The organism is Brevundimonas sp. DS20 (assembly GCF_001310255.1).
GTDB lineage: Bacteria > Pseudomonadota > Alphaproteobacteria > Caulobacterales > Caulobacteraceae > Brevundimonas > Brevundimonas aurantiaca.
Window position 1 is genome coordinate 1,500,842 of sequence record NZ_CP012897.1, and the last position, 111,173, is coordinate 1,612,014.

113 protein-coding genes and 1 tRNA gene (2 of these 114 running past the window's edge) are annotated in these 111,173 nt (G+C 67.5%); 67 read left to right on the forward strand and 47 right to left on the reverse strand.

Translation table 11 applies throughout. From position 1 onward, the window contains the following. Both JL11_RS07135 and JL11_RS07140 read right to left on the reverse strand, forming a co-directional pair. Positions 1-416: the beginning of an oxidoreductase gene (locus JL11_RS07135; protein WP_054766864.1), read on the reverse strand. The gene continues 622 nt to the left of window position 1, outside the view; only the first 416 of its 1,038 coding nucleotides appear in the window; it begins with the start codon at positions 414-416; the stop codon falls past the left edge of the window. A 7-nt stretch (positions 417-423) separates the two neighbouring features. Next, positions 424-1,860, reverse strand: coding sequence for a helix-turn-helix domain-containing protein (locus tag JL11_RS07140; RefSeq protein WP_054765047.1), 1,437 nt, complete (start codon positions 1,858-1,860; stop codon positions 424-426). Between the two features lie 131 nt (positions 1,861-1,991). On the opposite strand from JL11_RS07140, the gene JL11_RS07145 reads away from it, so the two are divergent. Next, entirely contained in the window at positions 1,992-3,527 is a 1,536-nt protein-coding gene (locus tag JL11_RS07145) for an acyl-CoA carboxylase subunit beta (protein WP_054765048.1), read from the forward strand. Here the strand turns inward: JL11_RS07145 and JL11_RS17425 are convergent, their stop codons facing one another. Then, positions 3,528-4,475, reverse strand: a complete 948-nt coding sequence (locus JL11_RS17425; RefSeq protein WP_156314164.1) for a hypothetical protein — start codon at positions 4,473-4,475, stop codon at positions 3,528-3,530. It abuts the gene before it with no gap. A gap of 80 nt (positions 4,476-4,555) precedes the next feature. Here JL11_RS17425 and JL11_RS07150 point away from each other — a divergent pair, with 80 nt between their 5' ends. The 7 genes from JL11_RS07150 to tdh all read left to right on the forward strand — a co-directional run bounded on the left by JL11_RS07150 (position 4,556) and on the right by tdh (position 14,155). After that, the gene (locus JL11_RS07150) at positions 4,556-6,535 is read left to right on the forward strand and encodes an acetyl-CoA carboxylase biotin carboxylase subunit (protein ID WP_054765049.1); all 1,980 of its coding nucleotides are present in this window, start codon (positions 4,556-4,558) and stop codon (positions 6,533-6,535) included. Between the two features lie 232 nt (positions 6,536-6,767). Next, a complete protein-coding gene (locus tag JL11_RS07155; RefSeq protein WP_054765050.1) occupies positions 6,768-8,147 on the forward strand; it encodes a methylmalonyl-CoA mutase family protein in 1,380 nt (459 codons plus the stop codon). Further along, positions 8,144-10,300 carry a methylmalonyl-CoA mutase gene (scpA, locus tag JL11_RS07160; protein WP_054765051.1) on the forward strand — a complete coding sequence of 719 codons (2,157 nt, stop codon included), beginning with the start codon at positions 8,144-8,146 and terminating at the stop codon, positions 10,298-10,300. Before JL11_RS07155 ends, scpA begins: the two co-directional genes overlap by 4 nt. Further along, positions 10,297-10,719, forward strand: a complete 423-nt coding sequence (mce, locus tag JL11_RS07165; RefSeq protein WP_054765052.1) for a methylmalonyl-CoA epimerase — start codon at positions 10,297-10,299, stop codon at positions 10,717-10,719. Before scpA ends, mce begins: the two co-directional genes overlap by 4 nt. A gap of 69 nt (positions 10,720-10,788) precedes the next feature. Continuing rightward, the gene (locus tag JL11_RS07170; protein ID WP_054765053.1) at positions 10,789-11,694 is read left to right on the forward strand and encodes a DUF4232 domain-containing protein; all 906 of its coding nucleotides are present in this window, start codon (positions 10,789-10,791) and stop codon (positions 11,692-11,694) included. 52 nt (positions 11,695-11,746) lie between these two features. After that, a complete protein-coding gene (locus tag JL11_RS07175) occupies positions 11,747-12,937 on the forward strand; it encodes a glycine C-acetyltransferase (RefSeq protein WP_054765054.1) in 1,191 nt (396 codons plus the stop codon). Between the two features lie 165 nt (positions 12,938-13,102). Next, entirely contained in the window at positions 13,103-14,155 is a 1,053-nt protein-coding gene (gene tdh / locus JL11_RS07180) for an L-threonine 3-dehydrogenase (RefSeq protein WP_054765055.1), read from the forward strand. A 230-nt stretch (positions 14,156-14,385) separates the two neighbouring features. On the opposite strand, the gene JL11_RS07185 is transcribed toward tdh, so the two are convergent. Beyond that, positions 14,386-15,663, reverse strand: a complete 1,278-nt coding sequence (locus tag JL11_RS07185; protein WP_054765056.1) for a lytic murein transglycosylase — start codon at positions 15,661-15,663, stop codon at positions 14,386-14,388. A gap of 182 nt (positions 15,664-15,845) precedes the next feature. Between JL11_RS07185 and JL11_RS17430 the strand changes: the two genes are divergently transcribed. The 5 genes from JL11_RS17430 (at position 15,846) to JL11_RS07205 (ending at position 17,558) form a co-directional block, all read left to right on the forward strand. Further along, positions 15,846-15,922 (forward strand) — tRNA-OTHER (locus JL11_RS17430). 203 nt (positions 15,923-16,125) lie between these two features. Beyond that, entirely contained in the window at positions 16,126-16,251 is a 126-nt protein-coding gene (gene ykgO, locus JL11_RS07190) for a type B 50S ribosomal protein L36 (RefSeq protein WP_031448545.1), read from the forward strand. A gap of 192 nt (positions 16,252-16,443) precedes the next feature. Continuing rightward, a complete protein-coding gene (locus JL11_RS07195) occupies positions 16,444-16,719 on the forward strand; it encodes a DUF2312 domain-containing protein (protein WP_054765057.1) in 276 nt (91 codons plus the stop codon). A 96-nt stretch (positions 16,720-16,815) separates the two neighbouring features. Then, positions 16,816-17,118 carry a hypothetical protein gene (locus JL11_RS07200; protein ID WP_156314165.1) on the forward strand — a complete coding sequence of 101 codons (303 nt, stop codon included), beginning with the start codon at positions 16,816-16,818 and terminating at the stop codon, positions 17,116-17,118. A 53-nt stretch (positions 17,119-17,171) separates the two neighbouring features. Then, positions 17,172-17,558: a GIY-YIG nuclease family protein gene (locus JL11_RS07205; protein WP_054765059.1), complete on the forward strand. Its 387-nt coding sequence runs from the start codon at positions 17,172-17,174 to the stop codon at positions 17,556-17,558. A gap of 3 nt (positions 17,559-17,561) precedes the next feature. On the opposite strand, the gene JL11_RS07210 is transcribed toward JL11_RS07205, so the two are convergent. Together JL11_RS07210 and JL11_RS07215 are read right to left on the reverse strand one after the other, a co-directional pair. Continuing rightward, positions 17,562-19,010: a sigma-54-dependent transcriptional regulator gene (locus tag JL11_RS07210; protein ID WP_054765060.1), complete on the reverse strand. Its 1,449-nt coding sequence runs from the start codon at positions 19,008-19,010 to the stop codon at positions 17,562-17,564. A gap of 114 nt (positions 19,011-19,124) precedes the next feature. Then, entirely contained in the window at positions 19,125-20,894 is a 1,770-nt protein-coding gene (locus tag JL11_RS07215) for an FG-GAP repeat domain-containing protein (RefSeq protein WP_054765061.1), read from the reverse strand. A 100-nt stretch (positions 20,895-20,994) separates the two neighbouring features. Between JL11_RS07215 and JL11_RS07220 the strand changes: the two genes are divergently transcribed. The 8 genes from JL11_RS07220 (at position 20,995) to JL11_RS07255 (ending at position 28,038) form a co-directional block, all read left to right on the forward strand. After that, positions 20,995-22,806 carry a M3 family oligoendopeptidase gene (locus JL11_RS07220; RefSeq protein WP_054765062.1) on the forward strand — a complete coding sequence of 604 codons (1,812 nt, stop codon included), beginning with the start codon at positions 20,995-20,997 and terminating at the stop codon, positions 22,804-22,806. Between the two features lie 134 nt (positions 22,807-22,940). Beyond that, positions 22,941-23,213, forward strand: a complete 273-nt coding sequence (locus JL11_RS07225; protein ID WP_054765063.1) for an aa3-type cytochrome c oxidase subunit IV — start codon at positions 22,941-22,943, stop codon at positions 23,211-23,213. 83 nt (positions 23,214-23,296) lie between these two features. Beyond that, positions 23,297-24,430: a Re/Si-specific NAD(P)(+) transhydrogenase subunit alpha gene (locus tag JL11_RS07230; protein ID WP_054765064.1), complete on the forward strand. Its 1,134-nt coding sequence runs from the start codon at positions 23,297-23,299 to the stop codon at positions 24,428-24,430. After that, on the forward strand, positions 24,427-24,660 hold the full coding sequence (locus JL11_RS07235; RefSeq protein ID WP_054765065.1) for a hypothetical protein: 234 nt from the start codon (positions 24,427-24,429) through the stop codon (positions 24,658-24,660). Before JL11_RS07230 ends, JL11_RS07235 begins: the two co-directional genes overlap by 4 nt. Before the next feature lie 2 nt (positions 24,661-24,662). Then, positions 24,663-24,998 (forward strand): NAD(P) transhydrogenase subunit alpha, encoded by a 336-nt coding sequence (locus JL11_RS07240; RefSeq protein WP_035307110.1) that lies wholly within the window; start codon positions 24,663-24,665, stop codon positions 24,996-24,998. Further along, entirely contained in the window at positions 24,995-25,261 is a 267-nt protein-coding gene (locus tag JL11_RS07245; RefSeq protein ID WP_054765066.1) for a hypothetical protein, read from the forward strand. Before JL11_RS07240 ends, JL11_RS07245 begins: the two co-directional genes overlap by 4 nt. Before the next feature lie 13 nt (positions 25,262-25,274). Further along, a complete protein-coding gene (locus JL11_RS07250) occupies positions 25,275-26,696 on the forward strand; it encodes an NAD(P)(+) transhydrogenase (Re/Si-specific) subunit beta (protein ID WP_054765067.1) in 1,422 nt (473 codons plus the stop codon). 232 nt (positions 26,697-26,928) lie between these two features. Further along, positions 26,929-28,038, forward strand: a complete 1,110-nt coding sequence (locus tag JL11_RS07255) for an acyltransferase family protein (protein WP_054765068.1) — start codon at positions 26,929-26,931, stop codon at positions 28,036-28,038. A gap of 16 nt (positions 28,039-28,054) precedes the next feature. Here the strand turns inward: JL11_RS07255 and JL11_RS07260 are convergent, their stop codons facing one another. Beyond that, positions 28,055-28,294, reverse strand: a complete 240-nt coding sequence (locus tag JL11_RS07260) for a hypothetical protein (protein ID WP_054765069.1) — start codon at positions 28,292-28,294, stop codon at positions 28,055-28,057. Positions 28,295-28,386: 92 nt separating this feature from the next. Here JL11_RS07260 and JL11_RS07265 point away from each other — a divergent pair, with 92 nt between their 5' ends. The 3 genes from JL11_RS07265 (at position 28,387) to JL11_RS07275 (ending at position 31,792) form a co-directional block, all read left to right on the forward strand. After that, the gene (locus tag JL11_RS07265; RefSeq protein ID WP_054765070.1) at positions 28,387-29,376 is read left to right on the forward strand and encodes a helix-turn-helix transcriptional regulator; all 990 of its coding nucleotides are present in this window, start codon (positions 28,387-28,389) and stop codon (positions 29,374-29,376) included. Between the two features lie 65 nt (positions 29,377-29,441). Further along, positions 29,442-30,890 (forward strand): hypothetical protein, encoded by a 1,449-nt coding sequence (locus tag JL11_RS07270; RefSeq protein WP_054765071.1) that lies wholly within the window; start codon positions 29,442-29,444, stop codon positions 30,888-30,890. Positions 30,891-30,961: 71 nt separating this feature from the next. Then, positions 30,962-31,792 carry a universal stress protein gene (locus tag JL11_RS07275; RefSeq protein WP_054765072.1) on the forward strand — a complete coding sequence of 277 codons (831 nt, stop codon included), beginning with the start codon at positions 30,962-30,964 and terminating at the stop codon, positions 31,790-31,792. Positions 31,793-31,796: 4 nt separating this feature from the next. Here JL11_RS07275 and JL11_RS07280 read toward each other — a convergent pair whose 3' ends face one another. Genes JL11_RS07280 through JL11_RS07290 form a run of 3 tightly spaced genes read right to left on the reverse strand, consistent with a single transcriptional unit; the run spans position 31,797 to position 33,856 of the window. Continuing rightward, positions 31,797-32,069: a type II toxin-antitoxin system RelE/ParE family toxin gene (locus JL11_RS07280; RefSeq protein ID WP_054765073.1), complete on the reverse strand. Its 273-nt coding sequence runs from the start codon at positions 32,067-32,069 to the stop codon at positions 31,797-31,799. Continuing rightward, complete coding sequence (locus JL11_RS07285) at positions 32,066-32,389, reverse strand: hypothetical protein (protein WP_054765074.1); 324 nt, start codon at positions 32,387-32,389, stop codon at positions 32,066-32,068. Before JL11_RS07285 ends, JL11_RS07280 begins: the two co-directional genes overlap by 4 nt. Before the next feature lie 36 nt (positions 32,390-32,425). Next, positions 32,426-33,856: a helix-turn-helix domain-containing protein gene (locus tag JL11_RS07290; RefSeq protein WP_054765075.1), complete on the reverse strand. Its 1,431-nt coding sequence runs from the start codon at positions 33,854-33,856 to the stop codon at positions 32,426-32,428. 157 nt (positions 33,857-34,013) lie between these two features. Here JL11_RS07290 and aceA point away from each other — a divergent pair, with 157 nt between their 5' ends. Both aceA and JL11_RS07300 read left to right on the forward strand, forming a co-directional pair. Continuing rightward, positions 34,014-35,294, forward strand: coding sequence for an isocitrate lyase (gene aceA / locus JL11_RS07295; protein ID WP_054765076.1), 1,281 nt, complete (start codon positions 34,014-34,016; stop codon positions 35,292-35,294). A 14-nt stretch (positions 35,295-35,308) separates the two neighbouring features. After that, positions 35,309-35,518 carry a hypothetical protein gene (locus tag JL11_RS07300; RefSeq protein ID WP_054765077.1) on the forward strand — a complete coding sequence of 70 codons (210 nt, stop codon included), beginning with the start codon at positions 35,309-35,311 and terminating at the stop codon, positions 35,516-35,518. 92 nt (positions 35,519-35,610) lie between these two features. Here the strand turns inward: JL11_RS07300 and JL11_RS07305 are convergent, their stop codons facing one another. Beyond that, entirely contained in the window at positions 35,611-36,720 is a 1,110-nt protein-coding gene (locus JL11_RS07305) for a hypothetical protein (RefSeq protein WP_054765078.1), read from the reverse strand. A gap of 88 nt (positions 36,721-36,808) precedes the next feature. Next, the gene (locus JL11_RS07310; protein WP_054765079.1) at positions 36,809-37,744 is read right to left on the reverse strand and encodes a ribose-phosphate pyrophosphokinase; all 936 of its coding nucleotides are present in this window, start codon (positions 37,742-37,744) and stop codon (positions 36,809-36,811) included. 191 nt (positions 37,745-37,935) lie between these two features. Here JL11_RS07310 and JL11_RS07315 point away from each other — a divergent pair, with 191 nt between their 5' ends. Then, positions 37,936-38,790, forward strand: coding sequence for an outer membrane protein assembly factor BamD (locus JL11_RS07315; protein WP_054765080.1), 855 nt, complete (start codon positions 37,936-37,938; stop codon positions 38,788-38,790). A gap of 95 nt (positions 38,791-38,885) precedes the next feature. Next, positions 38,886-40,583 (forward strand): DNA repair protein RecN, encoded by a 1,698-nt coding sequence (gene recN / locus JL11_RS07320; protein WP_054765081.1) that lies wholly within the window; start codon positions 38,886-38,888, stop codon positions 40,581-40,583. A gap of 47 nt (positions 40,584-40,630) precedes the next feature. Here recN and JL11_RS17435 read toward each other — a convergent pair whose 3' ends face one another. Further along, positions 40,631-40,954 (reverse strand): hypothetical protein, encoded by a 324-nt coding sequence (locus JL11_RS17435; RefSeq protein ID WP_156314166.1) that lies wholly within the window; start codon positions 40,952-40,954, stop codon positions 40,631-40,633. A 78-nt stretch (positions 40,955-41,032) separates the two neighbouring features. Here JL11_RS17435 and JL11_RS07330 point away from each other — a divergent pair. The 3 genes from JL11_RS07330 to JL11_RS07340 all read left to right on the forward strand — a co-directional run bounded on the left by JL11_RS07330 (position 41,033) and on the right by JL11_RS07340 (position 44,737). Next, positions 41,033-42,222, forward strand: a protein-coding gene (locus JL11_RS07330; RefSeq protein WP_197273355.1) for an IS3 family transposase whose coding sequence is annotated in 2 segments (ribosomal slippage) — positions 41,033-41,285 and positions 41,285-42,222 — 1,191 coding nt in all. Because the reading frame shifts where the segments join, the coding sequence is not laid out codon by codon here. Positions 42,223-42,341: 119 nt separating this feature from the next. Continuing rightward, positions 42,342-43,547: a saccharopine dehydrogenase family protein gene (locus JL11_RS07335; protein WP_054765083.1), complete on the forward strand. Its 1,206-nt coding sequence runs from the start codon at positions 42,342-42,344 to the stop codon at positions 43,545-43,547. 11 nt (positions 43,548-43,558) lie between these two features. Next, positions 43,559-44,737, forward strand: coding sequence for a carboxynorspermidine decarboxylase (locus tag JL11_RS07340; RefSeq protein ID WP_231681428.1), 1,179 nt, complete (start codon positions 43,559-43,561; stop codon positions 44,735-44,737). 14 nt (positions 44,738-44,751) lie between these two features. On the opposite strand, the gene JL11_RS07345 is transcribed toward JL11_RS07340, so the two are convergent. The 4 genes from JL11_RS07345 to JL11_RS07360 form a co-directional block, all read right to left on the reverse strand. Next, positions 44,752-45,657 (reverse strand): hypothetical protein, encoded by a 906-nt coding sequence (locus tag JL11_RS07345; RefSeq protein ID WP_054765084.1) that lies wholly within the window; start codon positions 45,655-45,657, stop codon positions 44,752-44,754. A gap of 80 nt (positions 45,658-45,737) precedes the next feature. Next, entirely contained in the window at positions 45,738-46,253 is a 516-nt protein-coding gene (locus tag JL11_RS07350; protein ID WP_054765085.1) for a hypothetical protein, read from the reverse strand. 3 nt (positions 46,254-46,256) lie between these two features. Beyond that, complete coding sequence (gene xth, locus JL11_RS07355) at positions 46,257-47,054, reverse strand: exodeoxyribonuclease III (RefSeq protein ID WP_054765086.1); 798 nt, start codon at positions 47,052-47,054, stop codon at positions 46,257-46,259. A gap of 101 nt (positions 47,055-47,155) precedes the next feature. After that, on the reverse strand, positions 47,156-48,085 hold the full coding sequence (locus tag JL11_RS07360; RefSeq protein ID WP_054765087.1) for a hypothetical protein: 930 nt from the start codon (positions 48,083-48,085) through the stop codon (positions 47,156-47,158). Positions 48,086-48,210: 125 nt separating this feature from the next. Between JL11_RS07360 and JL11_RS07365 the strand changes: the two genes are divergently transcribed. From JL11_RS07365 to JL11_RS07390, 6 genes are all read left to right on the forward strand, one after another. Continuing rightward, positions 48,211-49,296, forward strand: coding sequence for an MBL fold metallo-hydrolase (locus JL11_RS07365; RefSeq protein ID WP_224761322.1), 1,086 nt, complete (start codon positions 48,211-48,213; stop codon positions 49,294-49,296). Then, on the forward strand, positions 49,293-50,066 hold the full coding sequence (locus JL11_RS07370; protein WP_054765088.1) for an enoyl-CoA hydratase: 774 nt from the start codon (positions 49,293-49,295) through the stop codon (positions 50,064-50,066). Before JL11_RS07365 ends, JL11_RS07370 begins: the two co-directional genes overlap by 4 nt. Before the next feature lie 72 nt (positions 50,067-50,138). Further along, a complete protein-coding gene (locus JL11_RS07375; protein WP_054765089.1) occupies positions 50,139-50,645 on the forward strand; it encodes a GNAT family N-acetyltransferase in 507 nt (168 codons plus the stop codon). Between the two features lie 608 nt (positions 50,646-51,253). After that, positions 51,254-51,808 (forward strand): DUF1285 domain-containing protein, encoded by a 555-nt coding sequence (locus JL11_RS07380; RefSeq protein ID WP_054765090.1) that lies wholly within the window; start codon positions 51,254-51,256, stop codon positions 51,806-51,808. Then, on the forward strand, positions 51,805-52,479 hold the full coding sequence (locus tag JL11_RS07385) for a CoA pyrophosphatase (RefSeq protein ID WP_054765091.1): 675 nt from the start codon (positions 51,805-51,807) through the stop codon (positions 52,477-52,479). Before JL11_RS07380 ends, JL11_RS07385 begins: the two co-directional genes overlap by 4 nt. Further along, positions 52,476-53,678 carry a CCA tRNA nucleotidyltransferase gene (locus JL11_RS07390; protein ID WP_054765092.1) on the forward strand — a complete coding sequence of 401 codons (1,203 nt, stop codon included), beginning with the start codon at positions 52,476-52,478 and terminating at the stop codon, positions 53,676-53,678. Before JL11_RS07385 ends, JL11_RS07390 begins: the two co-directional genes overlap by 4 nt. A 9-nt stretch (positions 53,679-53,687) precedes the next feature. Here JL11_RS07390 and JL11_RS07395 read toward each other — a convergent pair whose 3' ends face one another. Continuing rightward, positions 53,688-54,641, reverse strand: a complete 954-nt coding sequence (locus JL11_RS07395; RefSeq protein WP_054765093.1) for an endonuclease/exonuclease/phosphatase family protein — start codon at positions 54,639-54,641, stop codon at positions 53,688-53,690. 67 nt (positions 54,642-54,708) lie between these two features. Between JL11_RS07395 and JL11_RS07400 the strand changes: the two genes are divergently transcribed. The 20 genes from JL11_RS07400 to JL11_RS07490 all read left to right on the forward strand — a co-directional run bounded on the left by JL11_RS07400 (position 54,709) and on the right by JL11_RS07490 (position 71,332). Beyond that, entirely contained in the window at positions 54,709-55,170 is a 462-nt protein-coding gene (locus JL11_RS07400; protein WP_054765094.1) for a DUF4112 domain-containing protein, read from the forward strand. Between the two features lie 145 nt (positions 55,171-55,315). Continuing rightward, complete coding sequence (locus tag JL11_RS18140) at positions 55,316-56,797, forward strand: DUF2793 domain-containing protein (protein WP_054765095.1); 1,482 nt, start codon at positions 55,316-55,318, stop codon at positions 56,795-56,797. Beyond that, a complete protein-coding gene (locus tag JL11_RS17440) occupies positions 56,794-56,949 on the forward strand; it encodes a hypothetical protein (protein WP_156314167.1) in 156 nt (51 codons plus the stop codon). The genes JL11_RS18140 and JL11_RS17440 overlap by 4 nt, the downstream gene beginning before the upstream one ends. Next, positions 56,946-57,233, forward strand: a complete 288-nt coding sequence (locus JL11_RS07410; RefSeq protein ID WP_054765096.1) for a hypothetical protein — start codon at positions 56,946-56,948, stop codon at positions 57,231-57,233. Before JL11_RS17440 ends, JL11_RS07410 begins: the two co-directional genes overlap by 4 nt. Further along, positions 57,230-57,613, forward strand: a complete 384-nt coding sequence (locus JL11_RS07415; protein WP_054765097.1) for a M15 family metallopeptidase — start codon at positions 57,230-57,232, stop codon at positions 57,611-57,613. The genes JL11_RS07410 and JL11_RS07415 overlap by 4 nt, the downstream gene beginning before the upstream one ends. Continuing rightward, positions 57,610-58,104 carry a hypothetical protein gene (locus JL11_RS17665; RefSeq protein WP_197273405.1) on the forward strand — a complete coding sequence of 165 codons (495 nt, stop codon included), beginning with the start codon at positions 57,610-57,612 and terminating at the stop codon, positions 58,102-58,104. The genes JL11_RS07415 and JL11_RS17665 overlap by 4 nt, the downstream gene beginning before the upstream one ends. Positions 58,105-58,461: 357 nt before the next feature. Then, positions 58,462-59,274: a flagellin gene (locus tag JL11_RS07425; RefSeq protein ID WP_054765098.1), complete on the forward strand. Its 813-nt coding sequence runs from the start codon at positions 58,462-58,464 to the stop codon at positions 59,272-59,274. A 298-nt stretch (positions 59,275-59,572) separates the two neighbouring features. Continuing rightward, positions 59,573-60,316: a flagellin gene (locus JL11_RS07430; RefSeq protein WP_054765099.1), complete on the forward strand. Its 744-nt coding sequence runs from the start codon at positions 59,573-59,575 to the stop codon at positions 60,314-60,316. Positions 60,317-60,426: 110 nt separating this feature from the next. Continuing rightward, positions 60,427-61,224 carry a flagellin gene (locus JL11_RS07435; protein ID WP_054765100.1) on the forward strand — a complete coding sequence of 266 codons (798 nt, stop codon included), beginning with the start codon at positions 60,427-60,429 and terminating at the stop codon, positions 61,222-61,224. A gap of 113 nt (positions 61,225-61,337) precedes the next feature. Continuing rightward, a complete protein-coding gene (locus tag JL11_RS07440) occupies positions 61,338-62,156 on the forward strand; it encodes a flagellin (RefSeq protein WP_054765101.1) in 819 nt (272 codons plus the stop codon). A 112-nt stretch (positions 62,157-62,268) separates the two neighbouring features. Continuing rightward, the gene (locus JL11_RS07445) at positions 62,269-63,006 is read left to right on the forward strand and encodes a flagellin (protein WP_054765102.1); all 738 of its coding nucleotides are present in this window, start codon (positions 62,269-62,271) and stop codon (positions 63,004-63,006) included. 86 nt (positions 63,007-63,092) lie between these two features. Next, positions 63,093-63,416: a flagellar protein FlaG gene (locus tag JL11_RS07450; RefSeq protein ID WP_078581569.1), complete on the forward strand. Its 324-nt coding sequence runs from the start codon at positions 63,093-63,095 to the stop codon at positions 63,414-63,416. A 134-nt stretch (positions 63,417-63,550) separates the two neighbouring features. Continuing rightward, positions 63,551-64,468: a flagellin gene (locus tag JL11_RS07455; RefSeq protein ID WP_054765103.1), complete on the forward strand. Its 918-nt coding sequence runs from the start codon at positions 63,551-63,553 to the stop codon at positions 64,466-64,468. Between the two features lie 62 nt (positions 64,469-64,530). Then, positions 64,531-67,233, forward strand: a complete 2,703-nt coding sequence (locus JL11_RS07460) for a hypothetical protein (RefSeq protein WP_054765104.1) — start codon at positions 64,531-64,533, stop codon at positions 67,231-67,233. 78 nt (positions 67,234-67,311) lie between these two features. Further along, positions 67,312-67,998, forward strand: a complete 687-nt coding sequence (locus tag JL11_RS07465) for a hypothetical protein (protein ID WP_054765105.1) — start codon at positions 67,312-67,314, stop codon at positions 67,996-67,998. Beyond that, positions 67,998-68,420 carry a hypothetical protein gene (locus JL11_RS07470; RefSeq protein ID WP_054765106.1) on the forward strand — a complete coding sequence of 141 codons (423 nt, stop codon included), beginning with the start codon at positions 67,998-68,000 and terminating at the stop codon, positions 68,418-68,420. The genes JL11_RS07465 and JL11_RS07470 overlap by 1 nt, the downstream gene beginning before the upstream one ends. Before the next feature lie 187 nt (positions 68,421-68,607). Beyond that, a complete protein-coding gene (ssb, locus tag JL11_RS07475; RefSeq protein WP_054766868.1) occupies positions 68,608-69,102 on the forward strand; it encodes a single-stranded DNA-binding protein in 495 nt (164 codons plus the stop codon). A gap of 48 nt (positions 69,103-69,150) precedes the next feature. Further along, positions 69,151-69,567: a thiol-disulfide oxidoreductase DCC family protein gene (locus JL11_RS07480; RefSeq protein WP_227976080.1), complete on the forward strand. Its 417-nt coding sequence runs from the start codon at positions 69,151-69,153 to the stop codon at positions 69,565-69,567. Next, positions 69,564-70,865: an SDR family oxidoreductase gene (locus JL11_RS07485; RefSeq protein WP_054765108.1), complete on the forward strand. Its 1,302-nt coding sequence runs from the start codon at positions 69,564-69,566 to the stop codon at positions 70,863-70,865. Before JL11_RS07480 ends, JL11_RS07485 begins: the two co-directional genes overlap by 4 nt. Then, entirely contained in the window at positions 70,862-71,332 is a 471-nt protein-coding gene (locus JL11_RS07490) for a DUF2269 family protein (RefSeq protein ID WP_054765109.1), read from the forward strand. The genes JL11_RS07485 and JL11_RS07490 overlap by 4 nt, the downstream gene beginning before the upstream one ends. A 3-nt stretch (positions 71,333-71,335) precedes the next feature. Here JL11_RS07490 and JL11_RS07495 read toward each other — a convergent pair whose 3' ends face one another. Together JL11_RS07495 and JL11_RS17670 are read right to left on the reverse strand one after the other, a co-directional pair. Next, entirely contained in the window at positions 71,336-71,716 is a 381-nt protein-coding gene (locus tag JL11_RS07495; RefSeq protein WP_054765110.1) for a type II toxin-antitoxin system VapC family toxin, read from the reverse strand. Further along, on the reverse strand, positions 71,713-71,991 hold the full coding sequence (locus JL11_RS17670) for a type II toxin-antitoxin system Phd/YefM family antitoxin (RefSeq protein ID WP_054765111.1): 279 nt from the start codon (positions 71,989-71,991) through the stop codon (positions 71,713-71,715). The genes JL11_RS07495 and JL11_RS17670 overlap by 4 nt, the downstream gene beginning before the upstream one ends. Before the next feature lie 96 nt (positions 71,992-72,087). Between JL11_RS17670 and JL11_RS07505 the strand changes: the two genes are divergently transcribed. Together JL11_RS07505 and JL11_RS07510 are read left to right on the forward strand one after the other, a co-directional pair. Next, complete coding sequence (locus JL11_RS07505) at positions 72,088-73,011, forward strand: DMT family transporter (RefSeq protein WP_054765112.1); 924 nt, start codon at positions 72,088-72,090, stop codon at positions 73,009-73,011. A gap of 29 nt (positions 73,012-73,040) precedes the next feature. Then, positions 73,041-73,571: a DUF1003 domain-containing protein gene (locus tag JL11_RS07510; protein ID WP_054765113.1), complete on the forward strand. Its 531-nt coding sequence runs from the start codon at positions 73,041-73,043 to the stop codon at positions 73,569-73,571. A gap of 60 nt (positions 73,572-73,631) precedes the next feature. Here the strand turns inward: JL11_RS07510 and JL11_RS07515 are convergent, their stop codons facing one another. Continuing rightward, complete coding sequence (locus JL11_RS07515; protein ID WP_054765114.1) at positions 73,632-74,207, reverse strand: superoxide dismutase family protein; 576 nt, start codon at positions 74,205-74,207, stop codon at positions 73,632-73,634. Between the two features lie 122 nt (positions 74,208-74,329). On the opposite strand from JL11_RS07515, the gene gyrA reads away from it, so the two are divergent. Next, the gene (gene gyrA, locus JL11_RS07520) at positions 74,330-77,104 is read left to right on the forward strand and encodes a DNA gyrase subunit A (RefSeq protein ID WP_082382629.1); all 2,775 of its coding nucleotides are present in this window, start codon (positions 74,330-74,332) and stop codon (positions 77,102-77,104) included. On the opposite strand, the gene JL11_RS07525 is transcribed toward gyrA, so the two are convergent. After that, entirely contained in the window at positions 77,105-77,533 is a 429-nt protein-coding gene (locus tag JL11_RS07525) for a type II toxin-antitoxin system VapC family toxin (protein WP_054765115.1), read from the reverse strand. Next, positions 77,523-78,017, reverse strand: a complete 495-nt coding sequence (locus JL11_RS17675; protein ID WP_054765116.1) for a DUF7662 domain-containing protein — start codon at positions 78,015-78,017, stop codon at positions 77,523-77,525. Before JL11_RS17675 ends, JL11_RS07525 begins: the two co-directional genes overlap by 11 nt. Before the next feature lie 49 nt (positions 78,018-78,066). Between JL11_RS17675 and JL11_RS07535 the strand changes: the two genes are divergently transcribed. The 4 genes from JL11_RS07535 (at position 78,067) to JL11_RS07550 (ending at position 81,216) form a co-directional block, all read left to right on the forward strand. Further along, positions 78,067-78,867, forward strand: coding sequence for an aminotransferase class IV (locus tag JL11_RS07535; RefSeq protein ID WP_054765117.1), 801 nt, complete (start codon positions 78,067-78,069; stop codon positions 78,865-78,867). Between the two features lie 83 nt (positions 78,868-78,950). Continuing rightward, the gene (coaD, locus tag JL11_RS07540; RefSeq protein WP_054765118.1) at positions 78,951-79,439 is read left to right on the forward strand and encodes a pantetheine-phosphate adenylyltransferase; all 489 of its coding nucleotides are present in this window, start codon (positions 78,951-78,953) and stop codon (positions 79,437-79,439) included. An 8-nt stretch (positions 79,440-79,447) separates the two neighbouring features. Continuing rightward, positions 79,448-80,323 carry a peptidylprolyl isomerase gene (locus JL11_RS07545; protein WP_054765119.1) on the forward strand — a complete coding sequence of 292 codons (876 nt, stop codon included), beginning with the start codon at positions 79,448-79,450 and terminating at the stop codon, positions 80,321-80,323. Between the two features lie 20 nt (positions 80,324-80,343). Beyond that, entirely contained in the window at positions 80,344-81,216 is an 873-nt protein-coding gene (locus tag JL11_RS07550; RefSeq protein ID WP_054765120.1) for a peptidylprolyl isomerase, read from the forward strand. Between the two features lie 162 nt (positions 81,217-81,378). Here the strand turns inward: JL11_RS07550 and JL11_RS07555 are convergent, their stop codons facing one another. Then, positions 81,379-82,491 carry a Ppx/GppA phosphatase family protein gene (locus JL11_RS07555; RefSeq protein ID WP_054765121.1) on the reverse strand — a complete coding sequence of 371 codons (1,113 nt, stop codon included), beginning with the start codon at positions 82,489-82,491 and terminating at the stop codon, positions 81,379-81,381. A 145-nt stretch (positions 82,492-82,636) separates the two neighbouring features. Here JL11_RS07555 and hspQ point away from each other — a divergent pair, with 145 nt between their 5' ends. Then, positions 82,637-82,945 carry a heat shock protein HspQ gene (gene hspQ, locus JL11_RS07560; protein WP_054765122.1) on the forward strand — a complete coding sequence of 103 codons (309 nt, stop codon included), beginning with the start codon at positions 82,637-82,639 and terminating at the stop codon, positions 82,943-82,945. 57 nt (positions 82,946-83,002) lie between these two features. After that, on the forward strand, positions 83,003-83,878 hold the full coding sequence (gene phhA / locus JL11_RS07565; protein ID WP_054765123.1) for a phenylalanine 4-monooxygenase: 876 nt from the start codon (positions 83,003-83,005) through the stop codon (positions 83,876-83,878). 160 nt (positions 83,879-84,038) lie between these two features. On the opposite strand, the gene astB is transcribed toward phhA, so the two are convergent. The 21 genes from astB to JL11_RS17450 form a co-directional block, all read right to left on the reverse strand. Continuing rightward, positions 84,039-85,376 carry an N-succinylarginine dihydrolase gene (astB, locus tag JL11_RS07570; protein ID WP_054765124.1) on the reverse strand — a complete coding sequence of 446 codons (1,338 nt, stop codon included), beginning with the start codon at positions 85,374-85,376 and terminating at the stop codon, positions 84,039-84,041. A 151-nt stretch (positions 85,377-85,527) separates the two neighbouring features. Beyond that, positions 85,528-86,961: a succinylglutamate-semialdehyde dehydrogenase gene (gene astD, locus JL11_RS07575; protein ID WP_054765125.1), complete on the reverse strand. Its 1,434-nt coding sequence runs from the start codon at positions 86,959-86,961 to the stop codon at positions 85,528-85,530. Positions 86,962-87,112: 151 nt separating this feature from the next. Next, on the reverse strand, positions 87,113-88,120 hold the full coding sequence (locus tag JL11_RS07580; RefSeq protein ID WP_054765126.1) for an arginine N-succinyltransferase: 1,008 nt from the start codon (positions 88,118-88,120) through the stop codon (positions 87,113-87,115). Next, complete coding sequence (locus JL11_RS07585) at positions 88,121-89,371, reverse strand: hydrolase (RefSeq protein WP_054765127.1); 1,251 nt, start codon at positions 89,369-89,371, stop codon at positions 88,121-88,123. A 50-nt stretch (positions 89,372-89,421) separates the two neighbouring features. Continuing rightward, entirely contained in the window at positions 89,422-93,648 is a 4,227-nt protein-coding gene (locus JL11_RS07590; protein ID WP_054765128.1) for a translocation/assembly module TamB domain-containing protein, read from the reverse strand. Next, complete coding sequence (locus tag JL11_RS07595; RefSeq protein WP_054765129.1) at positions 93,645-95,441, reverse strand: autotransporter assembly complex protein TamA; 1,797 nt, start codon at positions 95,439-95,441, stop codon at positions 93,645-93,647. Before JL11_RS07595 ends, JL11_RS07590 begins: the two co-directional genes overlap by 4 nt. Positions 95,442-95,548: 107 nt before the next feature. After that, a complete protein-coding gene (locus JL11_RS07600) occupies positions 95,549-95,815 on the reverse strand; it encodes a hypothetical protein (RefSeq protein WP_054765130.1) in 267 nt (88 codons plus the stop codon). A 76-nt stretch (positions 95,816-95,891) separates the two neighbouring features. After that, entirely contained in the window at positions 95,892-96,983 is a 1,092-nt protein-coding gene (locus JL11_RS07605) for a CaiB/BaiF CoA transferase family protein (RefSeq protein ID WP_054765131.1), read from the reverse strand. 766 nt (positions 96,984-97,749) lie between these two features. After that, positions 97,750-98,127, reverse strand: a complete 378-nt coding sequence (locus JL11_RS17445; RefSeq protein WP_156314168.1) for a hypothetical protein — start codon at positions 98,125-98,127, stop codon at positions 97,750-97,752. After that, a complete protein-coding gene (locus JL11_RS07615) occupies positions 98,124-98,678 on the reverse strand; it encodes a glycoside hydrolase family 108 protein (protein WP_054765133.1) in 555 nt (184 codons plus the stop codon). The genes JL11_RS17445 and JL11_RS07615 overlap by 4 nt, the downstream gene beginning before the upstream one ends. 177 nt (positions 98,679-98,855) lie before the next feature. Further along, positions 98,856-99,233 (reverse strand): hypothetical protein, encoded by a 378-nt coding sequence (locus JL11_RS07620; protein ID WP_054765134.1) that lies wholly within the window; start codon positions 99,231-99,233, stop codon positions 98,856-98,858. Beyond that, a complete protein-coding gene (locus tag JL11_RS07625; protein WP_054765135.1) occupies positions 99,230-99,619 on the reverse strand; it encodes a hypothetical protein in 390 nt (129 codons plus the stop codon). The genes JL11_RS07620 and JL11_RS07625 overlap by 4 nt, the downstream gene beginning before the upstream one ends. A 14-nt stretch (positions 99,620-99,633) precedes the next feature. Next, positions 99,634-100,008 (reverse strand): DUF1353 domain-containing protein, encoded by a 375-nt coding sequence (locus JL11_RS07630; protein WP_197273356.1) that lies wholly within the window; start codon positions 100,006-100,008, stop codon positions 99,634-99,636. Next, positions 100,005-100,664 carry a DUF4376 domain-containing protein gene (locus tag JL11_RS07635; RefSeq protein ID WP_054765137.1) on the reverse strand — a complete coding sequence of 220 codons (660 nt, stop codon included), beginning with the start codon at positions 100,662-100,664 and terminating at the stop codon, positions 100,005-100,007. Before JL11_RS07635 ends, JL11_RS07630 begins: the two co-directional genes overlap by 4 nt. Continuing rightward, the gene (locus tag JL11_RS07640) at positions 100,661-104,461 is read right to left on the reverse strand and encodes a hypothetical protein (RefSeq protein WP_156314169.1); all 3,801 of its coding nucleotides are present in this window, start codon (positions 104,459-104,461) and stop codon (positions 100,661-100,663) included. The genes JL11_RS07635 and JL11_RS07640 overlap by 4 nt, the downstream gene beginning before the upstream one ends. After that, positions 104,461-104,892, reverse strand: coding sequence for a DUF6950 family protein (locus JL11_RS07645; RefSeq protein ID WP_054765139.1), 432 nt, complete (start codon positions 104,890-104,892; stop codon positions 104,461-104,463). Before JL11_RS07645 ends, JL11_RS07640 begins: the two co-directional genes overlap by 1 nt. A 6-nt stretch (positions 104,893-104,898) precedes the next feature. Further along, on the reverse strand, positions 104,899-105,549 hold the full coding sequence (locus JL11_RS07650; RefSeq protein WP_156314170.1) for a hypothetical protein: 651 nt from the start codon (positions 105,547-105,549) through the stop codon (positions 104,899-104,901). Next, a complete protein-coding gene (locus JL11_RS07655; protein ID WP_054765141.1) occupies positions 105,549-106,139 on the reverse strand; it encodes a hypothetical protein in 591 nt (196 codons plus the stop codon). Before JL11_RS07655 ends, JL11_RS07650 begins: the two co-directional genes overlap by 1 nt. After that, positions 106,139-108,820, reverse strand: coding sequence for a tape measure protein (locus JL11_RS07660; RefSeq protein WP_054765142.1), 2,682 nt, complete (start codon positions 108,818-108,820; stop codon positions 106,139-106,141). Before JL11_RS07660 ends, JL11_RS07655 begins: the two co-directional genes overlap by 1 nt. Then, positions 108,777-109,361 carry an endonuclease domain-containing protein gene (locus tag JL11_RS17155; protein WP_082382630.1) on the reverse strand — a complete coding sequence of 195 codons (585 nt, stop codon included), beginning with the start codon at positions 109,359-109,361 and terminating at the stop codon, positions 108,777-108,779. Before JL11_RS17155 ends, JL11_RS07660 begins: the two co-directional genes overlap by 44 nt. Before the next feature lie 292 nt (positions 109,362-109,653). Then, on the reverse strand, positions 109,654-109,977 hold the full coding sequence (locus tag JL11_RS17450) for a hypothetical protein (protein ID WP_156314171.1): 324 nt from the start codon (positions 109,975-109,977) through the stop codon (positions 109,654-109,656). A 74-nt stretch (positions 109,978-110,051) separates the two neighbouring features. Between JL11_RS17450 and JL11_RS17455 the strand changes: the two genes are divergently transcribed. After that, on the forward strand, positions 110,052-110,612 hold the full coding sequence (locus JL11_RS17455) for a hypothetical protein (RefSeq protein WP_156314172.1): 561 nt from the start codon (positions 110,052-110,054) through the stop codon (positions 110,610-110,612). Between the two features lie 93 nt (positions 110,613-110,705). Here the strand turns inward: JL11_RS17455 and JL11_RS07670 are convergent, their stop codons facing one another. Continuing rightward, complete coding sequence (locus JL11_RS07670) at positions 110,706-111,161, reverse strand: gene transfer agent family protein (RefSeq protein WP_054765144.1); 456 nt, start codon at positions 111,159-111,161, stop codon at positions 110,706-110,708. Then, positions 111,161-111,173, reverse strand: the final stretch of a protein-coding gene (locus JL11_RS07675) for a phage tail tube protein (RefSeq protein WP_054765145.1). Its footprint extends 422 nt past the window's final position; 13 of the gene's 435 nt are visible here — the last part of the coding sequence; the start codon falls outside the window, past its right edge — the gene reads right to left on this strand; its stop codon occupies positions 111,161-111,163. Before JL11_RS07675 ends, JL11_RS07670 begins: the two co-directional genes overlap by 1 nt.

Below are 111,173 nucleotides of genomic sequence, written 5' to 3' on the forward strand. Positions count from 1 at the left end.
ATCAGCCGGCGCAGGGTCAGGAAGTCCGCGTCCCAACGGCGGTTCTGGAAGACGCTGAAGACGCCGGGCGACGAAGCCGCGACGGCGGCGACGGCCTCGGCCTGCTCAAGCGTGGCGGCGAAGGGCTTGTCCACCACCACGGACTTTCCGGCCTTCAGCGCCGCGATCGACTGTTCGGCGTGAAGGGCGTCGGGGGTGGCGACGACGATCAGGCCGATGTCGTCGCGGGCCAGGGCGGCGTCCAGGTCTGGCAGGACCGCGACGTCCGGCAGGTCGGCGTGGACCGCATCGGGCCGGGACGAGACGACGGCGGTCAGGTGCAGGCCTGGGGTCGCTTCGATCAGGGGGGCGTGGAAGGTCTGGCCCGCCAGGCCGTAGCCGACGACGGCGACGCCGATGGGTGCGTGTGAGGTCATGCCCCGATCAATAGCGGTCCGGGCGGGGGCCATCCAGCACATAGGGCACCACGCCGCGCTCATTCTCGGGGACGTGAAGGGCGCGGTCCAGGGGCGGGAAGGCGCGCTGGGTGCAGTCGGTGCGCTCGCAGATGCGGCAGCTGACGCCGATCCGGGCGGCGGGGCCGTTCAGGTCCAGACCGGCGGCGTAGACCAGCGACCCGGCGTGCTCAATCTCGCAGCCCAGGGACAGGGCGTAGCGGCGGTCGTTGGCGAGGTATGAGCCGCTGGGCTTGGACACGGAGCGGGCGATGGAGATGTAGCGCGAGCCGTCGGGCATTTCGGCCAGCTGGACCCCGATCCGGTCGGGCGTGGCGAAGGCCTCGTGGACGTTCCACAGGGGGCAGGCGCCGCCGAAGCGGGCGAACTGGAAGCGGGTGGCGCTGTGCCGTTTGGTGATGTTGCCGGCCATGTCGACGCGGGCGAAATAGAAGGGCACGCCGCGCCAGCCGGGCCGTTGCAGGGTCGAGAGCCGGTGGCAGACCTGTTCGAAACTGACCTGGAACCGGGTGCGTAAGCGGTCGATGTCGTGCTTTTCCGCCCGCGCGGCCTCCAGGAAGGCGCGATAGGGCAGCAGCAGCGCCCCGGCCGCGTAGTTGGCCAGGCCGACGCGGGCCACGTCGCGCGCGGCCTGGGTGCGGAAGGCGGCGCGGTCCAGCTCGGTCTCGATCAGGTCGCGGAAGGACAGCAGGGCCAGCTGGTGGGCCAGCTGGAACGACCGGGTGGCGCCGGGCTGCCAGGCGTCCAGGGTGAGGATGCGACTGGCGGGATCATAGCGGCGCAGCGCCTCCTGACCCGCCACATAGACGGTGCGGACCCCGTGCCGGTCGGCCAGCAGGGTCTCCAGCGCCCGTTCGATCGGGCCGTCCTGCGGGATGTCCGCCGCCAGGGCCTCGGCCGCCGTGTCCAGGCTGTCGACGTAGTTGTCGCGGTAGTGGAAGAAGTCGCGGACCTCCTCATAGGGCAGGAGGGCGACGCGGGCGCCCAGTTCGTCGCGGCCCAGGGTGTCGTCCAGGGCCTTCACCCGCTCGTCCAGCTGGCGGAAGGCCTGGTGCAGGGCCAGGAACTGATGGGCCAGGCGCGGGGTGTTGGCGACGGCCTGTTTCAGCTCGGCCGCCGTCGGGGGCTCGGCCCCGCCGCTGACCGGGCCGGCGATGTCGGTGGTGGCCTCGCGCAGGTCGGCAATCAGTCGGGCGTCGCCCTCGAGATCGAACAGGCTGGCGTCGATGTGGAAGGCGCGGGTCAGGGCGATCAGGACGCGGGCGGTGGCCGGGCGCTGATTGGTCTCGATCTGCGACAGATACGACGGCGACAGGCCCAGCCGCTCGGCGCAGGCCTCCAACGTCCAGCCGCGCGCCTCGCGCAGCTTGCGCAATTTGGGACCGAGGAAGAGCTTCTCAGCCATTCGCAAATTTGCAGTTCATAGCCGTCACCTTTGCAAATCCGCACAGTTCCGCACCTTTTGCAAAGTTGCGTTTGCCATTTTGCGATGAAGGCGCCACGCCTTTCGCAGCGAACACGAGGCCTAAACCGATCATGACTCAAGCCATCCTTGAAGAACTGGAGCGTCGTCGCGCCGCCGCGAAACTGGGCGGCGGGGAAAAGCGTATCGCCGCCCAGCACGCCAAGGGCAAGCTGACGGCGCGCGAACGCATCGAGGTTCTGCTGGACGAGGGCTCCTTCGAGGAGACCGACATGTTCGTGGAGCACCGCAGCCACGACTTCGGCATGCAGGACCAGCGCATCCCCGGCGACGGGGTGGTGACGGGGCGCGGGACCATCGGCGGGCGGCTGGTCTATGTCTTCTCCAAGGATTTCACGGTGTTCGGCGGCAGCCTGTCGGGCGCCCATGCGGCCAAGATCGTCAAGCTGCAGAAGATGGCCCTGACCACGGGGGCGCCGATCATCGGCCTGTTCGACGCGGGCGGGGCGCGGATCCAGGAGGGGGTCGAGAGCCTGGCCGGTTACGCCGACATCTTCCTGCAGAACACTTTGGCCAGCGGCGTCATTCCCCAGATCAGCGTGATCATGGGACCGTGCGCGGGCGGCGACGTCTATTCCCCGGCCATCACCGACTTCATCTTCATGGTGAAGGACACCAGCTACATGTACGTGACCGGCCCCGATGTGGTGAAGACGGTCACCAACGAGGTGGTCAGCCACGAGGACCTGGGCGGGGCGCGGGTCCATGCCGGCAAGTCGGGCGTGGCGGACGGGGCGTTCGAGAACGACCTGGAGGCCCTGTCGGAGGTGCGTCGCCTGATCGGCTTTTTGCCCCTGTCGAACCGCGAAAAGCCGCCGGTGCGCGAGAGCTATGACGAGCCCGAGCGGGACGAGCCGAGCCTGGACACCCTGATCCCGGCCAATCCCAACCAGCCCTATGACATGAAGGAGCTGATCCTGAAGGTGGTCGACGAGGCCGACTTCTTCGAGATCGGGGCCGACTTCGCCAAGAACATCATCTGCGGCTTCGGCCGGCTGGACGGCCAGACGGTCGGGATCGTCGCCAACCAGCCCCAGGTGCTGGCGGGGGTGCTGGACATCGATTCAAGCCGCAAGGCCGCGCGGTTCGTGCGTTTCTGCGACGCCTTCGGCATTCCTCTGGTGACGCTGGTGGACGTGCCGGGCTTCATGCCGGGGACCAAGCAGGAGTACGGCGCCCTGATCAAACACGGGGCCAAGCTGCTGTTCGCCTATGCCGAGGCGACCGTGCCGAAACTGACCCTGATCACGCGCAAGGCCTATGGCGGCGCCTATGATGTGATGAGTTCGAAACACCTGCGCGGCGACGTCAACTACGCCTGGCCCACCGCCGAGATCGCGGTCATGGGCGCCAAGGGGGCGGTCGAGATCATCTTCCGCAAGGAGGCCGGCGATCCGGCGGCCCTTGCCGCGCGAGAGGCCGAGTACAAGGACCGGTTCGCCAATCCGTTCGTGGCGGCGGGGCTGGGCTACATCGACGACGTCATCATGCCGCACGGGACGCGGCGGCGGCTGGTGAAGGCGCTGCGGACGCTGAAGAACAAGGTCCAGGAGAACCCCTGGAAGAAGCACGACAATATTCCGCTGTGATCAAAACATGTCGTCTTGAGGCGGTGCCTGATATTCAACTCCATGAACTTTGGTCACCTCGACTTTCTCGCTAACAGGAGTGCCAGAGCGGTCAAAATACCTCGTCAATTCCCCATCGCAGATGAGAGCGTCGCCGGGCCGAAGTGTGATTTCGCGGGACTGAAATCTGCTTAGCCAGCCGCGATCTTCAATGGCTGAAGGGACGGTGCGTTCATGAAACTTAAGCTGCCATTGGCTGTGTCCCAGCATGTCAGGCTTCTTAACTTTCAACGATGCGCGGTGAAGTTTGTGTTTCTCGGTGGATTGAATTTCCACATCTGAGATTTGGCTGAGGTCAAGTCTTTTTGAAGGATTGAGTTCGAGCTTGTCAGGGCCTGCATCGAAAATGATTTTGTCAGCCTCCATGAGGCCGTCTTTGGCTAGCTGTGCTCGTCGAAGCCCTTCGAGCAATAGCGCTCTGCTTGGTTGGTGGTACGCAGGAATAAGAAGTGCATCTGTCTTTTTTGCTTCCTCGACAATAACAGCCTGGAGGTCGATGATGCGTTTGCTGGCGCTGTCATCTTCTAGCCACTCTAGAGTCCTGTATTTCGCTCTGACTAAATATGCACCTATTAGCTTTTTCCAATCGAGGTCCTTCAGTGCCTCATCATCGAAGCTTCTAATTAAAGACGCAAGCCAAGCTCTTATTGAGCCTTGCTCAATGCCTAGGAGAGCTATTGATGTTTCGATATTTGGATCGATAGCCGCTGCAAATGCAGCATCCAAATTCGCAAAAGCATCGATGAAATTAGCTGTCGATCTCAGGAGTCTTCCTGGCGACTCTCGCAAAGGGTCATATTCAATGACCAGCGAGAAAACGCCAGCTTCGGAGCGTTCGGGTGGAACCAGATACTCGATAGTTCTCAAGGCCAACGGCGAATCTCCAACGCCAAAGACGATCGTGAACAATCTTCGCAAATCGTCGATTGGTCAATATCAACTAGGGGTCGTTTCGGCACTACCCACGCCATTCGAGGCTAGGCTTTAAAATGTTCTCCAAAATCCTCATCGCCAACCGGGGCGAGATCGCGGTTCGGATCATCAAGACCTGCCGCCGCATGGGCATCAAAACCGTGCAGGTCTATTCGGAGGCCGACGCCGGGTCGTTGGCGGTCGAGATGGCCGACGAGGCGGTGCTGATCGGGCCGGCGCCGGCGGCGCAGTCCTATCTGCTGGCGGACAAGATCGTCGAGGCGGTGCGCCAGACGGGGGCGCAGGCCGTGCATCCGGGCTTTGGCTTCCTGTCTGAGAACGCCGGGTTCGCGCGGCGGCTGAGGGACGAGGGGATCGCCTTCATCGGCCCGAACCCCGAGGCCATCGAGGCCATGGGCGACAAGATCAGCTCCAAGAAGCTGGCGGCCGAGGCGGGGGTTTCGACCGTGCCGGGGCATATGGGGCTGATCGAGACGCCGGAGGAGGCGGTCAGGATCGCCAACCAGATCGGCTATCCGATCATGATCAAGGCGAGCGCCGGCGGCGGCGGCAAGGGCATCCGCGTGGCCCATTCGGACGCCGACATGGCCGAGGGCTTCGCGGCGGTGAAGGCCGAGGCGCTGAACGCCTTCGGCGACGACCGGGTCTTCCTTGAGAAGTTCATCGTCGATCCGCGCCACATCGAGATCCAGGTGCTGGGCGACAAGCACGGCCATGTGGTCCACCTGTTCGAGCGCGAATGCTCGATCCAGCGCCGCAACCAGAAGGTCATCGAGGAGGCGCCCAGCCCCTTGCTTGACGAGGCCACCCGCGCCGCCATGGGGGCCCAGGCCGTGGCTCTGGCGAAGGCCGTGAACTATGACTCGGCCGGCACGGTCGAGTTCGTCGCGGGGCAGGACAAGTCGTTTTATTTCCTGGAGATGAACACCCGTCTTCAGGTCGAACATCCGGTGACGGAGCTGATCACGGGGGTCGATCTGGTCGAACAGATGATCCGTTCGGCCTGGGGTGAAAAACTGGCCTTCGAACAGAAGGATCTGAAGATCGACGGCTGGGCCATCGAGAGCCGGATCTATGCCGAGGATCCCTATCGCGGCTTCCTGCCCTCCATCGGTCGGCTGGTCCGATACGAGCAGCCGGAGGAGGGCGAGCAGGACGGCTATGTGGTCCGCAACGATTCCGGCGTCCGCGAGGGCGACGAGATCAGCATGTTCTACGACCCGATGATCGCCAAACTGTGCGCCTGGGGCGAGACGCGCGAGGCCGCAGTCGCGGGCATGGCTCGGGCGCTGGAGGACACCCACCTGTCGGGCCTGGGGCATAATGTGCCCTTCCTGGCGGCGGTGATGGACCAGGAGCGGTTCAGGTCGGGCCGGCTGTCGACCAGCTATATCAAGGACGAATTCCCGGACGGCTTCCATGGTCTCAAGCCGACGCAGGACCAGGAACGCATCCTGATCGCCTCCGCCATGGCCATGCACGAAATCATCGCCGAACAGGACGGCGATCCGTCGGACCGCACCGACTGGATCGTGATGATCGACAAGACGCCGCACGGGGTGGCCCTGTCCTATGATGCGGACGAGGCGATGATCCTGACCCTGACGGGCGGGGGCGACATCCGCCTGTCGGAGATCGACTGGCGGCCCGGCCTGGCCCAGTTCAAGGCCGAACTGGACGGCGAGGCCTTCACCGCCGAGGTCAGACGCGCCGCCGACGGCTTCGACATCCGCCATCGCGCGGCCAAGGCGCGGGTGCGGGTGCTGCGGCCCCAGATCGCCGAACTGTATGCGCGCCTGCCGGAGAAGGCGGTCGCGGATACGTCCAAACTGGTGCTGTCGCCGATGCCGGGTCTGGTGGTGTCGATCCCGGTCGTGGTGGGCCAGGAGGTCAAGACCGGCGAGACGGTGGCGATCATCGAGGCGATGAAGATGCAGAACATCCTGAAGGCCGAGCGTGACGGGGTGGTGAAGGCGGTGGGGGCCAGGGACGGGGATCCGGTGGCGGCGGATGATGTGCTGGTGGAGTTCGGGTGATGGTTGCCCTTCTCCTCTTTCGTCATCCTCCGGCGCTCCGCAGGAGCGACCGGGGGACCCAGCGGCGCCGTAGCGAAGCGAAGGCGAAAGCCCGCAGGGCGGCGCGTCAGCGCCTCGACGGGCAGGCCGGCGTGTGCGGCAGGTTCGCGCTCTCGCGCGCCGCTGGCTCCCCCGGTCTGCGCCGCTTCGCGGCTTGCCGGAGGATGACGAAAGTAGAAGGGGGGGCGGGCGCATGAGCTTCCCCATCCCCACGCCCCTCGAATGGCGCGAGGCGGCCCAGAAGGCGTTGAAGGATCGACCGATCGAGTCGCTGATGCACCTCGATGCGGACCAGCTGGCGACGCGGCCCCTCTACGCCGGGGCGACCGGGGTCCAGCCGATCTTCGCCCCGCGTCCGTCCGATTCCGAAGGCCGGGCCTGGGATCTGCGGACCCTGGTCGAGGGGGATGATCCCGAGGCGGTTAATGAAGCGGTGCTGACCGATCTGGAGAACGGCGCGGCGTCGGTGGTGCTGAAGGGCCGCGTGCTGGCGGATTCCGCGCCGCTGGGCCGGGCGCTGGAAGGCGTGGCGCTGGAGCTGGCGCCGGTGGCGCTGGACGCCGGGATCGACGGGCCGGATGCGGCCAACGCCCTGGCGGTCGTCGCCAAGGGGTCGCCGCGCGCCAAGTTGAGGTTCCACATGGATCCGGTCTCGGCCTTCGCCGAGGCGGGCGGGGCGCCGCGTTCGGTCGAAGAGCATCTGAGCCTGGCGGCCAATACGGCGGCCCGGCATGCGGGGGCCTATCCCGAGGCGAGCTTCTTCATGGCCGGCGGGCGCGTGGCGCACGAGGCGGGCGGATCGGCGGCGCAGGAGCTGGCCTTTGCGGCCTCAAGCGTCGTGGCCCATGCGAAGGCGGCGGTGGATGCGGGGATGTCGGTCGAGGCGGCCTTGCGGGGAACGGTGGTCGGCCTGTCGGTCGATGCGGAATATTTCGACAGCCTGGCCAAGGTCCGGGCCATGCGGCTGATCTGGGCCGGCCTGACGCGAGCCTTCGGGGTTGAGGCGCCGGCGGTGATCGAGGCGCGGTCGTCGCGGCGGATGCTGTCGGCGCGCGATCCCTGGCCCAATCTGCTGCGGCTGACGGCGGCGGGGTTTGCGGGCGCCGTGGGGGGCGCGGACGTGGTGGTGCTGGACGGCTTCACCCGCGCGACCGGGCGGTCCGACGCCTTCGCCCGGCGGCAGGCGAGGAACACCCAGCTGGTGCTGATGGAGGAGGCGCATCTGGGCCGGGTCGATGATCCGGCGGCGGGGAGCTGGTATCTGGACGCCCGGACGCGGGATCTGGCCGAGGCCGGCTGGGCCGAGTTCCAGATGATCGAGGCCGAGGGCGGCCTGGTCGAGGCCCTGAAGGGCTCGGTGATCCAGCCGCGCATCGCCCGCGCCCGCGCCCAGCGTGAGGCGGCGCTGAAGAACGGCGCGGCCCAGATCATCGGCGTGACGAAATATGTGGACCCCGAGGTGCGGCCGGCGCCGGTCGAGGCGGTCGATGAGGCGGCGGTTGCGGGGGTGCGGGTGTGCGAACCCCTGAGCCCGATCCGCTTCGCGGCGGCCTTCGAGGAGGTCATCGGATGAGCTTCCCCGATTTCAGCAAGATCAGCCTGGACCTGGCGCCGACCGGGCAGGGGCCGGCGCGCGAGCCGTGGGCGACGCCCGAGGGGCTGACGGTCGAGACCGCCTACGGCCCTGAGGCCCTGGAGGGGCTGGATCACCAGGACGGTCTGCCGGGCTTCGCCCCCTTTGTGCGTGGGCCCTATCCGACCATGTATGCGGGCAATCCCTGGACCATCCGCCAGTACGCCGGCTTCTCGACCGCGGAGGAGTCCAACGCCTTCTATCGCCGCAATCTGGCGGCGGGGCAGAAGGGTCTGAGCATCGCCTTCGATCTGGCGACGCACCGGGGCTATGACAGCGACCATCCCAGGGTGAAGGGCGACGTCGGCATGGCCGGCGTGGCCATCGACAGCATCTATGACATGCGGACCCTGTTCGACGGGATCCCGCTGGACCAGATGTCGGTGTCGATGACGATGAACGGGGCGGTGCTGCCGATCCTGGCCCTCTATGTCGTCGCGGCGGAAGAACAGGGCGTGCCGCACGCGGCCCTGACCGGGACCATTCAGAACGATATTCTGAAGGAGTTCATGGTCAGGAACACCTACATCTATCCGCCCGAACCCTCGATGCGGATCATCGCCGACATCTTCGCCTGGACGGCGCAGGAGACGCCGAAGTTCAACAGCATCTCCATCTCCGGCTATCACATGCAGGAGGCGGGCGCCTCGGCCGACATCGAGCTGGCCTACACCCTGGCGGACGGGATCGAATATCTGCGGGCGGGCGTCGCGGCGGGCATGCCGATCGACCGCTTCGCGCCGCGGCTGAGCTTCTTCTGGGCCATCGGCATGAACTACTTCATGGAGGTGGCCAAGATGCGAGCGGGCCGCCTGCTGTGGGCCGAGGCGGTGCGGAAAGAGGGCGGGGTCGATCCGAAGTCCCTGTCCCTGCGCGCCCACTGCCAGACCTCGGGCTGGTCGCTGGCGGCCCAGGACGTCTTCAACAATGTGCCCCGCACCATGGTCGAGGCCATGGCGGCGGCGGGCGGTCAGACCCAGAGCCTGCACACCAACGCCCTGGACGAGGCCCTGGCGCTTCCGACCGACTTCTCGGCCCGGATCGCGCGCAATACCCAGATCCTGCTGCAGCAGGAGACCGGCCTGACCCGCGTCATCGACCCCTGGGGCGGCAGCTTCTATGTCGAGCGGCTGACCCACGAACTGGCGATGCGCGCCCGCGCCCACATGGCCGAGGTCGAGGCCCTGGGCGGCATGGCCAAGGCCATCGAGGCCGGCATCCCCAAGCTGAGGATCGAGGAATCCGCCGCCAAGACCCAGGCCCGGATCGACACCGGCCAGCAGACGGTGGTCGGGGTGAACAAATATCTGAACCCCGTCGTCGACGATATTCCGATGCTGAAGGTCGACAACGCGGCAGTGCTGGCCGCCCAGATCGACAAGCTGAAACGGCTGCGGGCCGAGCGGGACCAGGCGGCGACCGATGCGGCGCTGGAGGCTCTGACCAACGGCGCGCGGGGGACCGCCAATCTGCTGGAGCTGGCGGTCCAGGCCGCGCGGGCCAAGGCGACGGTGGGTGAAATTTCCGACGCGCTGGAGGCCGCCTTCGGCCGCCATGTGGCGACGGTGCAGACCGTGTCGGGCGTCTATGCCAAGGAGGCGGGGACGGACGCCCGCTTCGCCCGCGCCCGCGAGATGGTGGCGACCTTCGTCGAGAACGACGGCGGGCCGCCGCGCATCCTGATCGCCAAGCTTGGTCAGGACGGGCACGATCGGGGCCAGAAAGTGGTCGCCACCGGCTACGGCGACCTGGGCTTCGACGTCACCGCCGGCGCCCTGTTCCAGACCCCGGCCGAGGCGGCGAAGGACGCCGTGGAGAAGGGGGTCCATGCGGTCGGCGCGTCATCGCTGGCCGCGGGCCACCTGACCCTGGTTCCCGAACTGAAGGCCGAGCTGGAGAAGCTGGGGCGGCCCGACATCATGATCGTGGTCGGCGGCGTCATTCCGCCCTCGGACGTGCAGCCCCTGCTCGATATGGGGGCGGCCGCCGTTTATCCGCCCGGTTCGGCCATCGCCGATACGGCGGTTGACCTGATCGAAAAGCTGAACCAGCGCCTGGGTTACGCCCAGCCCGCGCCTAAGGAGACCGCATGATCGGCGCCCTGAACCATGTCGGGGTGGCGACCCCGTCCATCGCGGACTCGATCAAACTGTATCGCGACGTGCTGGGCGCGACGAAGATCGGGGAGCCCTTCGACCTGCCCGCGCAGGGGGTGAAGGTCTGTTTCATCGACACCCCGACGGCCCAGATCGAGCTGATCGAGCCCTATGACGAGACCAGCCCCATCGTCGGCTTCCTGGCCAAGAATCCCAAGGGCGGCCAGCATCACGTCTGTTTCGAGGTCGAGGACATCCACGACGCCGTCGCCGAGATGCGGGCCAAGGGGGTGACCCTCCTGGGCACGGGCGAGCCGCGCATCGGGGCGCACGGAACGCCGGTCGTCTTCCTGCATCCGAAAGAGATGGGCGGGGTGCTGATCGAGCTGATGGAGACGCCGAAAGGCGATCACTGAAGACCGATCACGGGTCGCTGGAGCTTTTCGCCAGCTTGACCGTTAAGGGCGTGAACAGGAGACCTGATCATGACGCGCCGCCTGACCGCCCTGCTCGCCATCGCCGCCCTGACGGGCGTGTCCGCCTGTCAGCAGGCCGAGCCGGAGCAGCCGGTCGCCCCGGTCGAGGCCCAGCCCGTGCCCGCCCCGCCGGTTCCGGGCGTCGGCTACGCCTGCGAAAGCGGCGCGACGGTCGAGGCCCGCTATGCCGACAGCGCCACCGCCCAGCTGGCCTATAAGGGCCGGACCTATGATCTGCGGTCCGCCCAGGCCGCCAGCGGGGCCCGCTATGTCGGCTCCGGCGTCGAATGGTGGACCGCCACCCGTGACGGCCAGGAGACGGCCACCCTCAGCCGGCTCAGCCCGAACGACCAGGTCGGCGTGGCCGTCCTGGAACGCTGCGCCCGACCGGCGGGGACGCCGTCTCCCTTGGCCGAGGCCCAGCCGGATCCGGCGGTCACGCCGGCGCCCGGCGGGGTGCTGCCGGCCTCCACCCCCTGTAAGGGGCCGCAGCTGAAGCTCGCGACCGAGGGCGGCGACGCCGGGGCGGGCAATCGGGTGCGCAACTTCAGCCTCCAGAACATCGGCCGCCAGGCGTGCAGCCTGACCGGCTATCCCGGCGTGACCCTGTTGGACGCGCAGGGGCGGACCCTGACCTCGATCCGCGCCGACCAGAGCCCCGGCAGCTATTTCCGCCAGGGCCAGGCTCCGACGCCGGTCGAACTGGCGCCCCAGGCCAAGGCCTATTTCGAAACCGCCTGGAACGTCATCCCCGACGAGACGATGCAGAAGACCTGTCCCAATGTGGCGAGCCTTCGGGTCACGGCGCCGGGCGACACGGCCGGCGTCAGCCTTCCCTTCGCCTTCCAGCCGTGCGGCGGCAAGATCCGCGTCAGTCCGATCAGGGCCGAGGAAAACCCCCAGGCCGCGACCTGACATCGCGTCGAGACGTCTGGAAACCCGGCCGAAATGGGCGTAGGTCGCGGCCATGACCCAGAGCTTCTACGACCGCATCGTCGGCGAACTGACCGAGATCGACGGCCAGGGCCTGACCAAGCCCGAACGTGTGATCGCCTCTCGCCAGGGGCCTGTGATTCAGGTCGGCGGGCGCGAGGTGCTGAACTTCTGCGCCAACAACTATCTGGGCCTGGCCGGCGACGAGCGTGTCGCCCAGGCCGGGATCGCGGCGCAACAGAAGTGGGGGGCGGGCACGGCCTCGGTCCGCTTCATCTGCGGCACCCTGGAGATCCATAAGGAGCTGGAGGCGGCCATCGCCGGCTATCTCGGCTTTGAGGACGCCATTCTGTTCGCAGCCGCCTTCGACGCCAACGGCGGGATATTCGAGCCCCTGTTCGGCGAAAACGACGCCATCGTCTCCGACAGCCTGAACCACGCCTCGATCATCGACGGGGTGCGGCTGTGCAAGGCCAAGCGCTATCGCTTCGCCAATTCGGACATGGACGAGCTGGAGACCCGGCTGAAGGAGGCGCGCGAGGCCGGCGCCCGCGATGTCATCATCGCCACCGACGGCGCCTTTTCGATGGACGGCTATATCGCCCGTCTGAAGGACATCCGCGCCTTAGCCGACAAATACGACGCCCTGATCATGGTCGACGACTGCCACGCGACGGGTTTCCTGGGGCCGCAGGGGCGGGGCTCCTTCGCCTATCACGGAGTCGAGGTGGACTTCGTCACCGGCACCTTCGGCAAGGCCCTGGGCGGCGCCATGGGCGGCTTCATCTGCGCCAAGAAGGCGGTGGTCGACCTGCTGAAACAGCGGGCGCGGCCCTATCTGTTCTCCAACGCCCTGTCGCCGGCGGTGTGCGGGTCTTCGCTGGAGGCGATCCGCATCGCCCAAGGGGCGGAGGGGGATGCGCTACGCACTCGCCTGTCGGCCAACGCCCATCGCTATCGCAACGCCATGGCCGATGCGGGCTTCACCCTGCTGGACGGCGAACATCCGATCATCCCGGTCATGCTGGGCGACGCCAAACTGGCCCAGGACTTCGCGGCGCGGGCGCTGGAGCTGGGCGTCTATGTGATTGGGTTTTCCTTCCCGGTCGTGCCGCGCGGCCAGGCCCGGATCCGCACCCAGATGTCGGCGGCCCATACGTTCGAACAGATCGACCGGACGGTCGAGGCGTTCACGCAGGCGGGGCGGGAGCTGGGGGTTATCTGACCCCTTTCTCCGTCACGCTCGGCCACATTATTCCCGTCATCCTCGGGCTTGTCCCGAGGATCCATAGACTCCGTTGAGGACGGTGCGCACCGGCTAAAACCGGGAGTATGGATCCTCGGGACAAGCCCGAGGATGACGATCTTAGAGTTTTTAGGAGACGCCGTAATGGCCGAAACGATGAAAGCCCTGGCCAAGACCGGACCGGTCGAGGGCCTGGAACTGATCGACGCCCCGATCCCCGAGGCGGGGCCGGAGGATGTGCTGATCCGGGTCCATCGCACCGCCGTCTGCGGCACCGACATCCATATCTGGAACTGGGACGAGTGGTCCCAGAAGAACGTCCCGACCCCGATGATCACCGGCCATGAGTTCGCCGGCGAAATCGTCGCCATCGGCAAGGAGGTGGATCGTCCGCTGAAGATCGGTCAGCGCGTCTCGGCCGAGGGGCATGTGATCGACCTGAACTCCGAAGCGGCCCGCGCCGGGCACTTCCACCTGGACCCGCATACGCGCGGCATCGGCGTGAACCGCCAGGGCGCCTTTGCCGAGTTCGTGGTGGCGCCGGCCTTCAACGTCATCGAACTGCCCGACGACGTGCCCTATGAGATCGGCTCGATCCTGGATCCGTTCGGCAATGCGGTGCACACGGCCCAGCAGTTCGACCTCCTGGGCGAGGACGTCCTGGTCACCGGCGCCGGCCCCATCGGCATGATGGCCGCCGCCGTGGCCCGCCACGCCGGGGCGCGCACCGTGGTCCTGACCGACATCAACGACTTCCGGCTGGAGCTGGCGCAGAAGGTGGCGCCGGGCGTGCGCACCGTGAACACGACCAAGGAAGACATCCATGACGTCATGAAGGAGCTGGGCCTGAAGGTCGGCTTCGACGTGGCCCTGGAGATGTCGGGCTCGCCCGTCGCCTTCAGACAGTGCGTCGACACCCTGATCATGGGCGGCGGCATGGCCATGCTGGGCATCCCCGGCAAACCCATGGAGACCGACTGGGGCGCGATCATCCTGAAGGCCCTGACGATCAAGGGCGTCTATGGCCGCGAAATGTTCACCACCTGGCGCAAGATGCTGGGCCTGCTGAAGGCCGGCCTGGACCTGAGCCCGTTGATCACCCACCGGCTGGACTACGCCGACTATCGCCAGGGCTTCGAGGCGATGAAGTCGGGCCAGTCGGGCAAGGTGGTGCTGAACTGGGACAAGGCGGCCTAAGGAGGCCGGCCCCCTCCGTCGGCTTCGCCGACACCTCCCCCAAGGGGGGAGGATTTTGGTCTCCGCCATTCGCATTCCTCCCCCTCTGGGGGAGGGGGACCGCGCACAGCGTGGTGGAGGGGGTCTGGACGCCCCATTGACGCCTGGGATGCGGTGAAGAGCCCCTCCGTCTCTCCGCTTCGCTCCGAGCCACCTCCCCGCCAAACGGGGAGGAGACAGGGCGTTACCGCTCAGTTCGCCTTGCGGATCAGCTCATCCGCCAGGGCGGCGGTCAGATAGCCGTCGGCGATGCGGCCGTTGGCCAGCTGCCAGCGGCGCAGGGCCGCGCGGGTGTTGGCGCCGATCACCCCGTCCACGCCGCGGGTGTCGTAGCCCAGCCGCGTCAGAGCCGCCTGGGCGCCGATCCGCTGGTCGCGCGACAGGGAGGCGTCGTTGGGCCAGGGCTTGGTCAGGCCCGGCTTGCCCATGATCCCGTCCGCCGTCAGGCCGATGGCCAGGGCGTAGGAGACCGAGTTGTTGTAGCTGCGGATCACATAGTGGTTCGGCAGGGCCAGGAAGGCCGGGCCGTTGGCCCCCTGGGGCAGGAGGATGGTCGCGTCCTCCACCGCCTCGGCGCCGTTCGGCGTGCCGCCCTGGGCCAGGCGCACGCCCTTGGCCGCCCAATAGGCCCAGTCGTGTTTGGGCCCTTCCGCCAGGGCGTAGTCGAAGCCGGCGGGCAGGACGACCTCATAGCCCCAGGTCTGGCCGCGCTTCCAGCCCGCCTGGGCCAGCAGATTGGCGGCCGAGGCCAGGGCGTCGGCGTCGTCGCCCCAGATGTCCACCTTGCCGTCGCCGTCCTGATCCACGCCCAGGCGCAGATAGTTGTCGGGCATGAATTGTGTTTGGCCCATGGCGCCGGCCCAGCTGCCCTTCAGGCCCGCGCGTTCGCGGCGGCCGTCGACGACGATGTCCAGGGCGTCCTTCAACTGGGATTCGGCCCAGTCGCGGCGGCGCCCGTCATAGGCCAGGGTCGCCAGGGAGCGGATGACGTCATAGTCGCCCTGGACCTGGCCGAAGGCGCTTTCCTGGGCCCAGACGCCGACCAGGATTTCAGAGGGCACGCCGAAACGCTGGACCACCGCCCAGGGCACCCGGTCGATCCGCTGCTTGGCCTGGGCGATCCGCACCGCAGTCACGGCGTTCTGGATATAGGCGCCGGCGGGCTTGGAGAATTCCGGCTGATTCCGGTCCAGCCGCACCACGCTGGAGTCCGGCGTCAGACCGGCCAGTTCCCGCTCATAGTCGGCGCGACGGGCGCCGCCCTTGCGCGCCAGAAAACCCTGTTTCCAGCCCTCGAATCCTTCCTGGTCATAGGCGGCGAGCGGCGGCGCCTGCGGCGTCGGCGGCGGAACCACGGCGGCGGGAACCGGATCGGGCTGCGGCGTCGGCAGGGACACCGGCGGCTCCGGCAACATGGGGGCGCAGGCCGCGACGGAGCCGATGAGGAGAAGACGATAGGAAAAGCGCATGAGATTCAGACTACAGTTCCCGAACGGATAGGGGAAATGACATACGCGCGAAGCGGTTTCTCGCGTTCTCATCCGCCTGTCAGGCGAAAAGTCCGCCTGCGGAATCCCTCATCAGCGTCGTTAACCCTCATTTTCATCGACGAAGACGTCCGCTGCGGCGTAAGGGCGCAGACTTCTCCAACGGCCTGATGGCGGAGTGGCGACGCAACGGGCGTGCAAACCCGAACACCCTCCGTTCGACTCGGAGGTCAGGCCTCCATCTTTCTTTTTTGTGTGCTACCGCCCTTCGGGGTGTTTGAGCACGGGTAGGAAAGTGACCGCCGGGCAGGCGGACATCGGCTTTTGTAGGGTTTTGGGCCGTAGCGGCTTGACCTTCTAAGGGCCGCTCTCTATACGACCGCCTCCGCCGCGATCCGCCCGGGTCAGCGGCTTTTCTATTGGTTTCTCTCAGGACGTCCGACCATGAAGGTCCGTAGCTCGCTCAAGTCCCTGAAGACCCGTCACCGCGACTGCAAGGTCGTGCGTCGCAAGGGCCGGGTCTATGTCATCAACAAGACCGACCCGCGCTTCAAGGCCAAGCAAGGCTAAGCTGCGTTCGAGGCGCACTGCTCGGCGGCGCGCGCACGCAGGTCTGCCCAAGCCGCCCAAGGGGCGGTAGGGCAGGAAAAGCCCTGACGATCCACAGGCTGCGGATTCTGTCCGCGGCCTTTTTCGTGTTCGCGGTTGAGTCGCGCCGGACGGCGTGGTTAGCGTCCGCGCCTGATTTCTGGAGTATTCCCCATGGCCGATGACGCCTCGTTCGACGGCAATCCCGACGTCCTGACCGCAACGGCCCAGGGCCGTCTGCGCACCATCATCGAGCGGCTGGAGCGCCTCGAAGAGGACAAACAGGCCGTCATGACCGACATGAAGGAGGTCTTCGCCGAGGCCAAGGGCGAGGGTTATGACGTCAAGGTCCTGCGCAAGGTCATCCGCATCAGGAAGCAGGACAAGGCCAAGCGCCAGGAGGAGGAGGCCATCCTGGACCTCTATCTGTCGGCCCTCGGCGAGGTCTGAGGAGATTAGGGGCTGAAGCGCACGCCCACCGATTCGTCGAAAGGCCGGCTGTCGCGCTCAAGCAGCCCGAAGGGCGGTAGCGCCTCAAAAAAGGAGCTGCTGAGCCCTTGGGATCAGCAGCGCAAGGCCGCCCAGCGGTCTGCGCTCAATGCTCTCAAACGCGCCCGCCGCTCGGCCGAGAAGGCGGGCGTTTCCTTGTCGGAATGGGAGGGGGAGTTCCTCGATTCGGTCAGCGAGCGGGTCAAAACCCACGGCCGCGCCTTCGCCGATCCCGAGAAGGGCGCGCCCGGTCAGGCCCTGTCGGCCATGCAGGGCCGCAAGCTGAAGGAGATCGCCGCCAAGGCGAAGGGCGAAGAGCCGAAGCGGCGGTGGGGGCGGAAGCCAAAAGATATCGAATAGATCGTCATCCTCGGGCTTGACCCGAGGATCGGGTTGTCCGCAACTCAGAGTTGATGAGTGAGCGTCGACCTTTCATCGCGACCTACATCGAGGCCAGCCGCCCACACGGCGTCCTCTACATCGGCATGACCTCGAACCTGTATGAGCGCGGCCATCAACACAGGAACAGAGCGTTCGAAGGTTTCGCACGTCGCTATGGTTGCGGTCTGCTGGTCTGGTACGAGCAGTTCGAGCTGGTCACCGCCGCCATCCGCAAAGAGAAGGCGCTGAAGCGTTGGAATCGCGTGTGGAAGCTCGAGTTGATCGAGCGGACGAACCCTGAGTGGGTGGACCTTTACCCCAGTCTGTGCGGCTGGGCGCCCGATCCTCGGGTCAAGCCCGAGGATGACGGTGAGGGGGGTGTGAAGGCGTTTCTGAAGCGGCTGGAAACAGGCGAGTGACGTTCACCCCGCCTCTTTCAGCTGCCCCTCCAGCCCCTGTTCGCGGACCTTGCGGTACAGGGTCGAGCGCCCGATGCCGAGGCGGCGGGCGATTTCGCTCATATGGCCGGCGTAGACCTCGATGGCGTGCTGGATCAGGTCGCGCTCAATGTCTTCCAGGGTCCGCAGATGGCCGCGGTCGTCCAGGATGCGGATCGGTTGTTCCGGCAGGGGCGGCAGGTCGGCGTAGGACGGCGCGGCGGCGGGCGGCGTGGGCGTCGCATCGGGCAGGGGCGCGGCCACGCCCGAGATGGACGGGAAGTCATAGGGCTGGAGGAAGGGCGAGTCGGCCAGGACGATGGCGCGGAACACCGCATTCTCCAGCTGGCGCACATTGCCGGGCCAGTCATAGGCCTGGAGCATGGCCAGGGTCTCGGGGGCGCAGCCGGCGATGCGGCGGCCCTCCTCGGCGTTGAAGCGGGCGATGAAATGATCGATCAGGGCGGGGATGTCCTCGCGCCGGTCGCGCAGGGAAGGCGCCTCGATCGGGAAGACGTTCAGCCGATAGAACAGATCCTCGCGGAAGGCGCCGTCCTTAACCTGCTGAGCGGGGTCGCGATTGGTGGCCGAGACGATGCGGACGTCGATCTTGACCGGGCGCTTGCCGCCGACGGGGTCGATCTCGCCTTCCTGCAGGGCGCGCAGCAGCTTGACCTGAAGATCCAGCGGCAGTTCGCCGATTTCGTCCAGAAACAGGGTGCCGCCGTCCGCCTCGCGGAACTTGCCCAGAGTCTTGTCGACGGCGCCGGTGAAGGCGCCCTTCTCGTGGCCGAACAGGATGGATTCCGCCAGATTGGCGGGCAGGGCGCCGCAGTTGACGGCGACGAAGGGCTTGCCGGCCCGGTCGCCAGCGCCGTGCAGGGCGCGGGCGATCACCTCCTTGCCGACGCCGCTCTCGCCGGTGATCAGGACGGGGATGGAGGACTTGGCCGCCCGGGCGCCGAGGGCCTTGACCATCCGCATGGGGGCGCTGTCGCCGATGATGTCGTCGAAGCTGGCGCGGCCCTGGACCCGCTTGGTCAGACGACCGACCTCGGTGGTCAGCTGCTCCAGCTTGAGGGCGTTGCGCACCCCGACCAGCAGGCGTTCGGGCCCGACCGGCTTGACGAAGAAGTCCTGGGCGCCGGCCTGCATGGCCTTGACCACGGTGTCGATGCCGCCGTTGGCCGTGAGCACGATGACCGGCGTGGTCAAGCCCCCGCTGCGCAGCTCGGCCAGACACTCCAGACCCGACATCTCGGGCATGATCATGTCCAGCAGGATGACGTCGGCGCCGCCGCCGCGCGTCATCCGGTCGATGGCCTCGCCGCCGCTTGCGGCATGGACCACGGCGTGACCGTCGCGTTCGAGCACAGCCTGCAACAGGCGGCGCTGGGTCGGATCGTCGTCGACCACCAGAACGGTCTTGGCCATGGGGCGTCCCTTGTCATCACCGAGGGGCCGCCCGTGGATCGGACTGGCCCGTTTCGGGACGATTTCTAGGGGGACGAGGTGAAAATCGGGTGAGGGGGCGTGGTGACCGGGGGGTTAACGGGTGTTTGGCTCTTCGCATCGGATCTGCGGCTGGGCTTTCAGCGTCCGACCGCCCACGACCAGGTTGGGCAGGCTGGCGGGGGCGACCGTCACAGCCTCGGCGAAGGCGTTCAGCAGATCCTTCGGCGCCGCCGTCCCGCATACGGCGCTGTAGGACCCGGTTTGCGACCATTGTCCCCCGGCGTCCTGGGCGAAGGCCATGATGCTCCCCGGCGCCGCCAGCAGAACCTCGACCCGGCCGTCGCCGTCCAGGTCCAGGGTGCGCAGACGGCAGGGAGCCTCATTGTTGCAGGCGTACATGAGACTGTCTTGCCGGCTCAGTTGTGCGGTGAAGCTGGACGGCGTCGTCTGGCCGGCGACAGGTTGGATGCGGACGGCCGCCGCCCGTTCATTCCGGTCCTGGATGGAATAGGCCTCGCGATTTACGCGCACCCTGGCCTCGCGTGCCAATTCGGCGGTCTTCGCATCCGACGACCGCATAAGCCGGTCCAGAGCCGCCAGACCGGCCTTGCCGCTGTCAAAGCGCAGGAAGTCGAAGTCGAAATCCTGAGGTTTCACCGCCCCGCGCTCCAGCCGCGCCACCTGGTCCGCGACCGACAGGCGCGCGGGGTCCAGCAGGGGGCTGAACAGGGCCAGGACGGCGGCGACGGCCAGAACGCCTGCGGCGACATTGGTCGTCTCCAGCGGGCGCATCCAGCCGCCGGGCCGCACGGCCGCGATCAGATAACCGACCGCATAGACGGCGCCGACGACCGCGCAGGCCAGGGCGATGATCCGATCCGGCGTCAGGCCGTGCTGGCCGATCCGCAGCGCCAGACCCCAGAAGGCCAAGCCAATCAGGGGCGCGACCAGAACCCCGGCGATCCGGGTGGCGATCCGCAGGGCCGCCGGCGGCAGATTGTCGGGCCGTCCGTCCTGATAGGCGGTGTTGATCAGGATGATGAGGGCGGCGGCCGCGGCCAGCACCAGGGCCGTGGCGCTGCCCGTGTCCCACAGGCGCTCCAGGCCGGTGAAGGGCAGGGCGGCCAGAAAGCCCGCCGTCAGCAGGGCGATGACGGGCAGCAGCCAGGACAGCAGCATCAGGGCCACGGTCCGCACGCCCCGGATCAGGCCGTCGCGCACATCGGTCAGCTGGACCGCCAGGGCGAAGGCCAGGCAGGTGACGGGTATGGCGAACCAGGCCTCGCCGATCAGGGAGCTGAGGGCCTTGACGCCGATGACGTGGAACAGGGCAGCGCCCAGTTGCAGCAGGAGCCAGAAGGCCAGGGTGAAGCCCAGGGACAGCGCCAGCTGCACGCCCGCTTTCCAGGCCACGTCGAAATAGGCGTGATAATCGGCCCGCCAGCGCCGTTCGCGGATCGCCGGCAGGATCAGGTGGTGGGCCACGAAGAGGGCGGCGGCGCTGAAGGCCAGGACGGGAACCTCAAGATAGGGGGCCTGGTCGTTTTCGGGGATCACCCGCCGCGCCACGTCGTGCCAGCCCATCAGGAACAGGGCCGTCGCCGCTGCGGCCGCCCACAGAGCCAGCGGCAGGGGCTTCAGCCGTCCAACCGCCGCCAGAAGCACGGCGGGCGCATAGCCGAAGGCCAGGGCCAGCCCGCCGAACACCTCGGGCCGGGTGTCGGGCCACATCCCGACCTCGGCCGCCCGGTACAGCAGATACAGGGCGCCGCCCTGGATCAGACCGGTCGCCAGGCGCGCGGCGAACAGCCGACCTTGCCCGTCCAGCCCCTTGCGCCCGCCGTCCTGCATCCACTCGTTCATGACGCTCGCCCCCGTGTTGCGGCCCAGTATGAGGCAGCTGGATACGGCAAGATAGCGGCGCGCGGTTGCGGCACGGCCGAACCTTCCCCAAAACAGGGGTATGAACGCCCCCTTCAAGACCCCCGACATCGACGCCCCCCTGTGGGACCTGTCCGACCTCTACGCCTCGCGGGACGACGCCCGGCTCGCCGACGACCTGACGCGGGCGCGCGCCCTGGTGGACGAGATGAACGGCCTGCGCGGGCGGCTGGCGGGGGCGTCGGGCGATCCGGCCGCCCTGGGGGCGGTGCTGGATCAGGCCATCAGCCTCTATGAGCAGGCCTCCGACATCCTGGGCGCGCTCGGCGCCTACGCCTTCCTGTCGGCCTCGACGGCGCGGGACGACGCGGGGGCGCAGGGGTTCGAGGCGGATGTGCGCGAAAAGATCACCGTCATCGCCACCCCGACCGTCTGGCTGACGCTGGAGATCAACCAGATCGACGACGCCGCCCTGGAGGCCGCGCTTCAGGCCCACGCGGGGGCCGCGCGCTGGCGGCCGTGGCTGCGGCGGGTGCGGGCCATGAAGCCGCATGAACTGTCCAGCGAGCTGGAGACCTTCATCGCCGAGCGCGGCCCGATCACGGCCCAGTGGCCGCGCCTGTTCGACGAACAGCTGGCGGCCTTGCGCGCCCATGTCGGCAAGAAGGGGACCGGCAATGAAAGCCTGACCCTGGCCGAGGCCCTGAACCGCCTGTCCGATCCCAAACCCGCGCGGCGCAAGGCCGCCGCCGAGGGCCTGTCGGAGGCCTTGGCCGCCCGCGCCCCGACCCTGGCCCTGGTGCTGAACACCGTCGCCGCCGACAAGGCGATGGAGGATCGCTGGCGCGGCTTCAAACGCCCCGCCGACAGCCGACACCTGGCCAATGAGGTCGATGGCGAGGCGGTGGACGCCATGGCCGAGGCCGTCGCCGAAGCCTATCCGCGCCTGTCCCACCGCTATTACGCCCTGAAGGCCAAGGCCATGGGCAAGGCGCGGCTGGATCACTGGGACCGCAACGCCCCGATCGAGACCACCGCCCCGCGCGCCTTCACCTGGAGCCAGGGCCGGGAGATCGTTCTGGACAGTTTCTCGGACCTGGGGGCCGAGTTCGCCGAACGCGCCGCCGGCTTCTTCGACCGGCCCTGGATCGACGGCCGCGCCCGGCCGGGCAAACAATCGGGCGCCTATGCCCATCCGGTCACCGCCGACCGCCATCCCTATGTCTTCCTGAACTGGATGGGCGAGCGGCGCGACGTCCTGACCCTGGCCCACGAACTGGGCCACGGGGTGCACCAGACCCTGGCGGCGGACCAGGGCACGCTTCTGGCCGACACCCCTCTGACCCTGGCCGAGACCGCCTCCATCTTCGCCGAGGGTCTGACCTTCGACCGTCTGCTGGCCACGGCGCCCAAGCGCGAGCAGCGTGGTCTGCTGGCCGGGAGGATCGAGGACGGGCTGAACACCGTGGTGCGACAGATCGCCTTCCACCGGTTCGAGACCCGTTTCCACGACGAGCGGCAGAAGGGCGAGGTCTCGCAGCAGCGGATCAATGAACTGTGGCTGACCGAGATGGGCGCGTCCCTGGGGCCGGCCGTCACCTTGAATCCCGGCTATGAGCACTGGTGGGCCTACGTCAGCCACTTCGTCCACTCGCCCTTCTACGTCTACGCCTACGCCTTCGGCGACCTGCTGGTGGCGGCCCTGATGGAGGCGCGACGGGCCGATCCCAAGGGCTTCACGCCCCTTTACCGCGACCTGCTGGCCGGGGGCGGGGCCAAGACCTATGTCGAGGCCCTGAAGCCCTTCGGCCTCAATCCGCGCGACCCGGCCTTCTGGAGCGTGGGCTGCAAGCGTCTGGAGCGGCTGGTGGATCAGTTCGAGGCGCTGGGGTGAGGATGTGGGGTGCGGGGTGTGGGCCGCTGCCGCCACACCCCACACCCCGCACCCCTCGCCATTCCTCGGTGTGTGCTTGAGCGGCGTCGAACCCACGCTATAGTCGCGCCAACGACAAGACCGAGGGAGCTCTCATGGCCAAGGCCAAAAACCCCGCCACCGCCCAGGCCGACGCCGATGCGAGCGCCTATGTCCGGGGGGATATGCAGATCAATGAACAGGTCTCGACCTTCCACCTGTTCATGGGCCTGACCAAATGGGGCGCCCTGGCTGTGGCCTGCGTGCTCGTGTTCCTGACCCTGTGGTTCCATCCGGGCGGAACCTTCGTCGCCGGCTTCATAGGGGCGGCGGTCCTGGCCGCCGTCGGCTTTTGGGCTCTCAAGCCCAAGGGCGGCGCAGGCCACTGATCCGCTCGCCCGACACGGGTCTTTGACGGCGTCGGTGGAACCGGCCTAGGCTCGTCTCCCAGCTTCAATGAGAGGGGATTCGCTTGGCCGTCGCTATCGCCGCCACCCGTGAACGTCGCGAAGGCGAGACGCGCTGCGCCGTCACGCCTGAAACGGTCAAGAAGCTGATCGCCCTGGGCGCGACCGTCACGGTCGAGGCCGGGACCGGCCTGGGCTCCTCCATTCCCGACGCCGACTACGCCGCCGCCGGCGCGACGGTGAAGCCTGACACCCGCGCCGTGCTGGACGGCGCCGACGTCGTGCTGAAGGTGCGCGGCCCCACGGCCCAGGAAATCAGCGCCCTGAAGCCCGGCGCGATCGTGATCGCCATGCTGGACGCCTGGCGCGACAAGGCCACGGTCGAGGCCCTGAAGGGGGCGAACGCCACCGCCTTCGCCATGGAGTTCGTGCCCCGCATCACCCGCGCCCAGGTGATGGACGTCCTGTCGTCCCAGGCCAATCTGGCCGGGTATCGCGCGGTGATCGAGGCGGCCTACGCCTATGGTAAAGGGTTCCCGATGATGATGACGGCGGCCGGCACGGTCGCCGCCGCCAAATGTTTCGTCATGGGGGTGGGCGTGGCGGGTCTCCAGGCCATCGCCACGGCGCGGCGTCTCGGCGCCGTCGTCACCGCCACCGACGTCCGCCCCGCCACCAAGGAACAGGTCGAGAGCCTGGGCGCCAAATTCTTGGCCGTCGAGGACGAGGAGTTCAGGAACGCCCAGACCGCCGGGGGCTACGCCAAGGAGATGTCGGCGGAATATCAGGCCAAACAGGCCGAACTGACCGCATCTCACATCGTCAAACAGGATGTGGTGATCACCACCGCCCTGATCCCCGGCCGTCCGGCGCCGCGCCTGCTGACGGCGGCCCACGTCGCCTCGATGAAGCCAGGCTCGGTCATCGTCGATCTGGCGGTCGAGGCGGGCGGCAACGTCGAGGGCTCGAAGCTGAACGAGGTCGTGACCACCGCGAACGGCGTGACCATCGTCGGCTGGTCCAACCTGCCCGGCCGCATCGCCGCCGACGCCAGCGCCCTGTACGCCCGCAATCTGACGGCCTTTGTGGGGCTGATGATCAAGGACGGGGCTCTGGCCGTGGATCTGGAGGACGAGATCCTGAAGGCGGCCGTTGTGACGCACGGCGAGGCCGTGGTGCACGAAGGAGTGCGGGGATGATTACAGGCCGTTTGCGCAATGCTCTTTCGATCTTCTCATTGATCGTGATCTTCGGTGGAGCCTTGTTCTGGCTTATCCTGCTGATCTTCGGCTTCATTCAGGACACCTCGGGTCCCGCGTTCGGCAGGGCGCTTACCAATGTCGGTCCGATCTTTTTCGGTAGCGTCATTAATGGCGGAGTCCTGCGACTTCTCATCAGCATTGATGCTCGGTTGGAGCAGAAAGCCTGACCATGGAACACGTCGATCCCACCGTCTTCCGCCTGGCCATCTTCGTCCTGGCCATCTTCGTCGGCTATTACGTGGTCTGGAGCGTCACCCCGGCCCTGCACACGCCTCTGATGGCCGTGACCAATGCGGTGTCCAGCGTCATCATCGTCGGCGGCCTGATCGCGGCGGCGGCCGTGTCGGGCGATGCGACCGGCCCCAGCGCCTGGATCGCCAAGGGCGCGGGCGTGGCGGCCGTGACCCTGGCCAGCGTCAACATCTTCGGCGGCTTTATGGTCACCCGACGGATGCTGGCCATGTACAAGAAGAAGGAGCGGCCGGCTCCCAAGGGCGCGGCATGATCGACCCCGCCCAGATCGCCATAACCGGCTCCTGGATCGCCACCGGCGTCGGTTTCGGCCTGTGGCTGTACGGCTGGTTCGGGACCAAGGTTCCGATCAAGCGCCAGCGGCTGCACGACTGCGGCATCGCCCTGGTGTTCTCGGCCATTCTGGTCCGGGTCGTGACCCAGGACCGGCAGCTGGGCGTTTTCGAATGGGCCCTGTTCTTCATCGGCCCCCTGTTCATCGCCGCCGCCCTGTGGCGGCTGGCGCGCACGTCTTGAGGGGAGGGGCGTGATGAACGCATCCTTGGCCGCGCTGGCCTATCTGGTTTCCGGCGTTCTGTTCATCCTGTCTCTGCGCGGCCTGTCCAGCCCCGAGACCAGCCGCCAGGGCAACACCTTCGGCATGATCGGCATGGCGCTGGCCATCGGCGTGACCCTGCTGACGCTCGGCGCCACGCGGGCCCTGGACCCCCTGACCCTGGGGCTGATCGCGGGCGGGGTCGTGGTCGGCGGCGGGATCGGCGCCCTGATCGCCCGGCGCGTGGCCATGACCGACATGCCCCAGCTGGTCGCGGCCTTCCACAGCCTGGTCGGCATGGCCGCCTGCCTGGTCGCCATCGGCGCCGTCTATGCGCCCGAGGCGTTTGGAATTCTGTCGGAGGACGGGACGGGCATCAAAACCCTGTCGATCGTCGAGCTCAGCCTGGGCGTCGCCATCGGCGCCATCACCTTCACCGGTTCGGTCATCGCCTTCGCCAAGCTGAACGGCAATATGTCGGGCGCGCCGATCCTGCTGCCGGCGCGGCACCTAATCAATGTCGGCCTGGGCCTGGCCCTGGTCTTCCTGATCGGGATTCTGATCGGCACGGGCGGCTCGGCCGTCTGGGCCTTCTGGGGCGTCTTCATCCTCAGCCTGGTGCTGGGCGCGACCCTGATCATCCCCATCGGCGGCGCCGACATGCCGGTGGTGGTGTCGATGCTGAACTCCTACTCCGGCTGGGCGGCGGCGGCCCTGGGCTTCACCCTTGAGAACATCGCCCTGATCATCACCGGCGCCCTGGTCGGGTCGTCGGGCGCCATCCTGAGCTACATCATGTGCAAGGGCATGAACCGCAGCTTCATAAGCGTCATCCTGGGCGGCTTCGGCGGGGATGCGGCGGCGGCCGGCGCGGGCGGCGCCAGGGAGACGCGGCCGGTCAAACAGGGCTCGGCCGAGGACGCCGCCTTCATCATGAAGAATGCGTCCAAGGTCATCATCGTGCCCGGCTACGGCATGGCCGTGGCCCAGGCCCAGCATGCGCTGCGCGAAATGGCCGACAAGCTGAAGGAGGAGGGGGTCGAGGTGAAATACGCCATCCACCCCGTCGCCGGCCGAATGCCGGGCCATATGAACGTCCTGCTGGCCGAGGCCAACGTCCCCTATGACGAGGTGTTCGAGCTGGAGGACATCAACGCCGAGTTCGCCACCGCCGACGTCGCCTTCGTCATCGGCGCCAACGACGTCACCAACCCCGCCGCCAAGACCGACCCCCAGTCGCCCATCTTCGGCATGCCGATCCTGGACGTCGAAAAGGCCGGGACCGTGCTGTTCATCAAGCGCGGCATGGGCTCGGGCTATGCGGGCGTCGAGAACGAGCTCTTCTTCCGCGACAACACCATGATGCTGTTCGCGGATGCGAAGAAGATGGTCGAGGGGATCGTGAAGGGGCTGTGACCTTCCACCGTCGTCATCCTGGGCCTTGTGCCCAGGATCCATACTCCCGGTTTTGACGTCGTGCGTCGATGTTCGACACCGGGCGTATGGATCCCAGGGACGAGCCCTGGGATGACGGGAAATGGGGTGGGATCACAGGCGCAGGGGAGGCCGACATCGCTCGCGGCTCCCATCGTCTCGCCAACCGCTGAAACCCCTATCGTCCGAGCTTGACCGGCGCTATCACGCGACCGTGAACGTCCTGTCCAAACCCGCCCCCGCCGCCCATCGCCGGTTCGAAGCCCTGGACTCCCTGCGCGGGGTGTGCGCCGTTCTGGTCGTCATGTTCCACATGCCGGTGGCCAGCCACTGGCGGACCTGGGATTTCATCCAGCACGCCTATCTGTTCGTCGATTATTTCTTCGTCCTCTCGGGCTTCGTCATCGCCCACGCCTATGCCGAGCGGCTGAAGACGGCGCAGGACGCGGGCCGGTTCATGGTGCGGCGGTTCGGGCGGATCTGGCCGATGCATGTGCTGATGCTGGCCGCCTTCATCGGGCTGGAGGTGGCGCGGCTGGTCTTCCACTTCGATGGGGCCGAGCCCTTCACACGCGATCGGTCGGTGGGGGCGATCTTCACCAATCTGGCCCTGGTTCAGGCCTGGCATGTCCATCCCTATCTGACCTGGAACGGGCCGTCGTGGACGCTCAGCGCCGAATGGGCCTGCTATCTGATCTTCGCCGGCCTGGTGCTGGTCGCGCCCCGGCGGTTCCGCTGGATCGGGCTGGTTCTGGCGATTATCGGCGGGGTTCTGGTGGTCAGCTACGCCCGGCGCTGGATGAACACCACCTATGACTTCGCCGTGCCTCGCGCGGTTTACGGCTTCTTCCTGGGCTGTCTGCTGCAGGGCCTATGGACGAACATCCCCCGCTTGAAGGGGCTGGCCGCCACGGGGCTGGAGATCGCCGCCGTCGCCGTCGTCTGTCTGTTCGTCGCCTGGGCCGAAGGACCGGTGACGGTCGCCGTCACCCTGGTCTTCGTCGTCCTGGTCTGGGTCTTTGCGGGCGAGGAGGGGCGGGTGTCGCGCCTGCTGGATCATCCCGCCCTGGTCACGCTGGGTCGATGGTCCTTCTCCATCTACATGGTCCATATGTTCATCCTGACCGTGATGCTGATCATCGCGCGCAAGCTGGACTGGATGCCCGGCGGGCGGCGTGTCGATTTCGGCTCGGTCTGGCTGAACGACCTGTTCGCGCTCGGCCTGTTCGGCCTCATCGTCGGGGTCGCGGTGGTGGCGCACAATCACGTCGAACGCCCGGCCCAGCGGCTGATTGATCGCTGGACCAAGCCGAAAGCCGCCTGATGAAGCCGGCCTGAGATCAGGCCGCCATCCGCCATTCCGGGGCGTCCCATTCCGACCGGGCCTCGTCCCACAGCATGTCCTCGTCCGAATAGCGGCTGCTGGCGGCGGCGGAGATGACGTCCACCACCTGCTCCTCCAGCCGATCCCAGATGACGGCCAGGTCCGACGATCCGTCGGCCTCGCACGGCACGATGATGTAGCGGTTGGCGTTGACGGCCTTGTGGGCCAGGGGGGCGGTCGGTTGGAACTGAGCCATCTGATGATCTCCTGAAGCGGTCGGCCTCTTGTCGATGATTGTGTTATGGCGCACTGATGCGTCAGAAACGGACGTATCTTTCAGGAGCGACGGTGAGACACGACAAGGCGGCCATGGTGATCGACCTGGCGCGGCGCCTGGCCGCCAGCGCCGAGGGCCTGAGCCTGGACGAGATGGCGCGCGACATGGGCGTCAGCCGCCGCACCGCCGAGCGGATGCGCGACGCCGTCTTCATGCTGTTCCCGACGGTGGAGGAGGTGTCGGACCCGCCGTCGAAACGCTGGCGCATTCGCGGCGGCCTGTCGGCCTTCGAACAGGCGCCGACCGCGACCGAGATGCTGGAGCTGACCAAGGCCGCGGCGGCCCTGCGCGCGGCGGGCGAACCGGCGCGGGCGGCGGCGCTGGAGGCGCTCGAACGGAAACTCAAGGCGGCGATGCGCTCCACCACCCTGAACCGGATGGCGCCGGACCTGGAGGCCCTGGTCCGGGCCGAGACCATCGCCGTCCAGGCCGGGCCGCGCCCCTCGGCTGACGAGGCCATGCTGACCGCCATTCGCGGGGCCATATTGGCGCAACAGCCGCTGGGCTTCACCTATTCCCGGCCGGGCGCCGAGCCGCGCCGCCGCAGCGTCGCCCCTTGCGGGGTCATGTTCGGCCGCGCCAACTATCTGGTCGCCGCCGACCGCGAGACCGGCCGCATCCAGACCTTCCGTCTGGACCGGATGAGCCATGTCGCCGCTCAGGACGGGGTGGCGATCCCGCCGCCCGATTTCGACCTGGGCGTCTTCGCCAGCCAGTCCTTCGGCATCTATCAGGACGAGATCGAGGACGTGGTCCTGCGCATCGCCCCGCAAGGCGCGGCCGAGGCCAAGAGCTGGCGCTGGCACCCGACCCAGACCTTCGAGGACCAGGCGGACGGCGGCGTGATCGTGCGGTTCCGGGCGTCCGGCATGCGCGAACTGGCCTGGCACCTGTTCACCTGGGGCGAACAGGCGGTGATTCTGGCGCCCGAACGGCTGAAGGCGGTCATGGCCGGGGAACTGGCGGCGGCCGGACGCGCTCTGGACGCGGCCCGCGGATGAACAAGGCTTAAGGTGACGCTGTCGCCGGCCGTCGCTATGGCCGCCATGACCTATCGGAGAGCTTCATGCGTCTGAAGACGGCCCTCATCTGTGCAGGCTTGATCGGACTTTCGGCCGTCACAGCCTGCGCCTCGCCCACCGTCGTTGCGGTTCAAGCTCCGGTCACGGCCGAGGACGGCCGCGTGGCCGTCACCGTCCAGCGCGACGGTGACCGGTGGACCGCCGACTATGTGCTGGACCGCGACGCGCCGGTCTGGGCCTTCTTCCGGTCGGCCCTGCTGCGCGAGAGCCGCCGGCCCTGGCGGCCGGACTGGTGGCGGGTGGAGACGCCGGGCGTCGTGCTGGAGCGGGTGGGGGACTATGACGTGCTGCGCTCGACCGACGGCGGTCCTGTGCCGCGCGACGTGCGCATAGTCATGACGCCGCGCCCCGGCGATCTTGAGGCCGAATATGATCCGGCTCTCGTCTTTTCGGACGGCACGGTGGCGCTGTTTTCCGGCCAGTTCGACGTCATTCCGCTGGAGTCCGTCGCCGCCGCCCGCGCCCTGCCGCGCGATCTGAACGGCGTCGAGGTGCCGGGCGGCCCGGCGGCCGTGACCTGGCGCGACCGGTCCGGGCCGATCCTGTTCAAGGGCGAGCGCAAGCCGGAGGCGACCGCCGTGGACGCCCAGACCTATGTCCTGTTCGGCGACGCCACGACGCGCCGGGGCGACGGGATCACCACCGTCATCGACCCTGGTCTGCCGCGCTGGCTGGGCGACCAACTGGCCGGTTTCACGCCCCAGGTCATGGCCTATTACGCCCGCCGTCTGGGCCCGGCCCAGGGCGAGCCCCCGACCCTGATGGTCAGCTGGACCGGCCCGACCAAATCCCTGTCCAGCATGGGCGGCAGCGTTCTGCCGGGTCTGATCTCGATGAATTTTGAAGGCGAGGGGGTGCTGGACCCCGACGCCCAGGCCCTGGCCCGCGCCCGCTGGTTCATCGGCCATGAGGCGGCGCATTTCTGGCTGGGCTCGCAGGGGCTCAGATATCAGTACGCCCGCGAAGCCTGGATCACCGAGGGCGGCGCCGACCTGATGGCCGTGCGCGCCCTGAAGGCCATCGACCCCGTCTATGACGATCGGGCCGAGCTTCAGCGCGAGGTGGACGACTGCGTTCGGCTGGCGGCGGGCAGGCCCCTGGCCTCGGCGGGCGATCGGGGCGACAACCGCGCCTATTACGCCTGCGGCGCAGTGTTCGGCCTGGTCATCGAAGGGGCCGAGCGGCGCGCGGGCGGGGGAGACTTCTTCGACGTGGTGGCGGACTTCCAGCGGCGGGACAATGACGACGGGATCCTCAGCCGCGAGGAATGGCTGGGCGCCCTGACCCGCCTGTCGCGCGACCCGACCCTGGCCAACGACATCTCCACCCTGCTGGACCGGGGCGTGGCCGATCCGTCCGCCGTCATCGCCCGCCTGTTCCAGCGCACCGGCGTCGCCTTCCGCCTGGAGAACGGCCGGGTGGTGCTCAGTTGAAGGTTTGACGCGGATCAAGGCGGGACGGGCCCGGCGGGCGCATCCAGGCTCCGGAAACAAGGAGCATCGCCATGACCTATTCGAGCCTGATGGTCTATGTGGACGACGAGGCCGACAATGTCGCCCGGATTGGTTTTGCGCGCGATCTCGCGGTCGTCTTCGACGCGACCCTAATCGGCATATCCGTCAGCGAGCCGGAGCCGCCCCTGGTGGACGCCTATGTCGCCGGCGGCATGGCGGGCGAGATCCTGACCCTGCGGCGCGATCAGGCGGAAGGGGAGTTGGCTGCCGCCAAGACCCGCTTTCTGGACGCCCTGAAGGACACCGGCATCGCCCACGAATGGCGGGCCGAAACCGGCTATCCCGCCGCCTGCGTCGCGCACCAGGCGCGTGCGGCGGACCTGATCCTGATCGGCCGAGACGCCGGCCGTCTGCCCTATCGGGCGCCGGACGCGGGCGACCTGATCATGAATCTCGGTCGCCCTGTCCTGGTCGCTCCGCCGCGCGCCCAGGCCGCGCCGGTCGACGGCGTCGCCCTGGTGGCCTGGAAGGAGGGGCGCGAGGCCCAGCGCGCCGTCGCCGCCGCCCTGCCGCTGCTGAAACAGGCGCGCGAGGTCCAGGTGGTCGAGATCTGCGCCTCGGCCGACGCCGCGGCTGCGGCCGCCCGCGTCGCCGACGTCGCCGCCTGGCTGCGTCGGCACGGCGTCGTCGCCGAGAGCGAGGCCAAGGTCCGCGACGAACGTCCGGCCGGCGACCGCATCCTGGCCCTGGTCGAACAGACGGGCGCCAATCTGATCGTCGCCGGCGCCTGGGGCCATTCGCGGATGCGCGAGTGGGTCCTGGGCGGCGTCACCCAGGCCCTGTTGAACCGCAGCCAGTCCTGGCTGCTGTTCAGCCACTGAGGCCTCAGCGGTCCTCGCGGGCGTGGAAGATGCGGGCGACGACGACGGCGTCCGCATCGACGCGGTACTGGACCACATAGCCGCTGTCGCCGAAGGGGATGTAGAGCTCGCGGCGATCTCCCCTTTCCCGTCCCATGAACGGCGTGCCGGCCAACAGAGACACGAACCGGGTGATGACCCGCAACGCGCGCAAGGCGGCGCGTGGATTACGCTCGGCCAAAAAGGCGGCGAGCCGTCGCCTGTCGCGAACCGCCTGTTGCGAGAAGCGGAGCTTCACCGCCGGGCGTCGAGGCGTGCTTTCAGGTCCGTCTCGAACGCCGTGGACCATTCCTCGAATGTCTCGTAGACGCCCGTGCGATCATACTCGGCGAGCGCCTCGGCCGCTGTGGGACCGTCTGGAGGCGAGGCGTAAAGTTCGGTCTGCCCTGTTTCGAAAGCCGCCTGGTCTTCTCGGACGCCAAACGACTGTTCAGTGAACGCCCTGTCCAGAACCGCGCCGGCATAGGCTTCCGGCGTCAGGCCCGCTGCGCGCGCAGCGGCCTTGAGCCGCTCAAGCGCCTCTTCGGTCAGGGGAAGGGTCAGGACGTGATCGGCCATAACCGCATCATCTCACAACTATGAGTGGTTGTGAACTCAAATCGCTGCGAACGGATAGGGGCTGACCGACTTGGCCCAGTCGTCCACGGCCAGGGGCCGGTCGATGGGCGCGGCGGCGCGTTCGGCGCAGGGATGGCGGTGGCAAAGGCGGCAGGCGGGGCCGATTGGCGTCACCTCGGGCCGGTCCAGATCCAGGCCGTGGGCATAGGCGAGCCGGTGCGCATGGCGCAGTTCGCAGCCCAGGCCGACGGCCAGGTCGTGGGTCTCGCCGTATCCGTCCTGGCCCTGGCGTTCGACGGTGCGGGCGAAGGTGAACCAGCGACCGCCGTCTGGCGTCTCGATGATCTGGGTGATGATCCGGCCCGGCGTGCGAAAGGCGCTGTGCAGGCGCCAACGCGGACAGGCGCCGCCGAAGCGCGAGAAGGGAAAGGCGCCCGCCGCATAGCGTTTCGAGATATTGCCCGCCTGATCCACCCGCATCAGGAAGAAGGGCACGCCCCGCGCCGTCGGCCGCGACAGGGTCGTCAGCCGGTGCGCCGCCTGTTCATAGCTGACCCCGAACCGCGCCTGAAGCCGCGCCAGGTCATAGCCGGTCTCTTCGGCCGTGCGCTGAAAGGCGGCGTAGGGCATCAGGATCGCGGCGGCCAGGGTGTTGGTCAGGGCCACCTTCAGCAGGGAGCGCGTCGGTCCGTCCGGGGCGTTCGCCGCCTGGACCATGTCGTGGAGCGCCTGTCCGTGCTCGGCCAGGGCCAGCTGATAGGCGATGGCGAAGGCGCGAGACGACGGGCCCAGGGTCTCGGACAGCAGCAGACGGCGGCGGTGCAGATCATAGCGCCTGGTCCATTCCACCATGACCTCGGCCGGCAGGGTGCGGACCCCCAGGTCGTGTTTGGCCGCCAGCCGCTGGCGGGCGGCGGGTTCGAAACCGTCGGCATGGGCCGGCGCCTCGGCCGCCAGGACCTCGGCCAGGGCCTCGCCCATCTGGTCCAGTTCGGGAAAGTGGTTGCCGCGCGACTGGATATATTCGCGCACCCATTCGGCGGGACTGGCCTCGACCAGGCCTTCGCCGGTCTCGGCGGCGGCGCGGGCCTTGGCGCGGCCGTCGTCAAAGGCCCGATACAGGCGCAGCAGGGCGTCGGCCACCCCCGGCGCCTCTTCCAGCACCTGCACCAGTTCGTGACGGGGCAGGGCCAAGCCCTTGAACAGAGGATCGGCCAGAACCTCGCCCAGCCGCGCCTCATCGACGGCCCCGCCCTGGTTCAGGCTGCGCAGATCGACGTCATAGGTTTCGGCCAGACGCAGCAGCAACTGGGCCGACACCGGTCGCTGATTGCGCTCTATGTGGTTGAGATAGCTGGGGGAAACCCCCAGGTCGGCCGCCATGGCCGTCTGGGTCAGGGAAAGGTCGCGCCTCAGCCGCTTCAGCCGGGCCCCCAGAAACAGCTTGCGATCGGCGGCGGTGTCCATGGCTGAAGAATGTCATATTATGACTGCCGATGCAAAGTCATGATGTGACAAACTGACTTCATTGATCGGCGCGATCCTGTGTCATTCGTGACTTCGGCGTGTTCTTGTCCCTGAGACGGCGGCTGCGGCCGCGCCCTTTCAGAAGACGAGTTCGACCATGACCACCTTCGCCGACCTGGTTCCTTCGCCCGCCGGCCGTTTCGACGGCATCGAGCGCCCCTATACGCCCGAAGACGTCCTGCGCCTGCGCGGCTCGGTGCCGATCACCCACACCCTGGCCGAGCGGGGCGCCAATCGCCTGTGGCAGCTGCTGCACGACGAGCCCTTCATCAACGCCCTGGGCGCCGTCACCGGCAACCAGGCCATGCAGATGGTCCGCGCCGGGCTGAAGGCCATCTATCTGTCGGGCTGGCAGGTCGCGGCCGACGCCAATACGGCCGGCGCCATGTATCCCGACCAGTCGCTGTACCCGGCCAACGCCGCGCCGGAACTGTGCCGCCGCATCAACCGCACCCTTCAGCGCGCCGACCAGATCGAGCATGCCGAGGGCGGCGCCAAACGCGACTGGTTCGTCCCCATCGTCGCCGACGCCGAGGCCGGCTTCGGCGGGCCGCTGAACAGCTTCGAGATCATGAAGGCCTTCATCGAGGCGGGCGCCGCCGGCGTCCACTTCGAGGACCAGCTGGCCTCGGAGAAGAAGTGCGGCCACCTGGGCGGCAAGGTGCTGATCCCGACCCAGGCGCATGAGCGCAATCTGGTCGCCGCGCGTCTGGCCGCCGACGTCATGGGTACGCCGACCATCACGGTCGCCCGCACCGACGCCGAAAGCGCCCAGCTGATCACCTCGGACATCGACGAGCGCGACCAGCCCTTCATCGACCGCGACAACCGCACGCCGGAGGGCTTCTTCCGCCTGAAGGAAGGCACGGGTCTGGACCACTGCATCGCGCGCGGCCTGTCCTACGCCAACATCGCCGACCTGCTGTGGTGGGAGACCTCGCATCCGGATCTGGACGACGCCAAGAAGTTCGCGGAAGCCGTCCAGAAGAAATATCCGGGCAAGCTGATGGCCTACAACTGCTCGCCCTCCTTCAACTGGAAGGCCAAGTTGGACGACGCCACCATCGCCAAGTTCCAGCGCGAGCTGGGCGCCATGGGCTACAAGTTCCAGTTCGTGACCCTGGCCGGCTTCCACGCCCTGAACAACTCGATGTTCGAGCTGGCGGACGGCTATCGCGACAACGGCATGGCGGCCTATTCCGAGCTGCAACAGCGCGAGTTCGCCAATGAGGCGCGCGGCTACACCGCCACCCGCCACCAGCGCGAAGTCGGCACCGGCTATTTCGACCAGGTCGCCACGGTCATCTCCAATGGCACGTCCTCGACCACGGCGCTGAAGGACTCGACCGAGACCGCCCAGTTCACCCACGCGGCTTAAGAAAGGGAACCGCCATGGAACCTCTGACCCAAACCGAAGCCATCATCGACTTTTGCCTGGCGCCCCTGGCGCTCGACGCCGGGACCGAGGCCGAACGCGAGGTGCGCCGCCGCCTGACTCACGTCCTGCGGACCTATCAGGCCAAGGTCGCCAGGCCGATCGCCGTGGACTTCTCGTCTATGCCGTCCCAGGTGATCAACGAGGCCGCCCACGGCTACGAATAGGCCGCGCGCTGCCTGCAAAAGAGAAGAGGCCCGCCCCGATCGCTCGGGGCGGGCCTTTTTTATCGCGTCGAACCGGCTGGGGCTGCGGGGGCTCAGCGGGCGCCCGACGGCGGGGGCGCGGACGCCTGGGCCGAGGCGGCGGCCGGCGTCGGGGTCAGGGTGACGGACACCGGCGTCTGGGCCGGGGGCGGGGGCGTGCCGGTCTCTTCCGGGGCGCCGACGGTGATGGTGGTGTTCAGCACCGCCTGGGTGGTGCAGGTGGCCAGGTCGCGGGTGATGTGGCGGCCCAGGCAGAACATGTCCTCATAGCTGGGGCGCGAGGCCGCCAGGCATTGGAACAGCATCAGCTTGGACATGTTCAGGCAGAATTCGTTGTTCGGCTCCACCACCAGGGCGTCGGTGTTGGCCCGCGCCTCTTCGCCGGCGGCGCCCAGGGCGGCCAGGGCGGCGATGGCCAGGGACCGCACGACCGGCGGCGTATAGGGCGGCGCCTTGCGCGACGCCTCGACCGCTTCCAGCCCCGCGCCGGAATTGGCGGCGGCGAACAGTTTGGCCGATTCATCCGCCGAGGGCAGCATGGCCGCCGCCGACAGGGTCTTGGCGGTCTCCAGCCGAACCTCGCGGTTGGGGATATGGGTGACGGCCCAGCGGCGGCGCGGGTCGTTGCGCTCCTGGATCGTATAGGCGTCGGCCTCGACCGCCTCGGCGATGCCGCGAATGACGACCGCGTCCTTGGCGATGGTCGCCGAGATCAGGCCGGCGGCCGCATCGGCGCCGGGCAGGGTTGCGGCATAGGCCGGATCGGCGACGATGCGGGCGACCATCTCCTGGCGCTGGACCGGATCGACGGCGAACTGACGCACCCCGGCGACGAACTCGGGCGACTGAAGCGCGATGATCGAACCATAGGCGATCAGGCCGCGCGACAGCTGGGCGGGCTCAAAGGCGACGCCCTTGCGGATGGCGGCCTGAACCGCCTCGGCGTCGGTGAAGCCGCCCGGCTGGATGGTTTCGGCCTCGCGCAGGAAGGCCACATAGATGGAGGCGGCCTGGGCCACGCCCTCGTTCAGCGAGACGGGCGGGGGCGGCGGGGGCGGAGGCGGCGCGGCCGGTTCGGCCTCTTTCGTCGAACAGCTGGCCAGAAGGGCGGCGGCGGCGATGGCGGCGATCGAAAGGCCGCGGGTCATGAAGGCCTTGGGCATAGGGCGCGTCCACAGAACTGAAAGGAGGCCCCGGCGGGGGCGCGTACTGGAAGGCGCTTATAACGTGTCGAAAGTGGTTTGCCGAAGATTAATCGAACAGCTTCGATACCGATTCCTCGTTGGCGATCCGACGGATAGCTTCACCGATCAGCGGAGCCACGGAAACCCTGCGAATTTTCGCGCAGTTCAAAACTTCGTGGGGTTGTTCGATGGAGTCGGTGATCACCAGCTCCTTCAGCGGCCCGTCGGTGATCCGCTGCACCGCCGGGCCCGACAGCACGCCGTGGCTGATATAGGCCGAGACCTCGGTCGCCCCCTGGTCGATCAAGGCCTTGGCGGCGTTGACCAGGGTGCCGCCCGAATCGACGATGTCGTCGAACAGGATGCAGCGACGGCCTTCGACGTCGCCGATGATGTTCATCACCTCGCTCTCGCCCGCCTTGGGCCGGCGTTTGTCGACGATGGCCAGGTCGGCGTTCAGTCGGCTGGCCAGGGCGCGGGCCCGCACCACCCCGCCCACGTCGGGCGAGACGATCATCAGGTCGTCGCCCCGGGCGTAGTTTTCCTTCACGTCCTGGGCCAGGACCGGAATGGCGACCAGATTGTCGGTCGGAATATCGAAAAAGCCCTGAATCTGGCCGGCGTGCAGATCCATGGTCAGCACCCGGTCGGCGCCGGCGCGGGTGATCAGATTGGCCACCAGCTTGGCCGAGATGGGCGTGCGGCCGCCGGTCTTCCGGTCCTGACGGGCATAGCCGAAATAGGGCATGACGGCCGTGATCCGCTTGGCGGACGCCCGCACCAGGGCGTCCGTGATGATCAGCAGCTCCATCAGATTGTCGTTGGCCGGATAGCTGGTCGACTGAAGGATGAAGACGTCCTCGCCCCGGACGTTCTCCTCGATGACGGCGAAGACCTCATTGTCCGCAAACCGCTTGACCTGGGCCTTCGTCAGGGGCGCGTCCAGATGGTCGGCGATGGCCTGAGACAGGCCTCGGTTGGAGTTGCCTGAGAGCAGCTTCATCGGCTGGTCATCCTTTCGCCGTCATCCGCCCCCCATGAACGGGTGTCGGTTGGCGCGCTCTTTACCAGCGGAGCCGGTCAGGGCAAGTCGTGCACGGAGATTTCCTCGGCATGGCGCGCCCCGGTCGCGGGTGCTAGAGATCGCCGCGTTGGTTTTTGGAAGCTGGGCTTGGGGCCCCGCTTTCGCTCGTCATGGGGTCGTCCTTGTCCGTTTCCAAGTTCCGTTCCGGCCTGGTGCTGATGGCCGCAGCGGCCGCCGCTCTGACGATTTCCGGCTGCGCCGGGAACAAGCGGCCCAGGCTCGCCTATGAAGAACGCCCGGTCGAGGCGCTGTACAACACCGGCTATCAGCGGCTGGAACAGCGCCGTTGGGCCGACGCCGTCGACTATTTCCAGGAGGTGGAACGCCAGCACCCCTATTCGGACTGGGCGCGCCGCTCGATCCTGATGCAGATCTACGCCTATTATCAGAACAACAACTATACGGACGCCATCGCCGCGGCTGACCGCTATATCCAGCTGTTCCCCGGCAATCCGTCGGCAGCCTACGCCTTCTATATGAAGGCCGTCTGCAACTTCGAACAGATCACCGACGTGGGCCGCGACCAGGGCTACGCCACCGCCGCCCTGGCCGGTCTGAAGGACGTGGCCCGCCGCTATCCGGGCACCCCCTACGCCACCGACGCCGCCGTCAAGATCGACATGGTCAACGACCAGCTGGCCGGCAAGGAAATGAACATCGGCCGCTACTATCAGCGCGCCAACCAGCCCCTGGCGGCCCTGAACCGCTACAAGGCCGTCATCGCCAATCCCGAGTTCCAGCGCACCTCCCACACGCCCGAGGCCCTGTACCGCCTGGTCGAGGTCAATCTGCAGCTGGGGCTGAAGGAAGAGGCGACCCGCAACGGCGCCGTCCTGGGCTACAACTTCCCCGGCAGCCCTTGGTACGCCGAGGCCTACGCCCTGCTGACCGAAAACGGCCAGACCCCGGAAAAGGCGCCCGAAGCCAAGCGCGAGAGCTGGCTGCAACGGATCATCCCGGGCTGATCGCCCGGGGGGCGGGGAAATAGCCTTGTGTATCCCTGCACATCTCTCGATTCTGACGGCGTGATCCTGATTCGTTCCACCGGCGACCAACTGTCATGCTGACCGCCCTTTCCATCCGCGACGTCGTTCTGGTCGACGTGCTGGATCTCGACGTCGAGACCGGCCTGACCGTGCTGACCGGCGAGACGGGGGCGGGCAAGTCGATCATTCTGGACGCCCTGGGCCTGGCCCTGGGCGGACGCGGCGACGCCGGCCTGGTGCGCAACGGCGCCAAACAGGCCGTGGCCACCGCCGTCTTCAGCGCCCCCGACGATCCCGACCTGCTGGCCCTGATCGCCGACAAGGGGTTCGAGGTGCAGCCGGGCGAGGAGCTGATCCTGCGCCGGGTCCTGAACGCCGACGGCCGCAGCCGGGCCTATGTTAACGACCAGCCCGCCGGGGTCACGGCGCTTCGCGAGATCGGCGCCGCCCTGGTCGAGGTGCACGGACAGCACGAAACCGTGGGCTTGCTGGACTGGCGCACCCACCGGGGACTGCTGGACGCCTATGGCGGGCTTCAGCCGCAGTTGCAGGCCGTCGCCGCCGCCTCGACAAAGCTGAAGGCCGCCGAGGCCAAACTGGCCGAGCTGAAGGCCCAGGCGGCCGACGCCGCCGCCCGCGCCGAGGAGATCAGCCTGAACCTGGCCGAGCTGGACGCGCTCGACCCCCGCCCCGACGAGGAGACGGAACTGGCCGGCGAACGCGCCCTCTTGGGCGCCGCCGAAAAGGCCATCGCCGATCTGGCCGACGCCCGCACCCAGCTGGGCGGCGACAAGCTGAGCCAGAAGCTGGGCGCCGCCCTGCGCGCCGTCGAACACGCTCGCCAGCGTGCGGGTCAGGCCGGGGCCGAGGGCGACCATCCGGTCATTGTCAAACTGTCGGCCGCCGTCGAGGCCATCGACCGCACCCTGGTCGAGGCGGCCGAGGCCATCGCCGCCGTGGACGCCGCCGCCGACGCCTTCGACTATGAGCCCGGCCGCCTGGACAAGGCCGAGGAACGGCTGTTCGCCCTGCGCGCCGCCGCCCGCAAGCTGCACACCACCGTCGACGCCCTGCCGTCCTTACGCATCCGCCTGCGCGAACAGCTGCGCCTGATCGAGGACGGGGAGGAGGCTTTAGCCGCCGCCGGCCGCGAGGCCGCCCAGGCCGCCGAAGCCTATGATCTGGCCGCCACCTTCCTGACCTCGGCGCGCGAGGCGGCGGCCGACCGCCTGACCGCCGCCGTCATGGGCGAACTGGGCCCGCTGAAGCTGGAGCGGGCGCGGTTCCGCGTGGCGCTGGAGCCGATCGAGGGCCGGCGCGGCCCCGACGGGGTTGAGACCGTCCGCTTCCAGATCGCCACCAACGCCGGAACCGACTTCGGCCCGCTGGACGCCATTGCGTCGGGCGGCGAACTGGCCCGGTTCGCCCTGGCCATGAAGGCGGCGCTCGCCAGCCGCGAGGACATGCGCCAGCCGGTCATGATCTTCGACGAGGTGGACCAGGGCGTCGGCGGCGCCGTGGCCGAGGCCGTCGGCTCGCGCCTGAAACGCCTGTCCACCGGCGCCCAGGTCCTGGTCGTCACCCACAGCCCCCAGGTCGCCGCCCGCGGCCACGCCCACTGGAAGGTGCTGAAAGCCGACCGCGACGGCCTGACCACCACCACCGTCCTCGCCCTGGACGCCGCGAGGCGTCAGGAAGAGATCGCGCGGATGCTGGCGGGGGCGGAGATCACGGATGAGGCGCGGGCGGCGGCAAGGGCGTTGATCGGGTAGGCGGCTTAGAGGGGAGCTTTGCGGAAATGTCTGTTGGCGGCGTCAAGTCAATACGGTGGTTCGGAAGGCTCATTCGCAGCTGTCCAGTTCGCACGCAGGATATTGACCTCCATCGGCGCGCCGACACCGACGGTACGCACCGTGGGCCAACCTGCCGCTTTGAACTCAGCGATGATTGACTGATAGGTCGCTAGATCAACCGCGGCGTGAATTATCGAAAATACTCCTTCGGCTTGGTCCTCGGCCAGTATTTCGCTGAGCGAGATGGAGCTTCGTCCCTCCGATCCATTGGTCGGACTCAGCACCTCCACGAGGAATACGCGGCCTCCACCGATACGGTTCGCGATCTGCTCGAGGTGCCGCGCGGTCACCGGTCCTAAGGTTAATGACGTGACCCCCTGAAACTCCTCCAGGAATAGCTAGAGTCCGCCCAACGAAGGACGGACAGAATGAAGCGATCGAGGTTCACGGAAGAGCAGATCATCGGGATCCTGCGGGAGCAGGAGGCCGGTGTAGCGACGGCGGAGGTGTGCCGACGCCACGGGGTCAGCTCGGCGACCTTTTACAAATGGAAGGCCAAGTTTGGCGGGCTCGACGTGTCGGAGGCTCGGCGGCTCAAGGCGCTCGAGGATGAGAACGCCCGGCTGAAGCGGATGCTGGCGGACGCGATGCTGGACAACGTGGCCCTGAAGGACCTGCTGGGAAAAAAGTGGTGACGCCCGCCGGCTATCGCGAGGCGGCTGGCCATCTGCAGGCCGCCTACGAGATGAGCGAAAGGCGGGCGTGCCGTGTTCTGGGCGTCGATCGGACGAGCGTGCGCTATCAGGCGACGCGCCCGGACGACGGCGCTCTGCGCGACCGGCTGAAGGCCCTGGCCCAGGAGCGTCGGCGGTTCGGCTATCGACGTCTGCACGTGATGCTCCGGCGCGAGGGCCATGCGGTCAACAAGAAGCGGGTCCAGCGGATCTATCGCGACGAGCAACTGACGGTGCGCCGGCGCGGCGGCCGGAAGCGAGCGATGGGCACGCGGCGACCGCTGGACCTGCCGCTGGCGCCCAACCAGCGCTGGTCGCTGGACTTCGTCGCAGACCAGCTGACGGACGGGCGGCGCTTCCGCATCCTGACGGTGATCGATAACTGTACGCGCGAGTGCCTGGCGCTGGTGGCCGACACCTCGCTGTCGGGCGCGCGGGTCGTGCGGGAGTTGGACGCCGTCATCCGGCAGCGAGGGCGGCCCGACACCATCGTCAGCGACAACGGCACGGAGTACACCTCGAACGCGGTCCTGGCCTGGGCCGACGACACCGGCGTCGGCTGGCACTACATCGCGCCGGGCAAGCCCCAGCAGAACGGCTTCAACGAAAGCTTCAACGGGCGGCTGCGTGACGAGCTGCTGAACGAGACGCTGTTCCGCTCGCTGCCGCACGCTCGCGCCGTGCTGGAGGCGTGGCGACGCGATTACAACGAGCAGCGTCCGCACTCGAAGCTCGGGTGGCTGACGCCGCAGGCTTATGCAGAAGCGCTCACCGGACACATCGGCCGGCCTGCTGCGCTGGTTGATGGCTGCGCAGACCGGCCTCTTGCCAACCCAGCCGATCACAGCTCAGATCAACCTAGGACTCTCGTTATGGCTGGATGAGAAACGGGGGTCACGTCACCCCGCCCATTAGCGATCCTGTCATCATCGTGCTATGAGCCCCGCCCTTTATACGGGCGGCGATGTCGCCGAGGCCTTTCAAGACTTCAGGAGAAGCACAGATGAGCAGGGTGCTGGTCATTGGCGCCGGCGGCGTCAGTTCGGTCGCCGTCCATAAGATGGCGATGAATTCGGACATCTTCTCGCACATCACCCTGGCCAGCCGCACCAAGGCCAAGTGCGACGCCATCGCCGAATCGGTGAAGTCGCGCTTCGGCGTGACCATCGACACGGCGGCGATCGACGCCGACGACGTGGCCGCCACCACCGCCCTGATCCAGTCGGTCAAGCCGGCCCTGGTCGTGAACCTGGCCCTGCCGTACCAGGACCTGTCGATCATGGACGCCTGCCTGGCCGCCGGCGTCAACTATCTCGACACCGCCAACTATGAGCCGCGCGACGAGGCCAAGTTCGAATACAAGTGGCAGTGGGCCTATCAGGACCGCTTCAAGGACGCCGGTCTGATGGCCCTCTTGGGGTCGGGCTTCGACCCCGGCGTGACCTCGGTCTTCACCACCTACACCAAGAAGCACCTGCTGGATTCGATCGAGACGCTCGACATCCTGGACTGCAACGGCGGCGACACCGGCCTGCCGTTCGCGACCAACTTCAACCCCGAGATCAATCTGCGCGAAGTGACCGCCAATTCGCGTCACTGGGAGAACGGCCAGTGGGTCGAGGGCCCGGCGCTGAGCCACAAACAGACCTTCGACTTCGAGGGGGTGGGCCCGAAGAACATGTACCTCATGTACCATGAGGAACTGGAGTCGCTGGCCAAATTCTATCCGGAAATCAAGCGCATCCGCTTCTGGATGACCTTCGGCGACTCCTATCTGAAGCACCTGGAGGTGCTGGAGAACGTCGGCATGACCTCGATCGAGCCGATGATGTTCCAGGGCCGCGAGATCATTCCGATCGAGTTCCTGAAGGCCCTGCTGCCCGAGCCCGCGTCGCTCGGCCCGATCACCAAGGGCAAGACCAATATCGGAACTATCGCCACCGGCCTGAAGGACGGGGCGCAGAAGACGGTCTACGTCAAGAACATCTGCGACCACGAAGCCGCCTATGCCGAGACCGGCAACCAGGCCGTCAGCTACACCACCGGCGTCCCCGCCATGATCGGCGCGGCCCTGATGCTGACCGGCCAGTGGAAGGGGGAGGGGGTGTTCAACATGGAGCAGCTGGACCCCGATCCCTTCATGGACATGCTGAACAAGCACGGCCTGCCCTGGACGGTCGAGGAACTGTCCGCTCCGCTGGACTTCTGAGGATAAGCCCCATGGTCATGCAGACCCAGGCCGGCGGACCGGGCGCCTTCGCCCGGTTCGATCTGAACCGCGTCCCGTCGCCCGCCTTCGTGGTCGACGAGGTCGCGGTGCGTCGCAACCTAGCCGTCCTTCAGGACGTCGGGGCGCGGGCGGACGCCCGGGTGCTGCTGGCCCTGAAGGCCTTCTCCATGTGGTCGCTGGCCGATGTCGTCGGGGAATATCTCGACGGCGTCTGCGCCTCGGGCCTGTGGGAGGCGCGGCTGGCGCGGGAGTTCTACAAGGGCCACCTGACCACCTATTCCCCGGCCTACAAGCCCGCCGACCTGCCCGAGATCCTGCGGCTGTCGGACACGGTCATCTTCAACGCCCCCGACCAGATCGCCCGCTTCGCCGAGCTGATCGCCGCCGCGCGGGCGGAGGGCGAGACGTTCGACATCGGCCTGCGGCTGAACCCGGAGCATTCGGAGGGCGAGGTCGCCAAATACGACCCCTGCCAGCTTGGCTCGCGCCTGGGCTTCCCGGTGTCGCAGCTGAAGCCGGAACACTTGAACGGCGTCGACGGCCTTCACATCCACGCCCTGTGCGAGCAGGGGTTCGAGCCGCTGGAGCGGATCTGGCAGGCCGTTGAGCCGAAGCTGGCGCCCCTGCTGCCGGATCTGAAATGGATCAACCTGGGCGGCGGTCATCATGTGACCCGCGCCGACTACCGCATCGACGCCCTGGTCGCCTTCCTGAAGGATCTGGGGCGGCGCTACGGGCTTCAGGTCTATATCGAGCCGGGCGAGGCCATTGCTCTGGACGCCGGCATATTGGTGGGCGAGGTGCTGGACACCTTCCACAACGGCCTGCCCATCGCCATCACCGACATCTCGGCGACCTGCCACATGCCGGACGTGATCGAGGCTCCCTACCGTCCGGCCATGCTGAACGAGGCGGAAGGCGGGGTGACCTATCGCCTGGGCGGGCCCTCCTGCCTGGCCGGCGACATCATCGGCGACTATGGCTTCGCCACGGCGCCGACCGCCGGAACCCGCATCGCCTTTCTGGACCAGGCCCACTATTCGATGGTGAAGACCAACACCTTCAACGGGGTGCCGCTGCCGGCCATCGCCCTGTGGAACAGCGACACCGACACGCTGAAGCTGGTTCGCGAATTCAACTGGTCAGAGTTCCGCGACCGCCTGTCCTGACGGACCTGGGGGTCTTAGACCCCCAGGATCCAGCCTTCTTCCTGCTCCACCTGGGCGATCAGTTCGGGCGTGGCGTCCTTGGGCGGGCCGAAGGCCTTGGCTAGTTCGCCGGCCTCGTCCATATGGGCCAGGGCCTCGGCGGTGCAGCGGACCTGGGCCTGATCCTTGAACTCGCCCTCATGGGGCTTGCCGTCGAACATCGAGGGCCAGACCTCGACCACAAGGGCCGACAGGGGCTCGACATCCTCAGGGCTAAGCGCGCGCCAGCCGGTGCCGAACGGCCAGACGGCGCCCGAAGAGCCTAGGCTTTCCAACAGCCTGCGCACCGCCGGAATGCCCACCAGGGTCTGGCCGCCCACGGCGCCGGCGCCGTGCATCTGCCACACGCTCTTGGGCTGCAGCTTGCCTTTGCGCGCCGCATTTTCGGTCGCCCGGAACTCGGGGATGTCGGCGCCGGCGCCGGCGGGCGGCTTGGTGGTCGTCAGCCAGCGCTGCGCCTGTTTGGCCGGGGCGCCCCACAGGGGCCAGGCCTCGTCCGTCATCAGCCGGTTCATCTTGGCCGCCACCTGATAGCGGTTGTTCGTATTGTCGGCCTTGTCCACGACATTGGCGGCGATGAATTTCCACATGGCCTGCCAGGGGGTTCCCTCCAGCTTCAGCCGCGCGGCCGTGCCGACCGGATAGCCGAAGTTGAAGTCCAGCCCGACCAGAACCCGGTCGCCGCGCTTTCGGTGGTCCGCCAGGATCGAGGCCAGCAGGGCCTCGCCCTCGGCCCGGGTCGCGACATTGTGCGTCTCGGTATAGAGGCGGAAGCGGACGTCGCGCTTGGCCACCCCGATCCACAGCGAGCTGTCGCCCAGCTTCTTGGTCTCGGCGGCGGTCCAGTCGGCGACGACATAGGCGTCGAATAGGCGGGCCAAGGCGGCCTCCCGTAAAAAGGCGTGTCGTTAGGAATGAGCGGGGGTTCTAGACCGCTCGCCGCCCAATCGGAAGGGGGCGATCAGCTCTTCAACAGGGCTTCCAGGTGCGACAGCCACCGCCGACCCAGCCGCAGCGCCTCGCCGGGCGAGCCGGTTCCGCCGGCCAGGGCGGCGTCCCACAGGGCCAGTTCGAACTCGGGATGACGGGCGTCTGCGAACATCAGCCGCAGCACCACCTGTTCGGCGTCCGGCGCCATGACGTCCAGCGACTTGCGTGTCTCGCCGCGCCGGATGCGGGCCACCACATGGCCGTCGACGATGATCTCGCCGCCCTCGACCTCCTCGAAGGCGTAGGCCAGGCCGTGGGCGCCGTTGGCCCACAGGACCACCACCTGTTCGACGTCGAAGTTCAGGGCGCAGGCCCGGCCCTCGCGGGGGGAAACGGCCTCGACCTCAGGCGGGGCGCCGAGGGCCTTCAGAAGGGCCCGGCGTATCCGGCGCGGCGGCTCCATCCACCAGGACAGGGCCAGGGCCAGGGTCGTCAGCAGGGCCGCCGCCAAGGCGATCAGCAGGACCACCCGAACGACCTCGGCCATGGGTCAGCCCTCCGATCCGGCCGAGAGGTCCAGATCGACCACCACCGGCACATGGTCGCTCGGCTTGTCCATCTCGCGCGCGTCGCGGTGGGTCTCGATCCCCTTCAGCCGATCGGCGGCCTGGGGCGACAGCAGGGCGAAGTCGATGCGGATGCCGTGGTTCCTCTGCCAGGCGCCGGCCTGATAGTCCCAGAAGCTGTAGGTCCCGGCGGGTTCGTTGGCGACTTCGTGCGCATCGGCCAGGCCCAGATTCTTCAGGGCGCGAAACGCCCGGCGGCTCTGGGGCTGGAACAGGGCGTCATCGGTCCAGGCGGCGGGGTTCTTGGCGTCTTCCGGCTCGGGAATGACGTTGTAGTCGCCGCACAGGGCCAGCGGCTCCTCGAAGGCCAGCAGGTCGCGGGCGTGGCGGTTCAGCCGATCGAACCAGGCCAGCTTGTAGTCGAACTTCTCGGTGCCGATCGGATTGCCGTTCGGCAGATAGATGGAGGCCACCCGGATCGGCCGGGGCGCCTCGACCACCGCCTCCAGATAGCGGGCCTGTTCGTCGGTCTCGTCGCCCGGCAGGCCGCGCCGGATGTCCGACAGCGGGTGTTTCGACAGCAGGGCCACGCCGTTGTAGCTCTTCTGGCCGTGGGTCTCGACGTTGTAGCCCAGGCTCTCGAATGCCTCGCGCGGAAACTTCTCGTCCACGCATTTGATCTCCTGGAAGCAGGCGACGTCGGGGGCGGCCTGTTCCAGCCAGGCCAGCACGGTGGGCAGGCGAGCGTTGACCGAGTTCACGTTCCAGGTGGCGATGCGCATGACGGGGACGCTAGGCTGCGTCTCGGTTTCGGGAAAGAGGCGCCGCAAACAAAAGGGCCGCCGGATCGCTCCGGCGGCCCCTTGCCGTCAATCGGTCTGTCTTAGGGGCGGCCGCCGGCCGGGGCGGGGGCCGCAGCAGGGGCCGGCGTCAAGGTGCAGCCGCCGCCGATCCGCTGAGCGGTGGCGCAAGGGTAGATCTGCTGCACGACGTTCTCGGCGTTCACGCGGGCGATGACGCCGTCGGCGCCGGCGCATTTGGCTTCATAGAACATGCCGTTGGCGTTCTGGCCCATCAGGCGCGCCTCGGTGACGTCGCAGCCCGCCGCTTCCGATCCCGCCAGCAGTTGCTTCACCTGAGCCGCATTCTCGGCGGCGGTGGTGAAGGCGCAGGCGCCGCCTTCAGCCAGCACCTGGATACAGGGGGTCTTGGTCCAGTTGTCGTTCAACTGCTTGACCCAGAAGCCCGCCGCGTCGGCGCAGCCGACCTCATACATGACGCCTCCGTCGTTGGACTGACCCAGGACCTTGGCCTGGTCCACGGTGCAGGGGACGCCCGCCTTCTGGGCGTATTCGCGCAGAACCTTCTGGGTGTCGGTGTTGGCGGGGATGGTGCATTGCGGGCCGACGTCGGCGGCGGGATCGCGCTCGCGCACCACCGAGGCCGAATGGGCCAGAAGCACACAATCCGTGGCCGACGGCGGGGTCTTGGATTCGATCATGAAGCCCGGGCCAGTGGCGCAGGCGACCTCATAGACCGAGGTCTTGGCGGCGGTTTCGCCCAGCAGCTTGGCTTCGGTGACCTGGCAGTTGGTGTTGGCCAGGGTGGCCTGTTCCTGAGCCGCCGCCATGATCTGCTCAGGCGTCGGCGGCGCAGGGCGGCGTTCGCGCCGTTGGCGCGCTGCGGCGGCTCGTGAAGAGCCTTCTGCAACAGCCTGGCGATCGTCATTGGCGCGGGTCTGGGCCGCGGCGGGAGCGACCGTAACGGCGCTGAACATCAGCGCCGCGAGGACGGCGGCGAAGCGGGCTTTCATGGAACACCTTGGAGATCTGAAAGGACTGAACGCTTCGTGGCCTTCTAATCGGGCAGGGTCAAGGCGGCTGTGGACGATGGAGGGCTGACGGGATTAAGGTCTGCGCGTTTTGATTGGAGACCCACTTGGCGGACGATGCGACGGCGGTGAAGACGGGGATGGACGCAAGAGGGCTGACCTACCCCATGCCCCAGACGCCCGCGGGAGGGGAGGCGATCGAAGTCGCCCCCGGCGTCCTGTGGATGCGGCTGACCCTGCCGTTCCAGCTGAACCACGTGAACGTCTACGCCCTTCAGGACGGCGACGGATGGACGGTGGTCGATACCGGCCTGCGCACGCCTGACAGTATTGCGGCCTGGGAAGCAGCGCTGGCCGGCGCGCTGGAAGGGCGCCCGATCCGCCGCCTGGTCTGCACCCACATGCACCCCGATCACATCGGCCTGGCCGGCTGGCTGTGCGAGCGGAGCGGCGCGCCGCTGCTGATGTCGCGGCTGGAATATGTCACCGCCCGGATGCTGATGGCCGAGGAGGCCGGGGACGCCCCCGAAGACGGCGAACGCTACTATCGGGCCGCCGGATGGAGCGAGGCCCAGATCGACCGCTGGCGCAAGGATTACGGCGGCTTCGCCAAGGGGGTGTCGGCGATGCCGCGCAGCTATCTGCGGCTGTCGGATGAGGATGTGATCCAGATCGACGGCGACGACTGGACCGTGGTGGTCGGGTCAGGACACAGCCCGGAGCACGTTTGCCTGTGGCGTAGGTCTGACGACGTTTTCATCTCCGGCGATCAGATCCTGCCCCGGATTTCGTCGAACGTCTCGGTCTGGCCCACCGAGCCCGAAGCCGATCCGCTGGGCGACTGGATGGATTCGCTGGAGAAGCTGCGGCGCCTGCTGCCGGACGGAGCCTTCATTCTGCCGTCGCACGGGGAGCCCTTCCTGGGCGTTCACGCCCGGCTCGACGCTCTGAAACGCGGTCATGAGACGGCGCTGAAACGGCTTGAACGGACCTTGCGTCAACCGTCTAGGGTGATCGACGGCTTCCCGGCCGTGTTCGGTCGGGCGGTCGGAGACGGGGTGCTGGGCATGGCCACGGGCGAGGCCCAGGCGCACCTGAACTATCTGGAAAAGCGCGGCCGCGCCAAACGGACGCGCGATGAGAACGGCGTCGACTGGTGGACGGCCGTCAAACGGGACGAGGAAACGACGTGAGCGAACATATCCGCACCCAACTGGCCGACGGCGTCCTGACCCTGACGCTCGACCGGGCCGACAAGAAGAACGCCATCACACAGGCCATGTATTCGGCCCTGTCCGAGGCCGTCGAACAGGCGCGCACCGACGATACGGTGCGGGTGCTGCTGCTGCGCGCCGAGGGCGACAGCTTCTCGGCCGGCAACGACATCGGGGACTTCATCGCCATCGGCTCGCAGACGGAAAGGCCGTTCGACATGTCGGTGTTCCGCTTCCTGAAGGCGCTGGCCGATCTCGACAAGCCGCTGGTGGCGGCGGTCAAAGGTCGGGCGGTCGGCATCGGCCTGACCATGCTGTTGCACTGCGACCTGGTGGTGGTGGCCGAGGACGCCCTGCTGTCGGTTCCGTTCGTCAATCTGGCCCTGGCGCCGGAGGCGGCGTCCAGCCTGCTGCTGCCCGCCGCGATCGGCCATCAGCGGGCGTTCGAACTGTTCGCCCTGGGCGAGCCCGTCGACGGACGGACGGCGGCGGCCTGGGGCCTGGCCAATCGCGTCGTTCCGGCGGAGGCGGTCGAGGCGACGGCGGCGGATCTGGCGGCCAAGGTGGCGGCCCGTGCGCCCAATTCGATCCGCAAGACCAAGCGGCTGATGCGCGATGCGGAAGGTCTGTGGGCCCTGATGCAGCGCGAGGGCGAGGCGTTTGGATCCCAGATGCGGAGCCCCGAGGCCATGGAGGCCTTCATGGCCTTCACCCAGAAGCGGGCGCCCGACTTTTCGAAGGCGGGCTGAAGGCGTCGCAAGACCGCGCCTTGATTCAGCGCAGCTTTGGTTCTAGGTGCGCGCGCCCCCGTCGGAGCGCCCATGTCGCACGCCTCTATCCAGATTTCGGCCCCTGACCTGGTCGCCGAGCCCATCGCCCTTGAAACGCCCGCCGACGCGGCGGGCGTGGACGCCCTGGTTCTGGCCGCGTTTGGCCCAGGCCGTTTCGCCAAGACGGCCGAGCGGCTGCGCGAGGGGACGCGTCCCGCCGTGGGCTTCGTCGCCCATCGGCAGGGCCGGATCGTCGGGTCTGTCCGGCTGTGGCCCGTGGTGATCGGCGCGACGCCCGGCCTGTTCTTAGGCCCCATCGCGGTCGAGGCGGCGGTTCGCAGCGAAGGGCTGGGGGCGCGTCTGGTTCAGGCCTGCGTCGATCATGCCCGGATGACGGCGACCGGCGGGGTTCTGCTGGTCGGCGACCGCGCCTATTTCGAGCGGTTCGGCTTCGTCGGGGCGCCCGAGGCCCAGTTGCCGGGGCCGGTCGATCAGCGGCGCGTGCTGTGGCTGGCGGTCGGGAGTGAAACGGCGGCCGGCGGCGTCCGCATCGGCTGACCTTCCCCCGGCGGGCTCATTGAACGCGAAAACAGTGTCCGATGTGTCCGATGTGTCCGACAAAAAAGGTGTCCGATGTGTCCGATCTGTCCGACGCTCCTTGTTTTTCAAGCGGAATCTCACCGGCCCTGATCGGGCTGTCCGATGATGGGGTCCGCGACGGCTGTGGGCTGACCGTCGCGTCGGCGAGGGTCTGACAAGGCCGAGGGATCGGACCAGAAAAAAGGTGTCCGATGTGTCCGATCTGTCCGACGGCCTTTGATCTTATTGCTAAAACAGCTGGACACTGATCGGACTGTCCGGCGGCGGCCCCGCCTTGCTCTCTCTCTCTCTGCGATGTCAAAGACCGGGCGTCATTATAGGGGCGTCGGGCGGGGCGCCGGATCGTTCGGCGGCTGAGGCCGCAAGCCGTTGAAACAGAGGGCGTGTTCTGGCCACATCGCGCGGGCGTTCGAGGTCAGGCCCTGGGACGCCGGGGGAGGGAGAGGGCGGGGGATGAAGGCGGGCGACGCCTCGCCCGGATCGGACGGGAGGGCCAGCCGGATCGGCTGAAGAAGAATCGCTTCGCGGTTCCGTCCAGGACGATCAGCCACTAAGTCAGGGGCGTCATGACAGAACCGGATGAAACGCCCAAAGGTCTGAACGCGGTCGCAGAGGCGGCGAAACAGGCGCCCGGCCGGGGACTGCCCCCGGTTCATCTGTGGAACCCGGCCCATTGCGGCGAGATCGACATCGTGATCCGCCGCGACGGCGTCTGGATGCACGAAGGATCGCCGATCGGGCGCGAGGCCCTGGTGCGGCTGTTCTCCACCGTTCTGCGTCTGGACCCGGACGGCTATCATCTGGTCACGCCGGTCGAGAAGATGAAGATCGAGGTCGAGGACCTGCCGTTTCGCGCCGTGGCGGTGCGGCGCGAGGGGGAGGACCTGATCTTCACCACCGACGTCGGCGACGAGGTGCGGGCCGGGGCTGATGATCCCCTGGTGGTGGACGAAGATCCCGAGACCGGCGAGCCGGCGCCGCGCGTGCATGTGCGCCGTGACCTGTGGGCGCGGATCACGCGGGCGGTCTTCTATGAATTGGTCGAGGCGGCCGAGGAGGCGGACGGGCGGCTGGTGGTCCGGTCCGGCGGGCAGGTGTTTCCTCTGGGAGCCGTGGCGTGAGTCTGGAGACCCTGAGGCGCAGACTTTCGGAGCGGCTTGCGCCGATCGGGGCCTGGCGGGCGGAGGCGGCGCCGGCGCGTTCCGATTTCGATCTCAATCCCCAGGCGGCGCGGCCTGTACGGGAGTTGAGGCCAGCCGCCGTCCTGATCCCGGTCGTGGCGCGACCCGAGGGGGCGACGGTCCTTTTGACCCGTCGGGCCGACACCCTGGCCCGGCACACCGGACAGATCGCCTTTCCGGGCGGTCGGCTGGACCCTGGTGAAACCGCCGTCCAGGCCGCCCTGCGCGAGGCCGACGAAGAGGTGGCGCTGAACCCCGCTGCGGTCGAGGTTCTGGGTTTGTCGGACGCCTATGAGACCGGCACGGGATTTCTGGTGACGCCGGTGATCGGATGGCTGGACCAGCCGCCCCTGACCCGGCCGTCGCCGGACGAGGTGGCGGAGGTGTTCGAGACGCCCTGGGACTTTCTGATGGACGCGGCCAATCACCGGCGGGACTTTTATGATCTGGAAGACGGTCTGCGGCGGTGGTTCTGGGCCATGCCCTGGCAGGAGCGCTACATCTGGGGCGTCACGGCCGGCATTCTGAAGGGACTTCACGCGCGTCTTTACGGCGACGATGTCGACCCGGAACGCGCGGCCGAGCGGGACGCCGCCGAGGTTGAGGCATGACGGCCTCGGTGCAAGGCCAGCCCTGGCTGGAGGCGACGGCCACCCGCGCCGTCATGGCGGCGCTGGAAGCGGCGGGCGGCGCCGACTGCGCCCGCTTCGTCGGGGGCTGCGTCCGCAACAGCCTGATGGGCCGTGCGGTGGACGACATCGACATCGCCACGCGGCTGACGCCCGAACAGACGATGGCGGCGCTGAAGGCGGCAGGGCTGAAGGCTGTGCCGACGGGTGTTGAGCACGGCACGGTCACGGCGGTTTCAGAGCGGGCGCCCTATGAGATCACCACCCTGCGCCGCGACGTGGAGACCGACGGCCGGCGCGCCGTGGTGGCCTTCACCCAGGATTGGGCGGAGGATGCCGCGCGGCGGGACTTCCGCCTCAACGCCCTCTACGCCGATGCGACCGGCGTGGTGTTCGATCCGACGGGCGGGGGGCTGGCGGACGCCGCCGAGGGGCGGATCGTCTTCGTCGGCGAGGCCGAAACGCGCATCCGCGAAGACTATCTGCGCATCCTCCGCTTCTTCCGGTTTCAAGCCTGGTATGGGCGGGGCGCGCCGGACGCGACGGGACTGGCCGCCTGCGCCGCTCTGAAAAGCGGCATGGCGCGGCTCTCGGCCGAGCGGGTGTCCAAGGAGCTGTTGAAACTGCTGGCGGCGCCGGACCCGGTCGCCAGCGTGCGCGCCATGGAGAGGACGGGCGTGCTGAGCCAGGTCTTGCCGGAGGTTCGACCCCTGGCGATGTTCGAGGCCCTGAGCCGACGCAGCGGCGATCCTGTCCTGCGGCTGTCGGCGCTTCTGCCCGTCGATGAGGCGGCGGTGCGGGGGATTGCGGAAGGCTTGCGACTGTCCAACGCCGTGCGCGACCGGCTGGCGGCCGCCGTCGCCGACGGGCCTGTGGTGAGGCCCGGCATGGGCGCGGCCGAGGCGCGGGCCGCCCTCTATCGGCTGGGGCGCCGCGCCTTTGAAGATCGGCTGGCGCGGGCGGAAGCGGCGGAAGGGGGCGACGGCGGTCCGCTGCGGCGGCTGGCCGAGGACTGGACGCCCCCCAGGCTGCCGGTCGGCGGCCGCGACCTGGCGCGGCTGGGGCTTCAGCCGGGACCGGACACGGGACGCATCCTCAAGGCGTTCGAGGACGGCTGGGTCGCCGACGATTTTCCGACGGACGGCCATGAGGCCCGTCTGAAGGCCCTGATCGGCGGCTGAACCCCGAAGTCAGGGCGTGGCGCGGGTGAACTCGGTCACGACCGGATAGTGGTCCGAGCCGGTCGGTTCGCCGATGCGGCGGCTGAGCAGGGCCAGGTCCGGCGAGCGATAGACCTGGTCGATGGCGATGCCCGCAAAGGCGGGCAGGGCGGTGGGCCAGGTGCCGGGAAAGCCGGGGGCGGGCAGGAGACCCATGTCCGTCTTGATCTGGCGGCCGATCCGGGCGCTGGAGACGCTGTTGAAGTCCCCGGCGGCGATGACCGGATGCGGCGGGGCGGCGCGTCTGCGCGCGTCCAGGGCCATGGCCTGGGTGATCTGACCCCACTGATACTGATAAGGCCACGGCCGGGTCAGGTGGACGCCGAAGACGTTGATCGGGCCCAGGGGCGTCTCGACCACGGCGCCCACGGCCGACAGGCCGTCGCGAGAGGCGGGCAGGCGGCGCAGGATCGGATAGCGGGACGCAACGACCGAAAGGGCCCGGCCGCCCGGGGCCTCCGCCGCCCCCATGACCGCGCGGTGCGGATAGCCGGCCAGGAGGTCGTCCAGATGATCCGACGCCGTATCGCCCACCTCGATCAGCACCAGAATGTCGGCGTCCGCCGCTGCGATCGACCGCTTCATGGCGGCGACGTCGGTGTTTTCCACCCAGAGGTTGGCGGAATACAGTCGAACGACGGACTGGCCGGGCGCGGCGCGGCCCTGGGACGGCGCCCACTGGGGCCAGACGGCGATCGCCAGCACCAGGACGGAGGCGAGGCCAAGGCCGGCGGCGGGCCAGAGGCGAAGGACCAGGCAGGCCAGGGTCACGCCGGACGCCGCCAGCAGGGCCGGCGCCGTGAACTGGGCCAGGATGTCCACCCAGCGGTGTCCAACGCCGCTGAGCGCCGCCGCGCCGACGGTCGCCAGGCCGAGCAAGACCAGACCGGCGGCGGCGTTGGCTGCGGTCTTCAGCAACGACATCCCTTATTGCCTTTCTCGATGAACGCTGTTGGCTGTGTCGCGTTGAGGCGCTGCGGTGGGGGGCGACATGGCCAGACGGTCGATCAAGGATATCGAGAAGATCTGGTCCAATGTCGAGGGCGTCAAGAAACTGTCGGACCGGGTCATCGGCATAGGTCCGGTCGGCTTCGGCATGGACGCCCTGCTGACCTGGGCGCCAGTGGTCGGCACGGCCTATACGGCGGGCACGGGCGCCTGGCTGCTGTTGCAGGGGATTCGGGCCAAGGCGGCGCCTGGGACGCTGGCCAGAATGGCGGCCTATATGGCGCTGGATACGGCGACGGGCACGGTCCCCATCGCCGGCGACCTGATCGACACCTTCTTCCCCGGCCAGCTGCTGGCGGCCAAGGCCCTGCAAAAGGACATCGAAACCAGCCACTGGGTCGAGGACTCCGAAGCCAACGCCCGGGCCAGCGGCGAGCATGAACGCCATCTGGAGACGGTCAGAAACCACAAGTCCCTGCGTCGTGTGGTCTATCTGCACGACTGAGCCCTATGGGCATGGGGGCTTGATCCCGCTGGGGGCGGGAAAAATGTTCAAGTGAAAACAATCTCGTAATCCGCACCTTCTCCGTCTGACGCGCCTGGGTTCGCGGCGGCGGCAGATTGGTCTCCGACGACAAACGGAGAGCGCGATGAGCGAAGATTTCACGGCGCGTCTGGGCCTGCCCTATCTGGCGGCGGGGCAGATGCAGAAGCATGTGACCCTGAACGCCGCCCTGAGCCGACTGGACGCTCTGGTGCAGACGGCGGTGATCAGCCGGTCGGTTTCGAACCAACCGGCCACGCCCGCGGACGGCGACCTCTACATCCTGCCGCAGGCGCCGGTCGGCCCGGCCTGGAGCGGGCGTCCGGCCGGCGCCCTGATGCGGTTCGAGGCGGGCGGCTGGGCCGAGGTCGCCGCGCCCGTGGGACTGATCGCCCTGGTTCTGGACGCGGGCGTGATCGTGGTCCGCAGCGCCGCCGGCTGGCGACCGCTGGGCGACTGTCTGGGCGAGGCCCAGGGCCTGTCGCGCCTGGGGGTGGGAACGACGGCGGACGCCGCAAACCCCCTTGCGATCAAGAGCAACGCCGCCCTGTTTACGGCGCGCGGCTCGGGCGAGGGCGGCGACGGCGATCTGCGCCTGACCCTGAACAAGGAGGCGGCGGGCGACGTGCTGTCGCTGCTGTTCCAGAGCGGATACGGCGGCCGGGCGGAACTGGGTCTGGTCGGCGACGAGGATCTGAGCCTGAAGGTCAGCGCCGACGGCGGCGGTTGGCGCCGCGCCTTCGCCGTGGATCGAGCGACGGGCAGGGTCGCCTTCGATCAAGGCGCCACCCGGCGCGAAACCAGCGTCTTCACTGCGGACGGCGTCTATGCCCCGCCGACCTGGGCGCGGTGGATCGAGGTCGTCTGCGTCGGCGGCGGCGGCGGGGGCGGATCGGGCATGGCGGGGCCTTCGGGAACGGCGCGGTTCGGCGGCGGCGGCGGCGGGGCGGGCGGCTTGAGCGAAGGACGCTGGGCGGTCGAGGATCTGGCGGGGACGCTGGTGCTGACGGTCGGGACCGGCGGAGCCGGCGGGGCCGCCGCTTCTGGGGCCGGGGCGGACGGCTCGGCCGGAGAAGGGACCGCCCTGGCGGAGGGTGGAACGATTCTGCTGGGCGCGAACGGCGGCGGCGGCGGCCGGGGCGGCGGTGCGGCCGCGGGCCTTGGCGGGATCGGCGGCCTGGGGCTGAGGAGAGGCGATCCCGGCGGCGACAGTTCGATCACGGCGACCGCCCAAGGCGGGGGCGAAACCCTATGTCCCGACGGCCCCGGCGGCGGCGGCGGCGGCGGGGGCCTGTCGACCGCCGATACGCCCCGCGCGGGGGGTCCGGGCGGGATCGGCGGCTGGACCGGCCGACAAAGTCCCGGCGGAGCGGCGGGCCAACCCGGTCAAACGCCCTCGACGCCCAATCTGGCCTGGGTCGGCGGCGGCGGCGGCGGGGGCGACGCCCAGGCTGGAGGTCCAGGCCGGGCGGGCGGCCCTGGCGGCGGGTTCGGCGGCGGGGGCGGGGGCGGCGGCGCGGGCCTCAGTCAGTCCGGCGCCGGGGGTGCAGGCGCGGGAGGCGTGATCCGCATCACGGCGATCGGATGAGCCGTTCGCCCGCTGCGCCTGAACCGATCGAGGTTTTGGACTCGGAAGCCTGGGATGCGCCGGAGGCGCTGAACGACTGGGACCGCCGCACGCACACCGGCTGGGACGGCCGACACTTCAGCGCGCCTTTTGATGAAGAGGATGACGAATGATCAGATGCAGACGGCCGGTTTCGGACCGGTCTTTCAGTCCGCCCCTGGCGGAGGCGCGCTGGCTGTGGCGCAGGCTCTACGCCTTCATGGTCAGCGCCGGCCTGTGGATCCTCCTGATGCGGACGGTGGGGCGAACGCCTCCCGAAATGCTGCCCAAGATGACGGACGGGCTGATGGGGCTGCTGGCCCTGATCCTGGTGCTCTATCTGGTCGCGCCGACGGCGCAGCAGTTGGCCGCCATGATCGCCACCGCCCGTCCTCGCCTGCCGGGAGGTCGGCCATGAGTTTCGGACTGTCCCAAAGCTCACGCCGACGGCTCTTGGGCGTGCATCCCGCCCTGGTCGCCGTGGTCGAGGCCGCCATCGCGCGGAGCCCGGTCGATTTCCTGGTCACGGAGGGCGTTCGGACGCCCGAAAGACAAGCGGCCCTGGTCGCCGCCGGCGCCAGCCGCACGCGACGCTCGCGCCATCTGACCGGCCACGCGGTCGATGTGGCGGCGCTGGTGGAGGGCCAGATCCGCTGGGACTGGCCGCTCTACGGCCGGATCGCGGCGGCCTTCAAGGCGGCGGCCCAGGAGCTTGAGACCCCGATCATCTGGGGCGGCGACTGGCGGACCCTGCGCGACGGGCCTCATTTCGAACTGGATCGCAGGGTCTTCCCATGACCCCGGACGCTCTGAGGAAGGGTCTGCGGGCCGGGGGCTGGATGGCCGCCGTCGGCGCGGCCCTGGTCTTGACGGCGGTCCTCTTGAACGGACTGGGGTTTCGCTGGGACCCGCTGAACCTCGAGCAGCGCCGGCGGGTTCGGGCCGAAGCCCGGGCGTCCGAGGCCGCAGCCTCGGCGAAGGCGGAGGGCGAGGCGCGCCGCCATGAGCAGGCGGGGACCGTCGAGCAACTCCGTCGATTGGAGCATTTCAAACAGCAGGAGATCGAGGCGGGGCGGGCGACCGCCGCCGCCGTCTCTGAGGCGAAAAGGGCCGATGATGCAAACACTGTTCTGGAAAGCCGCCGCGCCGATCGTCTGCGCGCTCATGACCGCGAGCTGTGCCGGCTCGCTCCGGACCTCGCCGGTTGCGCCCGCGCGTCTGATCCTGCCCGAGACGGCGAGCCGCCCCTGCGCCCTGGCGACCCTGCCGGCGGAGCCGACCCTGGCTGACCTTGAGGCCGCCTATATGTTGCGCGGCGCCCAGGTGGTGGCCTGTGACGGCGCTCGCCGGCTGGCGGTGGAGACGCTTCTGGCCGAGCGGGCGATGCAGGCGGCGGGACGGGCGTCCGTCCCGCCGCCTTAAGAAGGCATGGGGCAAAAACGACTCGGCAACTTCTGCCGCCGCACGACAGAAGTTGCCGAGTTTTCCGCCTTTCCATCAATAACAAGGCAGATAAATCAATGGCTTGATGAAATGGGCTCGGCTCACCGGCTTGGCCCCGCCCTTGCTCTAGGGAGGGCGGAGCAAAATGCTCCCGACGCTAAAACGGCGTCGCACATGCACAGAAGTGAAAGAGGGCAGCCAAAATGGCGAGCATCAACACCAATTACGGCGCGTCCATCGCGCTGCAGAACCTGAACAAGACCAACGCCCAGTTGGAAATGACGCAAAACCGCGTCAACACGGGCATGAAGGTCTCCAGCGCCAAAGACAGCGGCGCCATCTACGCCATCGCCACCGGACAGCGCGCCAACATGGGCGCAATGGAGTCCGTGCGCGCCTCCCTGCAGCGCGGCCAGTCGATCGTCGATGTGGCCCTGGCCGCCGGCGATACGGTGACGGCCGCCCTGGAGGAGATGAAGGGGCTGGCGGTCAGCATCGCCGGTTCCACCGGGGCGACCCAGACCTCCTATCTGACGGACTTCCGCGCCCTGGGCGCCGAAATCACCTCGGCCCTGGCCGGGGCGGGCTTCGACGGGGTCAACCTGTGGACGGGCGCGACGGCGACCAATCTGATCAAGGACGTCAGCGGCGGCACGACGGCGATCGGCTTCACGGTCGCAGGCGGCATGGCCGCCGACACGGCCATCACCACCATCACCAACCAAGCCATCGCCGCCGGCGCCGCGACGACGGGCGCGGTCGACGCCGCCATCGCAAAGGTGACGGAAGCCCTTTCGACCCTGGGCACCCAGTCCAAGTCGGTCGGTCGGCAAGTGACCTTCCTGAACAAGCTGCAGGACGCGACCGAGGCGGGCATCGGCAATCTGGTGGATGCGGATCTGGCCAAGGAAAGCGCGCGCCTGACCGCCCTGCAGACCAAGCAACAGCTGGGCGTGCAGGCGCTGTCGATCGCCAACTCCTCCAGCCAGACCCTGCTGAGCCTCTTCCGCAACTAGGTCGGCCCTGAAGGCTGGCCCTGAAGGCCGCGTCTGAGGGCCGACGCCGCCCCGTTCGAGGGGCGTTCGTCGGGTCCTTTTGGGGCTCGGGTCGGCAAGATGTGCCCAGTGAACGGCGGGGGTCGGCAAGTTCTGCCGGGCAAGAAGGAGGGTGAATCAATAGTAAACTAATGAAAACAGTGGCTTACCGTGACTTCTCGCCGTCGCCTCTGGCCCGGCAATTGCTTCTTACCCACTGAGCAAAAAGCTCCCTTCGCCAAAAGGGCGAAGGAATTCACGAAGTGAAAGGAACGCCAAAATGGCGAGCATCAATACGAACTACGGCGCGTCCATCGCGCTGCAGAACCTGAACAAGACCAACTCGGAGTTGGAGCGGACCCAAAACCGCATCAACACCGGCATGAAGGTCTCTTCGGCCAAGGACAGCGGGGCGATCTTCGCCATCGCCACGTCCCAACGCGCCAATGCGGCTTCGCAGGACGCGGTTCGCGCCGGCCTGCAACGGTCTCAGTCGATCACCGACGTGGCCCTGGCCGCCGGCGACACGATCACGGCCGCTCTGGAAGAAATGAAGAGCCTGGCCGTGTCCATCGCGGGCACGACGGCGGGTTCGGCCGCCGAAACCTCCTACCTGGCGGAATACAACGCCCTGGGTCTCGAAATCACCTCGGCGATTTCCGGCGCCTCGTTCGACGGCGTCAACAGCCTGACCACCCCCTTGGGCGTGGCCGGCGTGACCGACGTCAGCGGCGGCGGCAAGGCGCGCGCCGACGCCACGACCGCCAAGGTCGACACCGCCATCTCGACCGTGACCGCCGCCCTGTCGACCCTGGGCACCCAGTCCAAGTCGCTGGGTCGCCAGATCAGCTTCGTCAACAAGCTTCAGGACGCTCTTGAAGCCGGCGTGGGCAATCTGGTGGACGCCGACCTGGCCAAGGAAAGCGCCAAGCTGACCGCCCTGCAGACCAAGCAACAGCTGGGCGTGCAGGCGCTGTCGATCGCCAACTCCTCCAGCCAGACCCTGCTGAGCCTCTTCCGCTAAGGCCCGGAGGCCCGGTCGCCTCGGCGGCCGGGCCAAGGTCTTGAACCCCGAGCAAAACGCTCCCGTCGCCAAAACGGCGTCGGCCATCACGAAGTGAAAGGAACGCCAAAATGGCGAGTGTGAACACCAACTACGGCGCGTCCATCGCGCTGCAGAACCTGAACAAGACCAACTCAGAGTTGGAGCGGACCCAAAACCGCATCAACACCGGCATGAAGGTCTCTTCGGCCAAGGACAGCGGGGCGATCTTCGCCATCGCCACGTCTCAACGGGCGTCGGCCGCTTCGCAAGACGCGGTGAGGAGCTCGATCCAGCGCGGCCAATCCATCGTCGACGTGGCCCTGGCCGCCGGCGATACGATCACGGCCGCTCTGGAAGAGCAGAAGGCCCTGGCGGTCAGCATCGCCGGATCCACCGGCGCCGCCCAGACCTCCTACCTGGCCGAATACAACGCCCTGGGGACTGAAATCGCCAGCGCCCTGTCCGGGGCGACGTTTGACGGGGTCAATCTGTTCTCCGCCAACGCCGCCGCGATCACGGTGCAGACCGGGCCGTCGACCACCTATACGCTGAAGGCCATCGCCGGCGCCGCCACCTCGGTCGCCACGACGACGACGGCGACGTCTGGCGATGCGGCGACCCTGGGCGCGACGGTGGACGGGGCCATTACGGCCTTCACCGCCATCCTGTCCGACTTCGGCACCAAGTCCAAGTCGCTGGGTCGTCAGATCAGCTTCGTCAACAAGCTTCAGGACGCTCTTGAAGCCGGCGTGGGCAATCTGGTGGACGCCGACCTGGCCAAGGAAAGCGCCAAGCTGACCGCCCTGCAAACCAAGCAACAGCTGGGCGTGCAGGCGCTGTCGATCGCCAACTCCTCCAGCCAGACCCTGCTGAGCCTCTTCCGCTAAGGCCCGGAGGCCCGGTCGCCTCGGCAGCCGGGCCAAGGCTTTGAAACCCCGAGCAAAATGCTCCCGACGCCAAAACGGCGTCGGCCCTCACAAAGTGAAGAAGGAACGCCAAAATGGCGAGTGTGAACACCAACTACGGCGCGTCCATCGCGCTGCAGAACCTGAACAAGACCAACTCGGAGTTGGAGCGGACCCAAAACCGCATCAACACCGGCATGAAGGTCTCTTCGGCCAAGGACAGCGGGGCGATATTCGCCATCGCCACGTCCCAACGCGCCGCCGCCAGCGCTCAGGACTCAGTCCGCAGCTCGATCCAGCGCGGCCAATCCATCGTCGACGTGGCCCTGGCCGCCGGCGATACGATCACGGCCGCTCTGGAAGAGATGAAGGGCCTGGCCGTCAGCATCGCCGGTTCCACCGGCTCGGCCAAGACCTCCTATGAGAACGAGTTCGCGGCCCTGGGTCAGGAAATCAAGAGCGCGCTGGACGGCGCCAGCTTCGACGGGGTCAACCTGTTGAAGACGGCCTCAACCGGCGGCACTGCGGTCAACGTCCGTATCGGCACGGGCGCCACCGACACCAAGACCATCGGCATCACGACCGATCTCAGCGCCAATACGGACCTGGCCAAGTTCACGGCCGCGTCTCCGACGGTGGCTGACTTCACCTCGGCCAACGTCGATCTGGTGATGACGGCCGTGACGACGGCCCTGTCGACCCTGGGCACCCAGTCCAAGTCGCTGGGGCGCACCATCAGCTTCGTCAACAAGCTTCAGGACTCCCTTGAAGCCGGCGTGGGCAATCTGGTGGACGCCGACCTGGCCAAGGAAAGCGCGCGCCTGACCGCCCTGCAGACCAAGCAACAGCTGGGCGTGCAGGCGCTGTCGATCGCCAACTCCTCCAGCCAGACCGTGCTGAGCCTCTTCCGCTAAGACCCGGAGGCCCGGTCGCCTCGGCGGCAGGGCCAAGGTCTTGAACCCCGAGCAAAACGCTCCCGTCGCCAAAACGGCGTCGGCCATCACGAAGTGAAGAAGGAACGCCAAAATGGCGAGCATCAATACGAACTACGGCGCTTCGATCGCGCTGCAAAACCTGAACAAGACCAACTCGGAGCTGGAGCGGACCCAAAACCGCATCAACACCGGCATGAAGGTCTCGTCGGCCAAGGACAGCGGGGCGATCTATTCGATCGCCACGTCGCAACGGGCCGCCGCCGCTTCGCAAGACGCGGTCCGCGCCGGTCTGCAACGCACCCAATCGATCACCGACGTGGCCCTGGCCGCCGGCGATACGATCACGGCCGCTCTGGAAGAAATGAAGGGGCTGGCGGTCAGCATCGCCGGATCCACCGGCGCGGCCCAGACCTCCTACCTGGCCGAATACAACGCCCTGGGTACGGAAATCGCTTCGGCGATCACCGGCGCCTCCTTTGACGGCGTCAACAGCCTGACGGCGCTCGGCTCGAACGCGGCGATCACCGCCGTGAACACCGGCAGCATCACCGCCGCCAACGCCACGACCGCCAACGTCGACGCCGCCATTGCGGCGACGACCTCGACCCTGTCGACCCTGGGCACCCAGTCCAAGTCGCTGGGCCGTCAGATCAGCTTCGTCAACAAGCTTCAGGACGCTCTTGAAGCCGGCGTGGGCAATCTGGTGGACGCCGACCTGGCCAAGGAAAGCGCCAAGTTGACCGCCCTGCAGACCAAGCAACAGCTGGGCGTGCAGGCGCTGTCGATCGCCAACTCGTCGAGCCAGACCCTGCTCGGCCTGTTCCGTTAAGGCGAGCGGCCGGGGCGGTTTCGCGACCGCCCCGGCCATCGTCCTCGTTTCATCAAGGAGACGCGGAGTGATCCGCGCAAGGAGCCATGACGGAGAATGTCGCCAGAATAAGCAGCGCTCTTGCACCCGTCGCACCCGCCAAGGCGGCTGAAGCCCCCTTGGAGGTGAAGCCCGTGAACGCCTCGGCCCCCGCGCCGACCGCGGATGAAGCGCCCCAGACGCCCAACAGTCTTGCAGACGCCGGACGCTATCGTCTGACGATCGAGGCGGTCGGTCGTCACCGCTTTGTCTACAAGGTTCTGGATCGGGTGACGGGGGAGGTGATCCGCCAACTGCCCCGCGAGGAGGTCGAGAAGCTGATCAGCGATCCGACCTATCGCGGAGGCCGGGTGGTCGACACCGCCGTCTGAGCCGGCGGGAGAGCCTGAATTTTTTAACGCCGCCGGCCCGCCGGACGGCGCAATCATGGTTTCCGGGGCGTTAACCATCCGCTCACGACTCATGATTAATACTGGCAGGAACAGAAAGTCCGGGGCTTGAAGCCATGACCAGCAGTATCCACACCAACACCTCGGCGATGATCGCCCTGCAGAACCTGAATCGCACCAGCGAGAACCTGGCGTCGACGCAGAGCCGGGTGAATACGGGACTGAAGGTGCAGGGCGCCAAGGACAATGCTGCGGTGTGGGCTGTGGCCCAGGGCCAGCGGGCGGACCGAGGGTCGCTGGAGGCGGTCACCACCAGCCTGAACCGCGCCACCTCGATCGCCGACGTCTCCCTGGCCGCCGGGGAGCAGATTTCGGACATCCTCCTGGAGCTGAAGCAGAAGGCCACTGCGGCTGCCGACCCCAGCGCCACGGCGGCGACGCGCGCCTCCTACGATCAGGAATTCCAGTCGCTGCTGAAGTCGATCCAGTCGTTCGCCGACAACGCCATCTTCGACGGCGCCAATATTCTGGACGGCTCGGCGACGGCGGATCTGAACTTTCTCGCCAGCGCCGACGGCAATGAGACGATCGCCTTGAAGCGTCAGAACCTCGGCCTGGTGGGCTTGGGTCTGGCGGCCAACTCCTTCGATTCCGATCCCGCCACCGCCGGCGTTCAGGCCTGGACCAACAACGCCGCCACGCCGGAAGACGAAACCCTGCTGAATGCCGCGCCCGACCTGCTGACCCAGGAAAAGGCCAAGTTCGCCCTTCAGCGTATCGATGCGGCCATCACCGTCGCCGGCTCGCGCCTGTCGGAACTGGGCGCCCAGGCCAAACAGATCGAACGCCACACCACCTATGTCGGCAAGCTGTCGGATTCGCTGGAGGCGGGCATCGGCAATCTGGTGGACGCCGACCTGGCCAAGGAAAGCGCGCGGCTTCAAGCCCTGCAGGTCCAGCAGCAGCTGGGGGTTCAGGCCCTGGCGATCGCCAACCAGGCGCCGCAGATGATCCTGTCGCTGTTCAAGGGCTGATAGGGCGACTTAACAGCTCGTTATCGCTTGCGTCGTAGGCTGCCCCTGAGCGGAGCCGCGCTATGATAAGCAACAGCTATTTGCTAGGTCTGTATGGGATTTCGGCGGACTCGTCCTCGCTGATCGGCGCCTCTGCGACTCCGGCCAAGGCCAAGAAGACCCAGCCCACCGCGCCCTGGGCCAATTCCTCTGCTGCGACGGCGCCCAAGGCCAGCGACCTGGTGCGGGCGGCCCTGGCCGGGCGCAAGGTGATCGACGAGAGCGCCGTCGATCTGGATATGGCGGGCGCGTCCCCCGACTATCGCAAGCTTTTCGCCATCTACCAGGGACTGAACACGCTGAGCGCCCTGGCGGATCGCGCCGACGACAAGGGGTTGACCAAGCTCGAGGCGGATCAGCTGAACCGGCGCTTCTCCGCCGGTCTCGAAGAGGTGTCCAAATATCTCCAGACTGCCAAGTTCGAGGATTTGAAGGTCGTTCAGGGCGTCTCTAAAACCAGTGTGAAGACCGGCTACGCCCAGGAAAAGGCGCCCGCCAGCTTCGTCGCCAAGCCGATCCATGAGGGCGCCCTGGATGCGCCGGTCGCCGCCTTCGCCGGCGACGTCAAGTTCGCCATGTCGGTCAAGAGCGCCACGGGAACCGTCTCGGTGTCCATGGACCTGTCGGAGATGGGCGATACGACGCGCACCCTGGACAATGTCGTGGCCTATATGAACGGCAAGCTGGAAGCGGCCGGGGTCGCCAGCCGCATGGGCCGCGAAATGATCAAGGTCGAGCCCAAGACGATCAAGAGCGGCGACAAGACCATCACCCTGCCGGCGGGGCCGGACCAGTGGGCGTTGAAGGTCTGGGGTTCTTCCGGGGAGACCGTCTCCTATCAGGCCGTCGATACGTCCGACGCCGTCTATGTGACGCAGAATGTCGGCGGGACGACGGGTTCGAGCCAGCTTTTGAAGTTTCAGACGGACGGGGGCGCCGCCCCGACGCCGCAGCAGGGCGTGGCTGACCCCTTCTGGGTCGAAGGCCGGGTGGGCCGATCCGAACTTCCGCCGGGCGTCGAATCCGTCCGCGACAGCGTGACGACCGCCGACGGCTCGGTTTGGGTGTTGGCTGACCTGAAGGCGGGGGAGGCCAATCAGCCCATCAAGGGGACGCGCGACGTCGCCCTGATGAAGTACGACAGCGCCGGAAATCTGGTGCAGACCAAGCTCCTGGGCGCCGCCAGCAAGGCCAACGGCTTTTCTCTGGCGGCGGCGGCAGACGGCCGCATCGCTGTCGCGGGCTCTGTCACCGGGGCCCTTGAGCCGGGCAAGAGCGGGGCCGATGCGGCTGTGGCCGACAGTTTCGTCACCGTCTTCGACAGTTCGGGCCAGGAGCTTTGGACCCAACGCCGCGGCGCGAAGGCGGCGGACGAAGCGACCCAGGTGGGCTTCGGCGCCGACGGCCTGGTCTATGTCGCGGGTCGGTCGAAGTCGGCCATGCCGGGCACGATGGCTCTCGGCGGCTGGGACAGCTATGTCCAGACCTTTTCCCAGACCGCGCCGAATCGAAAAGGCGTCGTGACGGCGATCAACATGTCCACCCAGCAGTTCGGTACGGGCGGAGATGACTCGATCCAGGCCATGACCGTGTCCGGCGCGGATCTGTTCACCGCCGGCGTGGAGAACGGCCGCGCGGTGGTTCGCCGGTTCACACTGGACGCCTCGGGCGTTCCCACCCTGGCCGCGACGCGCGACCTGGGATCGGCCAGCGGCAAGATCGCGGGAATCTCCGTCGAAAACGGCAAGGTGGTGCTGACGGGGGAAACCAGCAATCCGGCCCTGGACCTGGGAACCCCGATCCAGGCGCATGCGGGGGGCACGGACGTCTTCGTCGCCGCCTTCTCGACCGATCTTCAGGACACCGGCGCCGATCGCCTGACCTATTTCGGCGGGGCGGGGGACGACACCGCCGCCGATGTCGAGGTGCGCAACGGCAAGGTTTGGATCACCGGCTCCAACCGGGACGAGGGGGCGACAAAGACCGATCCGACGCGCGCCTATCTGGCGCGGCTGGATCTGGCGACGGGCGCGGTGGAGTCCAACCAGACCTGGCGCGCCGACGGCGACCAGGCCAAACCCGCCAGCCTCAGCATCGTCTCCGGCGGCGCCAGCGTTCTGGATCGGCTGGGCTTGCCGCAGGGCGAAGTCATGCAGGCGGACTCCAAACTTCTGACCGTGGCGACCTCCGCCCGTGTCGGGGATCAGTTCTCGATTACCCCGGCCGGCGGGGGGCGAGCCCTGACCGTCACCATCGAAGCCAAGGATACGCTGGACACCCTGGCCAAGAAGATTTCCGTCGCCTCGGGGCGTCAGCTGGAGGCCAAGATCGTCTCCGACCTGAAATCGAATCCGCCGACCCAGAGGCTGCAGATCACCCCCGCGGCCAATCGCGAGGGCGCGGTCATCACGGCCGGACCCGCCGGCAAGGATGCTCTGGGCGCCCTGGGTCTGACGCCCGGCCTCATCAGCAAAACGGCGACGAGCGACAAGAAGACGATCGGGCTGAATCTGCCCAACACTCTGAATCTGAACGACGCCGCCTCGATCAAGGCCGCGAACGACGCCCTGGCCGCCGCCCTGACGGCGGTCCGCTCCGGCTATCGCGCCCTGGCTCCCTCCACTGGGACGATCACCAACACCCAGACGAACAAGGGCTCGTCCACCGTCTATCAGCAGACCCAACTGGCCAACTATCAGGCGGCGCTCAGCCGTCTTGTCGGCTGATTGCGAAGGCGCGTGGTTCCCGGTTGACGGCCGGCGCCGGTTCCGGGTTATTGGACGCCTCAGTCGCGAAAGTTCGCCATGGCCCTTCCTCAAGACAATCGCGTCATCATCGCCGTCGGCGCCGGACTGGTGATCATCGCCGCCGTCGTGCTGGCTCTGATCTTCACCAGCGGCGGCGACAAGACCCCCCAGACGCCGCCTGCGGCCAAGGGCGGTCTGACGGTCGATCTGGCCGACGCGCCCACCCTGGAGCCCACGCGCGAGCTGCGCTGCTTCGTGGACGGCCGGTTCGTGGGCATGGCGACCCTGGCGGACTGCGCCCAGCGCAACGGCCTGGCGACCGACGCCCTGGACGTCGGCATTGACGAAACGGGCGCCCTGGCCGCCGCGCCGACCGCCGCCTTCGCCCCGCCGCCGGAGCTGCCGTCCGTCGAACTGGCCCAGGCGGAACCCGCGCCGCACATGGAACCCAAGCCCACGACGCCCAGCGCGCCTGCGTCTTCAGCGCCGGCGACGGCGGGCGCGCAGTGTCTGCGCCACACCGGCTCAGACTGGCGCGTCCTGTCCAGCGGCATGAGCCTGAACGCCTGCGTCCAGGCCCTTTACGCCGGAACCTGCGTCCGTCCCGGCGACGCCCAGTACGGCCGCTGGGGCGAGACCACCCTGCGTCTGGTGCCGCGTCGCGTGGAACAGTCCAGCGACAACACCCGTTTCCGCACCTTGGCGGAGCAGGACCGCAACTGCCAATTCCCGGGTCTGAACTGATGCGCGTGCTCGCCCTTTCGATGATCGCCGCGGCCGCTCTGGGCGCCTGCTCCAACGCGCCGAAGTTCGAGTTCCAGCCCGGCGTCTGCTATTTCGTCGCCACGCCGGACGGACAGCCGCCGCGGCTTCAGAAGATGAGCGAAAACGTCGCCCAGATCGAACTGTGCGCCGCCCAGCTGGAGGAGATGCGCCTGCGCTTCCTGCGCATGGGCGGATCGAACCAGGAGGTGGCCGGCGCCTATCAGGGCCGCTTCATCTTCATCGACCGGGAAGGGGTGAAGTTCGGCAAGAGCCTGACGGGAAGCCGCTTCTTCGCCATGGCCCGCACCGGCGACGGGCGTTTGGCGATACCGGGTGCGATCCAGCGGGACGAGACGGGCAGGCCCGTCGCCGTCGCCGCCCCGCCGCCTGAGAGGCCCTAACAGCGCCGCAAGTCCCCGCCGAGGGACTTGCGGCGCTCGAACAAAAGTGGAACAAAGCGTTAATCCACCGTTTTGGCGGGTTGGGCGTCGAATGCGGCTGACGGTGATCCGCAGCGGCTTTAAGACATCCGACTGAATTTGAAGGGCGGGCGAGGTGATCGCCGGTCTGGGCGAGAAGGAAGTTTCCATGGCGGGCAGCGTCAACAAGGTCATTCTGGTCGGCAATCTGGGCCGCGATCCTGAAATCCGGTCGATGCCGAACGGCGACCGCATCGCCAACCTGTCCATCGCCACCTCGGAAACCTGGCGCGACAAGTCGACCGGCGAGCGCAAGGAAAAGACCGAGTGGCACCGGGTCGTCATCTTCAACGACAACATCGTCAAGGTGGTCGAGAACTATGTGAAGAAGGGCTCGACCGTCTATGTCGAGGGCGCGCTCCAGACCCGGAAGTGGACCGACCAGCAGGGCGTGGAGAAATATTCGACCGAGATCGTGGTCAGCCGCTTCAAGGGCGAACTGACCATGCTGGGCGGCCGGTCCGAGGGCGGCGCCTCTCAGGGCGGCGGCTACGGCGGCGGTCGCGGCGACGACGACTATTCCTCGGGCTTCTCCACCGGCGGCGCCAACCGCCCCAGCGGCCCCAAGGAAAGCTACGACCTGAACGACGACATTCCGTTCTAAGCGCTCGAGGTGGGGCGGGGGCCTTACAGCTATCGTGAGGATCCCGCCGTGCCGGTGTTCCCGGACGACCGGCCCGTGGTTCTTTTCGATGGGGATTGCGCGCTCTGCTCCAGCTCGGCGCGCAAAATCCTGACGGCCGACCGGGCCGGGCTGTTCCGGTTGGCGCCGACCCAGTCGGCTCTGGGGCAGGCTTTGTTGACGCATTACGGCGTCAGCCCCGACGACCCCGCCACCATGCTGCTGATCCAGGACGGCATGGCGCGCGAACGCTCCGACGCCGTCCTGGCCATCGCCGCCCAGCTGCCTGCACCCTATCGGTGGGCGATCATCGGTCGGATCGCGCCCCGGTTCATTCGCGACCGCCTGTATGATTTCGTGGCGCGTCGCCGTCGCCGGTTTCCGGGTGCGACCTGGTGCGCCCTCCCTCCGGCAAGCGTCGATCTGAAGGACAGAGTGCTGGGATGAGCGGTCGCGTGCTGGTGCTGGGCGCCAACGGCTTCATCGGCTCGCACGTGGCGGCGGCCCTGTCCGCAGAAGGCTGGAGCTTAAGAGCGGGCGCGCGGCGTATCGCCGAACCGTCCCGTCGCGCCCCGAGGTTCGACTGGGTCGCGGCCGACTTTTCGAAACTGACGACGGTCCAGGCCTGGGCGCCGCTTCTGGAGGGGGTGTCGGCCGTGGTGAACTGCGTCGGCGTCCTGCAGGACGGCGGCGGCGACAGCACCCGCGCCGCCCATGTCGACGGCCCGCGCGCCCTGATCACGGCGTGCGAGGCGGCGGGCGTGGCCCGACTGATCCACATCTCCGCCGTCGGCGCCGACGAAGCGGTCGGCACCGACTACGCCCGCACCAAGGCCGAGACCGAACGACGGGTCGCAGACAGCGCGCTGGACTGGCTGATCCTGCGGCCGTCGCTGGTGGTGGACCGGGCGGCCTTCGGCGGCACGGGTCTGATCCGCGCGCTGGCGGCCTTTCCGCTGTTTTCGCCCGTCGTCGGCGGCGACCAGATCTTCCGTCCGATCCCCTTGGGCGATCTCACCGTCGCCGTCGTCGCAGCCCTGCGGCCCGGCGCCCCGTCGCGCCTGATCCTGGACATGCCCGGGCCGGAGGCGGTGACCATGGCCGAGACGGTGCGCCTCTATCGCGGCTGGCTGGGCTTGAAGCCGGCGCCGGTCGTTCGGGTTCCCCGCGCCCTGGCCGCGCCCGCCCTGGCGATCGGCGATCTGCTGGGACGGCTGGGCTGGTCCTCGCCGATCCGCACCACGGCCATGCGCCAGATGGATCACGACGTCGCCGGTCGCGACAGCGGCTGGGCCGAGCGGCTGGGCGTATCGTCGCGCGGCTTTTCCCGCTTCCTGGCCGAGACCCCGGCCTCGGTCCAGGACGTCTGGCACGCCCGCCTGTGGTTCGTCCGCCCGATTTCGATCCTGACCCTGGGCCTGTTCTGGCTGATCACCGGCCTGATCAGTTTCGGCCCCGGCTGGAGCGGCGCCGTCGCCATATTGCACGAAGGCGGCTATGGCCGCTGGGCCGGGCCGGTGGCCGGGTGGGGCGCCCTGCTGGACGTGGTTCTGGGCCTGGCCCTGTTCGTGCGGCCCTGGACGGCGCGGGTGGCGATCCTCATGTGCGTGGCCACCGTGGGCTATCTGATCGCCGGCAGCCTCAGCCTGCCGCACTACTGGATCGACCCCTTGGGGCCGTGGCTGAAAGTCCTGCCGATGATGGCCCTCTGCCTGTTCGTCGCCGCCACGGACTCCCGTCGATGAGCCTCTATTTCGCGCTGAAGATCATCCACATCCTGTCCGGCGCCGTCCTGTTCGGCACAGGCGCAGGCATCGCCTTCTTCATGCTGCGCGCCCACGCCACGCGCGACGCCAGGACGGTGGCCGAGGTCGGCCGTATCGTGGTCCTGGCCGATTTCGTCTTCACCGCCACCGCCGTCGTGGTCCAGCCGATCAGCGGCCTGGGCCTGATCCATCTGCAGGGCTGGTCCCTGACCAGTCCCTGGCTGCTGGCGGCTTACGGGCTCTATGTTTTTGTCGGCCTCTGCTGGCTGCCGGTCGTCTGGATCCAGTACCGGATGATGGAATTGGCCCAGCAGGCGGCGGGGCAGGGGGCGGCCCTGCCGCCGGCCTATCATCGCCTGTTCCGCTGGTGGTTCGCCCTGGGCTGGCCCGCCTTCGCCGGCGTCCTGGCCATCTATTGGCTGATGGTCGCCAAGCCGACGTTCTAAGTTCTACCAGACCGCTTGATCGAAATGGCGCAGGATCACCCGGTCGGCGGTGATCAGCGTCGCCCCGTCGGCCATGGCGTTGGCGACGATCAGCCGGTCGAACGGATCGCGCGTCCAGGCGAAGCGGCAGGCGGCCTCGGCGACGGCGGCGGCCGAGGCGTCCGACAACTCCAAATCCAGACGCTCCTGAAGGTCATGCAGCAGAAGGTCGGCCGTCTTCAGCTTGACCCGACCGATCTCGATCAGGATTTCGATCTCCACCACGACCAAGGGGGACAGACGCAGGTCGCGAGCCCGCGCCAACTGCGCCTTCGCCGCGCGGCTGATCTGCCGATCCAGTCGGTAATAGAGCCAGAGGGCGACCTGGGTGTCGAGGTGGATCACTTGTCCTCGAAGTCGAACTTGGTGTCCGGATCCCAGGTCCAATGGCTCTTGTTGGTGTCGATGTCGTCGGGGCAGTCGTCGGCGCCTTCCCGCACGCCCTGGGCCATATAGGCGTCCCAGCGTTCTTCGGGCGTCATCGGTTTTGCGGGGGTCTCGGCGATCAAGGTCAGCCGCCGCCCGCCGCGCCGGATCACCAGCGGCTCGCCGGTCTCCAGCACGCTGTCGACCAGCCGGAACAGGTCCTTGCGCAAGGCGGTCAGGGTGACTTCGGTCATATGTACATGTTGGGCGTCAGGCCTGTACATGTCAATGCAACGCCCGGACACGGCATGTGAAGGGCGTTCTGGCGCGCACCGTGCCATAGGCGGGGCATGTCCGACGCCGCCGCCGCCGCCCCGCCGCCTGCAAAGCCCAATGCCCTGACCGGGCTGGAGATCGCCGCCATCGTGGCGATCATCATCGTCTGGGGCGTGAACAATGCGGGCGCCAAGCTGGCGACCGAGACCCTGCCGCCGCTTCTGGTCGGGGCGATCCGGTTCGGCATCGCCACCGCCTGCCTGATCGTCTTCGTCCGTCCGCCCTTCCCGGATTGGCGCAGCCTGACCCTGATCGTCCTGTTGGGCGGGCCGATCCAATATGGTCTGGCCTATACCGCCTACTGGTTGGCCACCGACGTCAGTCCAGTCACCGTGGCCAACCAGCTGTGGATTCCCTTTACGGCCCTGTTCGCCTTCCTGATCCTGGGCGAGCGGCTGAACAAGGCGGCCCTGGTCGGCATGGGGGTGGCCTTTGTCGGCGTGGCCTGGATGACCCTGGACGCCCATGCGCTTCAGGACTGGAAGGCCATTCTGGTCGCCATTGCGGCGGGCGCCGCCTGGGGCGTGACGACGGTGGTCGCGCGGCGCACCACCTCGATCCCGCCGCTGAAGATGCAGGGTCTTCTGGCGCTGGGCGCCTTTCCGGTCATGGCCTTCGGCTCGGCGGTGTTCGAACACGGCCAGTGGGAGGCGGTGAAGGCCGCCACCCCCCTGGTCTGGGCCTCGCTGCTGTGGGCCGGGATCACCTCGTCCGTGCTGGCGACCACCCTGCTGTTCTGGCTGGTGCAGAGGCGCGAGGCCGGCCGGGTCACGCCCTATCTGCTGGTGACGCCGGTCGTGTCCATGCTGATCGGCTGGGGCTTCATGGGGGACGTGCTGACGCCCCAGATCCTGACCGGTTCGGCCATCGCCATGGGCGGGGTGGCCCTGGTGGCCCTGGCCGAACGGGGCTTGCGCGCGGGGGCCGCCAAGGCTTGATCTGGGGCGCAAGCCTCAGGAGCCCGCCCTTGTCCCACGCCCCGATTGACGCCGACCATCTGTCCCGCCGCTGGCTGGGCAAGGCCAAACACGATCTGCCCGCAAACGCCGCCAGCGTGATGCAGAGCACCGCCGACCGACGTCCCATTTCCGAGGACGTCAACACCGCCTTTCAGGGGCGTCAGACCTTCGGCGACCGACTGGCGGATCGGGTCGCCGCCTTCGGCGGATCCTGGCCCTTCATCATCGCCTTCGGCGTGTTTCTGGCGGTCTGGACCGCCGGGAACCTGCTGTTGCGCAAGGCCGCCTTTGATCCCTATCCCTTCATCTTCCTGAACCTGGTCCTGTCCATGCTGGCGGCGGTGCAGGCGCCCGTGATCATGATGAGCCAGAACCGCCAGGCGGCGAAGGACCGGCTGGACGCCAGCAACGACTATCAGGTCAATCTGAAGGCCGAGATCGAGATCATGGCCCTGCTGGACAAGGTTGAGCAGCTGGCGACGCGCCAGGAGGAACAGACCCGCATGATCGAGCGGCTGCTGATCCAGAAGGGGCGATGACGCCACACCCCCGTCATCCTCGGGGTCAGGCCCGAGGATGACGCAGGAGGGCGAGAGAACTCAGCTCGCGCTCAGGGCCGCACAGGCCACCCGATCGCCGGCGCCGCCGATCGGCTGGGTCGAATGGTCGTCGGGATTGGCGTGGATGATGATGGCCGAGCCGTCTTCGTCCCACAGCCACTGGCCGGGGCCTTCCGAGGAAATGCGTGCGCGGGTGGTGAACAGTTCGGCGTTCACCTTGCCGTCCGCCCCCGCATAGACGTTCGGCAGATCGCCGTCGTCCGGCCCCTGGGCGTTCAGCAGGCCGTGCGGAGCCTTGGGCTCGCCATGGTTGATATGGCCGCCGGACGAGGTGAAGGGGGCGGCGCAGGCGCCGGTCGCATGGATGTGGATGCCGTGCCAGCCCGGCGTCAGGCCGGAAGCCTCGACCCTGATCACCAGGCCGGTCGGGCCCTGGCGCAGGTCGACCCGGCCGATGGTCTGACCCTGGGCGTTGACCAGCACGGCCTGGCCTGTGGCCCCCACGGGCGCGCGCGGGGCCTCGGACTGGGCCGCGTCGGCGGCCGTCGCGCAGGCGGAAGCCAGGGCCAGGGGGGAGGCGAGAAGCAGGGCGGCGGCGAGGCGATGAAAGCGCATGCGAAAAGTCCTTTCAGAGACGGGCTTTCACGGCGGCGTCGCTTTGCCACCGCGATGCTAGAATGCTAGAAAACGCGACAGCGGATCACGTTCCGATTCCGGCCGCATAAAGCCACGCTTCCTTGACCGACGACAGCTACGAAAACGCCGCAACTCCGATTGTTCCGGGAGGCGGCGGCTCAGACATTTCCACGATCACCATCGAGGACGAACTGAAGCGTTCGTACCTCGACTACGCCATGAGCGTGATCGTCTCGCGCGCGCTTCCAGACGCCCGTGACGGGCTCAAGCCGGTTCACCGTCGCATCCTCTATTCGATGCACGACCTGAACATGACGCCCGAGCGCAGCTATTCGAAATGCGCCCGCGTGGTCGGCGACGTGCTGGGCCGGTTCCACCCCCACGGCGACGCCTCGGTCTATATGGCCCTGGTGCGGATGGCCCAGCCCTTCTCCATGGGGCTGATGCTGGTCGACGGCCAGGGCAATTTCGGCTCGGTCGACGGCGATATGCCCGCCTCGATGCGTTACACCGAGTGCCGGATGGCGCCGGCGGCGACGGCCCTGATGGCCGACATCGACAAGGACACGGTCGATTTCCAGCCGAACTACGACGAGAAGGAGCTGGAGCCGGTCGTCCTGCCCAGCCGAATCCCGAACCTGCTGGTCAACGGCGCGGGCGGCATCGCCGTCGGCATGGCGACCAACATCCCGCCGCATAATCTGGGCGAGGTGGTCGATGCGGCCCTGGCCCTGCTGGACGATCCGAACATTTCGGACGACGCCCTCTTGGACATCGTGCCCGGCCCGGACTTCCCGACCGGCGGCGAGATCATGGGCCGCACCGCGCCGCGCAATGCGCTGCGCGACGGTCGCGGCTCGGTCGTCGTGCGCGGCCGCGCCTCGATCGAGGAGATCCGCAAGGATCGCGAGGCCATCGTCGTCACCGAACTGCCCTACCAGGTCAACAAACAGACGCTGATCGAGCGCATCGCCGAAATGGTTCGCGAGAAGCGTCTGGAGGGCGTCTCCGACGTTCGCGACGAATCCGACCGTCAGGGCATGCGGATCGTCATCGAGCTGAAACGGGACGCCTCGGGCGACGTCATCCTGAACCAGCTGTGGCGCTACACCGCCATGCAGAGCTCGTTCGGCGTCAACATGCTGGCGCTGAACCACGGCCGACCGGAGCAGATGGGCCTGCGCGCTCTTCTGGAAGCCTTCCTCGACTTCCGCGAGGAGGTGGTGGTCCGCCGCGTCAAGTTCGAGCTGAACAAGGCCCGCGACCGCGGCCACGTCCTGGTCGGTCTCGCCGTCGCCGTCGCCAATATCGACGAGGTCATCCACATCATCCGCTCCTCGGCCGATCCGACCGAGGCGCGCGAGCGGCTGCAAGGCAAGGCCTGGCCCGTCGGCGACATGATGGCCCTGGTCGAGCTGATCGCCGACCCGCGCAGCGTGATCGTCGAGGGCGACAAGATCCGCCTGACCGACGAACAGGCTCGCGCCATCCTGGCCCTGACCCTGTCGCGTCTGACCGGCCTGGGCCGCGACGACATCTTCGGCGAGGCGCACGGCCTGGCCGACACCATCCAGGGCCACCTGACCATCCTGTCGGACCGCAAGAACGTCCTTGCCATCATTCGCGACGACCTGATCGACGTGAAGGCCAAGTTCGCCGTGCCGCGTCGCACCCTGATCGGGGAAGGCGACGGCGAGATGGAGGACGAGGACCTGATCCCGCGCGAGGACATGGTCGTCACCGTGACCCACGGCGGCTACGTCAAGCGCGTGGCCCTGAACGCCTATCGGACCCAGCATCGCGGCGGCAAGGGCCGTTCGGGCATGTCGATGAAGGACGAGGACGCCATCACCGGCGTGTTCAGCGCCTCGACCCACACCCCGGTCCTCTTCTTCGCCACCAACGGCAAGGCCTACAAGCTGAAGACCTGGCGCCTGCCGCTGGGCAATCCGCAGTCGCGCGGCAAGGCCTTCGTCAACCTGCTGCCCATCGAGCCGGGCGACAGCATCATGAACGTCCTGCCCCTGCCCGAGGACGAGACGACCTGGGGCGATTACGACATCATGTTCGCCACCCGCTCGGGCGACGTGCGCCGCAACAAGCTGTCGGACTTCGCCACGGTCAACCGCGCCGGCAAGATCGCCATGAAGCTGGAAGGCGACGACCGCATGGTCGGCGTCGGCCTGTGCACGGCGGACGACGACGTGCTGCTGACCACGGCCCTGGGCCGCGCCATCCGCTTCAAGGCCGACGACGTGCGCGTCTTCAAGGGCCGGGACTCGACCGGCGTCCGGGGCGTGCGCCTGCAGGACGGGGACGAGGTCATCTCCATGGCCATCCTGGGCCGGGTCGACGCCACGCCGGAAGAACGCGCCGCCTACGTCAAACACGCCAACGCCATGCGCAAGGCCCTGGCCGGCGCGGACGGCGAGGAGGAGGTCGCTCCGGCCGAGGCTGAAGACGAGGTCGCGGACGCTGCCCTGACGGTCGAGCGCATCGCCGAACTGGGCGCCGCCGAACAGTTCATTTTGACGGTCACCGAAACCGGCTTCGGCAAGCGGTCCTCGGCCTACGAGTATCGCCGCACCGGTCGCGGCGGCCAGGGTCTGACGGCCCACGGCCTGGGCGGTCGCGCGGGCACGCGCCTGGCGGCGGCCTTCCCGGTCGAGGAGTCGGACGATCTGTTGCTGGTCACCTCGGGCGGTCAGATGATCCGCACCCGCGTGGATCAGGTCCGCATCGTCGGCCGCTCCAGCCAGGGCGTCACCATCTTCCGAACCGGCAAGGACGAGAAGGTCGTCTCGGTCGAACGCCTGCCGGAAAGCGGCGGTTCGGATGAGGCGGACGTCGCCGGTGAAGAGGGCGGCGAGGCCTGATCAGGCGACGAGGACGAGGCGGTCGGCGAAGCCTTCCGCCTCGGCGCGTCGAGCCAGTCGGGCGTCCAGCGTCGCGACCTGGCTGTCTCGCACTTCCGCCAAAGCGATATAGGTCGCGTCGTAGACGGAAAACCGGTGATGCGCGGCCAGGTCATAGGCGCGCGCCAACAGCTCCGGCAGTGACACCGGCATGGCCATCATGCCATGCGCCGTATCGACGGCTTCCGCCCCGAGTTGCTCGGAGCATTCGCCTCGCCAGACCTTCTTCGCCGCGATGCTGGCGATTTCGATCGGCATCAGGTCGGACGCGATCATGATCCGCTCCGAGCTTACGCAGTCGCCCAGAAACCGTCTGGCGGCGGCGGAATGTTCCTCGTCGAACAGGGCTGCCGCAAAGACCGACGCGTCGATCACCACCTCATCGGCCATCACGATCTTCCCGGATCAGATCGACGCTGGAAACGCTTGAATAGGTCGAGCGGCTGCGTGAGCGGTCCATCCGGTCCAGAAACGCCTCGTTCCGGCTTCGTGCGGTTTCGTTCAACAGGAGGGCGACGGCCGTTCCAAGATCGACGCCGCGCTCCTGACAGGTGCGCTCCACTAAACTGCGCGCAGCGGGCGTCAGGGCGGCCAAGGATAGAAGGGCGCCCTCTACCCCCGTTTCGGTCTGTTCCTTTACGAAGGTGACCTCGTTCCGAGCGGGATTGAGCTTGGCCTTGCGGCCCGCTTTCAGCCAGGCCTTGGCCTGAACATGGGTGTCGGTATTGGCCCACCATTGACGCCTTATCCGCTCGTCATAGGCGGATTGGGGAAGCTTTCGGCCCAGCAGGGCTTCGATCTCTTCGAACGACAGGGTGAGGGCGTTTTGCTTCGTTTGGGCGAGGCGGTATTCCAGCGGGGCGTAAACCGACATGTCGGCGACTCCAAAGTTATATAACTTTATATATAGGTACATACCGATAATGTCGATCCTGATCGACGGCCTTCCCGCCGCCCCTGACGACCTGGCGCACCAGGCCTTGGTCAACTACGGCGCCTACACCTCCTTCCGCGTCGAGCACGGCGCGGTGCGGGGGCTGGACCTGCATCTCGCCCGCCTAGATCAGGCCGGTGTCGAACTGTTCGGCGAAAGCCCCGGCGAGACCGAGTTCCGGCGTCTGCTGGCCCTCGCCGTCGAGGGGCGCGACGCCTGCTGGATGCGCGTCAGCCTATTCTCGCCCGAGATCGGCCACCGCAATCCGTCCTTCGTCGGACGGCCCAAGGTGATGACGGTCGTCTCGCCGCCGCCGCCGCTGGCGACCTCGATGCGGGTCACCGCCGTCCCCTATGTGCGCGAGACGCCGCATTTGAAGCATGTCGCCACCTTTGGTCAGACGCGCGTGCGCCGGGCCGCCCGGGCGGCGGGCTTTGACGACGCCCTGTTCGTCGATGATCAGGGTCATGTGTCCGAAGGGGTGACCTGGAACATCGGCTTCATTCAGGGGGATCGCATTGTCTGGCCCCAGGCGCCGATGCTGGCGGGCGTGACCCAGGTCCTGATCGACCGGGGGCTGGCTGGGCAGGGGCTGTCGTCTCAGACCCGCCCGGTGCATGTGTCCGAATTCGCGGATTTCGACGGCGCCTTCCTGTGCAACAGCGCCACACCCGTGTGTCCAATCACTCATGTTGACGACGCGACGTTCGGCAATGATCCCGCCGTCCTTGAGCGGCTCAACCGGGCCTGGACCTCGCAGCCGCCTCAATCCGTCGCCGATGACGCATGACGATCGCGTCAGCCGTCTAGGCCGTTGATTTCGCACCTGCTAAGTCACCCCCGACAGCAGGCGACAGGCCGGGGAGAAACGCCATGCGCATCGGACTTTATCCGGGCACCTTCGATCCGGTCACGAACGGCCACACCGACATCATCAAACGGGCCCTGAAGCTGGTCGATCGGGTCGTCATCGGCGTGGCCCAGAATGACGAGAAGGGACCGTTGTTCAGCACGGCCGAGCGGGTCGAGATGCTTCGGGCCGAGGTCGCGAGCCTGGGCGGGGACATCGTGGTCCAGCCCTTTTCGACCTTGCTGATGCATTTTGCGGAAGAGCTGAACGCCAATGTCATCATCCGAGGTTTGCGCGCGGTCGCCGATTTCGAATACGAGTTCCAGATGACGGCCATGAACCAGCGCCTCAATCAGGACATCGAGACGGTCTTTCTGATGGCCGATCCTCGGCATCAGGCCATCGCCTCGCGCCTGGTCAAGGAGATCGCCCGTCTGGACGGCGCGATCGACAGTTTCGTCAGCCCCGCCATCGCCGCGCGCGTGCGGGACAAGGTCAAGAACAAGGGATGAGTTCGGCAATGCGTCTTGGTGCGATCGCGGCGGCGGCCGCCGCTCTTCTGGCGACGGCTTCGGCCCAGGCTCCGGCCTTGGCCCAAGCCCAGGCTCAGGTTCAGGCGCCCGCCTCTGACTGGCGCACCGTCGCGCCCGAGAATCTGCTGGTCATCGACACGTCGAAGGGGCGGATCCTGGTCGAACTGACGCCGGTGGCGGCGCCCAGTCACGCTGAACGCATCCGCACCCTGGCTGACCAGGGCTTCTATGACGGGCTGAAATTCCACCGCGTCATCCCCGACTTCATGGCCCAGACCGGCGACCCCCAGGGCACGGGCGAGGGCGGCAGCGACCTGCCCGATCTGAAGGCCGAGTTCAGCTTCCGACGCGGCCGCGACGCCGGCTTCGTCGCCGTGCCGAACGCCGGTCAGGGCGTGCGCGGCCTGGTCGGCGTCCTGCCGGTCGAGACCCAGCCGGACGCCCAGATGATGGTGACCGCCGACTTCAAGGTCGACGCCCACGGCCTGTTCTGCCCCGGCGTTCTGGGCATGGCGCGGGCGGGTTCGCCCGACAGCGCCAACAGCCAGTTCTTCCTGATGGTGGGCGAAAGGGACCAGCTGAACGGCGCCTACACCGCCTTCGGCCGCGTGGTCTCGGGCCTGGACGTCGTCAACAAGCTGAACAAGGGCTCCGACGCGGAAGACGGCAAGGTGGCCAATCCTGATGTGATGACCAAGGTCCGCATGGCCTCGGCCCTGCCGGAGGGCGAACGCCCGACCGTGCGGGTGCTGAACCCCGCCAGCGCCGCCTTCGCCGAACGGATCGCCGCGGCCCGCACCGCGCGCGGCGGCGGCTTCACCATCTGCGACGTCCAGCCGGTGGCCCAGGTCGTCGGGAGCTGAGACGCGACAGGGGAGGGGTGATGATCTTTCGCAAGACGTTGATCGCCGCGGGGCTGGCCGCCCTGCTGACCGGGGCCGCCCAGGCGCAGGAGGCGGCCGCGCCGCCGCCCCCGCCCGGCCCGACCGAATGGCGCGCCGTCGCCCCCGACAATCTGCTGGTCATCGACACGACCAAGGGGCGGATTCTGGTCGAGCTGGCGCCCGAGATCGCCCCGGCCCATGTCGAGCGGATCAAGCTGCTGGCCTCGCGCGGCTTCTACGACAATCTGGCCTGGCACCGGGTCATCGACTGGTTCATGGCCCAGACCGGCGATCCCCTGGGCACCGGCGACGGCCAGAGCTGGTATCCGGATCTGAAGGCCGAGTTCACCTTCCGGCGTGGGCCGGACATGGCCTTCACCCCCGTGGCGGCGCCGGCCGGGGCCTTGGTCGGCTTCTATCATTCCATTCCGGTCCAGACCCAGCCCGACGCCCTGATGGCCGGCACCTCGGATCGCAAGGTCCACGGCTGGGGCCTCTACTGTCCCGGCGTGGCCGGCATGGCCCGCGACGAGGGCAATGACACCGCCAACAGCCAGTTCTTCCTGATGCGCCAGCCCTATCCCGCGCTGGACAAGCGCTACACCGTCTGGGGGCGGGTGGTCGTGGGGCTTGAGGTGGTCCGCGCCCTGAAGGCCAGTCCTGAGCCGAGCGGCATCGTCACCGATCCCGACCGGATGACCCGCGTCCGCCTGGCCTCCGACCTGCCCGCCGCCGAACGCCCGGCGGTTCAGATGCTGAATCCCGCCTCGCCCGCCTTCCGCGCCCTGCTCGATGAGGCGCGCCAGGCCAAGGGCGCGGACTTCTCGGTCTGCGACATCGACCTGCCGGTGCGGGTGGCCACGCCGGGCTGAGCCCGCACTGTCTCCTCCCCATGCAATGGGGAGGGGGCCGCGCGAAGCGTGGTGGAGGGTTCTGAACGCCGCACAGGCGTCTGCGATGCGGGAAGAACCCCTCCGTCACGACGCGAAGAGGCGTCGCGCCACCTTCCCACGTCGTGGGGAGGAGACGGTGCGTCAGGCGCCGGCAGGTCCTCGCCCCCGGCCCCGGCGCCGCCTGCGGCGTTTGGGCGGGGCCTTGTCCGCCCGCATCTGTTGCAGCAGCAGGCCTTCGCGCAGGCCGCGATCCGCCACCCTGACACGCTCTGACGGCCAGGCGCGCTGGATCGCCTCCAGGATCGCCGCCCCCGCCAGGACGAGATCGGCCCGATCCGGCCCGATACAGGCCTCCTTGGCGCGCCCGTCCGGCCCCAGCCGCTTCAGCCGCTCCGCCGCCGCCTCGCATTCGGCCCGGGTCATCCACAGGCCGTCGACCCGATCGCGGTTGTAGCGGGGCAGCTTCAGATGGATGCCCGCCAGACTGGTGATGGCGCCCGATGTCCCTATCAGATGGGCGCGGTTTCGCCGCAGCAGGTCCAGCATCTCGGGATCCTCGACGCCGCCTCCGGCCAGGGCCGCGCCCATGTCGGCGACCATGGTCTCATACCATTGGGCGTGGTCCGCAGGACTGGCCCCTTCGGGTTCGGGATGCCGCTCCGCCAGGGTGACGACCCCCAGGGCCGCCGACATCCAGTCGGTGGTCTTCCAGTTCGGCCCGTCGCGCCTCAGCCAGGACAGTTCGGTCGACCCCCCGCCCACGTCGATGATCACCACCCCCTCGGCTTTCGGGTCGATCAGGTTCAGACAGCCCTCGACCGCCAGCCGCGCCTCTTCGGCCGGATCGATGATCCGCAGCCGCAGCCCGGTGCCCTTGCGGACCCTGTCGATGAACTCGGCCCCGTTCTCGGCCGCCCGGCAGGCCTGGGTGGCCACCGCGCTCAGCCTGACCGGATCCACGCCCTTCCTGACAATCCGCTCGGCGCAAAGGGCCAAGGCGTCATAGGCGCGGTCCATGGCGCGCGTGTCCAGCCGCCCTGTCCGCGACAGGCCCTCGCCCAGCCGCACGATACGGCTGAAGCTGTCGACCACCCGAAAACCGTCGCGGGACGGTCTGGCGATCAGCAGCCGGCAATTGTTGGTCCCCAGATCGAGCGCGCCATACAGGGGCGCGTCCCGACCCGACGCATCCCGCTCGCGGGAAGGCTGGGACCGCTCGTCGCGCCGTCGGGGCGCGCCGCGGGTCTCCGGCATGGGCCGTCATTCCGATGTGGGCGGTCCGAAGCGGCGCCCGTCCCGATCAACCTAGCCCGGCAAGATCGTCCGCGCCAAGCCATTCTGTCAGGAAGATGAACAGGTCTGTGGCGTCAGGGTCATCCGGCCAAGCGTAACAGGCGGCATGAACCAGATTCACACAGCCCGGTTCGCCATCGGCCATATGGTGCGCCACCGCGACGACGTCTTTCGCGGCGTGGTGATGGATGTCGATCCGGCCTATCAGGGACCGGCCGCCGACACCGGCGCGGTCTCGCCGGATCAACCCTTCTATCGCATCTTCGCCCTGGGCGAGGACGGCGGTTTCGTCGCCTATGCGGCGGAATCCGTTCTGGAAGACGCTCGGTCGGCGCTGCTGACGGACGACGTCCGACGCTGGTTCACCGTCGATGGACAGGGCCATCATGCGCCGCTCCATGCGGGCATCCACTGAGGAAGCGATGGAACGGGCGCGGGCGGAGGGTTAGGATGGGGCAAAGAGGAGCGCTCCATGTCCGACTTCGAACATGTCTTTGAAAAGCCCCCGGAAGGGGCGGCCGCCGACTGGACCATTCCGCAGAACTGGGACGCCTATACCGAGGTCGAACACCGCACCTGGGACACCCTGTACGCTCGTCAGATGAAGATCCTGCCGGGCCGGGCGTGCGACGCCTTCCTGCGCGGCCTGGACGCCCTGGACCTGAACGCCGGCGGCATTCCCGACTTTGAGGTCATCAATCCCAAGCTCCAGGCCCTGACCGGCTGGACCGTGGTCTGTGTGCCCGGTCTGGTGCCGGACGAGGTCTTCTTCGACCACCTGGCCAACCGTCGATTCGTCTCGGGTCAGTTCATCAGGAAGCCGGACCAGCTGGATTACCTGCAGGAGCCCGACATCTTCCACGACGTCTTCGGCCATGTGCCCATGCTGACCGACCCGGACTTCGCCGCCTATATGGAGGCCTATGGCAAGGGCGGACAGAGGGCGGCGGGCCTGGGCATGCTGCCGAACCTGGCGCGGCTGTATTGGTACACGGTCGAGTTCGGCCTGATGAAGGAGGCGGGGGCCTTGCGCATCTACGGCGCCGGCATCGTCTCCTCGGCCACGGAGAGTGTTTTCGCGCTTGAAGATCCGTCGCCGAACCGTCTGGGCTTCGACCTGGAGCGGGTGATGCGGACGCTCTATCGGATCGACGACTTCCAGCAGGTCTATTTCGTCATCGACAGCCTGGAGGCGCTGAAGGACGAGACGCTGAAGGACTTCGGCCCGGTCTATGACGCCTTGAAGGGGCAGGCCGACCTGCCGATCGAAACCGTCCTGCCCAGCGATCAGGTCTTCACGCGCGGCACCCAGGCCTATGCGGCCAAGGGCGGACGGTTCGCGGCCTAGAGTTCTTCCCCCGCCTGCGGGGGAAGTGTCAGGCCGTGGCGCGCAGCGACGCGCCTGACGATGGGGGAAGTCTTCCGTCTGAGTGGACTTCCCTCTCCGACCCTGGTTCGCTGCGCGAACGACGGGCCACCTCTCCCGCAAGCGGGAGAGGGCCTTCATTTCAAACCTGCTGGAACGGATAGAAGTCTCCGCCCAACTGCAAGATCGCCGTCAGTTCATCCAGCGCCCCCCGGCTCTCGTCCAGCAGGGCGGGATCGGCCAGGTCGGCGGGGCGCAGTTCGTCGCGGTACCAGCGGCGCGCCCAGTCTGACAGTCGGGCGTAAAGGGCGTTGGTCAAACGCATGGCCGGGTTGGTCGCGGCCAGTTCCGCCGCGTTCAGGACGACCCGCAGGCGCAGACAGGCGGGGCCGCCGCCGTTGCGCATCGACTGGCGCACGTCGACATAGCGGACCTGCCCGATCGGGCCGTTGGAGGCGGCCAGGGCTTGCGCCACCGCATGGCTGCGCGGATTGTCGCGCGTCTCGGTCGGGCAGATCAGGGTCAGGCGGTCGTCGCCCGGAACCTGGATCAGCATGGAGTTGAACAGATAGGAGCTGATGGCGTCGGCCAGGGGCAGGTCGGCGGACGAGACCTCGAGGAAGATCGGGTCGAACAGGCCGTCGGCGGCGCGGCGGATGGCGTCCTGGGTCGCGGCCGTGTCCTCGAAGGCGAGGTCGTGGAAGAACAGGGTCTCCAGCGCGCCGACGCAGACCACGTCATTGTGGAAGGTGCCGCCGGCGATGGCGGCTTTCGACTGCTGAGCCAGAACCGGGCGCCCGGCCGCATGCCGACGGGCGATGGCCTGTGAGGCTTCGCGCGTCTGGCGGGCGGGGTAGGGGCCGTCCCAGGGCTCGAACGCCTCTCGGCCCCAGACCAGCAGATTGACGCCGGGCGCCCCATGTTCGGCGCACAGGCGCACATGGTTGGCGGCGCCTTCGTCGGCCAGATGGGCGACCGAGGGCAGGGCGTCATGGACGGCGAACCGCTCAGGATCGGGGAAGAGGGCGTCCAGCGCCCGCTTCGTCTGCTGATGTTCCAGCGACCGATGCAGATTGGTGACCAGATTGGCGGGTGTGAAGTGCACCCGCCCGTCGGCGGCGTCGGCGCTGGGCGTCACGGTCGCAGCATTGGCGGCCCACATGGGCGAGGCGGAACAGGCGGCGGCGGCGAACGACGGCGCATCCTTCCAGGCCTGTTCCAGCACCTGGGCGTCCGAGCCGGTGAAGCCCAGGGTGCGCAGGAAGGGGATATTGGGCCGCTCATGCGGCGGCAGGACGAACTGGGGCAGGCCGAGGTCCGCCAGGGTCTTCATCTTGTCCAACCCCTGCAGCACCGCCGCGCGGGGATTTGACGCCTCGCCCTTGTTCAGGCTGGAGGCCAGATTGCCCGGCGACAGACCGGCGTAGGAGTGGGTCGGCCCGATCAGGCCGTCGGCGTTGGCTTCGACGGCGGTGGTCATAAAATCTTCCCTCGCTTGCGGGGGAAGTGTCGCGTCGTCGAGCAAAGCGAGACGCGTGACGATGGGGGAAGTTCTGCTCCAGAAGACTTCCCTCTCCGACCCTGGTTTGCTTCGCGAACGACGGGCCACCTCTCCCGCAGGCGGGAGAGGGTCATTGTTTCAACCCCTTGATCTCGCCTTCGATGTTCGCGACCGCGTCGGCCTCGAAGCTGGCGACCGGATAGGCGCAATAGTCGGCGGCGTAATAGGCGCTGGGGCGGTGGTTGCCGCTGGCGCCCAGGCCGCCGAAGGGCATGTCGCCGGCGGCGCCGGTGGTCGGACGGTTGAAGTTGACCACGCCCGCGCGGATGCGGCGGATGAAATGGTCCCAGTTGGCCGGATCGTCGCTGACCAGACCGGCGGACAGGCCGTAGCGGGTGGCGTTGGCGGCCTGGATCGCAGCGTCGAATGTCGGGACGCGGATCACCGACAGGAAGGGGGCGAACATTTCCTCGTCGGGAACGTCGATCCCGGTCACGTCGATGATGGCCGGCTTGACGAAGGCGCCCCCCTTTACGGAATTGGGCAGGTTGGCGACGGGGCCGGAGGCGCGGATGACCTTGGCCCCGCTGTCGATCCGCTCCTGCAGCGCCTTCAGCGCCGCCTCGGCCGCGCGGGCCGAGATCAGAGGTCCGGCGTAGGGTTCGGGATCGCTGTCCCAGGGGCCGAAGACCAGGCGGTCGGACAGGGCGGCTATGGCTTCGACGATCGCATCGCCTTGAGCCCCTTCCGGCACGATCAGGCGTCGGGCGCAGGAACAGCGCTGGCCGGTGGTGATGAAGGCGGATTGGACTGCGATGCCCGCGACGGCTTCTGCGTCGGCGGCGTCCCAGACGACCAACGGATTGTTGCCGCCCAGCTCCAGCGCCAGGATGACGTGGGGATCGTCGGCGAACTTGCGCCGGAAGTGGGCGCCCGCCGCGCCCGAGCCGGTGAACATCAGGGCGTCGATCCCGGCGTCCAGCAGGGCCGCGCCGGTCTCGCGGCCGCCCTGGACCACATTGACCACGCCGGTCGGCAGGTCGGCGGCGGCGAAGGCTTCGGCCATGACCTGACCGACCAGGGGCGTTTCTTCCGACGGCTTGAAGACGACCGTGTCGCCGGCCAGCAGGGCGGGGACGATATGGCCGTTGGGCAGATGGCCGGGGAAGTTGAACGGGCCCAACACCGCCGCCACGCCGTGCGGACGGTGGCGCAGGGTCGCCCGGCCGAACGCCGTGTCGCTGGTCCGTTCGCCTGTGCGCTCGTCATAGGCGCGGATCGAGATGTCCACCTTGCCGATCATGGCGGCGGCCTCGGTCTTGGTCTCCCACAGGGGCTTGCCGGTTTCGCGGGCGATGGCCTCGGCGATCTGGGGCGCGCGGTCCTTCAGCACGGCCTGATAGCGTTTGACGGCGTCGATCCGCTCCTGGCGCGGGCGGTCGGCCCAGTCAGGGAAGGCGACGCGGGCGGCGTCGACGGCGGTCTGGACCTGGGCGGGAGAGGCGGCCTCGCCCTCCCAGTTGACGGCTTCGGTGGCGGGATCGGTGGATTTGAACACGGTCATGGCACAGAGACTCCGCTCATCCCGGCGAAAGCCGGGACCCAGTTCTTTCGCATCGCCAGTGCATCGGATGACCACCGGCCTCTGATCTCACATATCCTTCGCCCAAAGTACTGGGTCCCGGCTTTCGCCGGGATGAGCGGATGAGAGTGGATCACGATTTTACTCGCACGCTGGCGCCTGCATCCACCTTCAACGCCGCAGCGGTTTCGGCGGTCAGTCTCACGGTTTCGCCCTCGATGTCGGCCTTGGCGCGGACGGCGCGGAAGGCGGCGACGCTGTCGGTCGAGATCAGGGCCGGCAGTTCGGCCTGAACCGTATCGACCAATTCGACCTTCAGTCGGCGGGCGTCGCGCACGGTGCGGATATTGTCGCGGCCGCAGGCGACGGTCGGACCGGCGTCGAAGATATCGACCAGACCGTTGGGCCGGAACCCTTCGCTTTCCAGCAGGGCCATGGCGGGCACGCCCTGCGGATGGACCTTGCCGATGACGGCGCGGGCCGGTTCGGGCAGCAGTTCGACATAGATCGGGTGGCGCGGCGCAAGGTCGAGGATGAACTGCTTGTCGGTGGAGCCGGTCATCCGGTCGGCGTCGTCGAACTCCATCGGGAAGAATTTGTGGGCCACGTGGTCCCAGAAGGGGCAGGCGCCGTCGGGGGTGAAGACGCCGCGCAACTCGGCCAGAACCATGTCGGCGAACAGGTCGGGCTGGGCGCCGATCAGCATGTATCGCGACTGGCTGAGCAGACGGCCGGCGCCGCCCTTTCGCCGATCCGCCTTCAGGAACAGCGACCCGACCTCGGTCCAGCCGGTGCATTCATTGACCAGCACCAGGGTCTGATGGTCCAGCTTCACCCCCAGGGACGGCGACTGGACGGTGTTGTTGACCACGCGGAACGAGAAGAAGGGCCGCTTCAGCCCGACGGTCGCCTTGACCGAGCCGACGCCGTCGATGTCGCCCGTGTCGCCGTCCTCCAGCATCAATGTGTACCAGGCTTCCTGCCAGGGAACCCGACCCTCGAAACTGGCCTGGCTGAGGTCCAGCCGTTCGGCCAGGGCGTCGGGATCCTCGGGCAGGCTGGTGAAGCCGGGGCCGGACAGGATGGCCAGTTCGAGCAGATGGTCGAGATCGGCGGGGCCGGCGGGACGGACGACGAGCATTCAGAGAGTTTCCATCCGAAGGGCTTTGAGTTTGGCTGCGTCGATTTCGCCGGAGGCGATCTTGCACAGGATCAGGGCGCTGAGCTGGGCGCGTTCGACGAAGCTGTCGGGCCAGGCGAACTCCTGGTCCGAATGGATGTCGCCGCCGCGGACGCCCAGGGTGTCGATATTGGGCAGGCCGGCGGCGTGGAGATTGTTGCCCTCGCAGACGCCGCCCGAGGGTTTCCAGGCGATGGACTGGCCCAAGAGGGCGCCGGCTTCCTTCACCGCTTCGAACAGCGCAGTCTGGGCGGCGTCCATCGGCTTGGGGGCGCGGGTGAAGCCGCCGTGCAAATCCAGAGTCAGGCCCTCGAACGGCGGCGCGGAAACGATGGCGCGGACGGAGGCGTCGATCCAGTCGGCGGCGGCCTTGTCCGGCACCCGCACGTTGAAGCGGACCACGGCGTTGTCGGCGACGACGTTCAGGGCGCCGCCGCCGGCGATCTTGGCGACGTTCACGGTGACGCCTTCGTGCCGGCCGTTCAGCCCGTGCAGGGCGGCGGCGATCATGGCCGCGCCCGCCACTGCATTGCGGCCTTCGTCGAAGGCCCGGCCGGCGTGGGCGGCCTTGCCCGTGACGATCAGGTGATAGTTGCCGCTGCCCTTGCGCGCCCCCGCCAGGGTGCCGTCCGCCAGGGCCGGCTCATAGGTCAAGCCGACATGGCCCCGCGCGCCCAGTTCGGCCAGCAGGGGGGCGGAGGCGGGCGAGCCGATCTCTTCGTCCGGGCTCAGCAGAACGGTCCAGCCCACGCCGTGACGGTCGGGGTGGGTCTCGAAGGCTTCGAGCGCGGCCAGAAGCACGCTGACGCCGCCCTTCATGTCGGCGACGCCGGGACCGTTCAGAGCGCCGTCCGGGCGCGTCGTCACGGTCTGGAAGCGGCTGTCGGCGGGGAAGACGGTGTCGTAGTGGCCGGTCAGGACCACCTGGATCGGCGCCTCCGGCCGGGCGGTGATCTTCAGGGCGTCGGCGTGGGCCTCGGTCCGCACCGATCCGTCGTCGGCGACGGTGGTGGAGCCCTGGGTCGGGATGCGTTCGACCGTGGCAGGCAGGAGCCGGGCCTCAGTCTCCAGCGCGTCCAGCACGGCGTTCAACCCGGCGGCGTTGCGGCTGCCGGAGTTGATGTTCGCCCAGTCGATGGTGCGGCCGATGATGGCGTCACGTCGCCCGGCGACATGGTCCAGGACGGCCTGGTCGGCGTTCAGAATCCGCATGGCCGGACCCTAGACGCCGCGCGTCCAAAGGTGAAGGTCGGGCCGACAGATTACCGGTTCGGACGACGGTCGGCGCGCTGGCCGGGGTCGCGGCTTTCCCGACGCCAGCGGATCGACAGGCTGGTTTCGCCCTGGCCGCCGAACTGGGAGCTGATCGCCAGATTCCGGCGCGGTTGCCACTCCACCTTGACCGCCGCCCCGCCCTCACCGCCGCCGATGACCTCCAGATAGACGTCGTCGGTGATGTAGCGGCCGCCCGCCACCGTCAGGGCGCTGGCCTGTCCGCCGAAGGACAGCCGGTCCAGCCCCGCCAGTTCGCGCAGATTGCCGATGACGTCGAAGCCGCCGCCGCCCGCCAGGGCCGCAACCCCCGCCGCCAACTGCGCCGCCTCGAACGGCGACAACTGGGCGGCCGACCGGCCGAACAGCACCTGGGACAGGATTTCGTCCTGGGGCAGGGCGGGGGTGGAGGTCAGGGCGATCTTCGGCTGGGCCGCCGTGCCGGTGACATTGATGGTGGCGGTCAGGGCCGCGTCCTCTCGCGTCGCCGACAGGTTCAGGCGGATGTCCTCCGGATCGGTGGACAGGGTGACGCGGCCGGACTCGTCGAAGACGAAGCGCTTGCCGGCGAACTCATAGTCGCCGCGAACCACATTGGCCGTGCCGGTCAGCTGGGGTTGGGCCACTGTACCGCGCACCCGGGCGTTGACGTCCAGCACCACGTTCAGGCCACGGCCGCTGACCCGCACCTTGCCCCCGCTGGAGCGCAGGGCGATGTCCAGGCCGATCTGAGGGCCGCGCTGGCGCACCTCGGCTTCCTGGTCGTCTCCGCCGGGCCGGTTGATCTCGACCACGTCCATGGAGACGATGCCGGTGGAACCGGGCACCTCCGGCTCGATCCGCGCTTCATCGACATTGATCTGACCCGACAGCTGGATGTTGCCGTCCTGGCCGCGGACGATGGTCACGGGGCCTGTGGCGCGGGCCTCGCCTATGTCGTTGTCGATGACGCGGAAGCGGGTCAGGTTCAGCTGGGCGGTCGAGCCCGAGCCTTCGCGCAGTCCGATCCGACCCTGGCCGTTCACCGTGCCGCCCGCCGTGTCATTGGCGCTGAAGGCTTCGATCAAGGCCGTGGTGTCGTCGAACCGCGTCCTCAGATTGAGGTCGCCCAAAACCAGCCCCACCGACTTCTCGCGATAGGAGCCTTGCGACAGGTCGAACCGGCCGTTCAGACGCGGGGACGCCAGGGTGCCGGCGATCGTCGCCCGGCCGTCCACCTGACCCGCCAAGGTGCGGTCACCGCCCAGGAACAGATCCCAGATCGGCTGAATCTGTCCATTGATCGAGACATTGCCGGACATCGGGCGCTGGCGGGCGATCGCCAGCCGCAGCGGCGCCGCCGAGGCTTCGACCGGCAAGGTGATGTCGGCGGCCGCCTGAACGGCGTCCTCGTCCGAGGCGACGGCCTTCACCGTCAGGCTGTTGTTGATCAGGGTGGCGTCCAGGCGGCCGTCGACCGCCAGGCCGCGCGGGGCGTCGATGCTGCGGACGTCCTGCAAGGTGACGTTGGCCGAACCGGACAGATCGTCCCCGGCGCCGCGCAGAGAGACCCGGCCCGTCGCGCGCCCGCGCAGATCCGGCGAAATGGTCTGGAGGTCGACGCTGGTCAGGTCGGCCTGGATGACGGCGATCCGCGAATCCTGACGCAGGTCCGCCATCAGGACCCCGCCTCCGACGCCGAGGTCGAGGTGGGCGGCCCGTTCCGCGCCGTTCAGAGTCAAGGTGGCGGGGGTTCGGGTGGTGAAGGCCACCTCGCGGACCCGGCCGCCGCCCCGCAAACTCACGGTCTGGGCGTCGCCGCGTCGCGCATAGACGCCGGTGCCATTGAACTGGGCGGGCGTGCCGCCGCCGACGTCCAGGGCCAGGGTGAAGGGCAGATTGTTCAGGGTTCCGCGGCCGTCCAGATCGACGGTGCGAATGACCCAGCTTTGGCCGGACAGCCGGATGTTTCGCCCGCTGACGTCCAGGATGGCGCTGTCGGAGCCGCCGCCCTCGGTCAAACGGACCCGTCCGTTGGCTTCGCCGGAGGTCAGGAAGGCGCCGGTGCGCGCCGTGAAGGTCAGGTCCGCGCTGGAGGGCAGGTTGTCCGACAAGGCCACGGCGCCTTGGGCCGTGACGCCGCCGGCGTTGACGTCCAGATCGCTCAGCCTGATCCGGTCGCCGCCCAGGGCGAAGTTCCCCGACGCGCGGGCCGGGCCGTAGTTGGAGCCGCTGGTGATCGTGATCCGGCCGTCCGAGGCGTCCGCGCCCTTGCGGAAGCTCAGGATCAGGTCGGCGTCGGTCAGGATCAGTCCGCCGGCCGTGACCCGGTCGAACCCTGCGGTCAGATCGACGCGCGGCTGAGACAGGGTTCCGGTCAGGGCGCCTTGCCCGTTCATGTCGCCGGCGATTTCGACCGGACCGGCGGCGAAGGGGCCGCGCGCGTTCCAGTTCAGGGCCAGCCGCAGGCGGCCGTCCGTTTCGATCAGCCCCTTGGCGCCGGCCCGTCCGGCGGCGCCGGTCAGTTCGCCGCGATCCAGTTCGATCCGCCCGCCGTTCAGCTTGCCGTCCAGCTGGAGACGCGGCGTGCGGCCCAGAAGACGGTCCAACTCGTCCATGCCCACGCTCAGCTCGCGGCCCCGGCCGTCGAAACTCAGGGTCCAGGGCGCGCCCGTCTTGGCCGAGGCGGCGCGAATGGAGCCGCCGAAAGACCCCTTGCCGCCGGACTGGATGCGCGAAACGTCGGTCAGCCGCGCATCGCCGCGGAACCCCATGCCGCCCAGAAGATTGCGGGAGCCGGATCCCTCGACCGACAGCCCCTGGCCGTCCAGATCGATCTTCTCCAGCAATAGGGCGCCGTCCTTCATGCGTGCGGCTTCAAGCTGAACGCGCGGGGCTGCGCCCAGCAGACCGCCGATCAGGCCCTGGGTCGAACCGCCGAAGGCCCGAACGTCGCCGTCGAGATCCATCCGTCCGTCGCGGACCTGCACGTTCAGCGGCCCTGCGATGCGGGTCGCCCTGTAGCTGGCCAGGTTGGCGTTCAACAGGGTGGCCTGGCCTTCCAGGCTCCAGGTCTGCGCGTCGCCCTTGAACAGACCGGAATAGGCGGCGGGACCGGCGACGTCCGCACCCGTCAATCGGCTCAGGGACGCGGTCTGAACGTCCAGTCGAATTCCGTCGGGCGAACTGCGGTCGGACATGCGGATGACGCCCCGCGCTTCGGAGGCGACGTTGTCGGAGATCAGTTTCCAACCCACGCCCTGGAAGGCCTTGTCCTTGGCCGGGACCATGGCGAAGCCGAACCGCGCCGTGCGCCCGACCCGCTCGACGAAGGGGGCGAACAGGTCCGAGCCGCTGAAATCGAAATAGCCTGAGACCCGAGACCCGGCCTCGCCGAACCGTCCGTCCACCGTCAGCGGGACGAAGCGGCCGGTCTGAACCTTGGCCCGCACCAGGTCGGCGTTCACGACCGCCACGGCCGAGAAGGGTTCGTCGGGCGAATAGCCCAGGGCGCCGGCCAGGGGGCCGCCCTGGGCCTCCTTGGCGCGCAGATCGACGCGCGTGTCCTCCAGCTTGCCGCCGAAGGTCGCCGCCAGGCGCAAGAGATCGCCGGGGCGGTTCAGACTGTCGGCCTTCAGCTCGGCGTGTTTGGCCCCGCGACGCGGCAGGTCGACCATTCCCGACAGGTCCCAGCGCCCGTATTCCTTGGAAAAGCCTTCCAGCAGCTCGATCCGCGCCGAGAACTTGTCGATATCGACGTCGATCGGTTGAGGGCCGCCGGGTTCGCCGCTCGGCGCGTCCAGAATGGGACGGCGGATCAGTCGGATCACATCGGCGCTGATCTCGGTGGCGTGAAACCGCCGCGTGACCAGGGGCCAGTAGGACCAGTCGACCCTGACGTTTCGGGCGTCCAGCCAGACCCCGTCGCGGTCCGTGACCGTGACCCGCTCCAGGGTGAAGTCGTCGAACAGATCGCCCTTCAGCCCATAGACGTTGATCCGGCCGTAACGGCTGATCTTCTGGCCCTGGACGAAGCCGGACACCAGTTCTCGCCCCGCATCCGAGACGATGTACATCCGGCCGCCGATCAGGGCGATCAGCGCCAGCACCAGTACGCCGCCGACTATTCCACCGGCGATCAGGGCGATCAGCTGCGGCAGGCTGCGCTTGCGGCGCACCTGGGCGGCGGTTTCTTCGGGCGCGGCTTCAGGCGCTTTTTCGGGCGGCTCTTGGGTCAAAACGCCTGCCCGATGCTGATGTAGATCTGGAAGGCCGAGTCGCCTTCGCGCTTGTCCAGGGGGATGGCGACGTCGGCGCGGATGGGGCCGAACGGCAGCTTATAACGAACCCCGACGCCCGCGCCGTAGCGCATGTTGCTGAGGTTCGGCGTCTCTTGAAAACCCACGGCGCCGGCGTCGACGAAGGCCACAGCCTGGAAGCTCTGGCCGATGTCGTGACGAACCTCCAGCGAGGTTTCGAACAGCGACAGACCGCCGCGCGGGGTCTGATCCGGCAGTTGCGGATTGACCCCCTGGTAGGAATAGCCCCGCACCGACCCGCCGCCGCCGGAGTAGAACAGACGGTCCGACGGCACGCTCAGCTCACCCCCGCCGATGATGGCGCCGAGACGAAGGCGCCCGGCCAGAACGGTCCGCGCCTGATCTTGCAGCGGCAGATAGGCGGTCGCCTGGGCCTCATTACGCAGGAAAAGGACCGTGTCCTCCCCGGCCACGGCCGTCGGCTGGACCGAGGCGGTCACGCGCCATCCCCGCGTCGGATTCAAAGGATCGTTGGAGTTGTCTATATAGGCGCTGGTGCGGCCGGTCACGATCGCCAGATCCCGGTCGAAGCTGACCGCCCTAGGGGGGACGGACGCATAGTCGTATCGGTTCTCGCGGTACTGACCCGCGTCCAGGCCGATGCCGTAGTTGAAGTAGGAGGTCCGGCCGATCCGCTGTTGCAACTCGGCCGCCAGCACCAGGGCGGTGCGTTCATAGGCGTCGGTGTCCTCCTTCACCACGCCCCCGCTCAGTTTCAGGGTGCGGCCGGGCTTGCGCCAGTGAGGCAGGGACAGATCGGCGCCGATGCGGCTGTCCAGCCGGGCGAACCGGGTCTCAAGCGCCAGGGTGTCGGCCCGGCCGAACCGATTGTAGCGGGTCCAGATGAAGTCCACCCCGGCGCCTTCCTTGGTGGCCCAGGTGGCGCCGGCCTCCAGCACGCGGCGGGGCCGGTCCTGGAGCGTCACGATCACGGGACGCAGCCCTTCGGCGGTGGTCTGTTCCGGCGGCGCCAGGGCGACGCCGACGCCGTCATAGACGCCGGTGTCCAACAGGCGGCGTTCCAGCTCCCCCACCTTGTCGGGCGCATACCGGTCGCCTTCCCGCCAGGGCGCCAGGGCGGCGACCCAGGCCTGGTTGGTTCGACCGGGTCGCGGCATCAGGACGCCGTCCAACAGGACCGGCCGGCCCGATACGATGCGGTATTCGGGCGCGACGGTGAAGGCGGCGTGATCCACCACGACGCGGCGGGGATCGGCCTTGGCGTCCGCATAGCCGTCCCGCACCAGGCGCGCGACGATCCGCCCTTCCGCCGCGATCACATCGACCGCCCGGCCCGGATCGCCGGCCTTCAACCCGATCGCGGCTCTGGCGTCCTCGGCCGCCTCGGCGTCGGGGGCGGGGTCGATCCAGCTGATGGTCGGCGGGGTCAGCACGAAGCGGCGACCCGGCTCGACCGAAACGATGGCGGTCGGCCGCTCTTCGCCTTCGACGATGTCTTCGAGCACCGGCTGATAATAGGCTTCCGACCGCAGCAGGGCCTCGGCCGCCGACATGGCGCTGCGCGCGCGGCGCCGCGCGTCGAACCGGCTTTCGGGGGGGCCGTCCACCTCGCCGATGGCCCGCTCCAACATGCGGCGCAGCTCGGTGTCGACCTCGCCGCGGATTTGTGCGCGGGGATCTGCGGCGGCGGCCTGGGCGAGAAGGCTGCAGGTCGTCAATGCGGTGAGAAACAGGGCGGGCCGGATCGTCAAACTACAGCTTTCGTCAAGATCACGGCCTCCGGATCGGCGCCTCGGCACGCCCTTTCAAGCACTTAGGTTAGCCCCTATCCGACCGCAGGAGGGAGGGACAAGGCCCGTCAGTAGAACAGGGTTTCGCTTTCGGGCTGAACCGACTGTTCCGAGGTCCGCTCTTGCGGCGGCGGCGGGGTCTCCTCAGGCGGCGTGGGCGCGGGATCGGTCACTTCAGGGGCGACGACTGGCTCGCCGGCGGCCTCGTCGGTCTCGGCGGGTTGTTCAACGGGGGGCTGGTAGCCGTCTTCGGGCCGAGACTGGCGATCCTCACAGCCCGCCAATGCGGACGCGGCCAGCGCTGTCGCGGCCAGAATGAAGATCGAGCGTCTCATGAAAAACGGTTCCCCTGGGTTGGTTCTGCAACGTCTGTCGCGCGGCTCCGTTCCATAGCGCCGAAAACGCCTTCGGTCATCTGGGTTCGCAGCCCCCCCAGCGCAGTATGGCCGCGTCGAGCGGAAGGGGCGGCGGATTTGCGACCGTAGAGGGCTGGTCGTCGAAGCGGGGCGCCGGGGCCGGGGCGCCGTCTTCGAATGTCCCACGGGCTTGATTGTGCGGATGAGCCGGCGCCTCGCCCAGGCTCAGCACGGGGGTGACGCAGGCCTCCGTCCCCGCGAAATGCTCCGCCCAGTCGTCACGGTTCCGGGCGGCGAACAGGGCGGCGAAGCGAAGATGGAGATCCGGCCATGCGAAGGTGTCGTACTGAGGCGCTTCGGCGGGGTCGATCCCCAGACCCGAGAGCAGGGCGAGATAGAAGCGGGGCTCCAGCGCCGCGACCGCCACATAGCCGCCGTCCCGGCAGATGTAACACCGATAGAAGGGCGCGCCGCCGTCCAGAAGGTTGGAGCCGCGGCGGTCGTTCCACAAGCCCTGGGCGCGCAGGGCGTGGAACAGGCCGCCCAGCAGGGCGGTCCCGTCCGTCATGGCGGCGTCCACGACGCGTCCGCGCCCGGTGGTTCGGACCTCCAGCAGGGCCGCCAGAACGCCGACGACCAGCATCATCGCCCCGCCGCCGTAGTCGCCGACCAGATTCAAGGGCGGCGTCGGCGGTCGGTCCGGCGACCCCATGGCGTGAAGCAGACCGGTCAGTCCGATGTAGTTCAGATCGTGTCCGACGGCCTGGGCCAAGGGGCCGCTCTGTCCCCAACCCGTGATCCGCCCGAACACAAGGGCGGGGTTTCGGCCCAGCAGATCGGCCGGACCATAGCCCAGACGTTCCATGACGCCGGGACGAAAACCCTCGATCACGGCGTCGGCGGACTCGACCAGGCTCAGAACCCCGCGCCGGTCCGACGCAGACTTCAGATCGACCGGCACGGCGGCGCGATTGCGATGAAGGACGGCGCCGCCCACCTCGGAAAAGACGGCCGAAGCCGCCGCTTCCGAGCGGGTGAGGCGCAGCACCTCGGCCCCCATGTCGGCCAGCATCATGCCCGCGAAGGTGACGGGCCCCAGTCCGTCGAATTCGAGGATGCGAAGTCCGTTCAGCGGTTTCATATGCATTGAGTAGCAGACCCGGTCTTGACCGGAAGGGCGGATTGCAACAGAAGGCGCCCTTCGACGGTTTGGGCCAGGCCCGAACGTCGCGCGGTGCGTCCTTAGCTCAGTTGGTTAGAGCATCTGACTTTTAATCTGGACGTGTTGTTGATTTCGTTCGTGTTTTTGCACAAACCGATCTATTTTGACTTCTAGTCAATTCAGTTGGTTATGGTGGCGGCGCAAACCGAAACTGACAGCTAGACACAGCAAAACGCCCCCGGCGTGAACCGAGGGCGCTTACTATGACCGGCGATCAACTCCGGCCAGCCTGCCGAGGCAGGTCTTACTGCGAGGCCGGGCTTGATACCGGCTATTGCTAGGGGCTTCAGGGCCTCCGCAATGGAGGGCAACTCCCTTACCAGCCGCCGCGCTTCCTTCAGCGCCGCTCGCCCCTGAATCATGCCTGATCTATGGGGGATTGCAAGGGTCCAGACGTGACGAAACCCCCGCCCTCCGAAGAGAGCGGGGGCTCGAATACGGAGCCGGGGCTCGACGCTAGATGGTTTCGGTCGCCATGTGGCTCTCCTATCCCGGCAAGAGGCGGCGCCACCACGGCCGCTCAATCTGTCGAATGGCCTGGGCGTCTCGCTTCTCGCAAGCCGTCACGATCTCCACCACGTCCGACGTGCGACCGTTGGCGCGGGCGAGTTGCCCGGTTTGCTCGATCCCAAATACCTGCCAATCGGCCTCCACGGCGTCGGGCGTCGGCAGGGCGGCGGACGGTACAGGATCAGTCCACCCGGCCGGAATCAGAGAGGAGCATCCTACAGTCGGGGCCTGCACTCGGATTGACCCGGCACACGCCCCGGCGAGCGGCGAGATTAGCAGCAGAGCGATCAGGGGCTTGACGGACATCGGTCGTTCCTTTCGTTACGGCTTGGGTGATCTGGTCGTTTCGGGCGTCAGCCCTGTCGCGAATGCCGCTGGCGTCTTGAGCGGCTCCGGTGCGGCCTTCGGCCATTGTCTGGCCTGCCTCTGCCTTCCGGGCGTCGTCTCGGGCGCTGCACACGTTCAGGACGGCCAGGATCAGGCACAGGGCTATCGCAGCTACAAACAGGGCGAGGATGGCCCTGGCGGCGCTGTCTGCGCCCTTCAGCCACGCGATCACGCGGCCATCTCCACTCGCGTTCGAAGCCAACCGTAAACGAAGCTCTCGTTTGCGGCCCGGCCTTCGGCGAGCGAGATGTAGCGTTCGGCCTGGAGCCCGTTCAGGCCCTTTAGGATCACGGCTTCGCCTTCCTTGCCGCGAATCCGCAGGAAAGCCTCAAGGGCGCGGATGGTGGCAGGGCCGACATCGCCATCCACCTTCAGATCTGCATAGTCCTTGCCCTGGCGGTTCAGGGCGTTCAGGCACCGTTGAAGCATGGTCGAGGCGACCGCAGGCCCCATGTTGATCCCGGTGTCGAACATCTCTTCCGCGATGCGTTCGGAAAGGGTGGCGATGCGATCGAAGCCGGGGGCGGTCCAGTATTGCGCCCGATAGATTTCGATGGCCTGGGCTCGCGTCATCGTCCGCATGGCCCCGGCGTAGCCAAAGCGGCGCGCTGTACCGACGGTGATCCCCCAAATGGTTTCCCCGCCCCGGTCGTCAGGATGGTTTACGTAGCCGCCTTCACGGCCCAATACGCCCTCGATGAGGCGCGCGAATACGTCGCTCATGGTCAGTCTCCAGATTGTTGGGATTGATGCGAACGGCGTTCGCGTGTCAGCCTATCCGCATGAACCGGCGCGACAGGACGGATTGGGTGCTTTGCATCGGCTTGGCGGTCGTTCTTTTGGCCGGCGCCGCCTTGACGGTTGCGAGCTGGTTCTAGCGGCGTTCGCGAACCCGGTTCGTCAGTCGCCCGTCTCGACCGTCAGCCCGGCCGGACCGGCCTTGGCCTCGACCCGCTTCAGACCGCCGGACGCCAGCCGAAACACCACCACGCCCAGGATGGCGACCAGAGCCCCGGCGATCCAGGCCAGAGCCTGAACCCGGACGGCGGCGACCTCATCGGGCCATTCAGGCAGGCCCAGCCAGCGCCAAGCCGGCGCCGAGGCCAGGGCCGCCACGATCGACATGATCATAACCGACAGGGCGGGCCCGGCCCAGGCCAGCATCTTGACCGCCGCTTCCGGCGGCCGGGCGACGACCGAGGCGGCCTCGGGCGTGTCGGCCCCCTTGGTCGCGGCGGCGACGGCCTCCATGGCCTTGGCGGCTTCCGGGTCGGTCATGGCTTTCTCCTGCGGCGGGGCGGGACGACAGAGGCGGTCCCGGCGGCTGGGTCTATGGCGGTGAAGGCGCCCGGCTGCGTCGCGTCCGACAGGTCGTAGCCGTTCTTGCGCAGAATGCTCTCCAGGCTCAGCGATCGTTGCTGCTCCTGACGCAGTTCGCCCTCCAGCCGCTGGATCTCCTGACGCAGCCCGTCCACCTCTTCGCGCAGGCCCGCGACGGTGTTCTCCGCCGCCTTGTTCAGCGCCTCTTGCAACTGGGCCGCCGCGCCCAGGATGGCGGCCTGGCCCGGCCGGCGACCGTTCAGCCAGGCCCAGAAGCCGGTGATCCCGGCGCCGCCGCCGGCCGCGACCAGCAGTTCCACGATGTCGCGGGCGCGTTCGGGCATCTCGCCTCCAGGGTTCAATATCGGCTGAAGTTCAGGGCGACGGCGAAGAGGCAGATCAGCCGCCAGCCCAGTGGCACCCGATCGACGCCCAAGGCTTCGAAGAAGACGTAATCGCCCAACAGTTTCGGCCATCTGCGGTCGGTCCGCATCCGATCATGGACGACGGCGGATCTGGCGATCTGATCCGACAGCCTCATCCCGGCCGCCGTGCGCGCGAACCAGACGGGCAGGCTGGCCAGGTCCGTACAGAACCCCTCCGGGGCGGTGATCGTCCATCCCGATCCCAGGAAGCCGATTTCATAAGCCAGCGGCGAGGTGAGGAAGTAGACCGGGCGGGCGTTCTTGATCTCGCCGGTTCGCTCCCAGGTCGCCTCGGTGAAGCGGCTCACGACGGTTCTGGCCATCCCGCCAGGATGTCGACTGATGCCGGGTCTTCCGCCGCTCGGATGGCGCTCTTCAGTGCGCCGCCGTGGAACAGCAACGCCTCGCCATATGCCGTCATGGTCGCTAATACCTGCAACACCTGCGCCGCATTCGTCTGGATATTCCAGTTGTCCTCAGCCCTAATGGGCAGGATTGTTTCAGGCGCGCCGCCGACCACTGCCGTCAACGCCGCGCCTTGCAAGGTTTGCCAGTTTGAACGGTCCAGGGGGCTCATCTGGAGACGGCGCTCGCCGGCTTGGATCTCGTCTCCGCTGTCATCGACCGCTTGCGTCTCTCCGAAGTCATAGATGAAATCCAAAGCGAGACGGCGATCACGCTCGGCATCAACGGCCATGCAAAGGCGCGCCACCACCTCTTCCGGCGTCAGGGGTTCCGGCGGCGTCAGAGTGGACGCCATGGTGGCGGAAAACCGCATCGCTCGCTCGAGCGATGCCGGCAAGCCGGCCGGGTACAGCGCTGGATTGACCCCGACCGCTGACAGGATGGCTGAAATCTCTGAGAATCGAGAACGGATCGCCTCTTCTACGGCGGCCTTGGTTCCAAATGACGCAGGCAAATCAGTCATGAGAATTTCCAGTTCTGAACAGAGATTGACGATCACGCCACGGGAGAGGTCTTCAGTGTGACCTCTACGGTTGACTGCCCGTTCTTGCTGACCGGCCCGCTGCCGCGCACCTTGACGCGATAGGTCGGATAGGAGCCCTGGACCGGGGCGAAGGTGTAGACCAGGGGATCTTCCGGCAGGCCCGATCCCACGGACTTGGTCGCCAACACGGTTTCGACGCCGCCGCTGCTGACGCCGACCACGTCGGCCGTGACGATCGGTGCGGTTACGTCGTCTTCACTGGTGCTGGTCACGGACGCCTCGACCAGGACCGTACCCGTGGACGTCAGCTGGGCCGCCGTCGTCGAAGATGTGGTCCGGAAGACTGTCACCGTGCCGGCGGCGAAGCGCGCGGCAACCGTGACGACGACATTGTCAAACACGTAGGGCGCCGTCGTCATCCGGCCATTAAGGCCGTTCGCTGTGGTCATGGATCCGATCGCGATGCTGGAGGGACCCCACCATTCCAGCAAGTTCCCACTTGCGCCGAACGGAGCGCCGAAGGCGAGGACACGGATATTGGGACCAACAGTCGTCTGAAGCGTGTCGGTCGCGTCGTCGAAAACGGTGTTGTCGCCCCAGAAGATATAGGGCGCGTCGATCGCCACGTAGCTTCCAGCCGTGGACGAGACGAGGGCGAACCGGGCGGGCTTGCCCCCCGTCGCCGCCGCGATCAGCTGGTAGGAGGCCAGCGCCTGCTGGGTCTCCAGATCGATGATGGCGAGGGACTGTTCGGTGACGGAGGCTTCGATCACAGCTTGGCTCGCGTCGGCGCTGTATCGACTCGCAGGCAGCGAGCCACGCTCGGTCTTCACCTGTCGGACGGCGATGTAGGATGGGTTACTGTTCTGAGCCTCTACGATGAACCGGCTGCGCACCCGGACGGTCCCTGCTGGCGTCGTGAACGACACCGCATAGGCGTTTCGGTTGGCGTCATCTGGTGAAAAGTCATGCGAACCGTAGATGGGGTTCTGGTCGCCATCCCCTCCGGGAACGAGGTTGCCGTTGCCATCCAGACACTGGATGTCGAAATAGCTGCGATCCTGCGCCGCGAGGCCCAAGACGACAGCATCCCCCGTAATCGTGAATGATGTGGACCCGACCGCGGTCACATTATCCCACTCTAAGATGTATGTTCCGCCGCCGAATGGGCCAATGCGGATGATCCGACCCCAGCTGGTATCTTCGGCGAATAGAGCCAGCGGCGTCACCACGCCGCCCCCGCCGATATGGATGCAAGAAATCCCTCGCAAACCCAGCTCGCCCGAGCCGTTCGCTAGCATGTTGGGACGATTACGGCTGCTGGCGCTGACCTGCTGGATCGCCTGCGCCCGCGCGCCTGTCTCCGTCGCGAGCGCAAGCTCCAGATCGATGATGTCGGCTTCTGTGTTCGCCGTGCGCGCCGTCAGCGCATTCACGGACTCCACGCTGGCCTTGTTGCCCTGAAGGTCCAGATCGACCGACTTCAGGTTTTGGATTTGGCCCAGCAGGGAAGGAGCGCCGTCCCGCGCCGCCGTCACCTCGCCCCTGAGCGTGTCGTACTCGCTGAGCGCGACCTTGCCGTTTTCCAGATCGACGAGGGCCAGCGCTTGGCTGGCGTTGACGGCCTCCGCGTTGTCGATCCGCGTGATCTGCGCATTCAGCGATGAGACGGACGCCTTGTTCGCATCCAGGCTTGCGGTCTGGGTCTCCAGCGTGTCGGCGCGGCTGTCGAGTGAGCCGATGGCCGAACCGAGCGCCGCATCCGCCGCTTCCAGATCGGCGCGGGTGTCTCCGATCAGCTCCGACACATCGAAGATGTCGCCGAACGCCGCAGCGATGTCCGCCTTGATCTGGTTCAGGCCAGGGGCGTTGGGGTCAACGTCGTCCGAGATCAGCTTGCCGTTCAGCCACAGCCCGATCAGCAGCCGCTCAGAGGAGTTCTGGTTTCGGATGTAGGTAACACCGACCCAATAGTAGCGGTCGGGCTGGCCGGTGAACGGGATTTGCGTGACCGTTGGCGCGTAGGTACCCAACGATTGCCAGTCTGCGCCGGCGGGAGGCGGATCGTTCGGATCGACTCCAGACGGCACTTCCCAGACAGCGAACTCCACAGCGGTCGCCGTCTCGTTGGAGACGATGCCGCCCAGGTCAAATCCGGGAAGCTGGCCGCCGCCGGGAGCAGGGGGGCGGGGGACGATGGTCCAGTCGCCGATCTGTGGCGGGGTGACGTAGGTGGGGTCGACGGCCTCCAACGCAGGCGGCGCGGGCGGGTTGGGAGCCTGACCGAAGGCGAACGCGTACTTGCCGTCGCTCTCCGAGACGAAGGTCACGGTGTGGACGCCCGTCATGGCGTCATAGTTCGTCTCCAGGCAAAGGCACTTCAGCCCGTTCAGGACGAACTCAGGCTCGATGATGGTGAAGGCCGAACCGGGCTGGATGCCCTGCATGTAGGGCTTGAGCGGGATGCGGCCCCGGATGCCCTCGCGGGTGTGCGCGACGGCCAAGCACATCAGCTCCGCCGCCTGCTTGGCCCGGTCGACATAGCTGTAGGTCACGGGGACCGACCGCTCACGTCCCCCATCCTCTTCAAGCCACTCGGGGGCCGAGACCTGCCCGAGAGCGGTCATTTTCCAGCCGTCCGCCTCCGAGAGGTAAGTCGGGACGCCGGTGTTCTTGCGCTGGGTGAAGCTGGCGCCGGTGTCCAGTTCGATGGGGCCGGCCGTGTCCGCCGCTGAGATCGTGGCGACCGAGACGCGCGGGGCCGCCCTGTGGATGCAGGACTCCTTGCCGCCGCGCTGGATGTAATAGGCCCCTCCCGCTTGCAGGAATGCGTCGAGTACCTGGGCCTTGTCGTCGTCCGTCGAGGGCCAGGCGGCGCAGGTCCAGCCGTGGGCGTCCGCGATGTTGGCGGCTTCGGTGAAGGCGGCAAGGTCGATGTTCTCGACCTTCACGCCCATGCCGCCGACCTGAGTATCCAACTGAGGCGCGCCGCCATGGTCAGGCCCTTCCCACAGGCCTAGAATCCATTTCACCGCCCAGAGGATCGGGTTCGCGGTGTAGGTCCACGTCGTCGGCTGATCGAGCCTGTGAGGGCCGGAACCGCCCGGATAGGTACTGTCCAGCCGCCAGTCATAAGCCTTCAAGCCCCGGATGACGTGACGGGGTTTCGGCTGTTGACCCTTGTATGCCGACTGCTTGCTGTTCTCCGACAGCGTCAAGATGAACGCGGCCTTGCCCGACAGCTTGTGGCTGGCGCCCCAATTCGGCAGCGCCGCGCCGCCCTCAAGGCCCGAAGGCGAGGCGAGATAGGACGGCTCCGGCTGATTGCCGAGCTGCGTCCGCCGCCACATGACGTTGGCGTAGTAGGAGCTGTTCGCCTTGCCCGAGCCGTCGAACGTCACCGGCACGTCGTTGGCGGTGAAGCTCTCGAATGCGGTGATCGGCCCGGCGTCGGACACCACGGTGACCGCGCTGAAATACATGCGGTCGTTGGGGCCGTAGGCCTTCTTGTGGCGAAGATCGCCGCCGACCGCGATCCGACCAGCCGCGAAGTGCATCGGGCCGTTCGGGTCGCCTACCCAACCCAGGGCGTTGCCCGCCGTCGAAACCTTTGGCTGGGACAGCGCGCCGCCCACGCTGGACACCAGCGAGCCCACGGTCACGAGGGTAGAGGCCGAAACAGCGAACGAGCCAACGGCCACAGAGGCCGTGACTGCGGTACCGAGCGCGAGGCCGGCAACTGCGCCGACACCCGTCGCAACAGCACCGACAATCAGGATGGCGGTGCCGACCGCCTTCAACGCCTTAGCCATCAGGGCACCATCCAGACGCGTTCGGGAACGAAGTCGTCCGCCAGCCTGATCGTCACCCCGACCTCGGCCCCGTCCTGGTAGCCGCTGACATAGTGGTCACCGAGATAGACGGCGATGGAGCAACCGAAGCGGTCGTCGCTCGGAAGGGACAGGAGGTCAGCCGGGCGGATCATGGCGAACGGGATCACCAGCAGGCCGGCGGCATCGACGCCCTGATCCAGGGACGTGTGGCCGAGCTTGCGCATCGCCTTGTAAGCACCCGTCAGCGAGCCCCACTTCACACCCTTTAGGATGGACGTGGACTGCTTCCTCAGGTGCATGACGTAGCGGGCCTGGCGGACGCAATCGTACTGCTTGAAGTCCAGCGGCTTACCGACGAAGCGGTCAGCACAAAGCTGGGCGTCATGCACCCTCTGATCCCAGATATTCATGGGGCCTCAGTGTTTCTGATTGAGGAAGCTGATCCCGCTCAGGATCGGGTTGCCCGGATAGAACGAGCCGCCGCCTCCCGACTGGATCGCGCCCTTGGGGGCTTCCGTGCGCCAGTAATCGTCATCGGTCAGGCGGGAGACATTGGCGTGGCCCAGCTCGCCCCAGATACGGCGATGGGTGGCATCGTTGGCCCGCCAGTCGGTGTTCGGGATCAGCTGAAGCTCGCCCTCGGTGCCGCATTCGACGATGATCGACCACCCGGACTCGTCCACGGACCACACGCCGAAATCGAACTGGCCCTGGAACTTGAGAAGAGGCTGACCGATCAGGGCGCCCGACACAGGATCAGCCGCGCCCTCCCACCATTGGACGAGGCCACCCTGATTCAGCGGATTGGCGATGTCCTCAACGGCCTGCTGGCTGTCAGCGTTGATGGTCAGCGAGACCCGCGTCGTCGTACCCGATCCGCCTTCGGTCATGGAGCCGACGCTTTCCAGTGCGCCGATGCCGTCCTGCTTTCCGAGGTAAAGTTCGCCCGCATAGACGGCGAAGCCGCCATCCTTCAGGCGGACCACGCCAGATTTAAGTTCCATCCGTACCAGTGTGCAGACGGTCGGTGCTGGCTGCTGTAAGGCCGCCTTGTAGGCAGTATCCATCAGGCCACCTCCTCAATGGAGAAGCTGACGCCGATGGCGGGCAGGGAGCCCATCGACCAGGACTGACCGGGCGGGATCAGGCCCTCGATCACCGGCTTATTGAGGATGATCTGATGACCGTTCACTCCAGGGCGCCGGAGCATCTGCGTCAGGGTCAACGTGGCGATCCCGCTGCCGTTCGCCGTTACCTCGGCCGCCGTCTGGTAGAGGAAGCGCTGCGAGCCATAGATGACGTTCAGCCACTTCCCCTTGCGGATCAGGACGCCGGGCGTCAGGCCCTTGATCGGCAGCGAAGTCCCGGCGGCCGAGCCGTTGACCGTCGGCGTGGCGCCGTAGTTCTCGGCAGGAAAGTGCTCGGGAACGGGAACGCGGACGGCCTCCTTCTTCCCCCGCACGAGGTCCGCGACAAGGCCGGGGCCGCAGTTGGCCGCATCCACTGCCGGAACGTTGACATCCATCGCCCAGCGGTCGCCCATGCGATGACGAACCATGCTGTCGCCGTTGATGGCCGAGCGGAGGATGTTGGACGCTGTAATCTCGCGCAGATCGTGGGTCGTCTGCCTTGGCAGGGGTTGGAGATCGAAAGCCATCAACCCCTCCGGTAAGGTGCAATGCGCTGGGCGTTCTGGTTGTCGGCGCGTCCCTGAGCGATGGCCGCCGACGCCGCGACGAAGCCGACAGGCTGGGCTGCTGACGTGGAGAGGGCGATGAAACTCTCTCGCTCCGGCACGACAATCACGCGGTGCTCGACAATGCCGCCTCCGCGCACGCCACCGGTCTGAAGCCCGCGCATCTGTCCGTTCGTCAGAACCGATCCGTTCATCCCAGGGACAAACCACTCGCTTTGCGGGTTGTTGTGGTTGATCTTGTAGGCGCGGCCGGCCGTGACAGGACCGCCAGTCGCACGGGCGCCGCCGCTGAAGAAGGAACCGATGCCCGAGGCGATGGAGCCGAGAAAATCGCCGCCCTTGTCGTTGTTCATCAGCGACTTGAAGACGTTCGCGAACATATTCTCTAAGTTCTCGAAAGCGGCGCGCTTGAACGCATAGCCTGCGGCTGACCAAGGGTCGTCAGCAGCGATCACATCCACAAAGGTCCGGGCGGCGTTTTCGGCGGTATAGTTCATGTCGCCATCCGCGGCGGCCTGATCGAACTGCAGCTGCTCCGCAACCGCCAGACCGACACCGGCAACGCCGAAGCGCTCGACGTACTCGGCAATCCGCTGGCGCAGGGCCGCTTCACGCTCAAGACGTCGGATGGCGCTTTCGTCCCCCCGTAGCCGAGCGATCTCCAACTCGGCGCTGTGCTGGCGCTCAGTCCAGTCCGCCGCTGCGCGTTTCAGATCGGCCTCACGTTCAAGGCCCTCGCGAATACGCGCTTGTGTCTTCTCGCGCTGCTCTGCGACATCCTCGGCTTGATTTTCCGCCGCGATCAGATTGAGAGCGCGTTGTTCGGCGTCTGCATAGCCAGCCTCACGGTAGCGCTCAGTCGCCTCGATTATCCGCTGACGCTCCTCCTCGCGCTTGATGGCTGCCTCGTCACCAGTGGCGCGAACGCGGGCCAAGTCTTCCTCAAGCGATAGGCGTTCACGCAGGTCTGACGTGCGGTCAGCGCCGGATGATCCGGCCGACGATCCAGCACCCGTTGATGCAGGTGCGGCGGCAACGCTGCCAGGTCCGCGAGGATTTTCAATGTCCTCCATCGCGCTTTTCAAGCGCTCATAGGACTGGATAGCTGTGTCCGCTTCCTCACGGGCTCGAACAGCAAGCGATATTGCACCTTGAGCGGAAGACCGCGCCCCACCCACCAATGCCGCCCCCGCGTTCGACCCGGCGTTGGTTCCGACATCGCGACGGGTCTGACCCGAACGCTGGATTGCCTGATCGGCTTGGCGACGCGCCGCCACTGCTTCGTCGATCTGCTGCTGGGCCGTTACCTTGAGCGCACGTATCTTCTCCAGCGTATTGGCGCGCTGAGCAGCAGTCTCGCGTTCCAATGCTGCGCGGTTTTTATCAGTTGCCTCCCGCTCACGGTCCTTGGCCTTTCGGTAGGCCTCTATCGCTTCATCCGCATCACCGACGACCTTGTCCAACTCGCGCGCGGCGATGGCCGTGGTGTTGTACCGGGTGGCGAGAATGTAGAGGCCAGCGGCGAGCGCTGCAACGACGGTCACGACCAATCCGACAGGGTTCGCCGCCATCGCCGCGTTGAGCGCGATTTGGGCGCCGGTCGCGCCGGTTTGGCGGGCTTGGAGCCGGATGAGGGCGGCCTGATAGGCGATGTTGCTCGCGGTTGCGAGCGCGGTTTTAACCGCTGCTGTCGTCAGCGAAATCGCGTAGGCACCGCCGATCAGCGAGGCGAGCGTGATCACTACCGGAATGATGGTGTCGAGATTTTCCGCCAGTCCCTGGATGCCCTGCGCCACTTTCTGCGAAGCCGAAAGACTTTCGTCGGCGCGGCCGATGTACCTACCGAACTCGTTATCGAGCGTTTGAAGGGCGCTGCTGATGGTGGTTGCCGCACCCTCGGCTTGTTTCTGTATCTCGGGGAAGCCCTTTAGCAGGGCTTGGAAGAACTCTTGGCTAGTGACCTTGCCAGCCTTCACCGCCTCGGTCAGTTTCGCCACGTCGCCGCCGAAGCGATCTGATCCCTTCGCGGCGGCCTGTAGCAGCACCGGAAGCCCGTCGATCAGGGAGTTGTATTCTTCGGCTTGGACTTTTGCGCCGCCCAAGACCTGGCCTAACTGAAGCAGCGGGCCGGACGCGGCTTCGGCCGACGTGCCCTGCACCTTCAGCGCGGCCGCCGTTCCTGACACCAGGGCCAGAAGCTGTTCCTCGCTGGCGCCCAACCTTTGACGGGAAAGCGAGGCGCGCTGATAGAGTTCAGCCGTGGCCTGCACCTGAAGGCCGTTCCGGTTCGCCGTCTCGTATAAGGCATCCTCGACCCTTTTAAGATTTTCTCCCTCAAGCCCGGCCGCCCTAAGGCGGTTTTGCAGGCCCGTGTATTGGTCCGCATACCGGGCGACCTGCTGCGTCGTGAACAGCCCCGCGAGGATGCCCGACAGGCTGGCGATCTCGGCACGGAAGCTGTCGCCAATCGGCGCGAACATCCGCTTCGAAATGGTCTCGGTGTCTCGCTGGATCGCGTTGAGCGCTTTGCGATTATCGGCCTGTCCCGCGTGCAGGGACTTGTTCAGTTTCCGCATCGTCGCATCGAACTGAGACGCGTTAGCCTCGACCCTTACTAGAAGCCTTTCTATCTCGTCGGACATTTATATTCACCGCCTCCGCGTGTTCTGGCTGAACGGAAAGATATAGAACCGCCCTAGCAAGCAGCGATATGGAGTCTTTGAAGTTACCGACGCCGAAATTGCAATCTGCGCAAAGTGAACCCCGCACCTGACCGGTCGCGTGGTTGTGGTCGATCGAAAGCGGCTTCTTCTCGCCGCAGATGGCGCACCCATCATCATGTGCCGAATGGAACGCGGTCACATCCTCAGCGGAAAGCCCGTATTTCCGCCTCATGTTGTAGCACCGATAGAGATCGAGCATTTTCTGGCGGTTATTTGCCGCATACTTACGCGAAGCCGCGCGCTGACGGTCTCTGAACTCTTTGCTCTCGGCCTTTTTCTCTGCTCGCCACGCATCGGTGCAAGCCTTGCATGCCGATTGGAGGCCATTTTTCTTGTAGGATGATTTGTAGAAAGCAGATCTGGACAGCCCCGCCTTGCAGCGGGAGCATGTGACGACATCCCCCATGTTGACTGCTTTTCGTCCAGGCGGCACGCGTGTGCTATTGGCTGGGGAAGCCATGACGTGATCCTCTTGCGATCCGTTGCGGTTAGGGCCGAAGGAGAAGTTGGCGCTTCCCTCCGGCCCGTCTTTTATGTTATCGCGTTATCATGAAGTCAAGCGGTGATAACAAAAAATCGAAGCGCGGCCGTCCAGCTACTGGGACCGGGACATTGATTGGCGTTCGACTTCAGCCCGATCAGCTAGCCAAGGTGGATGACTGGATTGATCGCCAGCCCGCGCCAAAACCCACGCGACCGGAGGCGTTGCGGGCGGGGATCGAGGCGCTGATTAGGCTCGGCGGACTGGACGGCTAATCACAGCCGATCCACAGCACCTCAAAATAGCGCTTTGCCTCCTTATCATCTTCGCCGGTGCCTGTAGGTTCGAGCGAGACAACATTCGGCCCCGTTACAAAGCGCTGGAACCCGGCGTAGGCGCCATAGGCATTCTTGCCGTTCACTTCACCGCAGACCCAACCATCGTTGACGCGGCTGGCCCTGAACTGCGCACTGGCGGGGTCACGAAGCTGTTCAGCGACACGCTTTTGAGCCGCATGAATCTGCTGTTGCTCCGAGCCAGGCACCCATTGGCACGCTCCTAGTCCGACAAGAGCACCTAGAAACCAGAGCCTCATCACCGTCCTCCGAACGCCGTCTCGACTCAGAGACGAACCACAAGCTACCGTTGAACTAAGCGGGAGGGAGCGCAATGGGGCTTTTGTCATGGCTATTTGGTCGGGCCGACAGCGCAGCAGGATGGAAGCAGTCGGAAGCCGGGAACGACACCATGATTTCTGGCGGAAGCCGCGTCACGGTGTTTCAGGATGGATCGGCATGGAAGTTTTGCCTTGCCAATGCAAACGGAGACGATGATCCGTTTTTCTCTGAAACGTACACGACAAAGGAAGCAGCCGTACACGAGGCGCTCGCCATGATCAGTGGCGAACGCTCGCTCTATAAGAGCAACCGGGAAAAACGCGAAGAACAGATCGCTGCGGGTCTTCCGGCATGGATCGAGAGGGATCGTGAAAAGCTCGAAGCCGCTGAGAAATCCGTCGCTCGTCTCCGCGCGGCCGATGTGCGCAAGGCCTCTACCCTCGGCAATCTCCGAAAACGTCTCCTCTCGGGACTGCGTTCAGCATACAGCATTCGTAACCATGCGTCGGAAGACCATCGCCACAACGCTGCGGCAGAGGCCTTGATCGCAGGGTACGACGCACTCCTTGACGATATTGCGAAGATCGAACCGACAGACCAGATTAAGACCTAGCCGCTTTCACCGCCCGTTCAAACGCCTCGATCGACGGGGCGCCTGACTTCTCCTCGATGCCCTGGGCTTTGCGCCAGCCCCGGTGCGCCTCGCCTAGCTGCCAGATGCTACTTTCTTCGACCTGGCGCGGGGAGAGCCCGATTTGGGCGCCGGCGGCGTAGAATTCGCCGAATCTGATCTTGCGGCGGGGGAGGGGTCTTTCGCCCCCGCCTCTGGCTCCCCCAACGACTTTTCCTCTTCCGGCGCTCCCACAAGAGCGGCGGCGATGATGTTTAGGGCCAGCGGCTTCAGGTCCGCTAGGTAGCCTTCAGCGGCGTAGCGAGATACGAGCGCCAGCGCCCGCATCGGATCCATGCCGCCTCGCACTAGGCCAATGCGGATCGTCTCCCGAAGGTGAGCGACCCGCCACTGGCCCGACGCGATGTCGGCATAGATTTGCTCCGGCCCGGCGTCGACTTTCTCCTGAAGCTCTTCCAGTCCGCCGATGTCGAGCCGGAAGGTGTAGGTGTCGTCGCCAAACGGAGCGGTGATGCGGGCGCTGCGGCTCATTATGCGCCGGCC

Excerpts from the sequence above, each read along its gene's own strand:
- JL11_RS07140 (WP_054765047.1), bottom strand. The coding sequence starts at position 1,860 with ATGGCTGAGAAGCTCTTCCTCGGTCCCAAATTGCGCAAGCTGCGCGAG.
- JL11_RS07145 (WP_054765048.1), top strand. The coding sequence starts at position 1,992 with ATGACTCAAGCCATCCTTGAAGAACTGGAGCGTCGTCGCGCCGCCGCG.
- JL11_RS07150 (WP_054765049.1), top strand. The coding sequence starts at position 4,556 with ATGTTCTCCAAAATCCTCATCGCCAACCGGGGCGAGATCGCGGTTCGG.
- JL11_RS07155 (WP_054765050.1), top strand. The coding sequence starts at position 6,768 with ATGAGCTTCCCCATCCCCACGCCCCTCGAATGGCGCGAGGCGGCCCAG.
- scpA (WP_054765051.1), top strand. The coding sequence starts at position 8,144 with ATGAGCTTCCCCGATTTCAGCAAGATCAGCCTGGACCTGGCGCCGACC.
- mce (WP_054765052.1), top strand. The coding sequence starts at position 10,297 with ATGATCGGCGCCCTGAACCATGTCGGGGTGGCGACCCCGTCCATCGCG.
- JL11_RS07170 (WP_054765053.1), top strand. The coding sequence starts at position 10,789 with ATGACGCGCCGCCTGACCGCCCTGCTCGCCATCGCCGCCCTGACGGGC.
- JL11_RS07175 (WP_054765054.1), top strand. The coding sequence starts at position 11,747 with ATGACCCAGAGCTTCTACGACCGCATCGTCGGCGAACTGACCGAGATC.
- tdh (WP_054765055.1), top strand. The coding sequence starts at position 13,103 with ATGGCCGAAACGATGAAAGCCCTGGCCAAGACCGGACCGGTCGAGGGC.
- JL11_RS07185 (WP_054765056.1), bottom strand. The coding sequence starts at position 15,663 with ATGCGCTTTTCCTATCGTCTTCTCCTCATCGGCTCCGTCGCGGCCTGC.
- ykgO (WP_031448545.1), top strand. The coding sequence starts at position 16,126 with ATGAAGGTCCGTAGCTCGCTCAAGTCCCTGAAGACCCGTCACCGCGAC.
- JL11_RS07195 (WP_054765057.1), top strand. The coding sequence starts at position 16,444 with ATGGCCGATGACGCCTCGTTCGACGGCAATCCCGACGTCCTGACCGCA.
- JL11_RS07205 (WP_054765059.1), top strand. The coding sequence starts at position 17,172 with ATGAGTGAGCGTCGACCTTTCATCGCGACCTACATCGAGGCCAGCCGC.
- JL11_RS07210 (WP_054765060.1), bottom strand. The coding sequence starts at position 19,010 with ATGGCCAAGACCGTTCTGGTGGTCGACGACGATCCGACCCAGCGCCGC.
- JL11_RS07215 (WP_054765061.1), bottom strand. The coding sequence starts at position 20,894 with ATGAACGAGTGGATGCAGGACGGCGGGCGCAAGGGGCTGGACGGGCAA.
- JL11_RS07220 (WP_054765062.1), top strand. The coding sequence starts at position 20,995 with ATGAACGCCCCCTTCAAGACCCCCGACATCGACGCCCCCCTGTGGGAC.
- JL11_RS07225 (WP_054765063.1), top strand. The coding sequence starts at position 22,941 with ATGGCCAAGGCCAAAAACCCCGCCACCGCCCAGGCCGACGCCGATGCG.
- JL11_RS07235 (WP_054765065.1), top strand. The coding sequence starts at position 24,427 with ATGATTACAGGCCGTTTGCGCAATGCTCTTTCGATCTTCTCATTGATC.
- JL11_RS07240 (WP_035307110.1), top strand. The coding sequence starts at position 24,663 with ATGGAACACGTCGATCCCACCGTCTTCCGCCTGGCCATCTTCGTCCTG.
- JL11_RS07245 (WP_054765066.1), top strand. The coding sequence starts at position 24,995 with ATGATCGACCCCGCCCAGATCGCCATAACCGGCTCCTGGATCGCCACC.
- JL11_RS07250 (WP_054765067.1), top strand. The coding sequence starts at position 25,275 with ATGAACGCATCCTTGGCCGCGCTGGCCTATCTGGTTTCCGGCGTTCTG.
- JL11_RS07260 (WP_054765069.1), bottom strand. The coding sequence starts at position 28,294 with ATGGCTCAGTTCCAACCGACCGCCCCCCTGGCCCACAAGGCCGTCAAC.
- JL11_RS07270 (WP_054765071.1), top strand. The coding sequence starts at position 29,442 with ATGCGTCTGAAGACGGCCCTCATCTGTGCAGGCTTGATCGGACTTTCG.
- JL11_RS07275 (WP_054765072.1), top strand. The coding sequence starts at position 30,962 with ATGACCTATTCGAGCCTGATGGTCTATGTGGACGACGAGGCCGACAAT.
- JL11_RS07285 (WP_054765074.1), bottom strand. The coding sequence starts at position 32,389 with ATGGCCGATCACGTCCTGACCCTTCCCCTGACCGAAGAGGCGCTTGAG.
- JL11_RS07290 (WP_054765075.1), bottom strand. The coding sequence starts at position 33,856 with ATGGACACCGCCGCCGATCGCAAGCTGTTTCTGGGGGCCCGGCTGAAG.
- aceA (WP_054765076.1), top strand. The coding sequence starts at position 34,014 with ATGACCACCTTCGCCGACCTGGTTCCTTCGCCCGCCGGCCGTTTCGAC.
- JL11_RS07300 (WP_054765077.1), top strand. The coding sequence starts at position 35,309 with ATGGAACCTCTGACCCAAACCGAAGCCATCATCGACTTTTGCCTGGCG.
- JL11_RS07305 (WP_054765078.1), bottom strand. The coding sequence starts at position 36,720 with ATGCCCAAGGCCTTCATGACCCGCGGCCTTTCGATCGCCGCCATCGCC.
- JL11_RS07310 (WP_054765079.1), bottom strand. The coding sequence starts at position 37,744 with ATGAAGCTGCTCTCAGGCAACTCCAACCGAGGCCTGTCTCAGGCCATC.
- JL11_RS07315 (WP_054765080.1), top strand. The coding sequence starts at position 37,936 with ATGGGGTCGTCCTTGTCCGTTTCCAAGTTCCGTTCCGGCCTGGTGCTG.
- recN (WP_054765081.1), top strand. The coding sequence starts at position 38,886 with ATGCTGACCGCCCTTTCCATCCGCGACGTCGTTCTGGTCGACGTGCTG.
- JL11_RS07335 (WP_054765083.1), top strand. The coding sequence starts at position 42,342 with ATGAGCAGGGTGCTGGTCATTGGCGCCGGCGGCGTCAGTTCGGTCGCC.
- JL11_RS07340 (WP_231681428.1), top strand. The coding sequence starts at position 43,559 with ATGGTCATGCAGACCCAGGCCGGCGGACCGGGCGCCTTCGCCCGGTTC.
- JL11_RS07350 (WP_054765085.1), bottom strand. The coding sequence starts at position 46,253 with ATGGCCGAGGTCGTTCGGGTGGTCCTGCTGATCGCCTTGGCGGCGGCC.
- xth (WP_054765086.1), bottom strand. The coding sequence starts at position 47,054 with ATGCGCATCGCCACCTGGAACGTGAACTCGGTCAACGCTCGCCTGCCC.
- JL11_RS07360 (WP_054765087.1), bottom strand. The coding sequence starts at position 48,085 with ATGAAAGCCCGCTTCGCCGCCGTCCTCGCGGCGCTGATGTTCAGCGCC.
- JL11_RS07375 (WP_054765089.1), top strand. The coding sequence starts at position 50,139 with ATGTCGCACGCCTCTATCCAGATTTCGGCCCCTGACCTGGTCGCCGAG.
- JL11_RS07380 (WP_054765090.1), top strand. The coding sequence starts at position 51,254 with ATGACAGAACCGGATGAAACGCCCAAAGGTCTGAACGCGGTCGCAGAG.
- JL11_RS07390 (WP_054765092.1), top strand. The coding sequence starts at position 52,476 with ATGACGGCCTCGGTGCAAGGCCAGCCCTGGCTGGAGGCGACGGCCACC.
- JL11_RS07395 (WP_054765093.1), bottom strand. The coding sequence starts at position 54,641 with ATGTCGTTGCTGAAGACCGCAGCCAACGCCGCCGCCGGTCTGGTCTTG.
- JL11_RS07400 (WP_054765094.1), top strand. The coding sequence starts at position 54,709 with ATGGCCAGACGGTCGATCAAGGATATCGAGAAGATCTGGTCCAATGTC.
- JL11_RS18140 (WP_054765095.1), top strand. The coding sequence starts at position 55,316 with ATGAGCGAAGATTTCACGGCGCGTCTGGGCCTGCCCTATCTGGCGGCG.
- JL11_RS17440 (WP_156314167.1), top strand. The coding sequence starts at position 56,794 with ATGAGCCGTTCGCCCGCTGCGCCTGAACCGATCGAGGTTTTGGACTCG.
- JL11_RS07410 (WP_054765096.1), top strand. The coding sequence starts at position 56,946 with ATGATCAGATGCAGACGGCCGGTTTCGGACCGGTCTTTCAGTCCGCCC.
- JL11_RS07415 (WP_054765097.1), top strand. The coding sequence starts at position 57,230 with ATGAGTTTCGGACTGTCCCAAAGCTCACGCCGACGGCTCTTGGGCGTG.
- JL11_RS17665 (WP_197273405.1), top strand. The coding sequence starts at position 57,610 with ATGACCCCGGACGCTCTGAGGAAGGGTCTGCGGGCCGGGGGCTGGATG.
- JL11_RS07425 (WP_054765098.1), top strand. The coding sequence starts at position 58,462 with ATGGCGAGCATCAACACCAATTACGGCGCGTCCATCGCGCTGCAGAAC.
- JL11_RS07430 (WP_054765099.1), top strand. The coding sequence starts at position 59,573 with ATGGCGAGCATCAATACGAACTACGGCGCGTCCATCGCGCTGCAGAAC.
- JL11_RS07435 (WP_054765100.1), top strand. The coding sequence starts at position 60,427 with ATGGCGAGTGTGAACACCAACTACGGCGCGTCCATCGCGCTGCAGAAC.
- JL11_RS07440 (WP_054765101.1), top strand. The coding sequence starts at position 61,338 with ATGGCGAGTGTGAACACCAACTACGGCGCGTCCATCGCGCTGCAGAAC.
- JL11_RS07445 (WP_054765102.1), top strand. The coding sequence starts at position 62,269 with ATGGCGAGCATCAATACGAACTACGGCGCTTCGATCGCGCTGCAAAAC.
- JL11_RS07450 (WP_078581569.1), top strand. The coding sequence starts at position 63,093 with ATGACGGAGAATGTCGCCAGAATAAGCAGCGCTCTTGCACCCGTCGCA.
- JL11_RS07455 (WP_054765103.1), top strand. The coding sequence starts at position 63,551 with ATGACCAGCAGTATCCACACCAACACCTCGGCGATGATCGCCCTGCAG.
- JL11_RS07460 (WP_054765104.1), top strand. The coding sequence starts at position 64,531 with ATGATAAGCAACAGCTATTTGCTAGGTCTGTATGGGATTTCGGCGGAC.
- JL11_RS07465 (WP_054765105.1), top strand. The coding sequence starts at position 67,312 with ATGGCCCTTCCTCAAGACAATCGCGTCATCATCGCCGTCGGCGCCGGA.
- JL11_RS07470 (WP_054765106.1), top strand. The coding sequence starts at position 67,998 with ATGCGCGTGCTCGCCCTTTCGATGATCGCCGCGGCCGCTCTGGGCGCC.
- ssb (WP_054766868.1), top strand. The coding sequence starts at position 68,608 with ATGGCGGGCAGCGTCAACAAGGTCATTCTGGTCGGCAATCTGGGCCGC.
- JL11_RS07485 (WP_054765108.1), top strand. The coding sequence starts at position 69,564 with ATGAGCGGTCGCGTGCTGGTGCTGGGCGCCAACGGCTTCATCGGCTCG.
- JL11_RS07490 (WP_054765109.1), top strand. The coding sequence starts at position 70,862 with ATGAGCCTCTATTTCGCGCTGAAGATCATCCACATCCTGTCCGGCGCC.
- JL11_RS17670 (WP_054765111.1), bottom strand. The coding sequence starts at position 71,991 with ATGACCGAAGTCACCCTGACCGCCTTGCGCAAGGACCTGTTCCGGCTG.
- JL11_RS07505 (WP_054765112.1), top strand. The coding sequence starts at position 72,088 with ATGTCCGACGCCGCCGCCGCCGCCCCGCCGCCTGCAAAGCCCAATGCC.
- JL11_RS07515 (WP_054765114.1), bottom strand. The coding sequence starts at position 74,207 with ATGCGCTTTCATCGCCTCGCCGCCGCCCTGCTTCTCGCCTCCCCCCTG.
- JL11_RS07525 (WP_054765115.1), bottom strand. The coding sequence starts at position 77,533 with ATGGCCGATGAGGTGGTGATCGACGCGTCGGTCTTTGCGGCAGCCCTG.
- JL11_RS17675 (WP_054765116.1), bottom strand. The coding sequence starts at position 78,017 with ATGTCGGTTTACGCCCCGCTGGAATACCGCCTCGCCCAAACGAAGCAA.
- JL11_RS07535 (WP_054765117.1), top strand. The coding sequence starts at position 78,067 with ATGTCGATCCTGATCGACGGCCTTCCCGCCGCCCCTGACGACCTGGCG.
- coaD (WP_054765118.1), top strand. The coding sequence starts at position 78,951 with ATGCGCATCGGACTTTATCCGGGCACCTTCGATCCGGTCACGAACGGC.
- JL11_RS07545 (WP_054765119.1), top strand. The coding sequence starts at position 79,448 with ATGCGTCTTGGTGCGATCGCGGCGGCGGCCGCCGCTCTTCTGGCGACG.
- JL11_RS07550 (WP_054765120.1), top strand. The coding sequence starts at position 80,344 with ATGATCTTTCGCAAGACGTTGATCGCCGCGGGGCTGGCCGCCCTGCTG.
- JL11_RS07555 (WP_054765121.1), bottom strand. The coding sequence starts at position 82,491 with ATGCCGGAGACCCGCGGCGCGCCCCGACGGCGCGACGAGCGGTCCCAG.
- hspQ (WP_054765122.1), top strand. The coding sequence starts at position 82,637 with ATGAACCAGATTCACACAGCCCGGTTCGCCATCGGCCATATGGTGCGC.
- phhA (WP_054765123.1), top strand. The coding sequence starts at position 83,003 with ATGTCCGACTTCGAACATGTCTTTGAAAAGCCCCCGGAAGGGGCGGCC.
- astB (WP_054765124.1), bottom strand. The coding sequence starts at position 85,376 with ATGACCACCGCCGTCGAAGCCAACGCCGACGGCCTGATCGGGCCGACC.
- astD (WP_054765125.1), bottom strand. The coding sequence starts at position 86,961 with ATGACCGTGTTCAAATCCACCGATCCCGCCACCGAAGCCGTCAACTGG.
- JL11_RS07580 (WP_054765126.1), bottom strand. The coding sequence starts at position 88,120 with ATGCTCGTCGTCCGTCCCGCCGGCCCCGCCGATCTCGACCATCTGCTC.
- JL11_RS07585 (WP_054765127.1), bottom strand. The coding sequence starts at position 89,371 with ATGCGGATTCTGAACGCCGACCAGGCCGTCCTGGACCATGTCGCCGGG.
- JL11_RS07600 (WP_054765130.1), bottom strand. The coding sequence starts at position 95,815 with ATGAGACGCTCGATCTTCATTCTGGCCGCGACAGCGCTGGCCGCGTCC.
- JL11_RS07605 (WP_054765131.1), bottom strand. The coding sequence starts at position 96,983 with ATGCATATGAAACCGCTGAACGGACTTCGCATCCTCGAATTCGACGGA.
- JL11_RS07615 (WP_054765133.1), bottom strand. The coding sequence starts at position 98,678 with ATGAGCGACGTATTCGCGCGCCTCATCGAGGGCGTATTGGGCCGTGAA.
- JL11_RS07620 (WP_054765134.1), bottom strand. The coding sequence starts at position 99,233 with ATGACCGACCCGGAAGCCGCCAAGGCCATGGAGGCCGTCGCCGCCGCG.
- JL11_RS07625 (WP_054765135.1), bottom strand. The coding sequence starts at position 99,619 with ATGCCCGAACGCGCCCGCGACATCGTGGAACTGCTGGTCGCGGCCGGC.
- JL11_RS07640 (WP_156314169.1), bottom strand. The coding sequence starts at position 104,461 with ATGGCTAAGGCGTTGAAGGCGGTCGGCACCGCCATCCTGATTGTCGGT.
- JL11_RS07645 (WP_054765139.1), bottom strand. The coding sequence starts at position 104,892 with ATGAATATCTGGGATCAGAGGGTGCATGACGCCCAGCTTTGTGCTGAC.
- JL11_RS07650 (WP_156314170.1), bottom strand. The coding sequence starts at position 105,549 with ATGGATACTGCCTACAAGGCGGCCTTACAGCAGCCAGCACCGACCGTC.
- JL11_RS07655 (WP_054765141.1), bottom strand. The coding sequence starts at position 106,139 with ATGGCTTTCGATCTCCAACCCCTGCCAAGGCAGACGACCCACGATCTG.
- JL11_RS07660 (WP_054765142.1), bottom strand. The coding sequence starts at position 108,820 with ATGTCCGACGAGATAGAAAGGCTTCTAGTAAGGGTCGAGGCTAACGCG.
- JL11_RS17155 (WP_082382630.1), bottom strand. The coding sequence starts at position 109,361 with ATGGCTTCCCCAGCCAATAGCACACGCGTGCCGCCTGGACGAAAAGCA.
- JL11_RS17450 (WP_156314171.1), bottom strand. The coding sequence starts at position 109,977 with ATGAGGCTCTGGTTTCTAGGTGCTCTTGTCGGACTAGGAGCGTGCCAA.
- JL11_RS17455 (WP_156314172.1), top strand. The coding sequence starts at position 110,052 with ATGGGGCTTTTGTCATGGCTATTTGGTCGGGCCGACAGCGCAGCAGGA.
- JL11_RS07670 (WP_054765144.1), bottom strand. The coding sequence starts at position 111,161 with ATGAGCCGCAGCGCCCGCATCACCGCTCCGTTTGGCGACGACACCTAC.